We start from the raw sequence: 115,343 nt of genomic DNA, 5'->3' as shown, positions 1-115,343 counted from the left end.
GAATGCGCTCCATCGCCGCCTTCTCACCGATTTGGCATCCTAGGGCATAGGATGAATCCGTGGGGTAGAGAATGACGCCGCCCGCGAGCAGGATCTCCGCCGAGCGCCGGATCAGACGCGCTTGCGGATTGGCGGGGTGGATTTGAAAGAACTGCGCCATGGCGTTCGCTCAGGCCCGCGCCAGTCGACGGGTGCGCGCCCGATCCGCGTCCTCGGCGAGGGGGGGGTGCCAGTGCTCCCAGATGGGCACGCATCCAGCGGGCAACGCCGGCAACCGGCCGAGGTCGAACCAGGGATTGTCCGGGCCATGGAAGTCCGACCCCGCCGAGGCGTAGAGTCCAAGTTCCCGCGTGAGCGCGCCGAACGTTAAGACCTCGTCGCGCCCGTGACTCCCCGAGACGACCTCGAGCCCGACACCGCCGCACTCGCGAAACTCCCCGATCAGCGTCAGCAGCCGGCTGCGGGTGAGCTTGTAGCGTGCCGGATGAGCAATCACCGCCCGTCCACCCGCGCCCCGGATCCAGCGCGTCGCGGACTCGAGCGATGTCCATTCCCCACTGACATGACCGGGCTTACCACTGACCAAGAAGCGATTGAAGACATCCCGCAAATCCCGTGCATGGCCTTGCGCAACCAGGTAGCGCGCGAAGTGGGTGCGTCCGATGAGCCGCCCGTTCGAGAAGGTCTTAGCTCCCTCATAGGCCCCCGGGATTCCCTGTTTCGCCAGTCGCCGCCCGATCTCCTCCGCACGCCAGTCGCGGTAGTCCACCAGCTCGCTCAAGCCCGCGCAGAGTTGCGGTTCCCGTGGATCAAGATTGAGTCCGAGGATATGAAGGGTCCGTCCCCGCCAACTGACCGAAATCTCCACGCCAGCAATCAGACGAATTCCAAGCTCATGCGCGGCGGCCTCGGCCTCGGCCCACCCGGCCGTGGTGTCGTGATCGGTCAGGGCGATCACCTCGACTCCCGCCCGCGCGGCACGCCGGATCAGCGCGTCGGGCGTGAGGGTCCCGTCCGATGCGGTCGAATGCGTATGGAGATCAGGAGTCTGCGTCATGGTCCGAGTCTAGTGCATCCCGCGTCAGGACGTGAGTGTGATTGAAGACGCACATCAGGCGAGCTGATAGAGTAATGTCTTCGAATGCGGTCTTGAGAACGACCGGAGTCAACACCGCACGATCGGTTGCCCCACGCGGCCATCCGAAGCGGCACGATGCCGCTGAGTGACATCGATAGGGTGGATTGACACTGCGGCGGACAAACTCCGACGTGCCGGCATGCGCGGGGATCTTCAGATTGTCCATCGCAGAGTGTGACGGTCAACCTCTCAACTTACAACTACTCCAACTGACGACGGCACTCCAGGCCACCAAGGCGACAACCAGGTCAACGTTGGCCGTTTGCCTCACACCAGGAGGACTTCAGCCATGCTCCCGACAGTCGACCTCAGCGACATTGCCGATACACTCACCCACGCCGGTGAGGACATGGTCCGGGCCTGTGAGGAGTCAAGGGTCCTGATTGAGCCTGCGCCGCAAACACTGATCCAGGGATTCCTCGCACTGATCGATACCCTGCGGGCAAGCGACGCGGAGCTTCCACATCAGAGGGGAGAGGATCTGCGCCGAGTCACCGGCGCCGAACCCGATGCGCTCCTCGCGCATGGTCTCGAACTCCTCGGTATGTTGGTGCTGAGCGCCCAGCGCCTCGGACTCACCGAGCCCGCGAGATCGCTCGAGTTCCTCAGCATCCCTTTCAGTTGCTGGCTGCTGCGACGCGGCGCCGAATTGGCTGATCCCTCAATGGTCGTCAGCGCGTTGGTCACGCTCGCCGATCACGTCCAAGCACCGGAAGATCTCGCCGAACTCATCATGCTGATGACGGAGATCGCCGCGGGAATGAGCAACGATCACACGCAAGATCTGGACCCGACGAATCCAACCGAGCCTTGGGCCATGCTGCTGCTTCATCGCGGGATCGTGGCAACCCGCGCGCACCAGCCTGACCTGATGCGGGACGCCTTCGCGGCCATCGAGTCCGACATCCCAGAGCAGGCGCCAGCCTTCTTTCGCGAGGCGATGGGCGAGATGGAGGCCCGACCCTACCCGCCCAAGGTGAGCGCCTTGGTGCAGGAGTATTACGAACGCTGGTGCCATAACCAACGTCTGCACTGATGACAGGGGATCCCACCGCTCGCCCGCGGCATCCCGAGGGGGCTCCCACAGCAGATGCGACTAACCGACGATCAAGTGCTTTTGCAGTCGATACAAGAGCGTATCGCGTGTCAGCCCGAGCAACCGTGCCGCCCGGCTCTTGTTGCCCCCGGACAGTGAGAGTGCTTGACGAATGAGTTCCGCCTCCAAATCGTTGAGATCGATGCCGTGCGGTGGCAGTGCGATTCCCAGTGCTTGTTCGCTCGGTGGTGTCCCGCGCAAGATCTCACTCGGGAGATTCTCGGGGCCAATCTCGGTGCCCGGCAGCAGAATCACCAGCCGCTCGCACAGATTCGCCAGTTCGCGCAGATTGCCAGGCCAGAGATAGCGACGCAGTAAGCGTTCGGCACTTGGTTTCAAGCGCACCGGCTCGAGGCGATGACGCTGCGCGGCCTGCGCGATGAACTGCGCGGTCAAGGCCGGCAGATCGAGCAATCGTTCGCGCAAGGGTGGCACCTCGAGCGGCACGACGCAGAGCCGCAGATCGAGATCGCGTCGAAAGCGTCCCTGCCGCACCAATCCGTCGAGGTCTTGCGAGGTCGCGGCGATGATGCGCAGCGGTGCCGGTGCAACCGCGCCATCCTGGCCGGCAATCGCGAAGAGCAGGCGCGCCTGCTCTTCCGCGTTCAGTTCACCAACCTCATCGAGATAGAGCACGGCTGGCCCACTCGGGAGTTGCCCAAGCGTTCGCGCGAACGCCTCGGGCGGGGCGCCCGTGCAGGCAAAGGTCACGAAAGGTCCACTGCGCTGCGCGCTCGCGGCGTGGATGGCGCGTGCCAGCGACTCCTTCCCCGTACCAGGTTCACCCCGCAGCAGCACCCCGACCTGCGCCGCGGCGACCAGGGGCAGGGTATTGCGAAGCCGCCGCATGGCTGGCGAGTCGCCAATCAGATTCTTCATCAGCTTCAGATCTCAAACAACAAGGTCATGAGGGCGAGCAGGATCACACCGACACCCGCAACGGCCTGAAACCGTCGATCTTGCCCGACGCGATAGAGACGCCCCGCGAAGACGCCAGCGGCCGCGAGTGTCGGCAGCGTCCCCGCCCCAAAGCAACCCATGTAGAGTGCGCTGGCCAGAATCCCCGTATGGACCGGGGTACTGAGGAGCATGCTGTAAACCAAACCGCAGGGCAACCAACCCCAGATCATACCCAAGAGCATCGCGCGGGGTAACGTTCTGACCGGTAGCAGGCGCCGCCCGAGTGGTTCCAAGCGCGCCCACAAGGGGCCGCCAACGCGCTCGATCAGGGCGAAGCGCGGAAACCAGCCCGCAACGTGCAGGCCGATTCCCACCATGATCATCGCCGCCACCCAGCGCATGGTCCCGAAGAACCAGGGATGTGCCCCGGTGAGCAACAGGATGACCCCAAGGCTTCCCCACAGGGCTCCGGCGAGCGTATAGCTGCCGATCCGCCCAAGGTTGAAGGCCAACACCATCGTCACCAAACGCCGCGGTCGTTGGCGCATCGTTGCCGGCAATGAGTAGCTCAGCGCGCCAACGACTCCCGTGCACATGCCGAGACAATGCACGGCACTGAGCAGACCGACCAGGAAGGCCAAGGCATGCGCTGGACCCATCGAGATTGCCTGTGACTCACTCCACTCTGCGAACCGACATCCCAGCCCGGCCCTCAGGGGCCAGCAGGCGCGCGGGTGGCACTGGCCGCGGATTCTTTAGTACGGATCACCGCCCGGCAGGCGTCGCGGCGCGCCAGATCACGCTATCCTGGATCCGCGGCCATCACGATGACATTTGTCGGACGGCAGTCTCCCGGACACTGGAGATTTCGCGGTTCAACACCTTATATTCTCACTTCAGTATCCACTGAAAAACTGAAATCGCGAGGAGGCGACCCATGGCATCACTGAACCTGGACCACATTCGACCGCTGCAGGAACAGCTCAACGACCATCCGATCTACGGCGCCATTGAGCGCATCGAGGATCTTCGGATCTTCATGAGCCACCACGTGTTCTCGGTTTGGGATTTCATGTCGCTGATCAAGACGCTGCAAGCGCGGATTGCACCGGTGTGCGTCCCCTGGATGCCCGAGGGCGATGCCAGCGTTCGATACTTCATCAACCAATTGGTGTGCGAGGAAGAATCCGACACCGCACCCGGCGCTGATGGGACCATCGAGTACGGCAGTCATTTCGAACTCTACTGCCGTGCCATGAACGAGATCGGAGCCGACGGGGACATGCCCAAGCGGTTCTTAGCGTTGGTTGCCGAACAGGGGATCGATCAGGCCCTCTATTCGTCGATGGTTCCGCTCCCCGCGCGCTATTTCACCGAGACGACCTTCTGCTTCATCCGCGAGCAGAAGCCCCATCTGGTGGCGGCCGCGCTCGCGCTCGGACGCGAGAAATTGATTCCCATGATGTTCCGGCAGTTCCTCGAACAGAGCGGGGTCAGCCCCACTGAAGCACCGATCTTCCATTACTATCTCAATCGTCACATCCATCTCGACGAGGACTTTCATGGGCCCTTGTCCCTGCGACTACTCGACGAACTCTGCGGTGATGACCCGGTTCGGCTGGAAGAGGCCGAGACGGCCGCCGAAGAGGCGCTGTGCGCGCGCATCCGCTTTTGGGATGGTGTGCTTGAGGCCATCCAAGCCGCTCGCGCTCGCTAACCACCCGTGATCCAACTTGTTTCATGACGAGTTGTCGCCATCTAAAGGACAACTTGACACATCAGACCAGGAGCCTTGCCCCATGTCAGCCGTACTCGGACTCGAACTCGATAACGAAGGATTTCTGCTCAACCGGGACGATTGGAGCGAGGAAGTCGCGATCGAATTGGCGAAATCCGACGATTTCGAAATGACTGACCAGGTGATGGGGTTCTTGCGCGACGCTCGGGCCATGTATGACGAGGACGGGGTGGTGCCACCGATCCGGATTTTCGCCAAGAAGCAAAAGGTCTCGACCAAGGAGCTGTACGACATCTTCAAGAAAGGACCGATGAAACTGATCTGTAAGTGGGGCGGTCTGCCCAAGCCAACCGGCTGCGTTTAAGGGTCCGGGATTAGGCCACATGAGCGCGTGCCACGGCATCCCAACCGGACACGCGCCGCGCTCTTCAAATTGATCCGCTCCGGAAGTTGATCCATCCTAGGTCGTGCGGATGATTCAAGCGCCCAAGAGCCCGAGTCTCTAGAGTCTCGGCAACAGCGATGGCCGTAACTCTGAGGAGGGTTCCCGCGACGGCTCCGGTGGAATGGGAAGTCGCGTTAAGGTCGCGGCGACATCACGGCTGAAATCGGCCAACACCGCGCTCATGGCGGCGATCAACGCCCCTTCGTCCCGAGGCTCGGCCAACTGCCGCCGATATCCGGTGTCTTCAACGAGGAGAATCTCCTCCGTTTGGTGGGCCAGCACGATCCAGCGCACCCGCAACAACGCGTGATCATCGCCTGTGCCCTCGAACGCAAGGACATCGACGAGGACGCGAAAGTCCAGTGGATAACGAACGTCGTTCGGGAAGGCGAAGACACGCGTCGTCCCCAACAGCTCGCTCATGTTCTCGATCCAGACCCGCAGAAAATCATCTTGGATGGTCCCACCCCAACGGTGGAATTCATCGATCTCCAGACGATTTCCCGCATCCCGGCGGACAATCTGCGGCCGATCAAGAAACTGAGGAAAACTGACGGGTCCGAGTCCCACGCTGAACGATGGACTCGGAGGACCTCCCGTATCACCCATCGCGGACATCGCCGTGAGTGTGTAGAAACTCGAAGGCGGTGACGTTGCACACCCGATCAACAGAGTCAGCACGCCGACGGCCGCAATCGCGAACCGGGCACTACGAATACGAACAGCGGATTTCATCGACCTCCCCCCTTGCCCCGGAGCAGGGCCTCTGGATGGCGTTCCAAATAGTCACTCAGGACCCGCAGTGACCGCGCGGCACCGGTGACCTCACTCAGGGCACGGCGCAATTCGACCGAGATCGGCGAACCCTCCTCGATCATCCGCCGCAGTCCTTGCAGGGTTTCGGAAGTCTGCTGGAGCGACATGGCGAGTTCTGGGGCGATGTCGGTATTGAGCCGCGCGACCAGGGCATGGACCTCGACGAGGGTCCGATCCAGCTCCTCGACACTCTGGCGCAGTGACTGCGAGTTGACGATCTCACTCACCCCGGAGAGGGTCGTGGTCAGCTCCTTCCCGATCTGCTCGATCGGGAAGGCTTCAAGACGATCGAGCACGGTCGTCACCTTCCCGGTGATGGCCTCCAACGAGCCCGGCATGGTGGGCAGCACCAGATGACCGGCGACCTGCGTGAGTCGATCCGGCGGTTCGCTGTCATGAATATCAAGTTCGACATAGAGCTGCCCGGTCAGCAGGCTCCCGGTTTTCAACTGACCGCGTAACCCTTTCGCGACCAATTGCTCGACGATCCCACGTTCGTTGAGAAGTTCACGATCGCCTCTGAGATTGATCCGCTCCGGTTCGACCTCGATCAGGACCGGGATCTGGAATTTGAGCGCATCAAGATCGAGCTGGAGCTGAATGTCGAGCACCTGGCCGACGGTGATTCCACGCAGCATCACGGGTGCGCCGATCGTCAGTCCCCGCACCGACCCATCGAAGAACAGCAAATAATGTTCCTTGTTGAGATAGATCTTTTCATGGGCCTCCTCACGATTGCGATAGAGCGGAAACACATGCTCCGGCCCCGGTTTCTCATGGGTCGCTTCCAGGGTCTCGAGATTGTCGAAGGCAACGCCGCCGATCAGAACCGAGATCAGCGACTGGGTATCCATCTTGATCCCATCCGCGCTGAGCGAGACATCGAATCCACTGGCATTCCAGAACCGCGTGCTCGTCGAGACCAGGCGATCGTGCGGAGCAAAGACGAAGAGATCGACACTGACGCCCTGGCCATCCGGGTCCAAGGTGTATCCCGCCACTTGACCCACCTGGATTTGGCGATAATAGACGGGTGATCCCCGATTCAACGAACCTAAGGTGGGTGAGCGCAGGAGATATCGGGAACCCGGTTCAGAGGTGGTGAAGAGAGGAGGCTCATCGAGTGCGACGAATGACCGCTTCTCAGGCCCTTTGCGTATCGGGTCAATCGCGATGTAGGCTCCGGACAGCAGGGTCTCGAGCCCCGAGACGCCGCTTGCGGTCACCCGCGGCCGCTCGACCCAGAATTCGGTTCCTTCGGTCAGATATTCCTCGGAGCCGTGTTTTAACTCCGCGGTCACGATGACCGTCTGCAGATCCAGACTGACGTCGATGCTGGTCACCTGACCGATCTCCACGTCCTTGAATTTCACCTTCGTCTTGCCGGCCTGCAGACCAGAGGCGTTGCGCAGCTCGATCTTGACCACCGGCCCCCGCTCGGCGATCGTCTTTGCCGCTAACCAGACGCCGATCGCCAAGGCAATCAGCGGAATCAGCCAGACCAGCGAGAAGCCACTGCGACGGCCGACAACGGCCTGCGGCAGTTCCTCAGGGAGCGCCGCGGATGACGACTGAATCCGCTCGCCGTCGATTTCCGACATGGTTCTGCTCCATTGCGTCCCAGATCAATCTGGGATCAAACGACATGGCAGCAAGCATGGTGAGTACCACCACCGCACAAAAGAAGATCGCACCGGGTTCAGCCTGGACGCTCGCCAGATTTCCCAATCGCACCAGTGCCACCAGGATGGCAACGACATAGACATCGACCATCGACCAGCGTCCGATGGCCTCGACGATTCGGTACAACCGCGTCCGCTCGCGCGGCCGCCACGCCGAGCGCCGGTGCACCGATCCCAACAGGAACGCGAGAATACAGAGTTTCAGGATGGGAACAAAGATGCTGGCCGTGAAGATCACGAGCGCCAGTGGCCACATCCCCGCATTCACCATGTAGGTCACGCCACTGAAGATGGTATCCGATTGACTCTGCCCCAGCGACGTGACCGTCATGATCGGCAGGAGATTCGCCGGGACATAGCAAATCACGGCGGCGATCAAGAAGGCCCAGGTCCGCTGCAGGCTCTCTGGCTTACGTCGATGCAAGACATCGGCACAGCGCGGACAGCGCAGTCGCCGACCATCCGATACGGCATCGCTCGGGCGCACTACGAGGTCACAAACATCACAGGTCAGATGCGCCTCTCCCGGTTGCAGAGGGCGCACGCCGTGCATGCTCGGCGGCACCCGGGACCACACCTCCTCGGGATCCAGCGACGCCTGCGCGGCGGCCAACACGAAGATCAGGATCACCAAGGCGAACAGCGCCGTCCCCGGCACCACCGAGGCCATGCTCGCGAGCTTGACCGTGGCGACCAGGATGCCGACCATGAAGACGTCCATCATGCCCCAGGGGACCAGGGTCCGCATCCAGCGAAACAGGCGCGGCAACCATGTCGGCATCCGCTTCAGACTCAGCGGCACCAGCACCAAGGACAGGAGTGTCAACTGCAGCCCCGGAGCGAGGATACTGGTGAAGAACACCACCATCGCAATCGGCCAATCGCCGGCCTGATAGAGATCGAGCGCGCCACTGATCAGGTTGGTGTGTGTCGACTGGCCCTGCAACTCGAGCGCGAGGAATGGATAGGTGTTAGCAATGATGAAGAGCACGATCCCCGCGATCGTCAGGGCCAGGGTGCGATTGAGACTGTCCGGACGGTCCCGATGCAGGACCCCGTCACAGCGCACGCAGAGCGCCTTGCCGCCCGGTGGCAACGGGGGGATCCGCTGCAGGAGTCCGCATTCGAGACATTCGCTGGGGGTGGTGTGTGACATCATCCTCGCCGTGGCGGTCCGAACAAGGGCTCAGGCATCCCTCGGCGGCGGCGAGGGAGCGAGCGCCGTGGGCGTGACGCTGAAGACGCTTGGGCCTCATCAAACTCGCGTCTTGATGAAGGCGACAGGATGCGTCAGCGCTGGTCGAAACCATATCACAAAGCCTGGAACCCGATGACACGCATCGACTTCTACAGCCTCGAACCCCACGGCACCGGCGACCGCTTCGTGCTGACCTGCCGCCTCGTCGAACGCATCCGCGCGACGGGCTCGCGCATCCTTATCCATTGCCCGGACAGCACTCAAGCCGAGCACCTCGACCGCTTACTCTGGACCTTTCGCGAGGACAGCTTCATCCCGCACGGCCGGATAGGACAAACCGATCACGCCCTGACGCCCGTTCTGATCAGCGGCGATGGCACCCCCCTCGACGAGGACGAGGTGCTGATCAATCTCGCCCCCGAGGTGCCGACCTTCTTCAGCCGGTTTGCTCGTCTGTGCGAACCCATCGATCGAGACGCCACACAACAAGAAGCCGGGCGCGCGCGTTATCGCTACTACCGCGACCGCGGCTACCCACTGCACCACCATCGGCTGAGCCTATAAGGGCGTGATCGGCCGGCCGGCCCGCGCGAGGGCGTCGAGCCGGTAGACCACGAACGCAAACACCGCCATCCCCAGCGTGGTCAGGATCTGCTCGAGCCAATGCATCGATAGGGAATGAGCACCCGCCAAGGCAATCGGCGGAAGCGCGAACACCAGGAGCAGTTGCACGCCGAGCAGCGTGGTCAACCCCACGCGTCGCTGGCTCCAGGCCAAGCGCATCAGCAGCAGGCTCAGCACCAGGTTGGCGCCACTCGCGAGCACCAGCAGCGGGACGAACCAACCACGTTCCATCCCCAACCCGAAGGTTCTGATCAAGGCCATCGCGGCAACCGCCAGGAGCAACAGTGTCACCAGCGCGCGCCGCGTCGCCAGTCCTCGCCGCCGCGGTTGGTCAGCGCGCGGCCACAGCGCGGCGGCCAGCAAGGTGAAGCCAGGAGCGATTAGCGGAAAGAGCGCCTGCGACAGCCAGATCACATCCTGTCCGGTGAGGACCCACAGCAGCTTCCAGCTCGCCTTCGCGAGACCACCGCACAGGATCAGGATGGCCCCACTCCAGGCGAGATCGCGCTGACGAGGATCCAACGCGGCGACCAAACGAATCAGGAACCACAGGGCCACGGCCGTGAAGAACACCGGCAAGAGGTTGAACCAGGCGAGCCCCATCGTGAGTTCCGGCATGGCGACGACCTCCCACGTCAGACATTGACGAACGCTCAATCCCGACTATAGTTGTCAGGGATGATGCTCGATTTTATACCGATATCAGCAGAATTTAGAGACGAGCCGCACGACGAGACCACGCGCGCCGATGACGCACCCGCTCCACCCACGCCAGAGGAGAACCGCCATGCCCCAGATCCGAGCCGTCACCCGCCCACCAGGGTTTCACCGCCCACTGCCCGTCGATGATCAGGGTTTCCTGATCGACCCGTCACAATGGAATGCCGGCATGGCCCGGGTGATGGCGGAACGCGATGGCATGGGTCCCCTTGAGCCCCGTCATTGGTCGATCATCTACTATCTGCGCGAACATCACATGACCTATGGTGCGATTCCGCCGGTCTCCCAGATCTGCCGAACCCATGGCATGCAACGCGATGCCGTACAGCATCTGTTCGGCTCCTGCCGCCAAGCGTGGCGGATCGCCGGGTTGCCCCATCCAGGTGATGAGGCACTGAGCTACATGAGCTGAGGCTCTCCTCGAACACAAATCGGGCTTCGATCACCCGAGACGCACCCCATCGACGCGCTGAAACCCGCGCGGCAGGAGACGTCCACGGCGTCCACGCTCCCCCTGATAGCCGTCCAGATCAGACGCGCGCAACGTCAGGTGACGTTGACCTGCGTCGAGCACGAGCGGCACGCCCTCGGGAAGAATCGCCAGGGCGACCAACCATTCCTCGCGGGCGGCGGCGCGCGCCGTTGGGATCCCAATGATCCTGTTCCCCTTGCCACGCGGCATCTCGGGGAGTGCCGTGACCGGAAACAGGAGGAGGTGTCCGCTGGAAGTCACCGCGGCGAGTCGCGCACGCGCCAGGGTCTCCGCGTTTGGGAGCAGCACCGGCGCCATGACCTGCGCGCCAGGCGGCAGGGTGAGGACGGCCTTCCCGGCCTTGCCTTTGGCCTGCAAATCCGCCATGCGGGTGATGAAGCCATAGCCCGCATCCGAGGCCAGCAGGATGCGCCGTTCAGGATCCTCGCCGAGGACGGCAACGAAGCGCGTCCCGGCGGGAGGATCGACTCGCCCCGTGAGCGGTTCACCCTGACCGCGCGCGGAGGGAAGCGTGTGGGCGGGAAGTGAATAGCTCCGACCACTCGAATCGAGGAAGACGATCGTCTGATTGCTCCGCACCCGCGTTGCCATCAGAAAACGATCGCCCGAACGATAACTGAGGCCACTCGGATCGAGTTCGTGACCCTTGGCCGCGCGCACCCAGCCTTTCTCCGAGAGCACCACGGTCACCGGCTCCGTGGGTGTCAGATCGCTCTCGTCGATCGCCGCCGCGCCGGCGCGGCGGACCAGCGGAGAACGGCGCGGATCCCCGTAACGCTCGGCATCGACGGCCAGTTCGTCGCTGATTAAGCACCGCAGCGTTTGCGGATCACCGAGCGTGTGCTCGAGCTGATCGCGCTCGGCCGCGAGTTCGGCCTGCTCGGCGCGGATCTTGATCTCCTCGAGACGCGCCAGTTGGCGCAGCCGTGTATTGAGGACATAGTCGGCTTGGAGATCGGATAAGGCGAAGCGTGCCATCAACACCGACTTCGGCTCGTCCTCGGTGCGTACGATGCGGATCACCTCGTCGAGATTGAGGAACGCAATCAACAAGCCATCGAGTCGATGCAAGCGATCAAGCACCTGCGCGAGCCGATGCTGCAATCGTCGACGTACCGTGGCCGTGCGATAGTGCAACCACTCCGAGAGGATGTCACGCAGCCCCATCACCCGCGGCCGACCATCGAGCGCGATCACATTCATGTTCACGCGATAACTGCGCTCGAGGTCTGTCGTGGCAAACAGGTGCAACATGAGACGATCGATATCGACCCGATTGGAGCGGGGTACGATCACCAAACGGGTCGGGAACTCATGATCGGACTCATCGCGAAAGTCCTCGATCATCGGCAACTTCTTGGCGTTGAATTGTTGCGCGATCTGTTCCAGGACCCGGCTGCCCGAAACCTGATAGGGCAAGGCATGGATGACGATCTCGCCCTGCTCCAGGCGATAACACGCCCGTTGTTTCAGGCTCCCCCCGCCCGTGCGATAGATCTTCACGAGTTCATCCCGCGATGTGACGATCTCACCCGCGGTCGGAAAATCCGGCCCTGGGACGAACTGCATCAGGTCCTCCAAGGTGGCCTCCGGATGCTCCAAGAGATGCCGGCAGGCCCGCGCGACCTCGCCCAGATTGTGTGCCGGGATATCCGTTGCCATCCCGACCGCAATGCCGGTCGCCCCATTGAGTAATAGATTCGGCAACCGGGCCGGCAACATCTTCGGTTCGTCGAGCGTCCCGTCGAAATTCGGTTGCCAGTCCACCGTTCCTTCACCGACCTCGTCGAGCAGGATGCCCGCATAGGGAGTCAACCGCGACTCGGTGTAGCGCATCGCCGCGAATGATTTCGGATCATCCGGTGACCCCCAGTTGCCCTGGCCATCGACGAGGGGATAGCGATAGCTGAACGGCTGTGCCATCAACACCATCGCCTCGTAGCAAGCCGAGTCTCCATGCGGGTGGAATTTACCCAGCACGTCGCCAACCGTGCGGGCCGATTTCTTGAACTTGGCCGCCGCCGACAGCCCCAGCTCGGACATGGCATAGAGGATCCGTCGTTGAACCGGCTTGAGACCATCCCCGATGTAGGGCAGGGCCCGGTCGAGAATGACGTACATGGAATAATCCAGATACGCCTTTTCGGTGAAGTCCTTCAACGGAAGGCGCTCAAGCCCCTCCGGGGTATAGGCCGTCGTCTGTGTCATAACCGATCCTTAACCATCACTGCGTTCAGCGGTCGCGCATGATGCGATAAGTTGGGATTGGGAACAAATCCGCCAGCCACGCCCGGGCGGGCGCGCCGTTGCGATTGCACCCACACCCTTGCCGCAACCGGAGCTATACTCGGCGCCTGGCTCGGTGATCGAGCTGTGACGCGGGTGATGGCGGATGTCGTGGCGCGCCATGGATTCATAGGCTCCACCAGTTATCGGGCGAACAATCCTCGTCAGGGCATGAAACGATCTCGGGAGATCGGGTACTCCACCCGCACCTCAAAGACCTCGCTGTGCTCCGGGTCGATGCGAATCCACAGGCCGCCGACCAGCGGGGAGCCTGGAACTTCTGCGCGCACGAAACGGCGGAAGGGCTCACCGCTGGCGGGATCGCGCAGCGGATGATCGTGACGAAAGCGGTGGGTGTCGCCGTGCAACGCCAGCACCGGCCCCGGATAGGCGTTCATCAAATCGATGAACGCCTCATGCATCCTCACAAACCCGCGGCTCGGCGGTGTCCGCTCGAATTGTGGGTTGGCGTGAAAGATCAAGACCATGGCGCGGGCCGCGCGCGTGCGCGCGACCTCCCCCATCGCGGCCAGAAATCGAACGTTGGCGCGATCACGGGTCTCGAACTCGGCCACCGCGGCCGGATCCTCCGCGCGATAGCCGTTGTTGCTCCCGACAACATGGAGGGCAACGAACAGCACATCCTCGTGCATGAAGGCGAACTGTTCGGGAAACCCAGGTGCGTCGTGCGAAACCTCTTCAACCAGGTCGAGTTGTGCGCGTCGCAAGACACTCGGATCGGCGAAGAAGATCTCACGCACACGCTGCAGACGCGCCAGCGGATCATGCGCCCCGGCCGCCGCGCGATGGCAATCCGTCCATTCGTTATCCCCCGGCGTGTAGACCACCGGGACCGGTTGGCGGCGAAAGATCGCGGCAATCTCGTGTAAATTCTCGTCCGTGCACGGTGTGCTGCCGGCCTTGATGTCGCCAACATGGATGAGGAAGGGCGCACCCTCCGCGACCGCTTGATCGAGCAGGTCGATCATCTGCGGTGTCTCGGCCCGGAAGTAGGGCACATCGCCGAGGGCAAAGAAACGCACGGGCGTGGACGCGGCGGAGGCTGTGGCCAGCCACAGCGCTCCAATCCACAGCGACCATCCAGTCACGCGATGAAACATCAGCAGAATCCTTAAGATGAGATGAGTGATTTGAATCCAACCCCTTATGCCGATCTCACTCCAGACCGCGTCCTCAGCGCGGTCGAGCGACTGGGTCTGGTAACCGACGGCCGCCTGCTCGCGCTCAACAGCTACGAGAATCGCGTCTATCAAATCGGTCTCGAGGACGCCGCGCCCTTGATCGCTAAGTTCTACCGACCCGAGCGCTGGAGCGACGAGGCGATCCTTGAGGAACAGACGTTCACGGCGTTGCTGAGCGAACGGGACATACCCGCCGTCGCCCCTCTGCGCATCGCCGGCCGAACGCTGCATCACGTGGATGGATATCGCTTCTCGCTCAGTCCGCGGCGCGGTGGACGCACCCCGGAGCTGGAGGACTCGGAGGTGCTGCAATGGCTCGGACGCCTGCTCGGACGGATCCACGCCATCGGTGCCAGCGCGCCCTTCCACCACCGCCCAACCCTGGATCTCCAGTCCTTTGGCGTAGAACCGAGCGCCTATCTGCTGGATCAGGGCTGGATTCCTCACGATCTCCTGCCGGCCTATCGCAGTGTGCTCGCACAGGCCCTCGACGGCGTTCGGGCCTGTTTCGCCCGGGCGGGACACCCAACCCAAATCCGACTGCATGGCGACTGCCATCGAGGCAATCTGCTCTGGACCGACGCCGGACCACACTTCGTCGATTTCGACGATGCCCGGATGGGGCCGGCCATGCAAGACCTCTGGATGCTCTTATCCGGTGACCGCCATGAGATGAGTGCACAGTTGGCCGACATCCTCGCTGGTTATGAAGACTTTCGCGAGTTCGACTATCGCGAACTACACCTCCTCGAAGGTCTGCGCACACTGCGCATCATCCATTATGCAGGCTGGCTCGCCCGACGCTGGCAAGACCCAGCCTTCCCACTCGCCTTCCCCTGGTTCGGAACCCAAGGATTTTGGGAGAACCAGATCCTGCAATTGCGCGAGCAGATCGCCGCGATGGAAGAGGGGCCACTCTGGAGCGGGTGAGCCCTATCCCGGTCAGAAATCAGCCACCGCGATTCGATCAGATGCTGCGATTGCGCAGCAGATATTGCAGATGTCGAGTGATCATGCCCGTGTCGTAGTCACTGACCTGTGCAATGGCCTCTTCCCAGAAAAACACCATCGGGACCTGACAGGGATTACGGGTCAGCAACTCGCGCTTGAGAAAGGGGCAGCGATGTTTCACGGTCAAGGGCTCCCAGAAGAAGTGACTGGGGTTGAGCGGGCATCCGCTGGTGATGATGCCATAGAGCCATTTGAGATGGTCGGCATGACCGACATGCCTCCACCATTTGGGGTCGCGCTGTGTTCGCCGCCGCAGGTCATCGGCGATCTCGAAGGCCAGTTCACGATAGGGATGAATCGCCGCGAGGCGCAGGCGTGCCGCCAGCAGGTGCTTGGAGAAACCTATCTCATACTTGTGGATCACCACGGTTTTCGATTGAGTGTAGACGAGACGCTTCCAAAAGGCGCGAAAACCACTGGACGCCAGGGCGCGACGATGGACCAGCAGGAAATAGGTCTGCAAATGGTAATGATGCTCGTAGCTGTCGGTGATCCCCCACACATCCGCCTGCTCGGGATCGGCGCGCGCGATGATCTCCTCGAGCGGCTGCAAGGGTCCATAGACGCTGTCATTGGCGATGATCAGCATCTCCAGCGCATCGAGATCAGGCACCTCCAGCAGGGCATCCTTATAGGCGCCGAAATCATAGCCGCGATTCCGCCGCCAGAGGATGCGCCCGCACAGTGGGCGCAACAGATCGAGCGCCGCGGCCGTGGGCCGTGGACCATTGGTGACAAAGATCGGCGTGAAGCCCAGTGCGTTGAGCCGTTCGAGGTAGTAGAGAACGAATTCGTGCACGATGCCTTTCGGGTCATAGTGAACGAAGAGAGCCACGCGCGTCGCCGCGGCCAGATCGCGATCGCCCTCCCACCGCGACTTGACCCAGCTCGTTGGTCCGATCAAGCGTGACCGCACCCAACAGAACTTGAAATAGAGGAACAACGCCAGCCGATTGATGTTCCACCCAAACCAGCGGACCACTCTCAACATCATCCCAGACATGCCTAAGACTCCAAGCCACCCGCCCGAGGATTCGCTTCTGCCCCGGGGCCCTCTAACATCTCGCTTTCGAGACCCAGTTGGCTGTTAGCAACTCCGATATGGAAGACCGCGAGTTCCGCCGCGGGCGTCCGTGGCGCCGCCATGGCCGCGGCGCGCTCGAGGTCATGCAGCGCCCGTTGCGGATCAGCCTCATAGTTCAAGAGGAAGAGGCCGAGCGCCAGATGCAGATCGGGCGTACCGAGTTCCGGCTCATCGATCAAGGCCCGCTTGAGGGCGGGCTCGAGTCGCGCGGCGGCCTTATAGGAACCACCGTGCACGAGCCGTTGGAAGACCTCACGACACAGACCAAGGGCCGGCGCGGACGGCGACTGCGATGAGGCCAAACGCCCCTGACAGATCCGCACCGCCTCCAGGGGCTCCACGGTGGTGAGCGCGAGCACATAGCCCATCTCGATGGTTGGGGCGAGGTCCGCGTACGCAGCCGGGTCCGTCGCATCCTGTCCCATCGCGGCATCATGGGCGAGGCGGAACCACGGCAGGGCGGACGTGGCGTCGCCCGCATGATTGAGCGTGAGCAGGCCGCGGGCAAGCGCGGAACGGATGCGCTCTCGCTCGGTTCGTGCCTGCTCGAGCAAGTCCGCGTCCGGACACGGGCGCGCGGCCTCCAGCGCACTCGCGGCCGGGTAAGCGCCGCTGAGCACCAGATCGACGAAACACTGCTCAACCCGTTGCTCGAAACCGCGCTGCATCATTGCGGAGGTCTGTTCCGTGATCCCCTCGGCACGTCGCGCGGCATCGAGGTGGGCCGCCGCTTGCTCGGGCTCGAGCCGCAAGCTGATCTCGAGCACGCGTTGGCGACTCAGGTCGACCAGATGCTCGGTCTCCCCATCGTCGGATCCGATCGATTGCAAGGCCATGCGCAAGGCCTCGCCGGCTCGAATGGCCAACTCGAACGCGGCGCGCGCTGCGTGCAAATCCTGCCGTTGATGCAAGGCCAGGAAGCCGCTCCGATAGGCCAGTCCACAGAGATTCGTGGGATAGGCCGCAATAAACCGAGTGAAGGATCCAGCACTCGGCGGTTCGATCGCAATGCCGGCGGGATCATCGAGATCGATTCCGTAACAGCGACGATAGGTCTCGGTCAACGTCCGCAGGGTCTGCGCGGCTGCGTCAAGATCACCCGCATTGACATCCTCCTTGATCAAACGACTGGCATAGCCGTGCGCGAGGGATGAATCCGCTGGGAGTGAATGCAGGCGTCGTTCCAAGTAGGCGCGATAGAGCCGCCGGTCGAGCGTTCTCGCTGGATCACCCTGCCGTGCCTCGCGACAAGCAAGCACCGTCAGGGTGGTCTCCGAAACCCGCATCGTCAGATGTCGAAAGCCATGCGCCTCGAGTAACCCCCGCAGACCGGTCTCGGTGAAGAGAACCAAGTGATAGCCTGGACTCAGGGCCTGCAACAAGGCGGCGGTGGAACTGTCTGGATGCACGCCAGCCGCGTTCGGTGTACTCAGCACCAACCACCCATCTGGCGCCAGGGCCGGGATGATGTCCGCGAGGAAGCGGTGCGGATCGGCGACGTGCTCGATCACCTCGGATGCCAGCAACAGATCGAATGGCGCTTCCCCCGCCCAGGTCGCCGGACCGAGATAATCCGGGGTGATCGGAAGCGCGAGCAGCTGACTCCCGGCCGCGGCCAGTGGCGACGGATCGAAGCCACGGACCGTCCAGCCCAGAGCCTCGCGCGCGAAATCGATCCCAAAGCCAAAGCCGCATCCCACCTCAGCGTAGCGTTTGACCTCGCCGTGATCGAACCAGAATAAGGGCTCAACGATGGTATCGGGCGCGCCCCCCTGCTCGACGTAGAATTTGGTTGCGCTCTCGACCACGGCCGGATCTGAGTCCCCCATGCCGGCACCCTGTTCGTAGGACGCCGCGACCAAATCGGGAAAGCGCATGCATCCACACGACCCGCAGGCGTAGAGTCGCAGTAAGCCTTGTTCTTCGAAGGCGGAGGGGACCGCCGCGATGAATCCTTTCTCTCCCTCCGCACCACACACCGGACAGGTGAAGTGGACGGACGCGGCCGGGTTCCAGTCGATCTTCATGACAGAGGCCTCATCAAAAAACATGGAAATAAAATTGGCCGATGAGCCGATGGGACGTCCCACATCACAAACGGCAGGGCAACCGAAGCAGTTGCGCCTGAGTGTCAGATCACCGGTTTAGGGAGTGGTCACCGCCACGCTGGTCGCCCCAACCGTTGTCCCGCCGGAGGCAAACCGCAGGAACAGTCGATTGAGCGTCGGATCAAAGGGCACCAACCGCCCCGTGCCCGTCACCACCACCGTGAAGGTCAACCCCTGACCCGCCGCCACCGAACGCGTCAGGGCCGGCCCACACTCCACAAAGCCACCAGTGGCGTCGGTCTCGCACACCTGCAGTTCCAGCGGCAAACGACGACCACCGTCATCCACGGTCACGCGCACCGGACCCGTGCGACCAATGTTGACCGCCGCCACCGCAAAGGCACCCGTCCCAGTACGACCGGGCAACCGCACCACCCCATCGCCACTCGGCGTCACCCCAATCGCCAACATGTCCACCGGCGCCGACTCCGTCACCGTCAGCAAAAAGGTGTTCAACCCCGCCTGCGTCGGGGCCGGCGCGGTGTTGGCACAATCAAATACCAACTCCAGATCGCGTGCCGTAAAGGCCGCACGCGGCGTCACCGCAAAGAAAAAGCCCTGCGTCGCCCCCGCGGCAATGTCCACCGGCGTGTTCGCCGTACCCACCAATTCGTTCGATGCGTTCGTCGTCTGATACAAAAACTCCGCATCAACCCCCGCCGCCAAGGCGATCGAACACCCCCGCGCCGTCTCGGAACCACTGTTAATCAGGCTCGCAAACGCCGTCGCCGGCTGATTCACCGCCACCGCCCGCGCATAGGGCAACACCGCCGCATTCAACGTCTGCGAGGCCGGCGGTCCAAACTCCAGCACTGGCCCCGGCAGCGCGCGATCCGTCTGGGTGCCATCACCCAACTGACCCACCTCGTTGCCACCCCAAGACCACAGACTGCCATCCCGCTTGCGTGCCAGGGTGTGGGTCTCACCACCCGCCACCGCAACCACATCCGTCATCACCTGCACCGGCGTGGAACGGCTCCTCGTCGTGCCATCACCCAACTGACCATTGTCATTCAAACCCCACGCCCACAAGCTTCCATCCGTCTTGATCGCAAGGGTGTGGAACAATCCCGCTCTCACGGCAACGACCCCCTCCATGATACGGGTTGGGCTCAGACGACTCATCGTCGTGCCATCACCGAGTTGGCCGAAATCGTTGCGACCCCAGGCCCAAAGCGTGCCGTCTGTCTTGAGCGCGAAGGTGGTGCCACGACCCGCCGCAACGGCCCTGACATCGCGCATGATCAGGATCGGCGTCAGGCGCGTCGTCGTCGTGCCATCACCCAGCTGACCATATCCATTGAATCCCCAACCCAGCAGGGATCCATCCGCTTCGATGGCCAGCGAATGCATCCAACCCGAGGCCACCGCCTTGACGTTGGTCAGCATCTCGACCGGCACCAGTTGGTCGATCCTAGTGCCATCGCCAAGTTGGCCATATTGATTGTATCCCCAAGCCCAGAGGGTGCCATCACGGTCGAGCGCGAGCGAGTGATAGCGTCCCGCGGCCACATCCGCGATATCGTCCAACACCCGCACCGGGAACGAACGATCGGACCGGCTCCCGTCGCCGAGTTGTCCGTTTTGATTCCGCCCCCAAGCCCAGAGTTCACGATCACGAGTGATGGAGAAACTGTGCGTGGACCCCGCGGCGCAGGACGCCACCTGCCGCTGCACCGGAATCGGCGCATCTTGGCGAGTCCGAGTGCCATCGCCAAGTTGGCCATAAGCATTCCAACCCCAGGCGAAGAGCGTCCCATCCGGCTTGATTGCGAGGCTGTGGGTCTCGCCGGCCGCGATGTCCTGATCGATGGTTGCACTGAGCGGGATGACCGCGGCAACCGCCGAGGACATCAAGAGTCCATCCAATCCCGCGGGATCGACCTCGAGCAGCATCTCAACGTCACCCGCCGCCCGTCGCAGATGGCGATAGGAACCGCTGGGCAAGGCAAAGAGGACGTCCTCGACGAGATCATCAATCCGCTCAGCCTGCAGCACCCGGGCGCTTGGACCCGTCTCGTGCGCCGGCTCCGGCTGCGCCAGCACCACTTGGACCTCGCTCCAGTGGTCGGGCTGGACCACCCAAGCACTCTGCGAGGATCCGAGCTGATCGACTTGCGCGACGGCCGCGGCCGCACCCTGATTGAAGACCGCCCAACTCAACACGAGCCATGGCACCAAAATGAAGCCCGTGCGACACGGCCACCGCAACCCTGTTCCCCGAGAAGGCATCTTCCCACCTGATTAGATTACAAAAAAACGATGCACGGACAGGCTCATCCTCGCTCACCGATGTCCTGATCCGAACCCAACCTGGGATCCCATGGACAAGTCGGATCAGAACACAGCCCGCGGCATGGGTCACATCCCGCCGAGCCGACAGTGGCTAGCCCTCCAGAGCGGGGGCGGTTGCGGAACGTCCGATTGATCGTCTGAGACAGGAATTCGGCCTTCACGGGAGTGAAAGCCGAATCGAAACGATCGGAAAGGGGATCGGCTCAGTCCTGATGGTCCCAGCCACTCCGGCTCCGTTCAGAGCCGGAGGAGCTGGGTCTGAGCCTCGGTGCCGCCCGCTAGGGAGTGGTCACCGCCACGCTGGTCGCCCCAACCGTTGTCCCGCCGGAGGCAAACCGCAGGAACAGTCGATTGAGCGTCGGATCAAAGGGCACCAACCGCCCCGTGCCCGTCACCACCACCGTGAAGGTCAACCCCTGACCCGCCGCCACCGAACGCGTCAGGGCCGGCCCACACTCCACAAAGCCACCAGTGGCGTCGGTCTCGCACACCTGCAGTTCCAGCGGCAAACGACGACCACCGTCATCCACGGTCACGCGCACCGGACCCGTGCGACCAATGTTGACCGCCGCCACCGCAAAGGCACCCGTCCCAGTACGACCGGGCAACCGCACCACCCCATCGCCACTCGGCGTCACCCCAATCGCCAACATGTCCACCGGCGCCGACTCCGTCACCGTCAGCAAAAAGGTGTTCAACCCCGCCTGCGTCGGGGCCGGCGCGGTGTTGGCACAATCAAATACCAACTCCAGATCGCGTGCCGTAAAGGCCGCACGCGGCGTCACCGCAAAGAAAAAGCCCTGCGTCGCCCCCGCGGCAATGTCCACCGGCGTATTCGCCGTACCCACCAATTCGTTCGATGCGTTCGTCGTCTGATACAAAAACTCCGCATCAACCCCCGCCGCCAAGGCGATCGAACACCCCCGCGCCGTCTCGGAACCACTGTTAATCAGGCTCGCAAACGCCGTCGCCGGCTGATTCACCGCCACCGCCCGCGCATAGGGCAACACCGCCGCATTCAACGTCTGCGAGGCCGGCGGTCCAAACTCCAGCACTGGCCCCGGCAGCGCGCGATCCGTCTGGGTGCCATCACCCAACTGACCCACCTCGTTGCCACCCCAAGACCACAGACTGCCATCCCGCTTGCGTGCCAGGGTGTGGGACTCACCACCCGCCACCGCCACCACATCCGTCATCACTTGCACCGGCGTGGAACGGTTCGTCGTCGTGCCATCACCCAACTGGCCTCGGTCATTCAAACCCCACGCCCACAAACTTCCATCCGTCTTGATCGCAAGGGTGTGTTTGCTCCCGGTCGCGACGCTTGCCACATCCGTCATGATGACAATCGGTGTAAGCTGTTTGGCTTCAGCCCCTGCGCCCACCTGGCCGGATCCGTTTGAACCCCAGCCCCAGAGGGTGCCATCCGCCGTCACAGCCATGCTGTGGGCGTAGCCGGCATCCGTGCCAATCACATTGCTCATGATCGGGATCGGCAATTCGCTGAGCGTTTCCGTGCCGTTGCCCAGTTGGCCGTTGAGATTAAAGCCCCAGGACCAGAGGCTGCCATCGTTGCGGATCGCCAGCGAATGAAACCCGCCCGCCGCCGCGCCCGAGACGTCTGTCAGAACGGTTACCGGGCTGATTCGATCCAAACGCGAGCCATCACCAAGCTGGCCATAGGTGTTTTGACCCCATGCCAGCAGCGCCCCACCCGACTGCACCGCGAGCGCATGAGTCCGCCCCGCCGACAATCCCGTCGCACCACTGATCACAGGCCCTGGAGTCGCGCGGAGTTCGGTGGTGCCATCACCGAGCTGACCTCGATTATTGATACCCCAGGATGAGAGGTTGGCGTTGTTCGCGAGTGACAGGGAGAATTGCCATCCACCACTCACCCCGGCGATCGCGTTCTCGATCGCAATGGGCGTGGCGCTCGGACGGGTCGTGCCATCACCGAGCTGTCCAAAACCATTCCAACCCCAAGCATAGAGCGTGCCATCCGCTTTGGTCGCGAGGCTGTGAAAATACCCAGCGGCGACCTGTTGCACCGCGGGCGGGCCGGCTTGTGCGACGGCGACGACCATCGGCGCGACCAGGAGATACTCAAGCCCCGCGTCATTCACCTCGAGTGTGAGCGTCGTGCTTCCCGCCAGACGCTGCACGACACTGTAGGATCCCGCGGGCAACGAGAACAGCAGATTCGCGGCCTGTTGGTCGAGATCCTCGGCGTAGGCCGCAATGGCTGCCTCGTCACCGGCGAAGGCGCCGAGTCCGGAGGCCTGCAGTTCCACTTGCACGCGTACCCAGCCAGCGGCCCTCGCCTCGTCAAGGAGACTTGCGATCGCTGATTCGCTCGGCTCGGCGAACGCCGTCGCCATCCATCCTGGCACCATGGCCAAAACCAATCCTAGGAGTGCGACCGCTCCCATCCCGCTCTTGAGGCGTGGACGGACCGCGGCCGAATCGGCAGCTTTTTTCAGTAACATGAACAAATCCTCGAACTAGAAGCGAACAAACTATTGAGACGGATGGCAGCAGATCCGCCTAACGCACCCACCGTACTGTCCCGCGCTCGGGAGCAGACGACACCCTGGAAAACCGAAGAGAACCGCGAACACGCGCGCGCAGACGCCGAGACACGAATGCAGCCTGAGCGGACAAGTGGTACGGTCGTCGGCGGGACGAAGCCGCGGCAGACAGTCGGGCGTCGCCAAACGATCCGCACGCGGAATGGGACTTGAGTACGAACAGCATGAGGTGACTGGGCATCACAGTGAACAGCACATCGACCGCGAGATCCCTCTCCTCCTACTTCCACTTGGGTATTGTCGACCATTCACGACCGAACCTCAATCACGATCTTCAGTCTCGGGCTCGATCAGATAGATCTCGACACGCCGGTTGCGCTCACGCGCGGCAACGGTGCGATTGTCCGTGATGGGACGGGCATTGGCGAGTCCGACCGCAGTCATCCGTGAGGCCTCGACCCCCGACTCGATGAGGAGTTCACGCACCGCCTCGGCGCGGTCTTGAGACAGAGCCAGGTTGCGTGCCGTGCCACCCTTCGGATCGGTGTGGCCTTCGATGCGCACCCAGAGCTGATCGTAGCGCATCAGCAAATCCGCCAGCGCCGCAATGGTTGTCAAGGGTGGATCCGCGGGCTCACTCTCGCCCACGGCAAATCCGAGTTCGGCCTCTTCAAACAGCAGACGATAGCCATCGGGAGTCCAGTCCCCGCCCAATTCGTCGAGCGCCGCATCCAGTCCAGCGCGGTCGAACCGCACTGGCGCGACCGCCGGCGCGAGCGGCATCCCCTGATCGGACACGGCCGCATGGATGCGCTCGAGTTGCGCGCTGAGTTGCGCTTCGAGATCACTCTGGTGCGCATAGAGCGCGGCGAGCGCCATCTCGAGATGTTCGACCCGCTCGACCAATGCCATCCGCTGCGCCGCATCGACCTCGGGCTCAGGCTCGGAATCCGCCGGCGGCGCCGGCTCGACCGTAACCCTCCGGGAGGACGCGGCGGCATCCGTACCCGCCTCGGTGGGATCCATCTCCATGACCACCGCTGACGTTGACTGCTCGAGCGCCTCAGGGACTTGCTCGGTGGTCGCGGTCTGATCCCCAGCCGCCGAAGCCGGCGGCAGCGGACTCGCCAGCGAGCCGGTTGCGGGCCCGCCGCTGTCATCGTCTCGTCGGTCACGCGACTCCGGCCTGGAGAAGGCATCCATTGACGGCGCCACATCCGGTTCGCGTTCAGGCTCGCTCACTGGCGGCGATGCACTCGGGGCGAGGAGATCCTCACCGGAGGGCATCGCGGCACTGTCGCGCGGAGTCTCGAGCACCGCTGACGGCGCAGGATCCGGAGTCTCGTTCGCTGGGACTGCGGGATCCGGGACCGCGGCCCGAGGCATCATGGGTGATGGCGCCGAGGGTGCGAGGGGTTGTGCGGCCTCGCTCGCGATCGGCGCGATCAGGTCCCGAGCGGTGTCGGGGGCCTCCTCGACCAGGAGCGTTGGACCCATCGCGGGCCGAATGATGAAGAAGAATCCGGCGGCAACGGCAATCAGCCCCAGAATCAAAATGCCGATGGGGATCGATCGCGCCGACGGTTTGGATGTTGACATAAGCACTCCTCAAAGAATGAAGCGAGTCGGTCATGAGACAACGCAGACCCGCTAAGCGCGCCCGGGATGCGTGGTCAGGCCGCGGCCGCGGGGGACTCAAGCCCTCGCCCGCTCCCGCCTCTCCAATAGATCCTGATAGACGCGCAGCGTTGCATCATGGATGCGCACCGCATCGAACCGCTCGAGCGCAAGCAGGCGCGAACGCAATCCGAAGCGCCGCCGCAGATCGGCATCCGCGATCAGCTGCTCCAGCGCCGTCACCAGGGCCCTGGTGTCGCGGATGGGAACCAGGAAGCCGTTCCCACCCGGCTCGACCGCCTCACGACATCCCGTGGCATCGGTCGTGACCAGGGGCAAGCCAGCGGCGGCGGCCTCGAGCAGGAATTTTGGCAGCCCCTCACGATAGTATGAGGGCAAACAGGCGATATGGGCCTGTGCCAGGACCGCGGGCATATCGGACTGATAACCCCACCATTCGATGCATCCTTCTCGGTGCCAAGCCTCGAGTGTCGTCGCGGTCACCGATGCGGGGTTGCCCGGGTCGGGCCGCCCGACCAGGACGAAACGCGCGCTGCTGCCGCGTTCCTTCAGCACGCGTGCCGCCGCCACCAGTTCCCCCACGCCCTTGTCCCAGAGCATGCGCGAGGCCAACATCACGACCACTGGGCCGGGCGGCGCGTTCACTGGAGTGAACGCGGACACATCCACGCCCGAACCCGGGATCAACAGCGGTTGAATGCCGATCAGCCGTTCGAGTTGACGCTGATCGTCCGGATTCTGCACCAGCACGCGCACCCACGGCGCGGTCAACAAGGCTCGGTAGGCACCGCCGAGCAGGGCCCGCACCACGCGATCGCGCAGTTTGTCCGACCCAAACAGATAGCCCATCCCGGCGACGCCGTTGACGACCGCGCCGACGCCGTTGAGACGCGCGGCAAAGGTGCCGTACAGCACCGGTTTTTGCGCAATATTGTGCAGGAGGTCGGGCCGAACGCGGCGCAGGCTCTTCATGACCCGCACCAGACTCATGAGTTCACGAACGGGATTCATTCCCTGACGCGAGACCGCCAGGTCGATCAGATCGAGTCCGGCGGCGCGGATGGTATCCCCATGCGCCTCCACCGAGGTGATCACAGTGACCGCGAACCCCGCCGCCCGAGCCGCGCGCGCGAGGGGCAAGTAATGGGTACAAAAATACCAGTCCGCCAGGACGAAATACAGGATCCGCCGTTGCCGCATCGATCACCTCACCCGCCGGCGCCAACCGATGACCACCGGGGCGTGGCATCGAGCCAGGCTTGAAACATCAGCACATCCCAGAGGTAGTAGGACCAATTACGACGCCCGGCGAGATGCTCCTCCCACAGCAGCCGAATCGGCTCGGGATGCAAGATCCCGTCGGCCCGGAGTCGGGCCGGTGCCAACAGCGCCTCGGCCCAGTCTCGCAGGGGCCCTCGCAACCAATGTTCCAACGGGATGCCAAAGCCCATCTTGGGACGCTCGAAGAGTGCTGGCGGACAATAGCGTTCGCAGATCTGACGCAGCGGCAGCTTGCCGACCCGACCGCGGACCTTCCAGTGCAAGGGCAATGACCAAGCGAATTCGAAGACCCGATGGTCGAGCAAGGGGACGCGAGCCTCCAGACTCACCGCCATACTGGCACGATCGACCTTGACCAGGATGTCATCGGGCAGATAGAGCAGACTGTCCATGAACATCATGCTTTCGGTGATCGACCCGGTGTGGGCGCGCAACGCCGGATCGGTCAGGACGGTGACGGGTTCGCGCGCGCCGATGACGATCGCAGCCGGGTCCTTCCAATGCGAGAGCATGCGCAGATAGAGCGCCTCGGGCGACTCGCCGGTCAGCACATCGACGGCCTTATGCAGGCGATCCCCCGGATTGTTGATCGCCAGCGGCCCGGGGAGGAAGCGGCCGAGCGGTCTGAGCAACCGGTCCCAGGTCGGGGTGCCAACCCGCAAAACGGCCCGCGCCATGGCCCGGCGCACGGCCAATGGGACCTTGCCGAGACCGCGCCAGGTGTCGCGCGTCCAGAGATACCGTGAGTAGCCACCGAAGAGTTCATCGCCCCCATCGCCCGAGAGACAGACGGTCACGCCGCGCCGGGCCATCGCGCTGAGCAGGTAGGTGGGAATCTGCGACGGATCGGCAAAGGGCTCATCCCAGAGCCGCGGGAGCCGCGCGACCGTGTCGAGTCCGTCCTGGGCGGTGACATAGAGTTCGGTATGATCCGTGCCCAGGTGCGCGGCGAGACGCCGCGCGAAGGGGGCCTCGTCGAAACCCGCCTCATGGAAACCGATCGAGAAGGTCTGCACCGGCCGGGACGATTGCGACTGCATCAAGGCCACGATCGCGGTCGAATCGATACCTCCCGAGAGGAAGGCGCCGAGTGGGACGTCCGCCTGCATCCGCAGTCCAATGGCATCGCGCAACAGTGACTCGAGCGCATCGAGCGCCTGCGCCTCGGTCCCTGCGAAGGGATGCGCGCACCCCTGTTCGGCGGCCTCGCGCGCGCTCCAGTAAGCGGTGATCCGCGGCTCGGTTCGCCCCGACTCCAGGTGCGCGAAGGTTCCGGGTTGTAGCTTCCGGATGCCCTGATAAATGGAGTGCGGCGCCGGCACGAAACTCAACCTGAGATAAGCCGCGAGCGCGTCCCGGTCGAGTTCGCCATGCCACTCGGGATGGGCGGTGAGTGCCTTGAGTTCAGAGCCGAAGAGAAAGCGTCCCCGGTTCCAGCCGTAATAGAGTGGCTTCTCGCCCAGGCGATCGCGTGCCAGCGTCAAGGCGCGATGCTGCCGATCCCACAAGGCGAACGCGAACATACCATTCAGGCGCGGGAGGGTCCGCGCCACGCCATGCCGAGCGATCCAGGCCAGCAAGACCTCCGTATCCGAGTGACCTCGCCAAACCTGGTCCGCGCCCAAGTCGCGGCGCAGTGCCGCGTGGTTATAGATCTCGCCATTGAAGACCAGGACAAATCGACCGCATGCCGACACCATCGGCTGATGTCCCTGGGGCGAGAGATCCAGGATCGATAAACGGCGATGTCCCAGCGCCAAGCCCGCCTCGGCGTCGACCCAGGATCCTTGATCATCCGGGCCGCGATGCACCAGGGTGTCCGTCATGCGGGTGATGGCCTCCCGCAGCACCGCGGCCCGTTCCGCGCTGGTCTCGAGTACACCACAGAGTCCGCACATCAGACGCTTCCCGAAGTCAATGAGCCCGCGGTCGCGGCGGGCCCGACGTCAATGAGAGATAGAGATCCGCATAGCGCCGCGCGATCCCGTCCAGGTCATAGCAGGCGGCAATCCGAGCGCGCGCGGCCTGGCCCCGCCGGACCCGCTCGGCCCCTCCGGCATCCAGCAGCCGGATTTGCGCGGCGGCCAGGTCCTCGGGTTGACGAGGCGGCACCGTGATCCCCGTGTCGGCCACGATCCGGGCCGAGTCCCCCACATCCGTCACCACGCAAGGCACGGCGCAGGCCATTGCTTCGCCGATCACATTCGGAAAGCCCTCGCCGTAGGCGGACGACGAGACCAGGAGATCCAGCGCCGCGTAGATGCGCGGCGTATCCTGGCGCGCACCCAGCAGGATGAGCGCGTCACCGAGTCCATACTGGTCGATCCAACGGACCAAGGGCGCATTGTCGCTGTCCATGCCGGGACCACAGAGCAGAAAACGGCAATCCGGGCGCGCCGCGCGCACCCGGGCCGCGGCTTGCAGGAAGGTTCGCGGATCCTTCTGCGGATCGAAACGCGCCACCATTCCAATGAGCGCACGGTCCGGCGCCACCATCACGGAATCGCGCAGGGCAAGCCCCGCCGCCGGGTCCGGACGAAAGCGTTCCAGATCGAAGCCATTCGGGATCACGCTCGTCCGCCGCCGCCGATACCCCAGACGCTGATGCAGCCTCAAGGCCTGCTCGGAGCAACAGAGAATGTGATCCGGGCCAAGATGCGAGAGCAAGGCGTTCAATCGCGCCACCAAGCGGGTTGTCCGCTGGGTCGAGCGCGGATCCAGATTACTCTGGCGAATGTTCCAGACCAACCGGGGCAGCCGGCCCGCGCGCGGCCACATCAGGGGACGGGTCAGCACCGCGACCAGGTCGGCATGATACATCCACGACTGGATCAAGTCGGGACGAAAATCCCGCGCCACGGCCACCAACCGTCCCATCGCCCGGGGCGCGGGCAGACCCCGGCGCATCCCCAGTGTCACCACCGGCACGCCCAGCGCCTGAATCGGTTCGCGCATCGGACCTGGTTCGATCAAGGTGACGACCAGCGGGTCGAAGTCTGTTCGATCCAAGGTGGCGAGGAGCTTGTAGAGCATCATCTCGGCGCCGCCCAGTTCCAATCCGGTGATGAGATGCAGGATTCTCATCACCCGGGACTCACCGTGCACGGACACCTCAGACCCAAGACCTCCAGATACTGTCGCGTCACCGACTCCACCGCAAAATCGGCCGCGCGGCGCTGCAAGCGCGCCCCCTCACGCGGTTCTTCCAGTGTCCGCGCGATCGCCGCGCCCAGCGCCCCGACATCGCCAACCGGCACCAGTCGACCCAATCGGCCATCCGCCAGAATCTCACGCGGACCACTCGGGCAGTCGGTACTCACGACCGGCGTCCCACAGGCCATGGCTTGGATCAAGACGCCGGGCAACCCCTCCCAGGCCGAGGAGAGCACGAAGAGATCGCAATGGGCCATGAAGGCAAAGGGATTCGCGGTGAAACCCGGCAACGCGACACGCCCCACCAGTCCCAAGCGTGCGATCAGGCCCTCGAGCATTTGACGCTCAGGCCCTTCGCCCAGGATCAGCAGGCGCCGCTCCACGCCAGGGTCGAGCGTCGCGAAGGCCTCTAAGAGCGTCGGATAGTCCTTCTGCGGAACCAGCCGACCCGCGGCCAGGATGACCTGCGGCCCGCCCGGCCGGAACCATGGATGCGTCGGGCGTTCGCGTGCCAACCGCGTGAGTTCAGGGGTCACCACCGGGTTCGGGATCACCTGAATCCGTGCCCGCCGCACCCCCAGTAAGCTCTGGAGATCGTCCGCGACACCCTGGGAGACCGCGATCACGGCCGCGGCCCGAGGATAGCCATGACGAGCGAGCAGGGGCAGTGCGCGACCGCGCAGGAATGGCGAGTGCAGCGCCTCTTGAGTCAGATTGCTGCGAACGCTGACGTACACCCGGGTCGGGACTCGCGCCCAGGCACCCGCGGCCAAGGCCACCAGGTTCGCATGATCCATCGCGGCCAATAAGGCATGAGGCCGCCGGTTTCTGAGATACCGCACCAATCCCGGCAAGGCCGCGAGCACGCGCCGCGCCCGCAGATTCACCAGCCGGCACGGCGCGGGCACCAGCGCCCGGTAGGGTCCCTCCTCGCTCGCCACGACGAGATCGGGAACGACTCCGCGGTCGACCATCCCGCTGGCAAGATTGAGCATCATACGCTCGGCACCACCGCCGACCAGGGAGGGCAGGAAGATCGCAAGCTCGGGACGCTTCATCGATGGGTCTGTGAGGCCGGATCCGGACGTGACGGGGCAATGTGCCGGGCGGGTCGGACTCGGTTCGCTCACCCACCCGAGTCCGGCCCGCCCAACCGCGGAAGGCCGTGAGTGTATCACCGCCGAGGCCCCGCCGGACCTCGCGCGCAACCCGCCGGTCTGGCTCGCCCGGTTCAGCGCAAACGGATGTGTCCGCGCGGAGGTTCACCGGCCGGTGGATTCCTGTAGACTTTCGCGCAGCATTGGGGCTGATGGCCCCGTGCTCCGGGCCCGAGCCCCCGGCCACCGAACCGAACATCATAGCCCGGCGAGTGACCCTGCCCGTGCGGCACGGTGCGTCCAACACTGTATCGAGACCATGGAGCGATCAACGTCCCTGACACCAGCCAGCCTGAGCGTGCGCGGTCCCGCCCGCGCGCGGCGATGGTCCTTGGCCTTGCTCGCAACCGGGCTGCTGCTCGTCCTCCTCGCCCTCACCCTGCGCACACTCGAGCGCCCCGTCGAGCTCACACTCGCCCCCGATGCGATCGTCCCCGTCGCCGGCCACGCCTTTCAGATCGATCTCAAACGGACCTTGCCGTGGCCATGGCAACCCCTCAGTGATCATCTTGGCAACCCCTACCGCTCAGCCCTCCTGCTATTCGAGGATGGCGTTCAGCTCGGCCCCCCCCATGCCGAGTTCGATGCCGTGCAACAAATCGGCCACGGCTATCTCCATTGGGGACGGCTCTTGATCTTCGCCTCCAGCGATGGGAGTGACCCCCGCGCCAATGGGCGCAGCTACCACGCACGCTTGAGCGCGGGGGTCGCGCATGCGCTCTTGCTGCGTCTGGCCAATGGCGGCACGGTTCTGGCCGTCATCGGACTCGCCGGATGGCTCTGGAGCGCACGGGCCAAACTGGCACATGCCGGATGGAGCGGCGGACGTCGGCTCTGGCGGCGCCTACCCGACTATGGTGTCGCCGCCCTCATTCCCAGCCTGCTGTCCGGCCTAGCGCTGCTGCTGGCCCCACCGCTCTGGAACGGCTCGGACAGCACCATCTGGCTCCTCTGGCAGTTGGAGTGGATCCCCCATCATCCGCCCCTCTACCCGTTCTTCATGGCCCTGGTCCAATCGGTATTCGACCAGGCACCGCAGATCCTGCGAACCACTCAGTGGGTGCAGCATCTGCTCTCGATCCTGGCCATCACCTATCTGGCATCGGCCTACCGGGTCCGCTGGCAGATCCTGCTGGTGGCCGCACTCGCCGCTCTGGGGACCAGCTTCAATCTCTTCGCGCACGGCTTTTTCACCGAAGGATTGGCCAATCCACTCACCCTCTTCTTCCTGGGTGCACTGCTGCGACTGCGCCGCGATGGCCTGACCTTGGGGGTCGCCACCGCGCTTGGACTGACACTCCTGGCCGCGAGCCTCTCGCGCCATGCCCTACTCGTCCTCGGGGCCTTGCCAGTGGCCTATCTGATCCTGCTCGCCCTGTTCTCGAGCAACCAACGCCCCCGGCTCTTCACCATCCTCCAAGCGGGTGCCTTGGTGGTCTCGGTGGTGGCCGCAAACGGCCTCATCACACGCTATGTCGTCCTCCAACTCGATGCGCAACAGACCTCGATCCTGGGCCGCGCGGGTGTATATCGTCTCCAGGAGGCCTACCAGCAGCTCCCGCCGGGGGAGCGTGACGCTTGGCTCGCCACCATCGCCGCGCGGACCACGGACCCGGCGGTTCGCCACGCCTTGCCGGTGATGGCGATCACCGAGAATCCCTGGACCGGTCCGCATGAGGCCATTCGCGCGACCCCCGAGCTCTACGGTCATCATCCCGATGCCCTCATGAATGCGGCCTTTAAAACCTTCGCCTTCGCGCCCGACCCACAAACCGCCGCGCAATGGGGCCGAGAACTGCAGCGGGCGTTGCTCGGCGTAGGCTCCCCGACCTATTGTCCTGGCCAAATCAACTGTCTGCTCACCGCGACCGCCAACTCCATCGACCAGGTCTTTCCACTCGACCCGCGCAATCATAGCGTTCTGCTCGGCACTGGCGCGGAGTTCAGCCAAGCCGCCGAACTCTATCGCGCCTTGGCCGACACCCTCTGGGTACGGGTCCTGGATGACTTCCTCCCGCTCGCACCACCACAACGGTTGTTCCTGCTCGTGACCTCCTTGATCCTGGGCCTGCTGGCGATCGCCCTGTCTCGTGACGGGGCACTAGCTGCAATGATCCTGACCCTGTGGTTCGGCGCACTGCTCTACGCCTTGGCCCTGACCTTCATCACTGTCGTACTCCCACGCTATCTCTCACCGATCGACATCCTCTTGTGGCTCGGCAATGGGCTGTCACTCGTCGCCATCCTGGCGCGCGGTGATGCAACCGCTCGACCCTCGCTGATCGACGGCCCGCGCGCACCGTCTGTGCCCACGTGAAGCGACTGAGCACCATCCTTGCCACGCGGACGCCGAGCGCAGCAGGGCTTGCGCGCGGCGACTTGGATGCTGGCCGCGCGCCCGCCTGGCCCGCGGCGCCCTCAACTGGAGCAACCCCATGTGCGGATTAGCGGGGATATTGAGCTGGGAGCGGCCCATCGAACCGGACGCCGTGCACGCCATGACGGCACGCTTGACCCACCGCGGCCCCGACGCGGATGGGTTCATCCAGCGCGATGCGATCGCACTCGGCCATCGCCGGCTCTCGGTCATCGACGTCTCCGCGGCGAACAACCAACCGCTGCAGGATCATGCGGGCGTGCTCACGATCGCCTTCAACGGCGAGATCTACAACTATCGGGAGTTGCGTCGTGAGTTGATCGCCCGCGGCGGCCAATTTCGCACGCACGGCGATACCGAGGTCATTCTCGAGGCCTACAAGGCTTGGGGAACCGGCTGCCTCGATCGCTTCAACGGGATGTTCGCCTTTGCGCTGTGGGACGCACCACGCCGTCGACTGCTCCTCGCGCGCGACCGCCTGGGTGAGAAACCCCTGTTCTTTGTTCATCTCCCCGATGGTGGATTGCTGTTCGCCTCCGAACCGCACGCCCTGCGCGCGCATCCTGCTTGCCCGACCGCGGTCGACCCGATCGGACTCGCGCACTATTTGATGCTCAATTACAGCCTCGGCGCGCACAGTCTCCAACAGGGCATTGAACGCCTCCCTCCCGGACACTTCATGTGCTGTGAGCAGGGCCGCGTGCCGCGCCCCGAGGCCTATTGGGATCTCGCGTCGATCTATCGAGCGAAACGGTCTTTCGCCTCCGAGGCTGCCGCCGCGGACGAACTCCTCGCCTTGATCGATGACGCCGTCCGGCTGCGGCTGGTCAGTGACGTCCCTCTCGGGGCCTTCCTCAGCGGTGGAGTCGACTCCTCGGCCGTGGCCGCGTCCATGGCACGGGTGCTCCCGCACGAGCAGGTTCACACGTTCAGCATGGGGTTCGGGATCGCCAGCTTCGACGAGGTCGAGCAGGCCCGCGCGGTCGCCGGTGCCCTGGGCCTCGATCACCAGGATCAGGTCGCCACGGCCGAGACCGCGCAGACCATCGCGGCCATTCGCTGGGCCGCTCGCGAACCGCTTGCCGACAGCTCGACCATCCCGACCTATCTGCTCGCCGCCTTCGCCCGCCAATCTGTCACGGTCGCGCTCTCGGGCGATGGTGCCGACGAATGCTTCGCGGGCTACGAGACCTATGCGGCCGATCGCTTGCATCGGGCCCTATCCTGGATTCCCGCAGGCATGGCACGCGCCGGCTATCGGGTCGCGGACGCCCTGCTCCCGGTCAGCTTCTCGAAAGTCAGTTGGGATTATAAGCTCAGACACTTCCTCGCGGGTCTGCACCTCGATGGCGCGCGTGCCCATGCCTCCTGGCGTGACATCTTGTCGCGCGACGAACGGCGCGAGATGATGCAGCCGGCTTGGCGCGACCTGTTCGATGAGTCCACCGCCGATCCCTTCTCGGCCTTCGCCCCGCACGTCGCCGCGGTGAAGACCTGTCATCCGGTCGATCAAGCCGGCTATGTGGACATCAAAACCTGGTTGGCCGACGACATCCTGGTTAAGGTCGACCGCTCGACCATGGCTCACTCGCTCGAGGCACGTGCCCCGCTGCTCGATCATCGGTTGGTGGAGTTTGCAGCCGCCCTACCGGTGCACTGGAAGCTCAAGGGATGGCGCAAGAAATATCTGTTGCGCGAGAGCCTCCGCGGCCGACTGCCGGGCGGGGTCCTCGACGGCAGCAAACGCGGGTTCAACGCACCCATTTCGCAATGGCTCAATGGCGCACTGCGCGACTTCGCGCGCGACACGCTCGCCTCGCCCCGTTTGCATGAATGGGTGAGGCCGCAAGCCATCGACGCCCTCTATCGGGACCATGCCGCGCAACGCCGCGATCATGGTCTGAAACTCTACGGACTCCTGTGTCTCGCACTATGGCTGGATCATCCTTGAAGACTGGCGCTCAGACCTACTCCTCCGCGATCGAGGATGCCGAGAACTACACACGCTGGATCCTGTCTGGATTCACCCCGTTCATGGGCCACAGCCTGCTGGAGGTCGGCCTCGGCCACGGCGGATATCGCCGCTTCCTCCCCGCCGGGATCGACTATCTGGGCGTCGACATCGATCCCGAGTGTGTCGCGCAAGCCCGCGCGCGCCACGCGAGTGAGGACTATCTGGTGGCGGATGTCACGGACCCCGCATTGGCCGAACGCATTGCACCGCGACGGATCGATACCGTCCTCTGTATCAATGTGCTCGAGCACATCGAGCAGGACGAGGAGGCCGTCGCCGCGTTACTGGCGACCCTGGTGCCGGGCGGTCACTTACTGATCTTGGTACCGGCCTTTTCAGCGCTCTATTCCGATCTCGATCGCATGGCCGGCCATGTGCGCCGTTACCGCTTCGCCGATATCGCGCGGCTGACCGCGCGCGGCGGTGACCTGATCGAGCGGCGCTATTTCAATGCCCTTGGCGGCCTGGGGTGGTGGGTCAACAAAGCGATGCGTCATACCAGCCTGGATGCGGCTTCGGTAAATGGTCAGATCCGCTTCTTTGATCGTTTCGTCGTTCCCATTGCACGCGCGGTGGACGTCATCGCCCGGCCTGTCTTCGGTCAATCCATGATTTGCGTGATTCGAAAACCATGATCAGTCTCGTCATTCCTGCGTTCAACGAAGCCGATGGACTCCAGCGCACCATCGAATCGCTCCAGGCCGTGCTCGCGCGCTTGCCAGAACCTGAATCCGAGATCCTGGTTGTCGATGATGGCTCGCACGACGAGACCGGCCGGATCGCGGCCGCGGCGGGCGCGACGGTGATCCGCCATCCGCATAACGTGGGTTACGGACAAGCCTTGAAATCCGGGATCCTGGCGGCGCGCCACGACACCATCGTGATTATCGATGCCGATCTGACCTACCCGGCCGCGGCCATCCCGGATCTCCTCGCGGAATTTCGTCAGGGTTTTGATATGGTGGTCGGCGCGCGCACCGGTCATCATTACGAGGGCAGCATGTTCAAGGGACCCTTGCGCACGATCCTGAAGTTCCTCGTGGAATTCAGTGCCGGGCGGAGCATTCCAGATGCCAATTCGGGTCTGCGCGTGTTCAGTCGCCAGACCATTCGTGGCTACTTACCACACCTCTGCAATACCTTCAGCTTCACCACCTCGCTGACCTTGGCCTATATGCTGACGGGGCGTTTCGTCAGCTATCTTCCGATTCCCTATCATGAGCGGATCGGCAAGACCAAGGTGCGCCTCTTCGCCGACTCGCTGCGGACGCTGCAATACATCGTCCAGGCCATCATCTATTACAATCCCCTCAAACTCTTTCTCTTACTCACCATCATCACGGTCGCGCTGTCGATCGCCGGATTTGTGACGGCGGCACTCACCGGGCTGCACGCACCCTATTTCCTGGGCGTGGGGGGCTTGCTGATGGCGATCGTGGTCTTCGCCCTTGGCCTCATCGCGGATCTCCTGCGCCAGATCCTGGTGCGGACTGGCTCGGAATGAGGACCGGCGCGGGACCGATCCTCCCCGACGGGGCCGAGGACGCGAGTCTCCCGAGCCCGCGCCTGGTTCGCCAGATCCCGCGGTGGCTGATCGTCGTGAAGATGGGGCTGGTGCTCGGTGGACTGCTGGTGCTGATCCACTGGGCGTGGGGCAGGCTCGCGATCGAGACCACCGGGATCATCGCGAGCGGAGTCATCCTGGCGCTGGTGCTCAACCAGGCCGCACTCTACGCCGCCGCCCTGCGCCTGCGGGCGACCTTGGCCGCATTCGAGATCCGGATTACCGCGCGGCAGGCCATGGTGATCCATCTGCGTTCATTGTTCTATTTCTTCTTCGTGCCCATGTCGGTGGGCCTGGAAATCTCGCGCTTCATCATGATCCGACGCCTCGTCCCCGGCGCCTCGACGCGCGCGCTCCTCATCGCCCTCCTCCTCGACCGGATCCTGGGGCTCATCGCCGCCGTGGGAGTTGCGCTGGCGCTGGCCGGTTTCATCCTTCCCGCACGGATCGAATGGGCCATGGATCCGAGGTGGTTCCTGCTCGCCCTGGCGCTCGTGCTGATCGCGCTCCTGGTGGTGCTGGCGCAACCACGGCTGCGCACCCAACTGACCGAGGTCCTCCTGGCAACACGGTCACTCGGCGCTCGCCTGATGCGTCCACTTCTGCTCTCCTTCGTCGCGCTCGGCCTCGTCTGCGCTTCGGTGTTTTCGTTCGCCTGGGCCAGCGGTATTCTCATCGGCTGGTGGACCCTGACCTTCGCGATCGCGGCGTCGCTCCTGGGCATGGCCATCCCACTCTCCTTGCTGGGCGCCAGCCTTGGCGATGTCGCGGGCGCCGGCGCCCTGACGATGCTCGGACTCGCCCCCAGCGCGGCGATCCTCCTCGCCTCGGTGGTCTACAGTGGCCGCCTGATCGGCGCCATGCAGGGATCACTGCTGGAACTCTGGGGCGATGTCGATCAGGTCGGAAGATGGCGCACGACACCCCAAGGCACGACTCATGCGCCAACCCATGCCGACCAGCCCCCCAGGCGCGCGCGCCTTCGTTGCCGAGAGGACCTGCACGTGACTCAGCGCGAGACTGATCGAACCATCACCGACTTTGGCGACCAATGGGTTCGGTTCACCGACAATTCCGGCTACTACGGATCACCCGAACTCTTCACCGATCTGCTCTCCCCACTCCTCGAGCCAGACGAGATTCAGGGGCTCAAGGTCGCCGATATCGGCAGCGGCACCGGTCGCATCGTCGCCATGCTGCTTGCCGCCGGGGCCAGCCAGGTCACCGCCATCGAACCCTCACGAGCCTTCTCGGTGCTCGCCGAGCGCTTTGCCACGGAGACAGAGCGGGTGCACTGTCATCAGGGAAGCGGCGAGGCGATCGCGGTACTGGGCCCCTTCGATCTGGTTGTCTCCTTTGGCGTCCTGCATCACATCCCGGACCCCGCACCCGTGGTACGCGCGGCCTATCAGGCGCTACGACCTGGGGGGCGTCTGTTCGTCTGGCTCTATGGACGCGAGGGCAATGGTCTCTACCTGGCCTTCGCGCAACCGCTGCGCGCTATCACCAAGCGCCTGCCGGATCGGGTTCTCGAGGCCCTGGTGTGGACGCTCGATCTCCCCTTGTCCGCTTACATGTGGCTCTGTCGCTGGCTGCCGCTCCCGATGCGTGCGTACATGCGTGATCACCTCGGCCGACTCGCCCCCGACAAACGTCGTCTGACCATCTTCGATCAGCTCAACCCCAGTCATGCGAAATACTATCGGCGCGAGGAGGCCCAGGCGCTGCTGGCGACGGCTGGATTCCAGGAGATCAGGCTGCATCATCGGCACGGTTACAGTTGGAGCGTCATGGGCACCAAGCCACTGGTCGCGGACGGGACGACCGGCGCGCCGCCAACCTGATGTGTCACGGATCGGAGCGGCGTAACCAGAGTTCCAAGATCAACACGGGCCAGATCTGGTAGATGGAAAAACAGCCCGGCGAGGCCTGGTGCGCGATCAGGCGGCGCAGCGCGTCGGGATCGAGCAACCCAGCCACGCGACTCTCGGGCACCAGCAACAGATCATGGGCGAGGCGCAAGGTGCGCTCGCTCGACCAGGTGTTGGAGGGCAGGCCAAATCCCATTTTGCGCCGGTTCATCCAGGATTCAGGAAGATAGCGAGTCGCCAAACGCTTTAGGATCCGCTTGGTTTCGGCCGGGGGTTGCCAACAGGCCGACACCGGCAGCCCCTGGGCGAACTCGGCGAGGTCGCGGTCGAGCAACGGACAGCGCACCTCCAAGGACACCTGCATGCTCATCCGATCGACCTTGGGCAGCACCGCCCCGGGCAGATAGGTCTCGGCATCGAGGGCACGCATCCGGTGCATCAGGGGCTGGCTGGAATCCATCAAGGCCGCCCGCCAGGAACGCAAGGTCGCGGCCACCGCCGGCGGCCGCCCGCCGGTGAGCGCGTCGACCTGGTCGGGTGGGAGGGTAAACCAACGGGGCGAGAGATAGGCATCCGCGGGGTTATAGAGACGACGTTGGCGCACACTCTGGACGAAGCGCCGCGGCAGACTCTCCTGTTCCAGCAGCGTGTCGCGATAGCGTCCGTACCCGCCAAAGACCTCGTCCCCGCCGTCGCCCGACAGGGCCACGGTGACCTGCTCACGGGTGAAACGCGAGAGCAGATAGGTCGGCAGACAGGACGAGTCGCCATTAGGCTCGTCGAGTCGCGCGGCAATCTCGTGAACCAGCTCCAAGGCATCGGGACTCAGGATATCTTCATGATGATCCGTCCCGAGGTGCGCGGCGACCTCGCGCGCGTATTGGTGTTCCGTCTCGGTGGTGCCGCCGAATCCGATTGAGAAGGTCCGCAAGGGTCGACCCAACTCCTGGGTGACCATGGCCGCCACCAGCGCCGAGTCCACCCCACCCGAGAGAAAGGCACCCAGGGGCACGTCGCTCATGAGTCGCTTGCGCACCGCCTCGCGCACCCGCAGACGCAGTTCCTCCTGGCGTTCCTCAAGCGCGAGCCCGTCAGCGGCAGCGGGCTCACGTGGATCGAAGCGAAAAAAACGCTCCGCCTCACCCACCTCGAAATGGTCGCCTCGAGACTGCACCACCAGGGTCGAGCCCGGTAACAGCTTGCGCGCGCCGCGATAGATGCTGAACGGCGCCGGCACATATTGGAGCATCAGATAGTAGGCCAGCGCATCGGGGTCGATGGAGCGATCGAAGCCGGGTATCCGGGTCAGGGCTTGTAACTCCGAGGCGAAGGCGAACCAGCCAGGTCCCTGGGCGTAGTAAAGCGGTTTCTTGCCGAAGGGATCACGAGCGAGCAGCAGCCGCCGGCTCGGGCGATGCCACACCCCAAAGGCGAACATGCCGTCCAACCGCTCGACTTGGCGTCGATCGAACGACTCGAACAGATGCGGGATGACCTCGGTGTCGGTATGCGAATGGAAACGATGCCCACGGGCGATCAAATCGTCGCGCAAGGTCTCGAAGTTGTAGATTTCGCCATTGAAGGTGACCTGCGCGGAGCCGTCCGCGTTTCCCATCGGCTGACGTCCCTCGGCCGAGAGGTCGATGATGGCGAGGCGCCGATGCGCCAGGCCACAGCCACCATCCGGGTCGAGCCAAAGCCCAGCGTCGTCGGGGCCGCGATGCACCATGGTGTCGCGCACCTCGAGCAAGCACTGCGCGAGTCCCTCGGTTGAGAAGACCCCGGGGCTGTAAAGGATCCCTGCGATACCACACATACCGTCACCGCCTCAAACGCGTGTTGGGAGCCGCACGACCGGTGCCTGGGCGCGCGGCGTGGAAGCAAGAAAGTCCGTCCCGGCCAGGGTTCACACCACCTCGGCGGATGCGGGTCAGCGTGGTCGCGTTCATGCTCGGGGACCGGGGTCGGGGCGGAAGCCATAGAGCTCCAAAGTCTGCGAGAGCATGCGCTCGAGACCAAACCGCTCGGTAACGAACGCTGGGCCTGCCGCGGCGTACCTTGACCGACGTCCGGGATCGTCGAACAGCGAGCGCACGGCACTCGCGAGGGCCTCGGCGTGCGGCTGTTCGACGAAGAGACCGGTCTCTCCTGGAGCCAGCGATTCGCGCGCACCACCGCCGCCACAAACCACCACCGGCGTGGACAAGGCTTGTGACTCGATCACCACATTCGGCGTCCCCTCCCAACGCGAGGTCAGCAAGAGCACATCGATCGCGGACAGGGCCAGGGCGCTGTCTTTCGTGGGCTCGGCCAGATGAATCCGCCCGGCCAATCCGGACCGCGCGAGCTTCGCCTCGAGTTCGCCACGCAGCGGACCGGCACCGAACAGCAGACCATGGAGATGCGGGCGCTCGGCCGTGAGACGCATCAGGGTCTCGAGCCACAACCCTGGACGCTTTTCGCCGGAGAGACGGAACATGCCACCGACGAGTTGCGCATCAGCCGGAATCCCGTGCTGGGCCCGGAAGGCGGCGATCCGCGCGGGCGTCGCCCGGACCAAGCCAGCGGTCTGGAGGCCATTGTAGACGATCCGAAACTGTCCAACGTCCAGCCCCAACCAGGCGGCATAATCTGCCGCGCCACCATGGCTGTTGTTGACCAGACGAATCTCCGCGCGGGTGGCCATCGCCCGATAGGCCGGACGCATGATCGGCTTCAGGATGTAGAGAAAATGGATCGGGCTGACGTTCCGTCCCGACAGCACCACCCGCGGGACCCCCGCCATTAGGGCCGCCAAACCCGCGCAGACATTGCTGTGGTCGAGCCAGGCGTGAACCACGGCGGGCCGGAGGGCGCGACAAGCCACATAGAGATTCGCCACCTCATCGGCCGTCTCGGACGGCAGATTCTTCAACAACAGACGGATATCCCGCGGGACGCGGGTCTCGGGGTCGGACTGATAGCGTTGCCAGGACGCACCGGTGCTCAGGGGGCCCTCGACCTCCTGAACGTCGACCCCCTCGGCCGTCAGGATGTCGAGGAAGAAATCATTGCCGGGCGGGGCATGGAGATTCGACACCAGCACTCGGACGTCGAGACCGCCCTGCCGTTGCAATCCCAGCACCGTGTTGACGATCTGGCGCTCCGCGCCGCCGGCCACCAAGGTCGGACAGGCGATCAGCACACGATTGGGCGTGGGTGAGAGGAGCGACGACGGCCCACGACCATGCGGATCGAGCAAGCGCTCGATCCGCCGCTCGGTGAGACCGGCGAACCATGCCGCGGCGCCCGGAACTCGGGCGCGCAGCGTCGAGACCATGACCTCGGCCACGGATGCGATCTTCGCCTGCACTCGCGCGGCCGCGATCCCCGGCATTGATTGGGACATCCAACGGTCGAGGTCCCAAAACACCAGCTCCCGAACCCCCTGGAGCAGGAGGGCACGAATCATCCGTGCGGTGATGCGCTCACGCCCACCGAGATAGACGACCCAAGGTGCGATCTGGGTCGGGAGACGCCAGGAAAAAACCTCTGGCAGGAAGACACCGATCCGCTCGCTGGGGAGCGACGGATCATCGCTCGCCACCCCCACCACCAGACTCGTCACCAGCGGCCGCTCCAGCAAACACTGGACCGCGGTGGTGGGGAGTTCGAATGGAATGGCCAGGGTCAGCCTGTCACCACCCGCGTGCTCACACCAGTCCAAGGCCGCCGTGACACGCGGATCGATCGGGTCGTCCATCATATTTCATCACCGAACAGGGCTCGCAGCAGCCCGGGACCCTGGGCCTCTGGAACATCACGCGACCAGGCGGCGGCGGCCGCCGCCAGGGCCATCTCCTGGTAATGATCCAGTGCCGCGATCGCCCGCAGGAGCGTGTCGGACCAGTCCTGCGCTGGCGCGACGAACCCGGTCTCGCCATCACGGATCGCCGCCTGCAAGGTGAAGGTCGGTGACGCCACGCTGATGGTCCCGACCGCCGCGGCCTCGAACACCTTCAAGGCCGATTTACAGTGGGTGAAGGCATTCTCTTGCAGGGGCACCAGGTTGATCTCGACCTCCCCCATGAGCCGCTGCAGATTGAGCACATTCTGCAAGGGAAAACGTTCGATGCGATCGGCGAAGGGCGCCAGGACCGGACCGGGTTCGAGATGGCCCACGACGCGCAGGACGAGCCGTGAATCACTCATCAAGAGGTCGCGCAAGGCGTCCTCGACCACCGCGAAATCGCGCTGATGCGTCGGCGACCCGCTGAAATAGCCCAAGTGAACCCGTTGATCGCGCGCAAACCCCGATGATCGCTTGTCCGCCAGGATCCGCGCGGAGTGCTCGAGTTGTGCCTGGTTCATGAAATTGGGCACGACCGAGGTCGGCAAACCGCTGAATTCCGATGCGCGCTCGGCGAGATAGTCATTGGTCAGAATGACCCCATCACAGAGTCGCATGAGCGCACCATAGCGCGCGAAATCGGCAAACCAATAATCAAAATCGATCTCGCGGGTGGGATGGTCGAGATAATTCAAGACCAGATGCACGTAGCGACCATCGAAGACGAGATCGTCGATGTCGTAGAGGACACGCTTTCCCAGGCAGCGGGCCTTAGCCACCAGTTGCGCGGAGTCGACCGAGTATTTCGCGTGACAGATGACGAGCACGTCGGCGCGTTCGAGAATCGCGTCCACATGAGGCAGATCGGCGTTGCAGAACCAACTCGCGCCGATCCGATCATCGCTCTGCGCAAGTGCTTCGATCATGTTCTGCACGCGGTAACGAAAGGTTCCAGCGTTCGGTTGCGGATAGAAATAGGCGACATGCCGATCGCCCCGCGCCAGTCGCGTGAGCCGATCCCATATGGATCCGAACCAGGGGTCGGCCACCTCAATGAAGGGAACCTGGATACGAAACATGCGTCACGACCCATCCAGTGCGTCGAGCACCGGAGCAAAGGCCGTCTCCCATCCACTTTCGGAACGCATTGCCGTCTGGTGCGCGATCCGCTCGGGGGGCGTCTCAACCAACAGCCGGCCCTCGGCCAGTGCCGCGCTCAGGGCGGCAATCGTCGGCTCGACCACCTGGATCCGGGCACACTGCCGCGGCAACCCGCGGTTGGTCGCGGTGGCGTTGGTGACGACCACCGCTCCGGCCGCCGCCAAGGCCAGGGCAGCGTAAGCGGGCGCGTGGCGGGCGCTCAACACCAGCGCGAGATCGGCTTGGCGGATCGATTTCAGATGCTCGCGCCAACGCGCTGGGTCCAGCGTGCGTGGCTGCACGCCACGGGGCAAGCGCAAGTTGGGCAGATCCGCCCCGATGATCTCGATATCCCAGTCCGACGCCGTCAGGATCTCTTGTTCCAAGACCGCGGCGAGCACCTCGAGTCCGCGCGGGAAGAGCCCCAGGGGATCACCGGGCGCGGCATCAAGGATGAAGCGACGTCGCTGAAGCGGTCGGCGTGCCTGACGCGCATAGAGCGGCTCTGGAAAGGCCGGTTCGAACACCAGGCCCCGCTCCGCCACACCCTGCATTCCCGCCTGCTGCAACGTTGTGAAGAGGCCACGACTGTTGACGACGAAGCGCAGTTGGGGATGGCAAAGAATCTCGGTGCAACGCAGTCGCTCGTCATGCGTGCGACAACGCAAGCGTTCATCATCCTGGATCAAATAGAGGATGCGATCCGGCGCGCAGACCTTGAGCGCCGCCATGGTGGTGCGCCAGGAGGTCGTGAGCATCGTCTCACCCGGGACGATTGCCAGCCGGCGCGCCTCCTCTCGTGCGGGCGCATACTCGAAGGTCGTGTTAAGCGTGCCACGCCATCCTTGGAGCGACAGGATGGAGCCACAGGTCGGCGCATCGGGAGGCGCCTGCCGGGTCACCAGGCGCAAGGCGACCCCACGATGGCGTGCTAAAGCCACCGCGAACAGCAGTGCCGTCGCACCGGTTCCCAGCACGTCGAGCGAGTTCAGTGATTCGAGCAGCAGGGTCAAACGACCGGCCCTGAGTGGGGTTGGATCCACGTAGACCCCCAAGCCCGTGAGGTCGGGATAGGTACTCGCCATGAACTCGCGCACCGACCACTCAGCACACCGCTCCCCACTGCTGCCCGTGACCAGGGGCACGGCCGGGTCATCGCGGTCGCCGCCGGTCGAGGACGCCTCCGCACCGGCGTTCGGGCGCTTAGCCAACCCGAGTTGTGCGAGATACTCCGGATCTCGGCGCCAGAGACCAGCCGCGACCCGAAACGGCCGCATCAGCCACCAGGACAGCGAGCCCCTCATCAATGAATCCCTCCATGCGGGGTGAGTGAATCCGGCCTGGTGCCACCGCGCCGCCAGGGTGACCCCAGGGCCGCCCATTGAGATCACAGGGTGCACATTCGAGCCGGCATTCAAGATGGGATTGGTCCACCACGCGGTGTACGCCACAGCATGGCGAGCCCCGGGTGAGCGCGTTCGATCTCCGCGATCCAGTCTTCCCGACGCGCGTGCGCATCCCCTGCGAGCCGCTGAGTCCAGTCATGGAAGGCGAGCGGTTCCTCACCCACGCCCACGCCGCCCAAACCCGCCTCGGCGAAGCGTCGCAACAGGTCCAGGTCGCCGCCGCCTCCAAGCTCAGCATATCCACCCACGCACGTCCACGCCGCCTTTGAGAACAACAGGACCAGTTCCCGTGGCACGCCCTCATGCCGGGCGCGCTCCGCTCCCCCATCCGCCGCGACGATGAGCGGGCACGCGAAGGCCGCTTGGGCCGCGCGAATCGCCATCAGGGCTTGTTGCGCGGCATCGGGGCCCAGCCACTGATGCGGCCCGAGCGGCAGCACGTAGAAGGTCTCGGCCCGGGTGATCGCGAGATTGCGGAGTGGACCTAGTTCGCTCGGCGTGAGAGCTTCGAGCACGAGCAGGCGATGGAATCGCCTGCCCTCTTGCCCCGCCCAGAGCAACACCCGCTCAAGCGACACCTCGCCCCCGGCATCCGCGAGCAAGATGAGATCGAGATCCTGCGCGGGTTGCCTCAGCAACGCCGCAAGCCGCTGTTCAAGGACCCCGATGTCCTTCGGCAGGTGCAAGATCAAGGTCAGCGCTGCCGCATTGAGCTGATCACGAGCGAAACGGGTCGCCACGGACGGTCCTGCTGGGACCGAAACCGGCTCCCAACGTCGCCCACGCAGCTGCGCGAAACTGACGGTGCGCGGCGGGCTGGCGCGACGACCGCGCAGATGGCCAAGCAGGACATGCATCCGCTCGGTCCGTTGTTCAGGCCCGAATGGCCAGAGGATCGATTCCAGCGCGTCGCGCGCCAGGGTTTGGCGCAAGGAAGGATCATCCAACAGCCGCGTCAACCCCTCCCGCCATTGTTCGGGATCAGCCGCGAGCCAGCCGGTCTCACCATGACGGATGACGCGGCGGAACGGACCGGTCGGCGAGGCGAGGGTGCAAACACCCGCCAGCGCGGCTTCGAAATATTTCAACTCGCTCTTCCCCTCACAGAAGGGATTCCCGATTTCCAGTGGCGCCAGATTGAGATCAAAACGCGCCAGTTCCGCGGCCAAGCCCCGGAACGGCACCAGATCGCGCCATTCGATCCGATCCTGACAGTCTCGCAAGGGGGGAAATTCATTCAGCTCCACCAAGGGTAACCCGGATGAGGGATCGCGAAAGAGCACCAGTCGGACCTCGGGGCGATCCTGGAGGATCCGCGCGACCGCATCCGCACAGACCGCGAAGTCGCGCTGATGGGTGCGCGACCCCCCGGCGTAACCGATGCGCACGAGCCCGTCATCAAGGCTGGCGGCACGCTCACGCACCGCCAGACGGGAGGCGTTGAAGGTGGTTTCGTCATAACCGTTCGGCAGCACCACGACGGGAACCCCGGTCGTGCGAACCTGCTGCGCGAGTTCCTCGGTGGTCACGCGGCACAGATCGACTTGCAGCAAGGTCTGACGCATCCGTGCATACCGGGTCGCCACGGTGTCCAGGGCCAGGCCTTGGGTGCGATTCCCATCGATCAGCGCAGTGCTTGCGAGTGTGGGGTCGAACAATAGGTCATCGATATCGAAGTGAATCCAGGCCCCAGCCGCACGGGCGGTTTGGATCACGAGCGCGAGTTCTTCGGTCCAGGGGGTGCGCCATAAGACCACCAGATCCGCCGCGGCCACCTCCTCGAGGTGGCTCAGGATCGCCGCGACCTCGATCAGGGTGCCATGCGCCCCAACGGCACGAGCGGCCTGCGCGTCGCACTCGACACGATAATGATGTCCGGGCGTATGTGGCTCGCCACTGATATAGAGGACTCGCGGCCCCGGCACCCGATCGGACCGATGGCCCTGGACCTGCCGCCCCCCCACCGCGGCGTGCGTCCAGTCCTCGCCTGCCTCCAACATCCCGCGTGCGGACACATCCTCACCCTGCTCGCGCGGTTGTGGCGCGGCGGCGAGCGACGGCGGATCGCGACGCGTTAGGTTGACCAAGGCACGAATGGGGCGCGTGATCCGCCATGAGGTTGACGCCAACAGGGCATCGCGCTCCGCGGCCACCTGAACGGCCGCCGACAGAATGGACTCATGTCGCGCAAGCGTTTGACGTAACAGACGAGCCTCCTCGGCGCGCGCCATGAGCGCGTGCTGCAGCGCATCGATGCGCTGCTCCCCTTCACGCACTCGGTCCTGGATGGAACGTCCCATGCCCAACGCATCGCGCTCGGAGCGATAGACTGCAAGTTCATCACGCGCGGCGTCCAGTTGCTCGAGCTCGCCTCCGCGCGCGCCGAAATAGGCCAACAAGAGCGCGCGTTCCGCCGACTCGGGGCACAGCCAATCAAGCCGCGCATGCGCTTGCCCGGCATCCAGTTGCAACACGCCCAAGCCATGGGAATGCAAGAACTCCAGGTGCAGGGGATAGCGTGCGCGCAGTTCCTCCCACAGCCTCCACACACCAAAGCCGCGCTCGCGCACATTGGTGTCGTGAAAGAGCACAACGGCATGCGCCGACAACTTCGGCAACCAGTGCTCGAAGTCGTGTTTCACCGCCTCGTAGGTATGGAACCCATCGATGTGGAGCAGATCGATCGAGCCATTCGCAAAGGAGTCGACGGCCTCGTCGAAGCGCATTCGCAGCAGTCGCGATACATCGGCATAGCAGCGTCGGTTGTGCTCGTTCACCGTCGCGAACACGGCCTCGCCATAATGGCCCGCGTGGGCATCCCCCTCCCAGGTGTCCACCGCGTAGCATTTGGTCGGGAGTCCGCCCGCCTTCACCGACCGGCAGAAATTGAAATAGGAGCGCCCATAGTGCGTCCCGAGTTCAACCAGTATGCCGGGCTTGAGCACCTGCACCAGCCACATCGCAAAGGGGACATGTCCGCTCCAGGCACTCGGCGCGTTGAGTGCATCGGGCCGGATGGTCGCGGCGCGCGCGAGGGTCTCGTAGTCCATGGCTAACGGTCCACCTACGCGGGCATCCTCAGTTCTCGATCACGCCGATGAGCCATCCGAACCGGATGGCTGGGGTTCGGGATAGACGCTATCCGTCCCCACCACCTCAGGCAGTGTGGCATCCCATCGGAAACGTTCCGGATCATAATCCGCGACCTTCTTCGCGAGGATCGCGACCCCACCGAAGCCGGTGTTCGCGGGGAAGAGTTCCTGACTCGGCGCGGGCTCGTCGAGGTGCATCCGCAAGGGGGCATACAGCCCAGAGGCCAGAATCTCGAAGCCGAGCTGCGGGCCAAACAACACCTTCAGGCCCTGATCCGTGAACCGCCAGAAATCCCAAGGCTGTTCGTGGAGCGGCCAGGAGAAATGGGTCGCATGAAACGTCAAGCCGCCGATTTCCAGGCACTTGTTGATCTCCAGTGCCACCACCCAGGGCATCGCCAGATGCTCCATCACCGACACCGAGAAGATCGCCTCGAACCGGCGGTCGGGAAAGTAGCTCGCGAGGCGATGGGCATCACCCACCACATCGGTATTGCGATCGGGATAGTAGTCGAAGCCGGTATAACTGGCCGCCTTGGCAAACAAATCACGTTTACTGATGCTATCCGGGGACACCACCCGCGAACCAATTTCCATGACATGCAGTTCGCGGGCATTGACCAGATTCACGAAGCGCGAGTACAAGCCGCCACCATGCGCATAGGGAGATGGCGCCGGCGGCGGAAATCCCGCGCTGCTCAGCACCGCCGATGCGGTCCGCGCGCCTAGGGTCGCGGTGACACACAGTTCATGACGGGCGCGCCGTGGCAGCTCCACCACGAAGCCGCAGTGCTCACGCGGCGCATGCTGCGCATGAGCGGCGAGGAGATCCGGACGGGGTTGCCAACGATCCACGGCAACCCGCACGCCATCGACCTCGATGTGCAGGGCATCGACCGGTTCCGACTTTCCCACGACCCATCCACTCAACCCCAACGCATAGTCGTTCGACCAGGAGTAGTCCAAGGCCAAGATGAATTCATCGGTCTCGATCCGTCGCTCATCAGTACTCTGCATGGTTTCGTTCCCCTGTTGCGAGGCGCTCATCAGGAATCCACCCGGATCTCGATCGATTGCATTGGAATCCCGACGAGGCCGGTGGCGACGCTACTCGTGTGCGACTTAAACACGATCGCATCATGAATCCAATGGTGCTGAACATGCTCCTGCTGTGTCCCCTCGGCCAGGGCAACGGTCATGCTGTAATCGCCAACCCGCAGGATGGGCATGCGAAAGGCGAAGCGTGTGATCATCGTCTTGCCAGCCTCGACGAATTTCGGTGCGCGGCTGTAGGTGACATAGGTATTGTCACCGAAGAGGGGTTGGCCGAGATGATCCCGCACGAAAAATCCGATAATCGGGGAATACATCGCCGTGTGCGCCTGGCAACCGATTTCGAGAATCACATCCTCCCCGCCGACCACCCAGGAATAGGGCGCCCCGTTGGCATCGATCAAGGCCACGGAGGTGATGCGTCCATCCCCCTTGCCAAACGCCGGCGCACTGGGATCGAAGGCGAAGATCTCGATGTCATTGCGAAACTGAGTGCAATTGAGAAACCGCAGACGCATGTCCTGCGGCTCCGGCGCAATCTCAACCTCAACTTCGGGCGGTGATGCCTCCTCCTGCGCCAGGGTACTGGCACCCTGCTGCGATTCGTAGAGCGCCTCGAGATAGCGTTCGGCGGCCTCTTTCGCCGGCCCGATGAAGCGCACCGCCCCCCGCTCGATCCAAATCGCTCGCTGACAAAGATTTTGCACGGCCGAGGTGTCATGGCTGACGAAGATCACCGTGCCCTGCTCCATGAAGCCACGGAGGAACCGCATGCACTTCTGGGTGAAAAAGACATCCCCGACCGAGAGCGCCTCGTCGATCACCAGGATATCGGCCTCGACATGCGCGATGACGGCAAAGGCGAGACGCACATACATCCCGCTCGAATAGGTCTTCACCGGCTGCTCGATGAAGTCGCCGATATCCGCGAACGCCGCGATCGCATCGAAGCGCACATCGATCTGCTCCTCGGTCAGTCCCAACACGCTCGCATTCAGATAGACGTTCTCCCGGCCGGTGAACTCAGGATTGAAGCCTGCCCCGAGTTCTAGCAAGGCCGCGACCCGACCGGTGGTCTCGACCCGCCCCGTTGTCGGGGTCAAGGTGCCGCAGATGATTTGCAGCAGCGTCGACTTTCCCGAGCCATTGCGCCCGATGATGCCCACCGTTTCACCTTGATGAACGCTGAACGACAGATCGCGCAAGGCCCAGAATTCTTTGTAGTAATCCGGCGCACTCAAGCCCATCAGACGGCGTAGACGCGGGACAATGGACTGTTTCAAACGATCCTGCGGACGCTCATAGATCTGGTAACACTTACCAAGGTCCTGAACGCTGATCGCATGGGGAGTGGAAGACATGGCAAATCCTGTTGGAACGGCGAGGCGGGTCTGCGTGCTCAGCGATCAGGTGACGTTCGCACGACGTAACCAATCCCAATACCGCTGACACCCCTCGGGCAACCCAACCTGGGGGGTCCAGCCCAGTGTGGTGCGTGCCTTCGTGATGTCGAGCACCACCTTCCTGACATCGAAACCACGCGCGGGTTGGAATTCGACCTCGGGGGCGCTTCCCGTCACCCGCGCCACGATCGCGAGCAGCTCGATCAACGAGGTGCCCCGCCCGCTGCCGACATTGAAAACACCGGACACCTCGCGGTGAATGGCCGTGCAGATACAGTCGGTGAGGTCATCGATATAGAGATAGTCACGCACGCTCTGTCCGTCACCCCAAATCTTGATGGGATCACCCGCGCGGAGTCGCTGGAAGAAGGTTCCGATAACCCCCTGCACCCCGAGATGGCCCTGACGGGGTCCATAGGGATTGGACACCCGCAGGATGAGTGACCGCATGCCATGTTGGCGCGCATGCATCCCGATGTAGTGTTCGATGGCGACCTTGACGATGCCATAGGAGGAGAGCGGTTCGAGCGGATGCTGCTCGGGGATGGGAACGGCATCGGTATCCCCATAGACGGTCCCGCCCGAGGACAGGAACAAGAGTTGTCCGACGCCGACCTCCTTCATCTTCTGCAGCAGGCGCACCGTCCCGATCAGATTGCCCTCGATGTCGGCGACCGGATCGAGGTTGGCGGTGCCCGGGACCGTGGTGCTGATCAGATGGATCACCAGATCGATGTCGGCGAGCGCCTCGGCGAGTGTCGCGAGATCACCGAACTCGGCGACGCGGTAGTCCACGCCACGCACGGGTGCGGTGGGCACGCCACCCGCGCGGTCGAGCACCCGCACGCGCGCCCCGCCGGCGACGAGCGCGACGGTGAGATGCGAACCGATGAAGCCGTGACCGCCGAGGATCAGGATATGCTTGCCGCTCATCGTCGACCTATCGCGTGACGCCCGGGACATTGGTGAGCGCATAACGATAGCCCGCCCGCTGCACGATGGTAGGCAGCAGACGCTCCAGCGCATGCAGGAAGGTGCCATCATAGGGAAGCGGTTCGGGTGGATAATCCTCCCAATCATAGCCGCGCTCGAACAACGGTCGCAGCGCCTCGGTCCGCGCCCAGAACATGGTCCCGATGGGGAACCAGAAATGGCGCTCGGGCAACGCGCCCAGCCCGAGTTGCTGAGCGATGGCGGAGGCGATCGTGCGATTGTCCGACCAGCCGCAAGCATGCGGGTCATCGGGAAAGACCAGACCGAGATCCGCCTCGGCGACGAAGCGCGCGAGGATGCGAGACGCCATCGCGACACGGCCACCGAGGAGATTGTCCAACAAGAAATTGGACCAGATCCGTGCGCTCTCGGGGTCGCCCAGATCCAGGCTTTTCTTGGTGTGAACATGCCCCAGGATGTCATAGCGTTCGCGCATCACGGACCCGAAGGCCGTCAGGAAGGGACCGATATCCCGACCTCGATTCGGAACCTCCTCAAGCGCGACCGCCTGCAGATTCCGTGCGCGCAGGCTCTCTTCGACGCCACGCGCGAGCGCCGCGGAGGGCACGCTCACGAACAGATCGGGCATGATGCCAGCGCCGGCCAACCGGTTCAGGATGTCCGGTAACACGTCGGCATGGTAGACATGAAGATGCAGCGCCGTGCGCAGCGGCAGCTCCCCGGCAATGGGATCGCAACTCGGGGTGATGAGCGGTTGACACCAAGCGCCAGCAGGGCGACCGGCGCGCAGATAGTCAGCGCAAGGGTTGCGATCGGGCGCCGCGGGGTTTCCTACGTCCTGATACAGACCAGGGTGGAACCCCGGAAACGGCTTGCGCAGATCCACCCCGCTCGCCCAAGACCGCACATGATGCTGCGCGATCTCGATCAGGGGCCGCGGAGCCGCGCCCACGCGCGTCACGAAGTCCGTTCGCAGCACCCCGGAAGCGGCGATCAATTCCGCATCCTCGCGCTCGCGCGCGAGCGCCTCGCCGACCTCGGTGCCCACCTTGAGCAAGGTTCGAACATAGTGCTCCATGTCGAAGACACGGGTTGCCATCGCCTTGGTGGCCCGCGCGACCTCCTGGCGGTGCCGCGGATGCTCGATGAGGTCGAAGAGACGACGGGCGGCCGCGTCGAGATCGAGATAGGGCGCGACACAGGCTTCCGCTAAACCCGCATCCGTTAGGAGTTGCGCGAAACCGGTCGCCCGCTCGAAGCACACGACAGGTCGGTCATGATGCGCGGCATCGATCGCGACATTCGGCAGGGGATCGAGACGTGAACTCAGGAAGAGGATGTCAGCGACCTCGTAAGCCGGCTCGATATCCTCGAACTCGCCGGCAAAGGTCACGATGTCCTCGAGATCCGACCGCTGCAACTGATCACGCAGATAGACCGAGTAGGTCACGTCGCGCACCGGATCGAAACCATGTCCGACCCAAACGAAACGAAAGGGCGTCGTCGGGCGCAGTTGCAGCAGTTTAGCCGCGCACGCCAGGAACAGATCCACCCCTTTGCGCAGATGCACCGAACCGGCCCCGAGCACCACCACCGTGTCGGCGGGGGCCGACGCCGGCCGCAGCAGATGACGAATTCGGTCGAGTTCGCGGGCGCGCTCCTCGGGGGTGCGCGCGGGGTGCGGCGGCAGCGACCGTCCCTGTGGTAGGACTAACGCCGGGTGTGCTCGCAGTCCCTCACACACCTCCTCGGCGCTCTCACGAACGATCGCGGCGGAAAACACCACGGCTCCCGCCCACAAGACGGCATCCGCAATGGCACTGCTCGGCCGCGTATAGGAGGCGAATTCGTGGATCAGACAGACCGAGGGGATGGCACGACGCGTCAGCCAGGGGAGCGCCGCACGCGACTCGATGCTGTTCACGATCGCCACGTCCGGGCGCACCGCCCCCAACGCCTTGGTCATGATGTGCGCAATGATCACCGGATTATGGCCCTGCTCGACGGGGCCGATCACGACATCACACACCCGCTGGAATTCCGTCAACAAGCCACGGTCGTTCAGGACGAGGCCGATGACCTGGTGCGTCGAACGTAACCGCTGGGCAATGTTGAGGGTGAGAATCGGCGCACCCGTGCGCGAGGCCTCGTGACTGACCAGCAGAGCGATGGGCTTGGATGAATCCAGCGTGGCCGGATCACCATGGACCCGTGGTGCCGGTGCATTCCCCAACCGCCCGGACTTCGCGCCCCAGTTGAGATAATGCTCACGCGGATCGAGACCAGCGGCGACGACATCCGGATAGGCCTCGCGGTAGAAATCCGGGTCGAAATCGTCAAGCAAGGCATCCTGTGGCGGTGCCGGGCTATCCTGAGTGTTATCAAGCGTCACCTCCGGGTCGGCATGCCGCCGCATCATGGCCATGCGCACCATGCGGATCGGTGCCGTCACACGCCAGGAGGTCGAGGACAAGAGATCAGCGAGCCGCACCTCCGCGGCCTTCAGCGCGTCGCGCAAGGTTGCGGCCTCGGCCTTGGTGTTGTTGACCTCCTGGTCAAGCCTGGCGACCTGCCGGGCGCGCTCAGCGATCTCATGTTGCAATTCAGCGATCTGAACATCGCGATCATGCAGCGCCCGAGGAAACGCCGTATTCTGCAACGCGCGCTCGGCAAGCTCGCGCTGCAATAGGGTGAGCTGTGCATCGCCATCGTTGAGTTGCTGTTGCAGTGCCGCGATCCGCGCTCGGCGCTCGGCGACCCCGCGCTCCAGTGTCGCGAGTTCCTCGGGTGGCGTCTGGCGGTCCCGCATGGCCGCCTCGGTGCTCGGCGCGCGTGCCTGGGCCTCGTGCTGGAGGCGGGTCAGTTCGGCCTTCAATTGGATCGCTGCGAACTGTTGCCGAACCTGCTCTCCCCGCGCCGTGAAGAAGGCGCGGACGAGACCTTGAGCGGGCGAGTCGACCTCGAGCCAGTCCAGGGCGAGGCGCCCTTGCCCAGCGGCTAATTGCAGCACCCCCAGTCCGTGCGAGTGGACGAACTCCAGGTGCAGTGGATAACGGTCCGCGAGTTCCTGCCAGAGCCGCCAGACGCCGAAGCCCCGCTCACGCACATTGGTGTCATGGAAAAGGACCACGGCCGTCGCGGAGAGCTTCGGCAGCCAGGTCTCGAAATCGTGCTTGACGGCCTCGTAGGTATGCAAACCGTCGATGTGAAGAAGATCGATCGAGGCATCGGGGAAAGATGCGATGGCCTCATCGAAGGTCATGCGGAGCAGGCGCGAAAAGGTGGCGTAGTGCGCATCGTTGTATTGGTTGACGTCGGCGAAGACCTCGTGGCCATAGTAGCCAGCATGCTCATCGCCCTCCCAACTATCGACCGCGAAGCAGCGGGTCTCAAGCGCGGCTTCCTTCACCGCCTGGCAGAACGAGAAGTAGGAATTTCCCGAATGCGTGCCGAGTTCCACGAATTGGCGCGGCTGGAGCGTCTGCATCAGCCAGGCCGCGAAGGGGATGTGTCCGATCCAGGAGTCGGGGTCAACCAAGCGAGCGGGCTGGAAGGCCACGGAGCGAATCAGAAACGCGTCATCCATAGAGTACGGACTCGAACTTGGACTGCTCGCCGGCAAGCGCGGCCGAACAGAGGTTGGATGGTCGATCGCGGCCGCGGGACCTGGCATGACCGGCTTCGCGGCGGGGCACGGCGGCGCCCGGCGGCGTCCGCGATCCGAAGTCAGTGCCCCGCGGCACGGGATGTTCACACGACATCGGCAAACCCTTTGCGCGTCTTCTGGAACCACCAGAACCCGGCGAAGGCCACACTGAGGCTGATCGTGCTGTACAACAGCCAGCCCCACCAATTCGGCATCTGGCCGAACAGCAAGACCTTCCGACCCTCTTCAATAACGAAGGTGAGCGGGTTGAGATAGAAGAAGGCCTGGAGTCGCGGCGGCAGGATCGAGATCGGATAGAAGATCGGGGCGAGAAACAGCATGACGGTGGTGATGATCCCAATGGTTTGCCCGACATCCCGGACATAAACCCCGATTGAGGCAAGGAACCAGGCGATCCCCATCACGGCCATGACAAGTGGGGCTAGGATCAGCGGAAAGAGGATCAAGGTCCAGGTGATGTGGTGCGCCAGCATGAGCTGCGCGAGCAGCAGGACCAGCAAACTGATCGACGCATGGAAGATGGCCGATCCCATCACCACCCAAGGCAACACCTCGAGCGGAAACACGACGCGCTTGACGTAACTGACATTGTTGAGGATCAAACTCGGCGCGCGATTGGCCACCTCGGCGAACAATCCATGCACGATCAGGCCAACGAAGAGGATGACCGCAAAACTGGCGTGACTCTCACCGACACCGCCGCCCCAGCGATTCTGGAAGACGAACGAAAAGACGAACGTGTAGACCAGCAGCATGAGTATGGGGTTGAAAAACGACCAGGCGACGCCGAGGATCGAGCCACGATAGCGACCGATCACCTCGCGCCGAACCAGTTGATCGATCAAACCGCGGTGACTCCAGAGACTGGAGACGAGCGCGCGCGGGGTCGCCGGGTGTTCTTGATGGGGATTCATTGACTTCGATTGTTGGCGGCCGGACACTGCGGCGTGGCGTCAACCGCGGACATGAAAAGGACTATCTTAAGCGTGAATCCAACGAAGCGTCATCTGTTTTCGACCCACGCGGCATGGCGCCGCATCGGCGTGCCCGGTTTCCAGCCCCGTTGTCATTACAGTGTCGAACACGATCGCGGAGCCCATTCCGAACCCACGGCCGAGCCAACGCGCACCGCCGCGGCGTCCACCGCGCAGGGCTCGCCTCCCCCCAAGACCCGCGGCACACGCGCGGCCAGGTGGAATACGACGGCACCCGCCGCTGACTGGTGTCCGATGCGATGACGCAAGCCCGCCACCAACCCATCGCTCTGGTCACGGGTGCGTCGGGCTTCATCGGCCCGGCGTTATGCGAGCGCTTGCGCACCCGCGGCTGGCAGGTCCGCGCCCTAATGCGACGCCCTGTCCCCGGGCCCTGGGACACCGCCGTCTCCCTCGATCTGGGTCGTCAGGCTATCCCCGATGATCTCCTCGCCGGGGTCGAGGTCGTGTTTCATCTTGCCGGTAAGGCCCATGCGGTGGCCGAACGCGACGGAGCGGACGAGGAGTATCAGATCGCAAATGTCCTGAGCACGCGCGATCTCCTCGCCGCGGCGCGCCGGCACGCGGTTCGGGGATTCGTCTATTTCAGCAGTGTTAAGGCCGAAGCCAGCGCAAGCGAAGGGGAGTGCGCCCCATCAGCGGCACCGCTCACACCCTATGGACGCTCGAAACAGGACGCCGAGCGTCTCCTGCTCAGCGGCGATGGGGTCGAGCAGACCGTGGTGCTGCGGCCCGCGCTGGTCTACGGCCCTCATCCGAAGGGATACCTCGCACAACTGATTCGCGCGATGCGCTCAGGCTGGTTCCCGCCCCTGCCGGACACCGGCAACGGCCGCTCGATGATCCATCGCGACGATCTCGCCGACGCCGCGATCCAGTGTGCGAGTGATCCCCGCGCAGCGGGACGCATCTTCACCGTCACTGATGACATCCCCTACTCGACGCATCACATCCAGATGCTCATTCGCCAGGCGCTCGGCCGCCCCGAGCCAGGCTGGAGCCTACCGATCGGCCTGCTCACGCTCGCCGCGCGCGGCGGTGATCGAGGGACTCGTCTGCTCGGGCGACGTCTTCCCTTCGACAGCGAGATCCTCGAGAAACTGATCGGCTCCGCGCTCTATGACGGCACGCCACTGCGGCGGGAACTCGGCTTTCGCAGTCAGCGCACGCTTCAAGACAGCATCGCCGAGATGGTGGCGACGACGCCGTGACGCGGATCGCTCCCCGGGACTCGCGCGTGCGGCACCATGCCTGGCCCCGGCCTTGAGGAGTTGCAGCATGTTTGAAAAAGGTCTTGCTCTGTTGGGCGTCATCGGGCTCGGCCTCTTGACCTTGAATGGCCTGCTTTGGGTGCTGCAGCCCAGCATGGTGTTCTTCCCGACCCGCATCTTGCAAACGACGCCCCAGGACTGGGGGCTCGACTACGAGGACGTCACGCTGCGGACCGCCGATGGGGTTTCGCTCCACGGCTGGTTCATCCCGCATCCCCAGGCCTCCCACACCCTGCTCTTTTTCCATGGCAATGCCGGGAACATCAGCCATCGCCAGCAGTCGGTGGCCATTTTCAACCGGCTGGGCCTGAATGTCTTCATCATCGACTATCGTGGCTACGGACAGAGTTCGGGGGCGCCGAGCGAAGCGGGACTGGACCTGGACGCGGACGCGGCCTGGCGTCATCTCATCGAGGAACGCGGGCAGCCGCCCCACGAGATCATTCTCTTCGGGCGTTCCCTCGGCGCCACGGTGGCCACGAATCTCGCCGAGCAGGTCACGCCCGCTGCACTCGTCCTGGAATCTGGCTTCACCTCGGCTCGGGATATGGCACGTCATCTCTACCCAGGCCTGCATCATGTCCTCTACCGGCGGTTCGCCTTGGATGTGACCGAACGCCTGCCACGGGTCAGCGCCCCAGTCCTGATCCTGCACAGCCCGGATGACGAGATCGTGCCCTATGCGCTCGGTCGACGACTCTACGAGCTCGCCCCCGAACCAAAGCGCTTCGTCGAACTTGTTGGCAGTCACAACGGCGGCTTCCTGGCCAGCCAACCCGACTACGAACGCCAACTGGCCGATTTCATTGCCACGCTCCAGGGTCCATTCGGCGCACGCCAGCCGCCCGCCCTCGGGCCCGAGGGGTGAAGCGGATGTCGTTTTCCGGATGACGCCTGATCCCGAACCCGTTAGGATGCGCCTTCGCTCGAACGCCGAGATGAAGATCATGCCGAAACGTCCTGGGAGTGACGCGGAGACGCCCACTCAGCACGAACAGATCGAGGTGCCCGGAAACGCCTTGGTCGATCAGATCAAAGAGCTGATTCGCCAGGGCAATATCCGCCGCCTCATCGTGCGGCGCCCGAGTGGCGAGGCCTTGGTGGAGATTCCCTTAACGGCGGGCTTGGGCGTGGCCACGCTCCTCACGCTGTTCGCACCGGTGCTGGCCGCACTCGCGGCCATGGGTGCCCTGATCGCACAGTTCCGTGTCGAGATTCAGCGCGCGCCTCCAGCGAGCGAGGATCCGCCGAGATCGGGCCCGGCGGATCCTCAGCACGATCGCGACGATTGGCTGCGCTGACGTCCGGACACCGAGACACCGAAACGGCGCCCCTGATGGGGTTGCGATCGCTCGACTGGGCGCCCCGGCGGCACAGATCGGGCTTGCGATCGACTTTCTGTTTGACAAACTCTCCTAATAACCGAGATCGACACACGATGGAACAAATCAAGAAAACCGCTGAATACCGAATCTTCCAGAAAAAATCCGGGCGTTATGCCGTCCGCACCAAAAAGAAAGCGTGGCTGCATGGCGAGGAAAAGGAACAGGTCTTGCTGAATGAGCAATTGATCACGCGTCCTCGGCCTAAGGCATCCGAGCCCACCCCCGCCACGGAGACGGAGGAAGTCGCCGCGGGCTAGCCCCCGTCGCCTCCGAAGGCAGCCACGGGCCATGTGCGGTCACCTGGCTGCCAGCTCGCCCAACCTGGCGCGGGGAACCGTCACGGGATGTCTCCCGCACGCGGTTCGTGTCGACAGGGGCGGACGTGACCTCACCGAGCGGCTGTTCAGGCGCGTTTTCGCGGTCTGTAGGGTGCAATCGGCAGCATGATCAGGAATCCGAGGCCGCCAAGCGCCGCGCCCCACACCGCGACGTCAAAGAGTCGACGTTCGCGCACGTTGGCCACGCGCACGATCTCGAAGGCATCCAGATAGATGGTCTCGCAAGCCCCGTCACCGGTGTCATCGCGCGTCAAACTGGTTCCCCGAAAAGATCCATTGCCGAGATTGGTGTACTCCGCCAGGACCCCGCTCAGACGAATCTGATCCCCTCGACGAGCCGCCATGAGCGCGGATTTCAGGGTTGGATCGTCGGTCAAGAGATGATTATTGGACAAGGCATCCATCTGAAATCGTGAGCGCACCTCCGCGCTTGGCCAGTAAGCCCAACAGGTCCAACTGTCATTGCGAAAGCGCATCTCGCGGTAAACGCCCGAGGTGACGTTCTCGCCCCAGATCACGCACAGATCACGCAGGTTCAAGAAATCCTTCCAGCTCTTGTGGTGCCAGATGTTTTGCAGTGCGTCGGCATTACTCGAGCTCACCACCACCCCAGTCAGGACATAGTCCTTGCGCGGCGTAATGAGATAAGCTTGATCACGGACGGCAACCGTGAAAGGTCGCCGGTCGGTCGCGGTCTGCAGTGGAGGCTCCAACAGGAGACGATCGAAGGCCTCCGGGTCAGGCAACCGCTCCCGCGGCCAATAGGTCAGCGCCATGAGCGCCAGACTCCCGAGGAAGATCCACTTGAAGAGTGCTTCGAGAAACAGGGTGATCGGCACGCCGGCAAGCTCCGCTGGGTTGACCGTAGCCAGATTATCCTCATCCCGGCGCGAACGGCATCCCCAATCCGGTGCCCAGGCTGTTTTCTCGCGTGACCGCCGCCAGAGGCCTAATCCGAGCGACCCTCCGCCGATCCAGCATCCTGCTTTCGCCTGCATCGCGCGGCCCGGATGAACGACGCCCCAGCGACCCTCCCCATCGAGACCCTCATCGCGGACCTGCGCGCCGCGCTGCGCCAGGGACATGTGGTCCTCGCCGCGCCGACCGGGTCCGGTAAATCGACGCGTATTCCCCTTGCCCTCCTGGACGAGCCCTGGCTCGCCCAGGCGCGGATGCTGATGCTCCAACCACGCCGGCCCGCGGCGCGGATGATCGCGGCCCGGATGGCCTCGCTCCTGGGTGAGCCTGTTGGACAACGCGTCGGCTACCAGATTCGGTTCGAACGGCGGATCGGTCCGGATACGCGGATCGAGGTGCTCACCGAGGGAATCCTGACGCGACGCCTGCAAACGGATCCGACGCTCGCGGGCGTCGGACTCCTGGTGTTCGATGAGTTCCACGAACGCAGTCTTCAGGTCGACTTGGGTCTCGCCCTGGCGCTGGACGTTATCGCCGGGTTGCGTCCCGACCTGCGACTCCTGCTGATGTCCGCGACGCTCGATGCTGACCTGCTGATCGCACGACTCCCCTCAGCGCGCCTGATCCGCGCCACGGGACGCCCATTCCCCGTGGCGATCCACCATGCCGAACGGAGTCTCGGCGGCGATCTGGTGCGCCCGATGGTCACGGCGATCCAGACCGCGCTCGCCCGCCATCCAGGCGATCTGCTGGCCTTTTTGCCCGGCACTGGCGAGATCGAACGCTGTCGCGAGGCGCTTCTGGGGCAGGTGGCATCACAGATCCAGATCCTGCCCCTTCATGGTCGCCTATCGAGCGAACAACAGCAGCGGGTGCTCGCCCCGAACGATCAGGGTGGACGACGGGTGCTGTTGGCGACTGATCTGGCCGAAACCAGTCTGACGATCCCCGGCATCCAGGTGGTCATCGACAGTGGTCTCGCACGGAAACCACGCTTTGATCCAGCCGCGGGCCTGACACGCCTGGTGACGCAACCCATCGCACGGAGTTCCGCCGAGCAGCGCGCGGGTCGTGCTGGACGCCTGGGGCCGGGGGTCTGTTACCGGCTGTGGACGGCGATCGAGGACCAAGGTCGGCCGCAACGCCACACCCCGGAGATCCTGATCGCCGATCTGGCCGCACTCGCCCTCGAACTTCATCTCTGGGGTGTCACCACCCCGGATGCGTTGCAATGGATCGATCCTCCACCACCAGCGGCCTGGCAACAGGCCGTCGATCTGCTGCGCCGCCTCGGGGCGCTCGACTCCCGTGGCGCCATCACCCCACTGGGTCGGCAGATGGCGCGATTGCCGCTGCATCCGCGCCTCGCCGTCCTGCTGCTCAGCGCCCAACCCGCGGCCCGCGGGCTGGCAGCGGATCTCGCCGCCCTGCTCAGCGAGCGCGACCCCCTGCTCGATCGTCCGGGCGTGCCTCGCTCGGCCGATCTCGGTCTCCGCTTGGATGCGCTGCAGACCTGGCGGGCCCGAGAGGGTGCCCGCGATGCCGGCGATCGCTCCGCCTCCGCGCGGGCACACGACGGCTGGGGTCTGGACCCGCGCCGCCTCGCAACGGTCGATCGCAGTGCCCGGCAACTGCACCGCCTGACGGTATCCGCCCCCGCGGGGCCAGCGAGCACCGCGGGTGAGCTGATCGCCCTCACCTATCCCGAACGCATCGCGCAGCGGCGTGACCAGGCCGATGGTCGCTATCGCCTTGCCAATGGCTCCGGGGCACGCCTGTATCGGGACGATCCACTCGGCGTCGCCCCCTATCTGGCGATCGCGAACCTCGAGGCCGCGGGAGCCGATCATCAGATCCGCCTGGCCTTGCCTATGTCCGAGTCTGACATCCATACGGTCATGGACGCGCGCATCCGGGTGCGCCGGGTGCTGGCCTGGGACCCGCGGCGCGAGGCGGTCGCGGCACGACTCGTCAGGGAGCTCGACGCCATTGAGCTGAGCGCGCAACCAGTTCCACTGGAGGACACCGACGCCGTCACGGACGTGCTCTTGAATGCCATCCGCATGCGGCTCGAGCAGGTCCTCCCCTGGACCCAGGCCGCACGACAATTGCGTGCGCGCATCGCCTTGCTGCGTCGCGTGGAACCGCAAGCCGGGTGGCCGGATCTCTCACCCGCGGCCTTGCAGGCTCAGGCCACCGAGTGGCTAGCGGCTGATCTGACCGGCTGTGCCAGCGTCGCAGCGCTCCAGCGACTCGATCTGACCCGCATCCTCGCTGCACGACTCGACTGGCGCGCACGCGAACGACTGGAGCAAGAGGCGCCGACCCAGATCAAGACTCCGGCCGGGACCTGGCGTCGCATCGACTACCAGACGAACGATGATCCGATCCTCGCGGTCCCCCTCCAGGAACTGTTCGGGCTCGTGACAACGCCGCGGGTCTGTCGCGGCCGCGTCCCACTCGTCCTGCATCTGCTCTCACCCGCGCGCCGACCGATCCAGGTGACCCGAGACCTCGCGGGATTCTGGGAACGCCATTACGCCGAGGTTCGCAAGGAACTGCGCGGGCGCTATCCCAAACATGCCTGGCCGGAGGACCCCAGCGGGGCACAACCGGTGGCGGGCGTCCAGCGCAAACCTCCCACTGGCGCCACCCGATGAGTCGTAATGCCGGGCAGGCATGACGAGGCGGAACTTGAGGCTGCTCCGTCCTGCGCGGGACCAACCCGTTACACTGGCCCATGACACTAGCCCGTGACACTGGCCCGTGACACTGGGCCAGCACCCTTGGACCGCGCGCATGGCCGGCCCGCACATCGATTGGAGTTCGCATGTCTCGATACCGTTTCTTCGCTTCCGCACCGCGCCATCTCGGCAGCCTGCTGGCCGATGAATTGAGCCGACTCGGTCTCGCGGACAGCGCCGAGACCCGCGGCGGCGCCCGCTTCGTGGGGGACATCGAGGACGCCTATCGCGCCTGTCTCTGGTCGCGGGTCGCCAACCGTGTCCTCTTGCCGATTGCCGAATTTCCGGTGACGGGACCCGATGAACTCTACAGTGGTGCGCGCGAGATCCCATGGGAGGACCACCTCGCCCCGGACCGGACGTTCGCCGTCCAACTCGATGGCCAGCTCGAGGGGGTCTCACACAACCCCTTCGGAGCCTTGCGGGTCAAGGATGCGATCGCCGATCGCTTCAGCGCGCGGCATGGACAGCGCCCGAGCGTCGATCCGCATGACCCGGATCTGCAGATTCATGTCTACGCCCATCAAGGACTGGCCACGGTTAGCATTGATTTATCGGGAACCTCACTGCACCGGCGCGGTTATCGTGGCGAGGGCACCGCCGCACCGCTGAAGGAAAACCTCGCGGCCGCGATTCTGCTCCGGGCCGACTGGCCCCGTCTGGCCGCCGCGGGTGCCGCCCTGCTCGATCCCATGTGCGGCTCTGGGACCCTCGTCATTGAGGGCGCCTTGATCGCTGCTGACATCGCCCCGGGGCTCCAGCGGGACCGCTTTGGATTCCTCGGCTGGGCACAACATGACGCGCGGGCCTGGACCCGGCTGCGTGAGGAGGCACAGATTCGCCGGACGGCTGGCTTGGCTCGGCTCGGTTCACTCCGTGGGTACGATCAAGATCCCCGGGCGATTCGCATCGCATTGGACGACCTCGCGCGCGCGGGGCTCGCGGGCCGTGCCCACTTCGAACGCCGTGAACTGACGGATTGTGATCCAGGACGCGCGGAGGATCGCGGCCTGGTGGTCACCAATCCGCCCTATGGGGAACGACTTGGTCGTGACAGCGATCTGCCGAGGCTCTACGCCCGCTTAGGTTCCGTCCTGCAAGAACGTTTCACGGGTTGGCAGGCTGCCCTCTTCACGGCCAGCCCCGAACTCGCACGACACACGCACCTGCGCGCCCACCGCATACACCAGCTCTACAATGGGCCGATCGAATGCCGTCTGCTGCATTTTCGCATCGAGCCCGAGCGCATCGACTCCGACAAACCGCGACCGCTCGCCCCCGCCCAGCGTGGCGAGGGCGCCATCATGCTCGCCAATCGCCTCAAGAAGAATCTCAAAGCACTCAAGCGATGGTGCCGTGATGAAGGCATCGACTGTTTCCGCGTCTACGACTCGGATCTCCCCGAATACGCCTTCGCACTCGATCTGTACAGCGGCGAGGATGGTCAACGTTGGGGCCACGTGCAGGAGTACGCGGCCCCGACCAGCATCGATCCCGCCCGCGCCCACTTCCGCCGTCGCGAGGCCTTGAGCGTGATTCCCGACGTCTGCGACCTGCCTGAGCCTCATCTCTTCTTCAAGATTCGGCGTCAACAGAAGGGGCTGTCACAATATGAGCGACTCGCCGAAACACGTCGATTCCATGCGGTCAAGGAAGGCGGACTGCGCTTTCTCGTCAATTTCGAGGACTATCTCGACACCGGTCTGTTCCTCGATCACCGCAACATCCGCCACCGCATCGGCGCCGCCGCGCCAGGAAAACACGTCCTGAATCTATTCGCCTACACCGGATCGGCGACCGTCTACGCCGCGCGTGGCGGAGCGGTCACAACGACGAGCGTGGACCTCTCGCGAACCTATCTGGAGTGGGCACGTCGGAACCTCGCGCTCAACGACATCCCCACAGCGGGACACCGATTGATTCAAGCCGACTGTCTTAAGTGGTTACAGACCACCACCGACGCTCACCGATACGATCTCATCCTGCTCGATCCGCCGAGTTTCTCGGCCTCCAAGCGCATGCGGGAGACGCTCGACATCCAGCGCGACCATGTCGCGCTGATCCGGGCCACCATGCGACTCTTGGCACCCGATGGACTGCTGATCTTCTCGAACAACCTCCGCCGCTTTCGCCTCAACGTCGATGCCCTTGCGGATCTTGAGATCGAGGACATCAGCCACGCGACCCGGCCACGCGACTTCGCCCGCAATCCGCGGATTCATCAATGCTGGTTGATTCGCCATGGCTGAGTGGCCATGTCGCATCATAAGGTGAAGCGACGACCGAACATCCAAGCAGGTGCTGAAGACCAGATGAGCGACACCCCCCCTTTCATCCTGTTCGGCCTCGCCCACCTGAGCGCACTGTTCGTGATTGGCACGCTCAGCATTCTGATCGCTCGCTTCAGTCGCGATGGGCTGAGCGCGGCATCCCAGTATCGGTTTGGGGTGGCGCTCGCGGTACTCCTGATCGCCCAGGAGATCCTTCACCTTTGGTATCAAACCAACTATCAGGACCGTCTCCTCACCAGCGTCCTCCCGCTGCATTTATGCGGCTTGTCGGTCCTGCTGACGGTCTGGACCCTGATCGCACGCACCTATCTCACCTATGAAATCCTGTATTTCTGGGCTTGGGGGGGAACCCTACAAGCCTTGCTCACGCCGGATCTGGAGCAGGGGTTTCCCGACCCGGCGTTTCTCACATTCTTCCTCGGTCATGGGCTGGTGATCGTCGGGGTTCTCTACGCCACGCTCGTGTATCGCTTTCGTCCCCATGTGATCTCGATCTTCAAATCACTGGGGGCGCTGGCGATCACTGCCGCCCTGATCGCACCGATCAATCTGTGGTTGGGGAGCAACTATCTCTTTCTCTCCCAGAAACCCGAGCAGACCTCACTGATGGATGTGCTCGGTCCCTGGCCCTGGTATCTCGTCAGTCTCACTGCACTGGCTTTCGTCTCCAGTGTCCTCTGGTATCTCCCCTTCTACATCAAGGACCGACGTGCCATGGCGCACGCGGCAGAGTCCGCGATGGCACGGCCACGGCGCCGGGCCTGAGCCAATCCGCGACGCCCGGGTTCAGGTCGGTTGCAATCCCCATCGAGCGCAGACCAAGACCGCCTGGCAGCCAAACCCACAAGCCCATCTGTGCGGCGGCGATGGCAACACCAACCAAGATGAGCAGCGCGATGCCTTCGGCATCGGCCTCGGATGTGGCCAACTGATGGCTGTTCACCCAATCGTGACAGGAGGGCAGGCCTCCCACGGGCGAACGCCATCCGGACCATACCCGATCGACCCAAGGGGCCACCGCGATCAGAGACTCGACCCCGAGCAGTTTGGCCCGCTCAGCGGCATGCCGGCCCCGGCTCAGTGCGACATCGAGCCGATGTTGATCCAGGTTGTGGCACGCCAGGCAGAACGGATGGCCCAACAGCGCATCGCCTGACGGTTGCGGAGGGCCGGCGCTCACCGGTCGCACTGAACCCTGGCGTGGCTTGCGCTGGACCTGTCCGTGGTGTTCTGTCTCCGTCGCCCAGCGTGGCAGCGCATGCGAGTCCCTGCCCCATCTCGGCCATTGGTTCCGGGCGGATGTGGGACGCGCGATCAGAATCACTCGGCTCCGCCCGCGGTCTGGATCACACGCAAGCGCCGCCTCCAGGTCAAGCGCCGCGGATCTCGTCGGCGCTCCCGACCCGGTTGGCGGACCCGAGGTCTGAGCGCGACGCGGCGCGCCAGCTTCAACACACAGGTTCGGTGCCACGGGAACATTGAGCCAATCGGGTCTCATCGATGGGGACCCGGCCCGCCACGCTGGAGGTGCAACGAGTCGGTCGCGCTGCGTCCTTCGGATCCATGCCCCGTGAGTCGCTCGAGGGCAGCGGCGAGTCGGTCCCAATCCGCCTGCGCGCCGGGTAAACCGAAACGCAGGCTGACAGGATGCGTGAAGCGACGAACCCAGATCCCTTGTTCAGCCAACCCCATTTGCAGTCTGACCGCCTCATCCGTGCACACCCATTGGAAGAGTTCGGTCCCCCCTTGCGGGTCGAGACCGCGGCGCCGCAGCAGCGCGGCAAGACGCACGCTCTGGGAGACAAGACGACCGCGCGCCGCCTCCTGCCAGTCTCGATCCCGCAGGGCACCTTGCGCAATCTGCCGCGATGGTCCGGCGAGCGCCCAGGGACCGAGGCTGCCCCGCAGCGCTCGGCGCACGTCGCCCGTCGCCAGCACGAAACCGACGCGGGCCCCGGCGAGACCAAAAAATTTTCCTAGGGAACGCAACAGGATCAGCCCAGGACGACCCGTATAAGGCGCCAGGCTGTCGCCCGGGCGCGGATCGATAAAGGCCTCGTCGACCAGCAGCCAACCACCCCGTGCGGCAAGTTGCGCGTGCCATTCCAGCAACTGCGTCACAGGCCAGCGGCGACCGGTTGGATTGGTTGGATTGATCACGACCAGCACATCCAGCCCCGCCACGCCAAGGTGCTCGCATGAACCGTCGAGGGGCTGGTGCGGATCGCCATCGCGCAAACGAACGAGTTCATGCCCGGCCGCTTGCCATGCCTGGGCATGCTCCTGATAACCCACCTCGGGAACTCCGACACGCGCGCGCTGCCGCAACCTCGGCAACATCTGGATGGCCGCCTGAGAACCGGCCACCGGCAACAGCTCATCGGTTCCATAGTAGGATGCGGCCGCCTCGTTCAAGCCGTCATCCTCCTGCGGTAACCGATTCCAGACCGCCGCGGGCAGTGCCGGCACTGGCCAGCCGTCTGGGTTGATTCCGGTGGAGAGATCCAACCAGTCCGCGAGCGGAATCGCAACGATCTCCGCCGCCTCGCGGAGGTTGCCGCCATGCACCAGAGCACTCATAGCCGTGTCAACCCCTGGTTCAGAAAGTCTTCCATCGTCCGGAAAGATTGCGCCGTCCAACTCGTCACGGCGTCGATCGCCGTCTGCATCATCTCGAGCAGGGTGGCGAGGGATTGAACCGGCAGCAGACTTGGCAGTCGTCCACTATCCAGGTTCGGCGCGAACCAGATCAAGACCAGCACCAGCACCCCCATCCCAACGCTGCTGCGTGGATCAGACCAACTAAAGGGTTTCAGAGCGGTACCGAAGGATCGTTTCACGCGACTATTGAGTAGATCGACACTGAACAACTCGTCCAGACAAAGATGTGTCAGATAACCGATCGCCACCATGAGTCCCGACAACCAGGCTGAGGTCGCGTCCTGCCCCAAACCCCAATGGGCCAGGTTGACCGCCATGAGTGCGGTGGCCGCCAGACCCAGCCATGAATGCCAGATGCCGCGATGGGTGGTCAACCGCGTAAAGACCTCGAAGACGAGATAGCGGACCAAGAGGTAGACCCCACCCCATAGCAAGGCCAACTCAAGCGCTAGGAGCCGTCCGACCAACGGGAGGGTTATGATAAAGGCCGTCGTGACACCGAGCACGTTGAAAAAGGCTCGGACCGGCTTCGAGGCATCCGCGTCGAGATCGGGCAGAAGACTCCCGGCAACCCCAAACACGAAATAGCCCAGGGTCGCGCCAGGTTCGACCAAGCCCGCGCCATGCAATGCCAACACCGCGGCACCACTGACAAAGATGCCCCCATTGAGGTGGGTCTGGAAATTGGCCATGCCGGTTCCTTGAGATGCGCACACCCGCTACTGAACAGATCCGCCGAGCCACAACATTGAATCGACGGGGACCGACTCCTGGCTCGACCAGAAGAGGAGCCTAACAGAGGGGAGGCTCAAAAGCTGAGCCCGCGGGCTTCAAGTGACTGATATGGCCGAACGACAGGATGTCCAAGCGGATGTGGTCCACGCCGAATAAGCCAACGGGCACCATCTGATCGGACGCGAGCAACCCCCAGCTCGTTCGAGATCTACAACAGGACCACGGCGCTCAAGCGCGCAACGAGAGTTTTGACACGATGAAGATCGCACTGATTCAGGAAACCGACCATGGTGGCCGCAACGAGAATCTCCAGGCATGCGAGGAGGCCATTCGCACCGCCTCGGCGCAGGATGCACAACTCGTCCTCCTGCAGGAACTCCACAACAGCGCCTACTTCTGCCAAGTCGAGGATCCCAAGCATTTCGAGCTCGCCGAATCCATCCCTGGGCCGACCACGGCACGCCTCGGCGCTCTGGCCCGCGAACTCGGCGTGGTGATCGTCGGCTCGCTCTTCGAGCGTCGTGCCCCCGGCCTCTATCACAACACCGCCGTGGTGCTCGATCACGACGGACGGCTCGCCGGCCTCTATCGCAAGATGCACATCCCCGAAGATCCCGGTTACCACGAGAAATTCTATTTCACGCCGGGCGATCTCGGGTTCACGCCCATCGATACCGCGGTCGGGCGGCTCGGTGTCTTGGTCTGCTGGGATCAGTGGTACCCGGAGGCCGCTCGCTTGATGGCCCTCGCCGGCGCCGAGATTCTCCTCTATCCCACGGCCATCGGCTGGGATCCAAATGATGCACCGGACGAGCAACAGCGACAGCGCGAGGCCTGGGTCGGGATCCAGCGTGGCCATGCGATCGCAAACGCCATTCCGGTCGCGGCCTGCAATCGGGTCGGCTTCGAGCCCGATCCAAGTGGTGCAACGGCGGGGGCGCGGTTTTGGGGGCATTCCTTCGTCGTCGGCCCTCAGGGTGAGACCCTTGCGCAGGCCGGAGACCAGGAACCACACATTCTCTATGCGCGGATCGAACCACGACGCACCGAACAGGTGCGACGACTCTGGCCCTTTCTGCGTGACCGGCGCATTGATGCCTACAGTGAGCTGACCTGCCGTTATCGCTCCTGAGGCTGACCCGTTCGACCCGCCATGGCATCAAGGCAGCACAGATTCGGCGAACGCCGAGACTGATCCGCGCGCCCGTTGCGCCGGGTTGCGCAGGCGCGGTGCCGACGCATCGGTGCCCTCGGCGCGATCACCCGGACGAGAGCCAGAGCGACGCCCGATCTCATCGGTCGGTCTCATCGGTCGGTCGTGAACCGAAAAGGCGCCGCAAGGATCCCGTCCGGGGTCGCAATCAGCACCTTCGCCTCCCATTCCATGCGATCGCGCACACAGACGGGCAAGGTGCCCTGTCCGGCGAACCGGCTCCCTCCTTGGGCTTCGAGGCGCACCCGATTGAACCCCATATTCATGTCCACCCCGGCAAAATCCACCTCGACCGACTCGGCATCGAGACCTGTCAGCTCGACCCTTAGCGCAAGCGGTGTCACCAGCGGAATGCTGCGCGGCTCGATGGCAAAGCGCACGCGCCCACCCGCCTGAAAGCGGACCTCACAGTCCGACTGGCGCAGGTCGCAGGGCCGCTCCAGCGCGCCCACCTCCAGCAACTCGGGATAGAGCAAGGGGAGACCCTTCTGGAGCGCCGTCGCCACCACCGCGGCGGCGAGGATCCCCACCAGAATCCACAGCGTGATGTTGACTCTGCTCGACGAGGGTGTTCTGTCAGCCTGCGGCATCATGATGGAATCTCGGTGTCTGCGCTCTGGTGTCCAACGTTTCGGGTCGCCCACTGATCATGCTTTGCCCTGTCTAGCGGCCTACAGGCGCACACAGACGCCTGAAATCCGGTACGCCTTGGGCTCGCCCGCCAAGCCGGTTGGTCTCACTCGATGAAGACCGTCACCCGATCGGCTTGACCCCGCGCATCGACAACCGCGAGGCGGACATAGCCTGGCCCGGCTGGAGTCCATTCGGCGGTGCGCGCAAAGGGTTCGCGCACCACCGGCGCCCCATCAGCGTACCAAACGAAGGGCGGAACGCCTTGACGAACCCGCAGCAACAGGCTGAGGCGTGCCTCGCCGGTGGTCAAACCGAGATCGATCCGCGCACCCGCCGGGGGGTAGGCGATCTCGGGTCGATCGACGGGGCTGGATCGAGACTGACGCCCGTCCTGAACACGTCGCAGCGGTGGTGGCAGATCCGCGGAGGACGCGTGCAAGAGGCCGGGTGGCGCGGGCGATAACGGCGTCGACGGACCCAGTCGGGCGAACACCTCGAAGAGGATGGGCGCCGCCGCATCGAGCCCAATGAGCCCGGGGACCGGCGCGCCATCGGGGCGCCCGACCCAGACCCCGACGACATGGCGGCCGTCGTAACCCAGCGCCCAGGCATCCCGATACCCGTAGGAGGTCCCGGTCTTGAAGGCCAACGTTCCGGTGGCGGAATGTCTGGGAGCCGGCGCACCGGCGAGGATCGATCCCACGAACCACGCCGCCCGTTCATCCAGCACCGGGGCCCCGCGCAGAGCCTCGGGCGCGCGGCGTGGCGCGACCGCCGCCGCCCGCTCGCGCAGCGGCATGGGCCGCCCGCCTTGTGCCAAGGCGCCATAGACGAGGACCAGATCCCGCAGCGACATCCCCACGCCACCGAGCCCCACCGCCAAACCTGGCGTCGCGAGCTCCGGTAACACCGGGTTCGCTCCCGCACGGCGCAGACGCGCCACCAATCGTGCGGATCCTACGGTCTCGAGCAACTTCACCGCGGGGATGTTCAGTGACCATTGCAGTGCCTGTCGCACGGTCACGGTACCTTGGAAATCGAGATCGAAATTCGCCGGCACATAACCGCTGAAGGCGCTCGGTCGATCCTCGATCAGACTCTCCGGATGCGCCCGCCCATCCTCGAACGCCAAACCATAGATGACGGGCTTCAGGGTCGAACCCGGCGAGCGCAGTGCTCGCGTCATCTCCACGTGACCCTGACGCGATGCATCGAACAGATCGGATGACCCGACACTCGCCAAGACCTCGCCACGGCCATGATCGGCCACCAAGATCGCCATGGAGACGCGCGGGCCGATCCGCGCCGACCGCTCCCGCGCGAGCGCCTCCAAGCGCGCCTGCAAGGCAGCGTCCAGGGTGAGGCGTTGCACGGCACGGCGGGGCGCTTCACGGCGCAGTCGATCGGTGACATGCGCCGCCAACAAGGGCGCCGGTCGACGGGTGCTCGGCACGGGTTCTGCCCGTGCCGCCGCGGCCTCGACGGCATCGATGACCCCATCGAGACGCGCACGCTCCAGCACCCGGTCGCGAGCCCGCCGGGCAGCCTGTGGATGACGATCGGGACGGCGCGCCTCGGGGGCTTGCGGCAAGGCCACCAAAAGTGCCGCCTCGGCGTGTGTCAAACGTCGCGGCTCTTTACCGAACCAGGCCAGCGATGCCGCCCGCACCCCTTCGAGGTTGCCACCATAGGGTGCGAGGGTTAGGTACGCCTGCAGCATCGCGGGCTTCTCCAAGCGGCGCTCCAGCCACAGCGCAGCGCGCATCTGCGCGATCTTTCCACGCGGATCGCGGGTCGAGGCACCGGTCAGCAAGCGCGCCACCTGCATGCTCAGGGTCGAACCACCCGAGCGAATCCGTCCGCTGGTGATGCGCTGCAGACCGGCCCGCCCGAGGGCCCAGACATCCACGCCCGCATGCGTGTGAAAACGACGATCCTCATAGCTCAGCAACATGCGTAAATAGGTGGGATCGACCTCATCGAGACGGACGGGCAGCCGCCAGCGCCCATCCTCGACCGTGAAGGCGCGCAATAACCGCCCCTCGCGGTCCAGCATCAGCATCGACGTCGGCACGCTCGTGTCGATCGGCTCGGAGGTCTCGATGAGATGATCGAATCCGACGCGCAGGATCAGGATGCACAGCAGGCCGCACCCGAGCGCCACCATGATCCAGACCCAAGCATTGCCGCGCCCACGCCTGGGCGCCAGCGTCTGGCCGACTCGCTCACAGCCCGCTGGCACGCCCACGCAACGGCCACCGAGCCGCATCGCGGGCCGATTACCCGGGCACTCGATTCGCTGGTGCGGTATCCGCGCCCAGCCCGCCGTCACCCTCCTCGGGCACCAGCAAGCCGGCACGGGCAAAGACTTCGAGCAACCGCGTTAAACTGGTTCGGACGCGCTGCCGCAGGTCCTCGTCCTGCAACCGGGACGCGCCACCCAATGCCGCGCTCAAGGCGTCATCCTGATGCGCCTGTGCGATCAGATCCGCGCACAAGGCCGCTTGATCACGGCGTCCATCGAGCTCTCGCAGCACCCACGCCGAGAGCGCATCGAGCCCGAGACTGCGATGACGCACCGTCGCGACATGCCCTTCGCCCGAGGCCGCCTGCGCCCGTGCCACGGCGATGGCCTGGGGACGCACACCCACGCGATTCGACCACCAGGTTCTCCGCTGTGTCAGCCCAATGCCTTGTGACACATAGAGGTTGAAGAGTTCGCCGAGACAGGCATCGCGATCCGGTGTCACCCGCCGCCCAGCACCAGCGCGGACCCTCTGCTCGGCGGCCTCGAGCAAGCGGCGCACAGGGATCGCATTGGGATAGACCTCGGCCAACTCGGCGAGGATTGCCTTGGTCAAGGGCTGCTCGACCTGCAGCATGGCCCCATCCTGGGCGCGATAGTCTTGGGGTTTGACTCGTTTCCATTGTGGTGCCTGCAGGGGCTGTAGATCCCCGTGGAGCGAACAGCCGCCGAGACGCTCCAGATCGATCTCCCAGCAAGGCCGTGCCTCCGCGCGCACCAACAGGGTTTGCCGAAAGGCACGCAAGCGCAGAAAATCCATGTACTGTTCCTGCGCCATCTGATCCCCAAGCCCATCGAGCACCTGCCGCGCGGCCCCCCCGAGGGTGGACGAAAACATGGTATGTAGCTTCGACTCAGCGAGGAATGCGAGGCCCTGTTGTTGCGCACGCGCGATGACATCGCTGAAGAGCTCCGGATGGTTGGTCTCCTCCAGATACTCGTGGTAGAGATAGCTCGGGCGGGCGCTGAGCAGATAGGTCACTTCCTTGCGCAGCGGTTGCGCCTCGGGTCGTCGATCCTCTCGCAGACCCAGCGCAAGCCGATCGAGCAGATCACGCGCGCGCCGCAGCCGTGCGCCCGGTGCGGTGATGCCGCGACAATGGAATAAGAGCATGTCGCGCAACATCCCGCGCTGACGCCAGCCCGGTAAGACGTTGTAGCTGATATAGGCGATGCCGCGCGCGCTCAGTAAACGTCCACACAGTTCCAGAATACGTTCCTTGACCGCGTCTGGAACCCACGAATACACACCATGGACCAGGATGAAGTCGAAGGGCTCTTGATGCGCATCGACGGCCATGATGTCCTGATGCAGAAGGCGGAGATTCCCAAGCCCGAGCTCGGCGATCATCGCCTGCCCAGCGCGCGCCTGCGCGCCCGACAACTCGACGCCGACGAATTGACTCCAGGGCAGATGAAAGGCCATCGGAATCAGATTTCCGCCGCTGGCCGCACCCAACTCCAGGACCCGGCAATGCTCCGGATCGGCGGTCTCGAGACCAAACAGCCAACCGATCGACGCGAGCACATCCGGATGCGTCTCGGTGATCGCGAAGCTCTCATAGGGAATCTGATCGTAGCTCTCGAGCGTCTTCAAGCGGCCTCCCATCAGGGCTGAGTGCGACCGCCTCGAGCCGGCACGGAATCGGTCAGGGTCACCCCCTGTGGTGGATCAGGCACACGCAGCGGCGAGTCGCTCGACCCGCCGGGCGCGTCTGGAGCGGGGATCGGCGTTGCGACCAGCAGATCATGCGTGAGCAAGGCACCAATCGCGTCTTCATGGAAGAAGACCCGCGCTTGGAGTTGGCGCAGGGTCTGTTCGCGTGCGCTGAGCTCGTCCTCTCTCAGCGAGCGGCGGGCCTCGAGGGTCCGCAATTCTTCCCGCCACGCGGCTAAGCGCTCACCCCGTGAGCGCAATTGTTTCTCGAGCGTCTTCAGCTCACGGCGTGCCTCGCGCGCACTCGGAGCAACGCTTGCTGGCTCCGAGCGTGACCAGAAGCCCCGCGACACCGGCCGTGATCCGGCGGCAGGTGAGAGGCTCTCGCCGGGGCCAAGTGCCGCCGCGACCAGATCGCGCCGCCGCGCCCGCTGCTCCGCGAGTTCCACTTCCAACGGGGCAATCCGCTCTTGCAGCACACTGATTGCTTCCGCCAATTGGGTCAGTGTGTCGCGCGCCACCCGGACGGCGTTGGCCTGCTCGGACTCCAGTGCACGCACCCGTGTCAGCTCCTCACGCAGCGAGCGCAACCGGTCCTGGTATGCCTCGCGGTGGCGTCGCTGCGCCTGTTCGGCCAGTTCCAATTGATGACGACGCTGACGTTCGAGTTCCGTTTGCCGCAGTTCCTCCCAGCGCTGCTCGCGCTGCTGATCGAGTTCCTTCTCGTGCAAGCGTCGCTCCTGCCGCGCCTGTTCGATGGACTGCTCGGCGTTTTCGGTGCGCTCGCGTAACGCGGCCTCTTCACGCGCCTTCAGCAGGTTCCAGGCATCGCGCGCGCGCTGGAGTTCCAACTCGAGTTCGACCACCCGATGGTCCTTCTTCGCCCTCACCTCGTCGGCCAATTGCACCGTCATGGCCTCGGCCCGCAATCGCTGCTCGCGCTCGTAGGCATCCAGCTCGATCTCATGACGACGCTCGGTGGTCTCGCGCTCCAGTGCGAGGTTCTCATGTCGGTGACGCAACAAGCCGCGTTGAAAGGATTGATCGGCCTGTTGGGTCACCACGGGTTCAGCCAGGTCCATGCGGACCTGTTGTTCGGCAAAGAATCCCTCTGGATCCGTCTCATAGTGACGCCATTGACGCGCGAACTCGACTGGATTCAGGCATCGCCGCGGATCATTCGGATGCTCAAAACCCGGAATCTCGGTCAGGCCACCCGCACGATATTGTCGATATCGCAACTGCAAGGATTCGGTGAAGTAGGCACGCACCGCGGCAGGCTCGAACAACTTCAACGCAATGAGTGAAAAGAACAGGATCGCCAAGGCGGCCTGAGCAAAGCCATCGACCGTCTCGAAATGGGGTACGCCTGCCTCGGCGGGACTGTCGCGGAGATCCTGCAGCGCTTTCGAGCGCGCCGCGAAGGTCAGTCGTGGCGGGTTCTCCTCGAGTTGCTGAGCGGCAACCTCCGCCCGCACGCGCTCGATCGCCTGCCGTTGCTCACGACGGAGTTGCTGGAGTGCATCGGTCCGTGACGCGAGGCGCGTCTCCAGCTCGACAATGGCGCGCGCGACCGTCTCAACGCGCTGATCGATCTCCTCCTGTTGCTCACGCAAGGCCGCCGTCAGCTCGGTGACTCGGGTCTCCCAGCGGCGGGCTTCGGGCCCATACCCGGCGGGGCGTTCCTCGCGCCCGTGGATTTCATCCCCGAAACGCGCCTGCGCGGCCGCGAGTTCGGCGCGCAGAACATTGATCTCTGGGGCATATGTCGTCTCGATCTGGGTGCGACGCTGACGCTCGCTGGCAAGCGACTCTCGCAGGCGTTCGATCTCCTCCTCAAGCGGTTGGAGCAACCCCGCGTAGTGCGCCTCGATGCCCCTGGCCTGCGCCGCCACTTGAGTCTCGAACGCGGCGTCGCGCTCGGCGTAATACTCCTCGATAAGCCGCTGATGATGGCTCTCGATGTCATCGGCACGGATCAACTTCGCCAGAAATGGCGCCGTCACATAGAGCGAAACCGCCACGATCAGGATGCGCAAGAGCAATCCCACGAACCAGCGCGCCCCGGATCCTGGCTGATCGGTGCTGCCGAGCGCCTTCTGACCACGCGGCGGGCGGATCGGACGCTCGGACATCACGAGTGACGCATCGACGATCCAGATGACCGCGAACATCAGTACGAACATGAACAGCCCGACGATCGGGCGCAACCAAGCCGTTGCCTGCGGCACGATCGAGGCGCCGACTAGCCCCCAAACAACCCCCTCGATACTGGCCATCAAAAAGATGATGATCCAGACAAAGGCGATCCAGACCCGCACCGCGGGCGTCGCGAGGCTGTCGCCGTAAGGGCGCAGAAGCAGGAAGTCGAGCGACGGCACCCTCCAAAATGGCCGGAGACGCCGAGTGAGTTCCATTGAACGACCCTCCATCTCATCAAGACCGCACAGCGCGTGCGAGGAAGGATAAACCATTGCCTCCCCCTCGAGGTTCGTTCTTTTCACGGCGGCCCACCGCGCAGGCTCTGATTGCGGTGTCACCTAGCGCCGCGGCTCGGGGGATCAGGAATCGGCTCATCCAGCAGCGCGGTAGCGGCATCCTCGGCACGACGATGGAGGAGGAAGGCCATCCGGAACTCCCGCGAGAGCCATCCGAAGAGCCAGCGTCCGGGAAGCCGTCGTGCGAGTCGCGCAAAGCCGCCGTCCGCGTGTGTGATGTACCAGTCCATGGGCCACTCGCAGTGACCGAACACCCGCTGGGACAAGGCGCGGTAGTCGCCCGTGCTCCAGTAGGCAAGGCCCTCTCGCTCGTAACGTGCGTTCTCGTCGACCACCGCCCGCCAAGACCAAGCCCGTTGATGCGCCAGGCGCAGACCTAGCCGCGCCCATATCGCCAGCCACCAGCGTGGACTCCGGGGGCTGAAGTAGTTCGCGAGTGGGACCTTGAGATGCGGCTCCCAAGGCAGATACCACTTGGCCGGGAAAAGGTGGAGGGCGCAGCCGCCCGGACGCAGGATCCGTTTGATCTCGACCAAGCAGGCGGACTTGTCCTGGACATGTTCGAGCACACTAAGACTCAAGACCACGTCGAAGGCACGATCCTCAAACGGCAGCCGATAAGGATTAAGCGCGATCGGGCGTAGCCATGGCGATTGCGGCAGCGGTGAACCAGAGCCGGCAAACTCGGCATCGCAGCCCCAGGCGTCGAACCCGCGTTCTCGCAGCGCCGCGACGAGTTGCCCTTGACCGCAGCCGAGATCCAGGACCCGTGGGCCATCGCGAGTGGCCGTCCCGCCCCAGAAATGCCCGATCGCCTGCTGCATGAAGAGCGCGTCGCGACGCGCCTCGTGGTCGCTCATGGATGCGCTCCGCCGCTGGACACCACATCGCCCACGCAGCACTCGGCGCGCAGGGGGCATCAGATCAGATGAGTTGAGCAGTCAGGGTAGCGAGGGATCGAGCAACGTTCAAGGTACACAGCACTGGGACCGGTTCCCTTGACTAAGTCATGAGCATCCGCCGCGGCTCACTGAGGCACCATTGCACCTCCGCGGGCGATACAGAGCGTGCGGCTTCAGCCGCGGCAGCCATGGGATCAGGCACAACGGCCGCACGCTCAGGTGCACTCACTCAGGCACAGAGCGCGAGTTGCAAATCATGGGCGGCATCATCACCCGCTAGACGCACAGCGAAGCGCTCTTGCAGGATCTTGAAGACGTTGGGAGAGATGAATGCCGGTGCACTGGGGCCGAGCGTGATGCCCTGCACGCCGAGGCTGAGCAAGGTCAAGAGCACCGCAACCGCCTTTTGCTCGAACCAGCTAATCACCAGTGTCAAAGGGAGATCATTCACACCACACTCGAACGCCTCGGCGAGTGCGAGCGCGACCGCGATGGCTCCATAGGCGTCATTGCACTGGCCCATATCCATCAAACGCGGAAATCCGAGATGCTCACCATAGGCATGATCGCGAATGCGGAACTTCCCACATCCAAGCGTGAGGATGAAGGAATCCTCCGGAGTCGCTTGCGCGTAGTCACTGAAATAATTCCGTCCCGGGTCCGCACCATCACAACCACCGATCACGAAGAAGCGACTGATCTGCCCCGCTTTCACCGCCTCGACGATCGTTTGCGCATGGTCGAGTAACACCGTGCGATGGAAGCCAACGGTCGACTCACCCGTGGTCACCGCGATGCACGGTTGGCAACGCCGCGCTTCGGCAATGACGCTCGAAAAATCTCCGTCGAGAATGCGCTGACCATTGGGCACAGCGGTGGCGCGGGTCGTAAAGAGTCGGCCCCGATAACTCTCCGTGGGGATCAAGACGCAATTGGTCGTGCCCAGAACCGGTCCTGGGAAGGCCGCGAACTCGCGCTTCTGGTTCTGCCACGCGCCCCCGTAGTGACCCGCCAAGTTGGGATGGCGTTGGAAGAACGGATACATGTGCGCCGGCAACATCTCACCGTGCGTGTAGACCTGGACATCCGTGCCCTCAACCTGACGCAGGAGGTCACGCAGATCAACCAGATCATGGCCGGTGACCAAAATCCCAGGCCCGGCTTGCGTTCCCTCCCGCACGCGTGTCGGGGTTGGCTGACCAAAGGTCTCGACATGGCCCTCATCGAGCATCTGCATGACCCGCAGATTCATCCGACCGCATTCGAGGCAAAACTCCAGCAGACTCTCGAGATCGAAGTTCACATTGGTCATGGTCGCAAACAGGGCCTCTTCCATGAAGGCCGAGACCGTCTCGTCGGATTTCCCCAAACGTCGCGCGTGATGCGCATAAGCGGCCATACCCTTGAGTCCATACAAGAGGGTTTCCTGTAGGGACTGCATGTCTTCATTTTTCCCGCACATCCCGGGGGATGTCGCACAGGCGGTTTTTTTGTAGGTCTGTTCGCATTGATTGCAGTGCATCGCGCGTTCTCTCAACTCGGTCGGTGGATGGATTGGTCCAAGCCATCACGAGGGTTGCCATGGCGAACTGGCATTCCAGATTCGCACCGACACCAACGCGAACGACGTGCGATCCGCCCCTGTGCGCTCATCATGATCTCAGCGCCATGGCCACGGCTGCCCGCCTGAACCCCCACGGGAATCATCGCTCGGACGCTCAGCACAGCAGGCTTTGATCCGTTCTGGGATCACGACGCAACCGCGACTCATGAGGATTGATTCGCCAACACTGAGCTCCACCTGTAGTGTGACCTGCCGCTGGAACCGTCCCTTGACTCAAGTCAAAATGGGACCATCGACATGCTGCCGACGAGCGGCGGCGAGCACGGGCGGTTGACCGCGAAATGTGATGCGTGCTCAGATCCGCAATCGCCATCCCACCGATGCGCGAGCCAACAAGGTGCCGACATTGAGGTCGCGGTCCGGACCTCTCGGCCATGACCAGCGTCACGCCGATTGGAGAGTGCTCATGCAAGACGACGTCGCGCCTGAAGACCTCAAGGTCCTCAGCACACCGCACTCCAACCTGCACTACTATGAGTGCAAGATCATCTTGCAGCCACAGCACTTTACGACCGCCCGAGCATTCAAGGAATTTTGGTCAATCGTCCGTCATGCCGCCAAGAAGTGTGGCGTCAAGGTCAAGGAAGCGGATGACGCCTTCAAGAACCGCGTGCGCGAAGTGCTCTTCTTTGATACCCCGGGCTACGACCTCTACAACAACCACTTCATCGTGCGCCTGCGCACCTTCTACAAAAATGGTTGGCCCGAGGGCCTGCCGGAGTTCACGGTCAAGTTCCGGCACCCGGACTTTGCAACGGCGGCAGCCATTGACGTGAGCCCGGCGACCCCAGGCGGTCGGGCGCGCATCAAATTCAAACAGGAGTTACTGCCCTTGCGTGAAGGACTCGGCGGGCTGCGCTCGATCTACTCGCATAATTGTGTCCTCGCCATGCCACGTGAGCAGATCGATATGGCGGTCACTGATCTCACCCGCGCCTTCCCCGCGCTGTTGCGCGCGCAGGCCAAACCCGACGATCGCATCACCCTCGTGAAGGACCTCGCGGTCGAAGAGGTTCAGGTCAATGTCGGCGAGCTGCGTTTCGGCCATGGGGTCAACGCCAAGACCACGATCGCGGTCTGGCGGAATCGTCAGCATGAGCGCCCGATCTGCGGTGAGTTCGCGTTCCAATACAAGTTCGACCAGACGGATGACATCGCGAAGGAGAGCATCGCGCGCGCTGTTGACTTCTATAAAACACTGCAACTCGATGCCTATGAGTGGATCACGCTCGGCACGACCAAAACAGGCATCGTCTACGGACTCGGCAACACGAATACGACGAATCGTGAATAATCCACCCAACCCCGCTCAGCCACCCTCAGTCGCTCGTCTCTTCATCGCGTTCGCGCTGATTGGCGTCTCAAGCTTCGGCGGCGGCCTCATTGCCTACCTACGTGATGTTGTCGTCGATCGCGAGCACTGGCTCGATGAAGATGAGTTTCTCGGCGCGTTGGAAATCGGCCAGACCCTCCCCGGCCTGAACTCGACCAATGTCGCCGTGATCGTGGGACGCAAATTAAAGGGCGCTCCCGGAGCGGCCGCCGCGTCACTCGGCCTCATCCTGCCGGGGGCCTTGATCCTGATCGTGCTCGGGCTCCTCTATGCGCGTTTCCACGGCAACCCGGACGTGACGGCGGCACTCGCGGGCGTCGCGGCCGCGGCAGTCGGTCTCCTGCTTCAGGTGACGCTTAAGATCGGCGGCCGCCAGTTTCTCCGCCCCAAGGACCTGTTATTCATCATTCCGACTTTTCTGATGGTCGGCGTCTTCCATGTCTCACTCGTTGCCACGCTCTTCTTGCTCGCGCCCATCGCGATCTGGATGAATCGCCCTCGGCCATCGAAGGATGGTGACACCTCCCAAACCGCACCGAAATCCGCGCCATGAAGGATCTGATCGAACTCTTGAATGTCTTCGCTGGACTGTCCCTGATGGCCATCGGGGGCGGAACCGCTGTGATCCCGGAGATGGAGCATCAGACCGTCACCGTGCATCAATGGGTCAGCTCGACCCAATTCGCTGCCATCTACAGTCTGGGTCAACTCGCACCAGGCCCGAACATGACCATGGTTGGGATCCTCGGCTATCACGCCGCGGGGGTGCCGGGCTACTTTCTCGTGCTGTTCGCTTTCTATTTTCCCGCACTCATGTTGACCTATATTGTCAGCCACATCTGGGACAATTTTCGCGACAACCCTTGGCGTGACGCGTTGCAGCGCGGGCTCGCCCCCATCACCATTGGATTGATGCTCTCGGGCGTCTACGCCGTGGGCAAGACGGCCAGTTTCAATCTAGAACGCCCGCTTTGGTTCAACGCGGTCACCATGGGTTTCGGCCTGGCCATCGTACTCTTGCTCTTCTGGAAACGAATCAACCCCGCGCTCTTGATCTTGGCTTGTGGTGTGATCGGCTGGTTCGTCCTGCGTTGAGGGGCCGATGGCACGGCGTCTGGCCCAGTCGCGGCTGAATCGAGGGTTCAGAGCAGGACGCGCTCGATGCCACCGTCGCGCGCTTGCTCCAGGAATCTTTGCTGCCAGCCCTGACCGAGTTGCCGCTGCGCCAATTCGACCACGATATAGTCCGTCTTCAGACCGGTCTCATCGCGATATTTCGCGAGCCCTTGCTGGCAGGCCGGACAGGCGGTGAGGAGCTTGACCTCCCCGTCCACCACCCGCTCACGCCCCGTCAAGGCGCGGATGCCCGCGCTCAACTCCTCCTGTTTGCGGAAGCGCACTTGATTGGCGATATCCGGACGCGCGGTGCCAAGCGTTCCGGCCTCCCCGCAACACCGATCCGAAAGCATCACGGGCTGGCCGATCAGGCTGGCCGCGACCTTCAATGGCGCATGCGTCTTCATCGGCGAGTGGCAGGGGTCGTGATAGAGGTACTGGACCCCCTCCACACCAGCGAGGCTCACCCCTTTTTCCATCAGCCACTCATGGATGTCGAGTAAGCGCGAGCCGGGGAAGATCCGTTCGAACTCATATTGGAGCAACTGATCCATACAGGTCCCACAGGACACCACCACCGTACGGATATCGAGATAGTTCAAGGTGTTGGCGACGCGATGGAAGAGCACCCGATTGTCCATGGTGATCTGACGGCCACGTTCTTCGAGACCGGCGGCGCGTTGCGGATAGCCGCAACACAGATAGCCGGGTGGCAGCACCGTTTGGGCACCCTGCGCATAGAGCATCGCCAGGGTTGCGAGACCCACGTCGGAAAAGAGCCGCTCCGAACCACAGCCTGGGAAATAAAAGACCGCTTCCGTCTCCTCGGATGACAGGGTTGGATCACGCAGGATAGGAACCTGCGTCTTATCCTCCAGCGCCAGGATCTGTCTGAAGGTCCGCTGTGGCAAATCGACCCGAATCGGTCGGCTGACCAAGTCGACCGCTTGACTGACAAGCCCTGGTCGATGACTGGTCGTGCCCGGCTGGGCCGTGCGCGGACCGGTCAGGCCCAGTCCAGCCGCGATCCGATGGCCGAGATTGATGCCAGCAAACCCCCACTCGGCCAACCCTTTGCGCAACCAGCGCACGGCACGCGGGTCCGTCACATTGAGAAACTGCATTGCCGCCCAGGCGCCTGGATTGAAGCGCTTTTGACCGCGCGCGACCAGGATGCGCCGCATGCGCATGGTGACGTCACCGAAATCGATCTTGACCGGGCAAGGATTCAGGCATTTGTGACAGACCGTGCAATGATCCGCGATGTCGTTCATCGCCTCGAAATGATGCAGTGAGAGTCCACGGCGGGTCTGTTCCTCGTAGAGAAAGGCCTCGATGATGAGACCCGTGCCTAGGATCTTGTTGCGAGGTGAATAATTGAGGTTGGCACGCGGAACGTGCGTCATGCACTTGGGCTTGCACTTGCCACAACGCAGACAGTGTTTGACATCATCGTTGAGTGCGCCGAGCTCGGTCTCCTCAAGCAGGATGGCTTCTTGCTGCACCAAACGCAGCGAGGGGGTGTAGGCACCCTCGAGGCCGGATCCTGGCATCAACTTCCCTGGATTGAAGCGCTGATGGGGATCGACGCGGCGTTTGTAGGCGACGAAGGCATCGAGCTTCTCGCGTTCGAGGAATTGGAGCTTGGTGATCCCAATGCCATGTTCACCGGAGATCACGCCATCGAGCGCGGTGGCCAGCGCCATGATCCGCGCCACCAAGCGATCAGCCTCCCGCAGCATCTCATAATCGGAAGAGTGAACCGGAATGTTGGTGTGCACGTTGCCATCGCCGGCATGCATGTGTAGCGCAATGAACAGACGTCCGTCGCGAACCTGTTGGTGAATCCGAGCCAGGCGTTCGCGCACGCGTGCCAGATCCTGACCGCCAAAAATCTCTTCGAGACGTGCCGCGACCTCACGACGATAGGACTGCACCAGATCCCGACGCAGCATCATGCTTGCGAAGGTGTCCCCCTCCCGCGCCAGAGACCGTTCAACTTCCCGCAGGAGGTCGAGGTGCGCCGCAACCGGATCATCGAGGTGGGACAGAATCCGCTGCCAGCGAGCACGGGCACGAGTGACGGCCTCGCGCGCGGCATCCCGTTTAGCGATCAGGATGGCCGCGGCCTCGGCCGAATCGTCATACTCATCCGGAGCCCGTGCCTCGACGAGATCCCCGTCGAGATAGACGAGCACGGCATCCATGATGGCGTCTTTATTGCGAATGGATTGCTCGATATTGAGCCGCTCGATCCCGCGACTGTAGTCGGCGAGGCGCTCGAGCGGGATCACAACGTCTTCATTGATCTTGAAGGCGTTGGTATGACGCGAGATCGCCGCGGTGCGGGCACGATCGAGCCAGAAACGCTTGCGCGCTTCAGGGCTGATCGCGATGAAGCCCTCGCCGTCCCGCGCCCGTGCCAGGGCCACGACCCGCGCCGCGGCGGCATCGACCGCGGCCTCGTCGTCGCTCACCAGATCCGCGATCAACACCATCTTCGGCAGCTCGCGGCGTGCGGCCTTCGTCGAATAATCCACCGCGCGGACGTAGCGTTCGTCAAGATGCTCGAGACCCGCCATCTGAACATCGGTGCAGGCCGCGAGATCGTTCTTGATCTCGACGATCGCCGGTACGGCAAGATCGAGATCCGTCCCGAAGAACTCCAGACAGAGGGTGCGCACATGCTTGGGCATGCGGTGCAGGATGAAGCGGGCTGAGGTGATGATGCCGTCGCAGCCCTCTTTCTGAACGCCCGGCAATCCCGATAGGAATTTATCGGTGACATCCTTGCCCAATCCGGCCCGACGTAACGCCGCACCGGGCATCTCCAGGATTTCAGGGTCGCCGTTGGGAGTGACCCCATCAGGGCGGAAACGACGGATGCGAAAACGCACGCGGTCCTGTTCGTGGATCTTGCCGAGATTGTGCTCGAGTCGCTCGACCTCGAGCCAATCCGCATCCGGGGTGACCATGCGCCAAGAGACCAGGTTATCGAGCGTGGTTCCCCACAACACCGCCTTCTTCCCGCCTGCGTTCATCGCCACATTCCCACCGATGCAGGAGGCATCCTGTGAGGTGGGGTCGACGGCGAAGGCGAGCCCGGAGCGATCCGCGAGATCCGAGACACGCCGTGTCACCACACCCGCGCCACACCGCACGGTCGGCACCAAGCCCGCGACCCCTGGCAAGGAAAGGGGCTCGACTCCCGACAGCGTCTCGAGTTTTTCGGTATTGACGATGGCCGTCATGGCCTTGAGCGGAACGGCCGATCCGGTGTATCCCGTGCCACCGCCACGCGGGATCAGCGTCAGACCACAATCGATGCAAGCCTGGACGATCGGTGCCACCTCATCCTCGCGGTCGGGGGAGATCACCACGAAGGGCAATTCAACACGCCAGTCGGTGGCATCGGTCGCGTGCGAAACCCGTGCGAGCCCGCCGAAGTCGAGGTTATCCGGGTGCGTGAGTCCGATCAGCGCCTTGCGCAGTCGGGTCCGCTGGAGCTGTTCTTGTTCGAACCCATCGGCAAACCGCTGGACCGCCGCGCGCGCCACCTGCAAGAGGTCTGCCGCGCGACGGTTCTCATTCAGCCGCAGTTCGAATTGATCGAGCCGATGCTTGAGTGCCTGCAGGAGCAGTCGCCGCCGCTCAAGATTCTCGAGCAGATCGTCCTGGAGGTAGGGGTTGCGGGTGACCACCCACATGTCGCCAAGCACCTCAAAGAGCATGCGTGCCGAGCGACCGGTGCGCCGACTCGCGCGCAGTTCCTCGATGGTTCGCCAGGCGGATTCACCGAGAAATCGGATCACGATCTCGCGATCGGAAAACGAGGTGTAGTTATAGGGGATCTCGCGAATCCGTGGTTGCGGCTCGGCACTCATTGAAGGCCTTCAGTCACTGTTTTCTGCACTGCACAAAATGGTACCGCAAAGGGATCGTCGGTTGACCTTATCATTTGCGGGGCTGATGCCTGCCGCCGCACCGTGACAGGGGCGCCGGCGCGCCACCGCTGACACCCGGCAGACCACTGACCTTCAGTCTGCGATTCGGCGCTTGCGTCTCGGCGATCCGGCAGGGAACAGACGCCGCCGCAACGCCGTTCGATTGCGCTTCCTTTGATTTGGGTCAAACGGCTCAGCGGCGATCCCAGGTAGGTTTGCTCGAATGTCCGCCCCGCCCCAGCAACGCATCCTCAGTGATCGCGTCAACACCTTCGGCCAGTACCTGCTGAACCGCTACGGTCAGCGGGTGCATAAGCTCGCGCTGCATGCGGGGTTCACCTGCCCCAATCGCGATGGCCGCAAGGGCGTTGGCGGTTGCTCCTTTTGCAACAATGTCTCCTTCAGTCCGAATGCCAAGACCCCGATCCCAATCGCCGAGCAGCTCGATGCGGGTCGCGCCGTGCTCGCCAAGCGCACTGGGGCACGCCGCTTCATGGCCTATTTCCAGGCCTATACCAACACATACGATCCGATCGAGGCACTGCGCGAGCGCTATGACGCGGCCCTGATCCACCCGGACGTGATCGGTCTGTCCGTCGGGACCCGACCGGATTGTGTTCCTGACCCCGTGTTGGACCTACTCGCCCGCTATCGCTCTCGCGGCAAGGAGATCTGGCTCGAGTTGGGCCTGCAGTCCGCTGACGATCGCACGCTCGAACGCGTCAATCGCGGACATACCTTCGCCGAGTTTCGAACCGCGGTAGCCGCCGCGCGCCATCGTGGGATCCCGGTCTGTGCGCATCTGATCGTGGGCCTGCCTGGCGAGGATCGCGCGGCCGCGTTGTGGAGTCTCGAGCGCGTACTGGAACTCGGCGTCGCCGGCATCAAGCTGCATCCGCTGCATGTGGTGCGCCACACGCGTCTTGCCATCGAATGGCGCCGCGGGGAGTACCAACCGCTAGACTTAGAGGACTACGTCTCGATCTGTGCCGACCTGGTTGAGCACACGCCACCCGAGGTCACCTTTCATCGCCTCACCGGGACCGCCCCTCGTGAACTGCTGCTTGCGCCAGACTGGTGTAGCCGCAAATGGGCCGTGCTCAACGCCATCGAGGCCGAGCTCTACCGCCGCGACACCCGCCAGGGTGCCCGTGCCCGGACCTCACACCATCGCCATCTTGCAAGCTCCGCTTGACCCTCGAGGAGAACAAGCTGTATGGAACTCGTCTGTCCCGCAGGCAACCTGCCGTCACTCAAGGCGGCCGTCGACAACGGTGCCGATGCCGTCTATCTCGGGTTTCGGGACGATACCAATGCCCGTCATTTCGCTGGTCTGAACTTTGGTGACAAACAGATTCGCGACGGTCTCAAGTATGCCCGCGATCGCAAGGTCAAGGTCTTCGTCGCGATCAACACCTATGCGCAGCCGAGCGGCTGGACGCGCTGGACCGGCGCGGTCGACCGCGCCGCCGATCTCGGCGTCGATGCCTTAATCCTCGCCGATATGGGTGTCTTGGACTATGCCGCCGAACGCCATCCGCACCTCAATCTCCATCTGTCGGTCCAGGGCTCGGCGACGAATCCAGCGGCGATCGGCTTCATGCATCGACACTTTGGAATCCGCCGGGTCGTGGTTCCGCGGGTTCTCTCCATCACGCAAGTCGCCAACCTGATCGAACAGGTCGACGTGCCTGTCGAGATTTTTGGCTTCGGCAGTCTCTGCGTCATGGTCGAGGGGCGCTGCCTGCTCTCATCCTATGCCAGTGGGCAATCACCCAATACCTTTGGTGCCTGCTCGCCGGCCGCGCACGTCGAATGGCGCGAGACACCGCAAGGCCAGGAAACACGTCTCGGCGGCGTGCTGATCGAACGGCGCGGACATGGCGAGCCGGCCGGCTATCCCACCCTCTGCAAGGGCCGCTATCTGGTCAATGGCACCATTCGTCATGCCATCGAGGAGCCGACCAGCCTCAACACGCTCGATATCCTCCCGGATATCCTCGCGGCCGGGGTGGCGGCCATCAAGCTCGAAGGGCGGCAACGCAGTACGCGCTATGTGTCCCAGGTGACCCGGGTGTGGCGGGACGCCATCGACGCTTGCCAACGCAATCCCCAGGCGTTTCGCGCGAAAGAGAGTTGGCACCAGACCCTGGCGCAGGTCTCCGAAGGCGCGCAGACGACGCTTGGCCCATACCATCGGCCGTGGCATTAATCCAGGCCCCATCCCACCGACTCGACGCCAAGAATGACCACTGACCCCATGCATCGCGAATCACCACGCCCTCGCCTTTCGCTCGGCCCCATCCTCTACCATTGGCCGCGCGAACAGGTGCTCGAGTTCTATGCCGAGATGCTCGAGGCCCCGCTCGATGTCATCTATCTTGGCGAAACCGTCTGCTCGAAGCGCCGCCTATTGCGTCCGGAAGACTATTGGGAACTGGCTGAGCGCGTCGTTGCCGCGGGCAAGGAAGCCGTCATCTCGACCCTCGCGCTCATCGAATCCGATGGCGAACTCAAGACCTTGCGCCGCATCTGCGCCGATGAACGGTTTCTCGTCGAAGCCAATGACCTGGCCGCGCTTGATTTCCTCGAGGGGCGCCCCTTCGTTGCCGGGCATGCGATCAATCTCTACAACCAACGGACTCTTGCCTTCCTGGCCGCGCGAGGTCTGAGACGCTGGGTCATGCCGGTCGAACTCGGCCGCGACACCGCCGCCGATCTGTTGCGCTCCCGCCCGCACGGTGTGGAGTGCGAACTCTTTGCCTTCGGTCGGCTGCCGCTTGCCTACTCGGCACGTTGCTTCACCGCCTATAATCGCGACCGGCAGAAGGATGACTGCCAATTCTGCTGCGGAGATGATCCAGACGGATTGCTGGTCGCAACGCAAGACGGCGATCCGTTCCTCGCGCTCAACGGCATCCAGACCCAATCGGCTGGCACGCACAACCTGCTTCCGGCACTCGATGAGGTCGCACGCCTCGGGGTGGATCTGCTCAGGATCAGCCCACAATCGCATCACACCCGCGAGATCGTCGAGACCTTCTCGCACTGTCTGCAGGGCGAACTTGATGTCGAAACTGGGCTTGCCAGACTGAAAGAATGGGCGCCCGACGGCCTATGCGATGGCTATTGGAGCGGTCAGGCGGGGATTGCCGTGGCAGGGGCGGACGCGTCACGTCCATCCGGGTTCGCGGCGGCCTCCGTGCGGACGAACTGAACTCCATTGATGCGCTCGATCGCCCACTGACTAACGATCAGCGCGCCGTGTCAAGACGGCGCGCTGGTTGACCTCCACTCACACGCATGACCCGCGGCAATCTCGTGCTGGTCCGTGGCCAGGTTCAGCCCTCGAGCAGCGTTCCGAACCCACCTCGGATGGGCCTCCGTTCGACCTCCTCGGGCCGACATTGGATCATTGACGCGGCGCACTCAGGTCGGCTAGCCGGTCCAGGGCACGTGTCAGCGGCTTCCATCGCTCCGGAGGCTCGAAGGCATCAAGAAAATTCTTCAGATAGAGTCCGAGTTCGGTATCGCCTGACATCCGCAGGCGCCGCTGAAAAAAGAGCGTATCCGCATCCTCGCGCCGGGCGGCCAACTGCAAGAAATCGATGAGTTGGCCGGAAATACTGGCATCAGGTGACGAATCCGATCCATATCCGCGAATATGACCACCAGTCATGCCGAGACAGTAACGGACACCGAGATCCGCGATCTCGATCCCAACCCGCCGGCCGAGCAAAAAATCCAGTTCACCCTCGGCAATCGAATCCTTCATGACCCGATTCAACATGGTTGCCAAGGCTTGACTATGGAGGCGTCCCGGCAACAATCTGAGCGGCAGGGACAGCGGACGAATGAGGCCCTCGGGAAATCGCATCGCGTGCTCTCATGATGACGACCGATGACCGGTCAAACGCGGCATTATCGACGCATCGGGAGCCAAGATCGAATGACTTCGGTCAAGATCCGAGTAAGCGGCCTAGGGCAGATTGGTCGCAACACGGGGGCGGCTGGTCTCGATACCCGAGGTCGTCTGTCCCGCGCGGGACAGCCCCAACCCGCGACCGCTGTCGGGAGACTTCGACAATTCAGGTGATAACCGCGACGACAATCGTGTCAACTGACGGCGCTCGGGTGCCTCTGGTGCGACCTGAGCCAACTCGGCACCTGTGCGCTGCTCGGCGGCATGCGCCATCGCCGGCGTCACCTCGAGCCCGATCACCCGTCGTGCCTGCGGTGTATAGGGCCTCACGCCTTTCTTGTTCAAATAGCTGACCACTACGCCATGCGTATAGCGCTGAGTTTCAGCATAGGTGACAAATCCGCCACTGCGCTCAAGGGCGCCCTCCCCCGCGTTGTACGCCATCACCGCATGGCCGATGCTGCCATATTTGTCGAGGAGGCGTTTAAAATGACGCATGCCGGTCTCGAGATTGATTTTCGGATCGAAAAGTGCGTCGACCGAATGGACGCCATAATCCGCTGCTGTCGCGGGCATGACCTGCATGAGACCGACAGCTCCGGCATGTGACACCGCATTTGGGTTATAGGCGGACTCCGCACGGATCACGGCATGCACCAGGTCGAGGTCCAAGCCATGCCGCGCGGCCAAACGCTCGACCAGGGACACGAGTTCTTGGCGCGACGGGACAGGGCGATCCGGTGCGATTGGAAGACGCGAGTCGCGCGCCCCAACCGTGGTGGTGGCGACAGTTCCCGACTCTGTTGTCTGACGGTCCTTGAGCCCTCCCCCATTCGCCAGGGAGACGAAGGCAGTGGTGAAGATCAAGGTTGACGTGAGGAGTTGCCATGGACGTCGCATCATCTGCTCCATTGGTACAACTTGGTAAATTCGACTGACAAGATTGCTCGACCGATCGCCACATGGCGCACCGCCGATCATTTGGATTCCTTGAAGTCTGACAGTTATGAAGCGGCAAGACAACCAACGGGCAGTGTCGGGCTGAAGACTCCTCATGGTTGGATCATTTGCCCGGCTGAGTCCTCTCCTGGTCACTTTTCCGAACGATTGAGAAGGCAACCAAAAGCGTGTAGAGATGCCGCAAGGCCATGACGATGACTAAGGCCCGCAGGGCGGCCTCAGGTGTCCCCCAATACCAAAAGGCAAGCGTAAAACCAGCAACGAGTGATAAGGTCGTCACGACTTGCAAACCCAATAAACGACGCTGTTTTCGAAACACCACCATTGCTGCATTCGCAGGAATGACGATCGATGCGAAAAACATCAGTGGCGCGGTAATTTCAATGTAGGTGCCCGCGACGCGCCACCGGTCGCCTAGGAACAATGCCACGGCGGATTCGCCGAACAGGGCAAGCGACACGGATGGAACAAGCATAAAAGCACCAGTGAACACGCATGCCTTCAGGAAAGTCCTCATCCCCGGCCGACCGCCTTTGACTGCCGAAATGAGATGCTGAGTATAGACTGTTCGAAATGAAGTTTGAATGAGATTCAATGGCCGCAGAAACAAACGGTCTGCCATGGCATAGAAACCCGCGATCGCTGGAGAGAACAGCGTTCCAAACATGAGCAGAGGGAGCTGTCGGTTAAAGGAGTGCAACAGGGCCGTTGGGGTCGCGAACAGCGGAAAGTCACGATAGTGACTGATCAACGCCCGATAGGATCTTGGTTGATCATTAGATGGCTGCTGAGGGCGAATGAGATCGCTTTTTCCGGCCAAAACAAGGACCCGAGTCACGAGTCCTAAAATATATCCCACCACCAAAGAGCCAATCGAACTGCCATAAGTCGCTCCCAGGTAGATCCGACTGCCAACGGAAACCGTCGTGCTGGAGATATAGGTTGTAGCCTGAATCTTGAACTGTTTCCGGCGTGTATTCCAGGATTCAAGTGCCGACTCGACCCCATAAAGGAGAAAAACGATCGGTATCGCCCAAGCCCAACCATTGAACTGACTTAAATATCCCTCTGGATCAAATAGCTGAAAACCGAGTATGAGGAGCGTCAGGAACAACACGCCCACTGAGGTCGTGAACAGTGCAATTCGCAAAAGTCGCCGTGCCTCGCAGTCACGTTCTGCTAGCTGTGCGGCCGTACCAAAACTAAATGTAGAGAGAGGTGTAATCAATCCCGCTATCGCTAGAATCAATGCGGCCGCACCAAAATCAGCTGGTGTGAAAAGGCGCGCAATGATGGGAGCTGAGCCGATAATAATGAGCTGAGCAACAACTTTTCCAGAAAACAGTGTCAAGACATTCTTCAATAGAGAAGAACGCGAAACCTGCTTGATAACATCTCGAAATCTCATAGAATGTAGAACGGCAACTCTGGGGATCCTACTATTCCCATGCGTGAAGGAATCCAAAACATACTACGAGTCAAATCTGTGTTGTTCAGATCGCAAAACGCACGGAATCTCAGGGCTCTGAACTGATTCAACTCCAAGCAGAACACATTAACATTTGAATTCGGATCAAGAAGGGAAGATCGAATCACAGAGACTCTCCATCATCCATTGCGTACGATGAACATTTATTCGGCTCGGACTTCGATCTCGATTCTCCGATTCACCCAAGGGCCTAATCGTCGCTCCTCCTCTCGGTCCGCACGCAGTTCAAGCTGCCCACGGCCCTCTGAAGACAGCTGCTCCCAATCGATGTCCAAACCACGTAGAAAGTCTTCAACCGCTTGAGCCCGCTGACGCGATAGGGTCAAATTAACCGTTTCAGGGCCAGAGCTATCGGTATGCGCCAGAATTCGAATCCTCAGGTCGGGATACTCTCTCAAAATCTCGGCAATTTGTTCAAGTAAGTCTTGCGCAGCGGGTTGAAGATCAACACTCCCGTCATCGAACTGGACCAACGGACCGAGATCAGCGACAAGGCGATTCATTCCGTCGAGTTCAAGTCGATGCGCTAGTGGCTCCAATTGCCGACTCAGATCAGGAATCACACTGACCGGCGGATCCATCTCGACTAAGTTCTCGTTCGTTTCGATAGGACGCGTGGTGTCTTCAATGGTGTTGCGGCCTTGCCCCAAAAGCCCCAAACCTCGTGTCACGCGCGGTGCCTCCCCTTGAGTCAAGCCGTCAACTTGACGTTCAGCGTGTTGGTTCACCCTGTCAAGGAACAAACCATCATCCTGGTGAGGGAGCACATCCCGTTCGGTAGCCATCCTGCTCGGCTCAGCGGCCGCGATTGGATCACCCTCAAGTTCGGATACACTAGGAGTGTCGCGAGACAGTTCCAAATCAGACAGAATCTGGGGAGTGGTCTGAGCACCCATCCCAATCCATCCGAGAATGATGCTCAGCAAGGGGGTCTCAGCGAGGCTGGATGAGGCATCCTCATTCTGGTGGTGTACAACCCATAGCATCCCAACAACCAAACCTAAAAATATCAATGCCACCCCACTGATCGACTTCCATGGCAATGGGGTTCCGTTCTTTTGAGGTGGTGAAATGATCGGCTGAGCGGGATCATCGAGCAGTCGAAGCTCATTGGGTATGGCGACGCTGGACGCTCGATCGAGATCACGGGGTGAACGCCCATCACGAGCGGACTTCTGTCGACTTGGGGGCGCCTTAGTAACGGGCTTAGGGACGATTGGCAAATCCGTAACCAAGCGCTCGCCAAACAGCTGTTCAGACTGTGGACTCCCAGTTGCCCCCCAAAGCTCGTTCAAAGTGCGTTGACGAGCAACGCCGTCATCAATGCGACGCGACCAGCGTGACCACTCGGCAGAGGGTTGCGCCTCCCGATTCAGGTCCACGGACTGATCATCGAACCGAGTTTCCCCGGAAGCAGGCGAGAAAGGTATGATAGATTCATCATGTCGCTCAGTTTCACTGACCGCCTGATCAGGATCCCCAGATGTCTGCGGGGTCAGATGGATATCTGCTGGATTCCTCTCGCTCAACTCAGCATCATGACGTTGATCGACCTCTTCAGGGTTCGCTGTAGCCACTGTGAGCACAGCCGAAGACAGCGCTTTCTCGTCATCAAGATCCCGAAGAGGGTTCGGAGGGATGACGGTATTCTGATCTATCTCGAGCGAACCAGTCTCCTGACCAACCGGTCTCGGCGCTGGCGGTCGGCTTTCATGGTCCAGGTCAACTGAAATCATCAAATTCGGAGTATGAGACGCTACAAATTCATCAATGGCTGAGCCATTGAGAACACGCATTTCCGCACCATACGCATACACAAGCGCTGTATCACAAATGAGATTAATAAGCCTGGGAACGCCCTGACTATAATGATAAATTGCCCAACAGGCATCATGTGTGAATATCTCACTTTGCCCTCCAGCCACGGCGATGCGATGACGGATGTAGCGCTCAGTTTCATCACTATCGAGAGGTCCCAGATGATAAGATGCCGTGACCCGTTGAGCGAACTGTTCGAGCGTCGGGTCTCGTAATAGATCGCGAAGTTGAGGCTGTCCGAGGAGCATCAACTGCAAGAGCAGATCTTTGCCAGCATTGATATTGGATAAAAGACGCAGTTCCTCGAGTTTCTCAACACCTAAGTTCTGAGCTTCGTCAACAATCAGTAGAACACGGCGCCCGCGCCCGTAGATTTTGATCAAAAAGTCAATGAAATACTGATATTTTTCGAGCTTTGAAACCTTTTCGGCCGGCAAATCAAATGCCATGCAGACCCAATCCATGAGTTCACCAAGGGTTTGATGTGTGTTCGAAATCAATCCTACCGAGAAACTCGAATCAAGACGGCTCAGTAGGTGCCGCATCAGTGTTGTTTTACCAGAGCCGATCTCGCCGGTAAGAATGATGAAACCGGCTTGGTTCATGAGACCATATTCTAGTAATGTTAGAGCCTTCTGATGCTGACGACTCATGAATAAGAATTCAGGATCGGGCAACAACGAGAAGGGCTTTTCATTCAGTTCAAAATATGATTCGTACATGTCAGTGCCCTATCCATTTCCGTGAAATCGGCTAGCTTATATAGAAATAATCGACATCGACCAATCATGACATAAAATGTGTTGGAAGTCTGTTCCTGAACTTTGATATTAACCCGTCAGTGGCCATTGAACCTGTCAAGTCAGGACGATATCTAATGAATAGAAAATGACATAAGCATGCAAATGAATCGATCATTAAATATAATTAAGAACCATTGAATCTCTCAGCTTTGAGAACACCATTTTAACCGTTCAAAAACCACTACACCTGATGTGAATACTATGACAGATAGCACAACCATGAGCATATAAATTCGTTACTTCTTTCGACAAGCTACTCTGATTCAACACTTTTAAGTTTACTCATCTGCTCACATAAAAATGTCATTGGCTTTGGTGATACGTACAATTACCAATACATCAATCTCGATGAATCAAGATGCACTTGCGGTGCACAACCATCATTATCCTGCCCGGTTCGGCAACAAATCGAATCCGATATGATCGCCATGAAAGATCCATTCAGGTGGTTAACAGCTAACCCGACTCCGATACCACATTTCTTGAGAGATCAGCGCATCGCGACAACACTTATTCGAAGCCGTCGCCTTGCTATCCTATATCAATTAATACCAAAAGAGATCAAATTCGAAATCTTTTCAAGTTATTACCGACAAACCGATCGGTTCTTTAAAGCCTTGTCAAGAATCGAACACAAATCAAACTACTTTGAAGGGTGTAAAAGTGTATTACGTGCACAACTGATTGTTGAGTTATACCCAGAGACCAAAATCGTTCACCTGATCAAAAACCCCTATGCCTATCTTGATTCCTGTATACGTCGGGTTAAGAAACCATATCGTTCGATTGTTAATGGATGGGTCAATTATCACAACAACGCAAAAGACATTGGTGATCATATCGAGTCTAAAAGTTATCTCCAAATAACCTTTGAAGAGTTAACCAAAACTCCACAAGAAACAGTTGAAAAGGTTTATGATTTTATCGGTGTACCGCAGCGATCCCAGAATATTGATCAATGGGTGGATCCGCGATTCATCCACGTCGTCGGGAGTCGTTCCAAGAATGTCTTCAAGACTGTCGAGGAAAAAGAACCTAGATGGAAAAAATCACTAACCGCCGATCAGATGAAGTATATTCATCATCGCATCGAACGAATGCACTGGATCAAACCACTACTACCGAAACTTGATTGGCACGAAGCGTATTATTCCTAAATACATCGACACATGAGGAGTTAAAAAAATGATCTTAAACAGTTTTGATATGTGACAAATGAGCAAGAATAGCAGCAGTGTGTTCAATCATACGTGACTCCGTAAACTGATCCATCACCAATGCACGTCCTCTCACACCCATTTCATGAAGGTGAGTTCGATCTGCGATCAGTCTCGAAAGTTGATGTGTCAAGGCATCCACATCACCAATCGGGATCAAAGAACCAGTTTCATTCTCGATGACCGCTTCACGCATTCCCCCAATATCCGATGCCAATACTGGTGTTTCCATCGCTAATGATTCAAGCATTGCCATTGAAAACGTTTCGACCGCAATTGAAGGCAGCACCAGCAAATTAGCTGTGGCCAGTAATGGCCGTACATCTGGGATTGCACCGAGGAATCGTACTTGTGAACTCAGAAAAGATAAATCGCATCGTTCTTCAATCTCACGACGAAGGGGTCCGTCACCAGCAAACACAACATAAATTGATTGATCGGTTAGACGATCTAACGATTCGATCAAAAGGTGCTGTCCTTTTTCTCTTTGGAAACGACCAATCGAGGCAATTAAAATAGCATCCGATGGAATACTCAGGAATCGTCTCAACTCAATTCCAGAATCACGGACTGATTCTGGGGAGAACCAGTCCGTATTGATGCCGTTGTAAATCACTGTAGAACGATGTTTCAAAAATGAATACTTTGCCTTCCAATGCAACTGTTGTTGCCGACAAACAAAGATGATCTCGTGACATGAACGAAGAATCCATTGATAAATCAGGCGATCCTGAAGTTCATTCTTGAGATTTCGATTGATGGTTGTATGGATCGCAGCAATAACTTTCGGATGCTGTTGCGACAGTCGACTAGCTAACCACCCCCAGAAAATAGAAAACTGTAAACTACAATGGACAATATCGATCTTGTGATTGTCAACAATGTTTATAATTTGCCCTAAAAGATGAACATCGAACCAACGCCGTGTTCTCCGGGGATGATGAAATGTAACAGTTTTACGATCAACTCTAGATAATTGATCGATATTTTCTTCAAAAACCAAAAGGTGTTTATTAAAGTATTTTGAATCTAACCCATTTACAAGATTGACGACTTGCGTTTCAGCACCGGCCCGACATAAAGATGGGACGATAAATAAGACATTGACCCGATCAAGAGATCTGCCCTGCATCCATCCGTTCCTCAGTTTTCATTGATGAACGGTGTTCGTTCAATAATCCCCCTCGTCGCTGAGGTATCAAACGAGAATCCAAAATATTCGATATCACTTTTAAATAGTTCGCCTATAATATCAACAAGTTCAGGGGTATAAAGCGTAACGAGTCTTTGTTTCATTTTCACGAAGCAAGGTAACAGGTTCACCGAAATATGTTTCAAGATCCTCAGATAGATGCTCTAATCTTAAGCAAGAACATTGAACAACACCATCGGCATCAGTAACCCAGTCTAATTGATTAAACCATGAGTTCATCGGACCCATCCAGGGTCGATCCGGATGCTCAGGGATCTGGAAAATCTTTTGATCATGGATATAATCAGAGAAGGTTGCACGATCAATATAGAGTTTTCGGGGATCATGACGATTCCAACTCTTAGCAGTTTGACGAGCAAAATAATATCGAGATGCTGTTCGACTCCAGGGGTTGCGAACAACACTGAAGTACGATAATCCCTGACCGATGTCTTCAACGACATCAATATATCGCGAGTGATAAGGATCACCAAGAGAGACATCACCTCGCCCGCTCAAAGCTCGACGAACAGATGTTCCTCCATTCTTGGGAATGTGGATAAAATGATGGCGAAAGCTTCCAGGATGTCGGACACTAGAAGTCGCCTGCCGTTTAAAGAGCTTGGAAAGCCTATCCATTGTTTACTAGACCTGACTCAAGTCGATCGCAATGCATTGTTGCGCTGTTCAGTGGTTCTAAATCTTCAATCATGACCAATGTCATAATACATACTTCACTTAGAAATAATCTAGGCGCCAAAACATGACATGAACGATAGGTCTCATTACACTATCCGTACAATCTAAAAACTGAAACCATGTCGATTCGACACTTCTAATCAGAAAAATATGAAAAATAACCTCACGAAATTTAAGCAGACCTACTACCGCGTCGTGCGCCCTACAAAGCGACTCATCTCGAGAACACTGTTCAGTTCCATGTTCAGAAGTCTTGTGACGGAAAAGAAATTTTGGGTTGTCGCTTTTCACCGAGTCGATGACCTTGAATCTCCTGACCCATTGACTTGCGGAATCACAGAATTCGAAAAGTATTGCGAATTTTTATCACGTCACTTTCAAATCGTACCCTTAGCGGAACAACTCACATCCATCGATAACCCAAAAGTAGGAGGGACGCTATCCATCACATTCGATGACGGATACCGTGACAATCATGACCAGGCCGCACCAATTCTTGATCGTCTCGGTCTACCTGCAACATTTTTTGTCACAACCGGATTTATCGGAACAGACCAACTCACCTGGTGGGATCGGCCACTTCCCAAAAAACCTGAGTGGATGACCTGGGATCACGTGCGTTCGCTGCATTCACGAGGTTATGATATCGGCTGTCATACCGTAACACACGCTGATTTTGGCACGATTTCTGTCGAACAAGCGAAAAGAGAAATAATCGAATCATTGAATCATCTTGAGTCTGAACTTAAGAGTCAAGTTAATCTCTTTGCCTATCCTTACGGCGGTGTTCAAAATATGACTGCAGAGAATCTTAAGTTCATTCGAAGTTCGGCTTTATGCTGCAGTTTATCCTGTTACGGGGGAGTGAACCAGATCGGTGCCGATCCATTTAAATTGAATCGCATCCCAATCAACTCGGCAAGGGGGGAGTCTGTGACAGACCTCGGGTATCATTTAATCCGTAATTTACGATCAGGCAATCGCTCAGTTACTCACTGAGACGAGCAATCCGGATGTTATTAAGCTAACGGAATGAATCGACTCGTCTCAGGTCGATCTCAGTTACCAGCAAATCCCTTCGTAATGTCCCGATGAAACAAGGCTTTCGTCGATCCTCACCAAATCGATGACTGCCTTATCGGCACTGACCCGTTTTGCCACATCTCTGAATTCCTCACAGGCGTTACCAATAACAACAGTCTCAGCATGCTCTAAAGCAGTTTCTATACTATCAACCATCAAAGCCGCGATGTGTGGAACATGAGTGAGTATGTAGTCACGGTTTGATCCGATTAAGCTTGCTATTTTCACATTACGATCATAAACACGTATGTCATATCCCTTTCCGAGTAGGCGTTCGATCAACTCGACGATCGGGCTCTCCCTTAGATCGTCCGTCCCAGCTTTAAACGAATAACCCAGTACACTGACCTTTTTATTTCCAGCAGCTAAGACAAGATCTAACCCACGTTTTAGATGGCGATCGTTACTAGGAATGACTGAATCCAGAATAGGAATCAGAACATCTCGTTGCCGAGCCATGTAAGTCAAAGCACGGAGATCCTTAGGAAGGCACGAACCACCGAAGGCAAAACCGGGCTTCAAATAATAAGGAGATAAATTCAGCTTGGTATCCTGGCAAAAAATTTCCATGACACGATGACCATCAACGTTGCAACTTTTACAGATAGCACCAATCTCATTAGCAAAACCGACTTTTAAGGCATGCCAAACATTATCCGTATACTTCACCATCTCTGCGGTCTCGACATCAGTACGGATCATCGGGGCATCAAGCCCTTTATAGAGATCGGCAAGCATATCCCCGCTACGGTCATCGGTTTCACCAATGACGGTCTTCGGAGGATTATAGAAATCATAAACCGCTGATCCTTCACGTAAAAATTCTGGGTTATTACAAACACCAAAATCGATTCCAGCTCGTTTTCCAGATGCCTCCTGCAATGTCGGAATCACCAAGCCTCTCATTGATCCAGGCAACATCGTACTACGAGCAACCACGACGTGAAATTTGGATACGCCCTGCAAGGCAATACCGATTTTTTCACACACATCATGTACGTGAGACAGGTCAAGGCTGCCATTACCGTAGCTTGGAGTCCCAACACAGATTAAAGAGATGTCGCTATTTAAAATTGCTTCAGTAGTATCTGTTGTTGCAGTTAAGGTTCCTGAAGCAACAGACTTAGAGATCATATCTCCAACGGACGCCTCCACAATGGGAGAAACACCGTCTTGAATCAGTTTGACTTTTTTCGGATTGAGATCCACACCGATGACCTGATGACCATCCTGCGCGAGACACGCAGCAGACACTGCACCGACATAACCGAGTCCAAAAATACTGACCCTCATAAAATGAGACTCCACGTGAATAGCAAGCACCCAATGATTGGCATTAGTTCAGTTGATGCGTGCGAAAACTGAAAGCGCCGACTTATATCAGAAAAAGTCAGCAATGAAATACAAAAGATTTAATCACAGCGAATGTAAGCCGTGATTTGTGTCGAACCGTGAATATTAATGTGCTCACAGATTGATGATGACACAACCTTAACATCAAAATGACGTGAAACCCAACCAGCAGGCTCATGGGAAGAGCCTCGATGATGAACGATATTGGCATGCAGATCTTTATCAAACATTAACTGAATCCTGTTTCTACCATTGACGGCCTCAACACTATTTGTGCTAATCTTAATTTCACAGTTTTCAGAAAAGTGCCACCATCGATCAATTCGATGTGTACCGTGACAATCAAAAGTATCTATGATTTGAAAAACTCGCTCTGTCTTATCAAAAGACCATCTACGACGATGTACAAGTGGATCATTCAATCTTTGATAACCATCGTGTTCAGCTTCTAAGATGAAGGTGTTTGATGTTTTTGATCGTTCAATGACCCGAGCGTTAGCGTGGTGCAACCACATGAAGTTGCCACCTGAAACTGATTGATCAATACCATCAACACAGACAGTATTATGAGCAGATGTTCCTCTAAAATAGTCACGCCAAACGCGTTCAGTGTGATATGCGAAAGTCCCTGGATCGATTAAAAACTCATTACCTCCAACAGATAGAGTAAACGAAAGCGCATCAGCGTGACCGTGAGCAGCAATTGACAAATACCCAAGTGAACCTGCATCTGCTATCAAACGGATTTCGGATTCTGTTCCCCAATCAGAACCTAATATATAATAACCTCCTGACGCAAAATCCGAATAGATAGGGTAATGCGACTGTAATTCAACAGATCTTGAGCCCAGTGTAAAATCAGCAATTTTAGCACCCATCAACCATTTTGTTTTATCATCAACATAGCCAGCTTTTTGTAATAATTCGTCACGGTTGAGCAATATTGACCCTGTAGCAAGAAGTGATTGATAGTTACAAAAAGATGGTTCTGTTGAAAGACGCACAACAAATCCGTCGTCTGCATCTCCAATCATTGGTACATTTCCAGAGCAGTCCATAATCGATGCAAGAAAATCGATCATTCCTTCGAATACTTTCCAGTATTGATCCCCGAACTCCAGACCACTCTGTTTCCCTACAAGACCAGAAATCAGCATAAAATCTGCGACAAACTGAATATAAGAAACAGCTTGCTCTTTGAGCACTCCATCATCAAAAACTTGTAATGCTGCTTCCCGTTGCAGAATATGAATTGAATCTTTTGACCACCGTGGAGATTGTTGCCACAACGGCCAAGTTACCGACGCAACAAATAGTCCAGAAGCCTCTCCAATGAGGTGATTGTTTGCAGATGAAAATCGAGACCAATTCTTAGTGATAAAATGACAATGAATCCATATTGACTGCAACCACCGTGTGCGGAATTTATCGCCTGTAGCAGTCTCGAAAAGTGAACTGTTTGCTCCCCCGATCAAGCACCAACAGATTGACCAGTTGATAAGACGTATCCCTGCCTCTAGAGAGCTTGACCAGTTAGGACCTAATGGATAAGGACACTGCACGAGCCAAGATGAACAAAGAATCTCGAACCCATTGAGATAGCGCGAATCCCGAGTTAAATAATAGGCTTGGCAAAGTGTCACTAACTCAAGATGCCGATTTGGTTCCCAAAGGTATTTAATATCGCCAACAAGCGTTTCGCTGCGATAGTCGAGGGTCATTCCAAACTCTAGTGGTGCATGTATCCCAGTCTTAGGATCGCAATTCCACTGAGGTGGCATTCCAAGCTGAAAGCCATGAAGTGCGAAAATATCATACTGTCCCGATAGTATTTTATCAGCAGACTGAATGTACCCTGTTGACTCTATATTTTCAGAAGGTTTGAGCCATAATTTGCAAACTTTTAATGGATGAATGACATCAGGTACATCTGGTATTGAACCTGATGTTGATCGATAACGCGATAGGTGTAATGATAGAAACCTATAACTTCGGAATATAACCTCTCTGATCGACATTAACTGCAATCGATTTAAATACCATTGAAATTTACTTAACATGTTAGTAAGGTGAAAACAATTTAGCTAATGAAGTGATCATCATGAGGATTATAATATTTAAAAAACTTAATCTATTAATGGATTAGCCGATTAAGTCATTTATCCCACTTGAGAAAGATTCGAACCTAGATCAGAGTAAAGTTGTCGCAATGATAACTCGACAGATTCCATACTAAATTGACTCTCAGCCCGTTCAAGCGAAGCTTGACTTGCTGAATGCCAAAGTTTTATGTCTGAATAATAGCGCTGAATGGATAAAGCAAGGCTCTTCACGTCACCGGGTTCGATCAGAAGCCCGTTAACTCCGCTCTCAACAGCTTCGGGTATTCCACCTACATTTGTAGAAACAATAGGCAGTCCTGAAGCCATTGCTTCCAAAATGCCCATTGGAAGACCTTCATCGTATGATGGTAAAACGTAGAGGTCTGATGATTTGAGAACCGAGACGACTGAATCTGGATCAAGCCATGTTCTGATCTCAACTTTATCATTCAGTCCTCGGCTGAGGATCTCGCGACTACACTTTTGTATATCACCATCACCAGCCAGTTTAAAATTGATGTTAAGGTCTTTTAACAGTTCAATTGCATGAATAAGATCATAAGTACCTTTACGAACACCAAGGCGACCTAGAAATGTAACCACAAATGGCCGATGAGTCTCTTTACGCACACTACGGTATTTATCTAGGATGATACCATTTCTAATCACACGAATATCTGATTTTGGTGCAATCACCTGTAATCTTTCTTTCCAACTGTTCGAGAGTGCGATAACAGAAGAGCGATTAGTTAAGGCATAACGAATCAACTTCTTTTCAATTCCGCTTGACTTAATATAATAGTTATCAAAAGTACTTCCGTGCACATGCCAAATGACCTTCTTTCTAATAGCCGAGCTGATAAGATAAAAAAATACAAGACGACGGAAGCTCCACCCTTGTGATGTTTGCAGATGAACAAGATCAACTTTAAAAATCGCAAAACAGATAATCGGTATTTGACGAATAAAAAACAAAAATTTATCGAACTTTAGACCGTCTCGATGTGTTGAGAGATACCGAATATTAAGTCGATTAAACAAGCCACTATCACGATAGCTTCTAACTACAGATCCAATACCACCTTGCGTCGTGATATCCGTCCCGAGCATTAAAATTTTTTGATTCACACCAACAATCCATTCAATACTATAGTTTTAGTTATGAGTTGATTTCTAAAGATACTTGCGAATATGCTTTCAATAATTTTGGCTCTTCGAACTTCCACTCTAATTCGTTAATAACACGCTCATAACCATATTGACCCATCTTAAGTCTTTTTTCCGGATCATCAATTAATGAGACGACTTTGACTGCAAAATCAATAGGATCATTTTCAAGAGCATATAATGATGCATTTTGCGCAGAAAAACGACCCTCAGTTAAATTGTATTGAACAATTGGCTTAGCTAACGCCATGTACTCCATAATTTTATTCATTGTCGATATATCGTTCATTCGATTCACAATATCTGGATTCACGCAGACATCAGATGTGTTCAGAACATCTAGTAGAGTCGAATCAGACACACGGCCAGTGAAAGTCACAAAATTAGTTAGTTCTAGTTGCTTGGAAAGATCCATCATTTCATTCAGTGAAGTTCCCCCGCCAACCAAACAAAACTGAATATCTTTACGTCCCATAACTTTAACGATGTGAGCGACTGAACTAAGTAAAAGATCAATTCCCTCTTGTCGCCCCATTACCCCAACGTAGCCAACTAGATGTTGGCGCCCATTTTTGTATGATTCTACCGGAGGCTTAATTGTTAATCGCTTAGTTTGTGGTCCGCTTCTCACGATGTGGACCCGGTCGGGATCAACGCCTCCTCTTTCGATCGCTATACGTCGATAAGATTCATTCGTCGAGATCACAATCTTTGCTAATCGAAACGTTAAGCGTTCTAAAAGAACAAGAATATGCCAAAAAAATCCTTTTTTTCCAAATTTTGCTTCATAAAGTTCAGGGTTAACGTCATGATGATCGAAAACAAACTTGGTCCCGTAAAACAAACAATAGGGAAGCGCTACCAGAAAAAGCAAATCTGGTGGATTACAGGCGTGAATAATTTGGAAACGATGACGACGATGTACTTTTGTCGAAATAATCAGCATATTCCATAATGCAAATGTATATTCTAAAAAATAGCCAAAAATTCCGTGAGCTTCTATCGGCAATCGATATCGATAAATGTCGATTTTATCAATACACTCGAAGAGCTTGTTATAACCTTTTCCTGTGGGACAGATAATTGAGACAAGATATCCGTTCTGTCTTAAAGTTGTCGCCTCTTGCCAAACTCGCCGATCAAAAGGAGAGGGTAAGTTTTCTACTAAAATCAGAATATGCAGCTTTTGATCAATCATGAGAATTGAATAACAAAAAAAGGTACCATCCCACGGCAAACCCGGGGCTTTGAAATCGTGACCCACTCAAAACGGCAAGGGGGCGCTCACGTGACCCCACTGTTTGGTCCGTCTAAAGGCCGCAAATGAGTTCCACAGTTTGAGCTGTTCCTGACACAAGTCTTCCCTCTCTTGGTGCTGGATGGACTCCCGGATCGTCGCTTCCACTCGAACAACGATCGAATCAATGTATCCTTGAGGCCAGACATGGTGCCCCAAAAAGTTGAGCTAGAGGTCGCCGTAGAACGGCGCTTAATGGATCACGCTGTTGCCTTTGATGAATTCGATCAACTGGCACACAGTATACATCGCATGAATCGACATGAGCATGTGAACATGATCCAACATCTGGTGGACTCTTGGATCCGTCTCTCTTTTTACTGTGCCAATCGGTGAAAGACTTCCCCGAGTTTCGAGCCGTGTTCTGAGCGCACTTACACCTAAAGCACGCGGTGAAGATCTTTCGGGATGAAAACTATATGATTATTGCACTCCCATTTGGAGTGACTTAGGCTTTCAAAATCGTCAATCAATACTGTCCACAATCGTGTGACTAGCGTCTCATGCTGCGGGAGTGTCCCTACTGAACTCACTTAATGTAAAACTGGTTCTGTCGCCGGCAAGGCCAGGGGATTACCCGCTGTATTAATAGATAAAATTTCAAGTAAATCCGTATGATAAAATATCTTTTAAATTAATTTATTTTTGATTCAATTATGATTCAATTATGATCTGCAGTTGATAATGATCGAAGCGTGGATTTGCTCGAGAGAGCCAACAATGCGCCCCAGAGCATAAACATAACATGCTGAAACTCTGTTGTTTCCGACCTAAGAAACTCTACTTTCATTTGATCGATAAAAAAAACCGCCATCAGGATAAGTGCAAGTTTGGGTATTGAGCCATTATTGTTTTCGCTAAATTGAGAAAAAGCACCCTGGTAAAAAAAATACATCATACGCATCCAAAAAAATAAATAGGCGATCAAACCTATAACGCCAATGGTTCCTACTATATAGAGGTAAAGATTATGAGGCATTGGAATCTGTTTTAGGACTCCTCTTTTTTGATAGGTTTCTTCGGAGAGTTTCCATTGTGGTCCATTCCCAACTATTGGACTTAATTGAATACGTTCCCATGTCAGTGGCCAAACAACAGATCTAGTATCTGGGATACCTTCTTCTACTTCAGTTTCGCTTAATCGATCAAATAACCGATTGAAATCAGTAAAGTTGATGACAATCGCAGATGCCAGTGCAAATGCGAATGGTATTCCGACCACTGCTTGTAAAATGCCACGGGTTCCCAGTTCTTTGCGGAAAATAAGTAGATAAAATATACCACAAATGACGAGAGTAATGATTGCACCACGATTAGCAGTTGCTATCATTGCTGCAAATGAAGCCATTATCATAGACCATATTAGGAAACGTAACCTCAGATTTGGTTTAGTTGTAACTAAAATATAACTCAAAGTAAAAATTGCTATGACCATATACTCAGCTGTTAAACCAACAGCGCTGAATGGACCCGTTAGACGTCCGTCTTCACGTGGAGGTCTTAGCCCAAATTTTTCGCCGAATAATGGTGAGTTTGGATCCATACCTACAATCAATTGCGCTAGACTGTAAAGTAGTATAAGCCCGGTTAATACCATAAATATGAGAAAGAAATCTTTTTCATTGCTTTTATATTTAAAATAGTTATAAGATATGTAAAAAATAAGAAAGTTAGAGCCAATGAAGAAGAGGTACAATAAATGATCACCACGAGTAACAGGCAATACAAAACTGAAGGAAATAAAATAAGCTAGTGCAATAAAAAATACATAATAAATTAGTGGGAACTCTCGAAGTTGCCCACGAATTATGAATACAAAGGAGACGAGATAAATTAAATAGATATTAAACGATCCATAGCGAGAAGAGATAATCTGAAATGGCAATATTATAATAAGCGCGAGGACAACCCATTTGATTGGAGCAGTATAGACCGCAATAAAAGCAAGAACAGCTAAAGCAGCCGCTAGGTTTAACTGAAACCAATGCTCACTAGTCAATTCCATCAAATTGAAGCCTCAAGCTTAAAGAACTCTTGATCAGTACAATTAGTCCCAGTGTATAGGGAAGATAATGACTTCAGATGCTTTATTCAAATATCTTTGCATTAGAGTTATACCTTGTGCTTAAAGCCATATCGCATATATCATAGAGTTTAGTGAGATCTGCTATTAAAAGCCTTAAACGATGACAGTCTTAGATCAATTTACCGAACTCAAACGCGATCGAACCATCAAAGCAAGGATCGGCATGAGTCGAGAGAAATTTGACGCCCTCGTTCCAGCCTTCGCTGATACTTATGATCTAATGTTGCAGGAAAAAAACCGTAACAAGAAAATCAAATACCTACCGAAAGGGAGGTCCCTCGGGTGTTCTCGATACCCACGAAAATCGCCTCTTTTTCGTCCTTGACTACCTTAAAAGCTATCCCACATTCGATGTTCTTGGATTTCATTTTAAACTCAGCGCAGGCTATGCACACGATTTCGTTGTGTTGTACTCCGAAGTGCTCAACTGCGCTCTTGAGTCCTTGAATGTCTCACCGATGCGAACAGTTCAGTTACGCGCCGAATTCAAGAATATTGTTAAAAAATATAGCAATATTATCGCTGATGGAACCGAAGTCGCCTGCGTCCGACCGTCAGATGATGACCATCAAATGAAACGATACAGCGGTAAAAAAAGACATACCGTCAAAGTTCTAACGCTCACCAATCATGACCTGAAATTACTTTATATGAGTCCAGTTTTTGGTGGCTCTGTACATGACGATAAGATCATGAAAAAATGCTTTCCTCCAAACATTTCTTGGTTTGAAGGTATGACCCTAAGGGACGACCTTGGCTTTTTAGGCGCAGTAACTGATTATTGACGTGGAGCCGATATTCGATGACCTCATAAAAGGCCAAAGCGATCAAAAGTGAATCCACATCCAAGTTTAACCAAAATTCAACATAGAGCGAATCGTCATCACTTCAGTATCCGTGTCCTTGTCGAGCATGCGATCGCTGGAATCAAAACGTTTCATTGCCTCACGCACCGGATTCGAAACCAGTCATCCGCACTCATAGATTAATTTTTCGGCCTTGCCGGTGGTCTTTGGAACTACAAAATATCATGAATTTCAACATCTACACGTTCGTAACAACTCTATTTAGTAATAATTTTCAGGAACAGTTTCATAAGATTTATTCATCACTGTTCCAAGTAATGGCTTTGATTTTAATAGGTCAAGGCATTTTCTAACTTCGGTCTCTGTTGTAATCCCCTCTTCGACAACTAGGAGAACTGCATCCCAATGGGATGAAAATGCTACAACGTCGTCTACAGAAAGCACGGGGGGCATATCTAATATAATCAGACCCGCAGAAAACGCCTGTTGAAGATCATCTATTAATGTTATAGTTTTATTTAAAAGTAGTGTTTCGGATGAATGTGGGAAAGCCTCTCGACCAGGGAGGACAGTCAGTCCTTCGATTCCGGGTGTGAACAGTATTTCGGAAAGATCTGTACTATGTGCGATATAATCACTCAGACCTGGGCTTTCCTGTTCGCAAAGATAGCGATGTATAGAAGGGTGCCTAAGATCAAGATCGATCAAAAGAACGTCTTGATGAGCCTGCCTAGCGATATTAATGGCCAAGTTAATTGCAGTAACAGTTTTGCCATTTCCTTGATTTGGGCTTGTAACAACTAGAGTTTTCCAGCCCTTTGCCTTCATCTGCTGCACAACTTGCGTTCTCAGCAATTTATACGCAGTTGTTGCTTGATGATTCGATCGATCAGTTAACACGCGATGAGCTTCAAGAAACTCTAAAGTCGTTTCTCGTATCTGAATCTTTGGTATTTCTATGTGGCCCGACTGTACATGTGGTCCTTGACGACCTAGTGCTTGTCGTTGCGTCGGTTGCTGAACAACTAAGGCGCGATCTGCTCGCGCTTTTTCCAGCGCCTTGCTTAAGCGGTCCATGATTTAAATCGTTCTCTCCGTTTTATATTAACCGATGAGGTGGATACAGAACAATATATTAAAAAATGTCAAGCTTAAGTGAAGTTATAATGATGAGGGAAGCCATTAATATTATGCTGATCAATAATAGAATCATTCGAATCAATGAACGTTGCCACTCTAGGTCATCGTCTTTCGTTCTTATCATTGGTATCAGCGCTAATGGTGCATGCCCTGTAAGCCCAATGAGAACTCGAGCACTATAGATACCGCGGTCGACTGATTGACGAAGTACAACACTCCCGAGACCACTTCCGATTCCAAGTACTGTGCCAAGAAACATCAATGCCGGGCGATTCGGCTTTACCGGAACATCCGGTAATCGAGGGGGTTCGATCAGTGTGAAACGTTCACCTTTACTTTCTGTTTCCAACGACTCTGCCATCCGAGCTTCCATCAACTTCCCTCTCACATCCCGGTAACGATCTAAAGCCGATTGATAATCGCGAGTCAGCACTCGGTACCGTTGCTCGACTTCTGGCGTCATTGCCACTCTCTGTTCGAGAACTTTTAGCTGATTTTCCATATCATCTCGGGATCGCTTTAATGCAGTCAGCTCTGTACTATTTGCGATTAACCGCGACCGTATTTGAATATAAGCAGGATTGTCCGGATCACGAGCCTGTGATTGTAGACTCCCACTATTGATTGCAGATCGTAGCGCGCTTAGCTCCTGCTCGACTTTCCGCCGATCGGGATGCTCGGGCGAGTAACGCGATGATAATGCGATGGATTGAGACTCAAGAAGCCTTAATTGGTCGGCAGGAGCCAGAATTCTCTCCCCTCCTAGGCCAATTGTACCTGTTACGACAAAGGGGTCTGTGCGAGCAAGCTCACCTTCTAATAAGATGCTGCTTTCGGTCAATGAATTGATTGATTTATCGATGTCTCGAAGCCGCTCGTTTAAACGCTGAATAGCGTCTAAGTTAGGCTGGAGCATCTCTGGTAGACTCGACCCCGACTCCGTTTTAAAGGCAGCTAATCTCTCTTCAAGCTCTGAGATTTCTTCAGCAAGTCTCATCGACTCATCATTAAGAAATTGCGAAGCTTCACGAGTCACTTCTTGCCGTTCTCGTTGATTTTCCGCGAGGAAAAGTTCTACGAGTTCCGTTGCGACAGCCTGTGCTACATCCGGGCTGCTTGAATCAAATGAAATTGTAAAGGATATGGTTGCAGAGGTCGGTCGGCCAGAACGTGGGTCGATCACGTCCGCAGTCTCTGTCTCTAAGCGAATGGCATTCCGAAAACGTGCTACCGCTGCAGTTGTATCGCCGCCTTGACGTAATTCGGGGTAAAGATTATGCCGCTCCATAATCTCCAGTTGATTTGTCGCTGTCATTGCACGTTGCCGGATCAGTGCAATTCGCTCCTCAGCGAAGCTCGATACAGTTGTGCGCACCAAGTCAGTGGGCAAACCTTGCTGTTCGATGAGAATCGTACCCGTAGAACGGTAGACTGCGGGAAGACTGTAGGCCAATGTGACCATTGCAAATAAAACGACTGCAAGTGGAATAACAAAAAACCACAAACGTCGTTTCAGCATCAGCCAGAAGCGACTCAACGAGATTGACTGGTCTTCCATCCTACACACCCATTAAAGCAGATTACTACCGTGAAGAGTCGAGTCACGCTCATCGTGATCATATTGCGTGCGAATTCTAGCAGCCCAAATTGATCTAAATTTCAGGCTATCATATTGTATGACAGACAGACACAGACAGAATGAGACAATTGCTAGGTTGTGCTGTCCTAACTCACGAAATAACTGTATATCTTATGAATCATGAGTCATAGCTCACTCATCTAACGAGAGAGCCAATCATGCCCAAACCCGATGAAAAAGGCATTTGAATCGGCGCTGCCCTCAACCACCTCACGGTCCTGATAGCGATAGCGATAACTAAGATCTAACCATGTATTTTCAGCAACACGCCATCTTAGACCCGGGTTCAACATCAAAAAATCCCGGTCATTGAAGTTGACAAAACCGTCGTCAGGATTCCGATTACGAACTCCCATCGCACGTATTCGTGCTGTCGCACGCTCACTGACTGGATAAGAGAGTGCAACAATCGCCTGAGTGGTATCGAGCAATGTGCCTCGTCCACTCGGAAGCAGTGATCTCTCGAGTGAGACCGATGCTAAGCCCGGGCCGAGTTCACGATCGAACGCGACTTGAAAAATCGGACCTGTGCTGTTGTTATTGATCCCAATACCATCAATCACAGTCCGCGAATCTACTTTTCGCGCACCCACCAAGGCCCTAAATGTTGTTCGCTCCGACCATTGGTAGCGGACGCCGAAATCACCACCATATCCATCGGACTGATCAGGATCTTGTTGAGAATCAAAGTTTGTGTAGAGTAGACCGAGAAGGAGAGTCAGGCGCTCGGTAAGATCATACTCAGCATTCAAATTTCCCTGCATATACTGATAATTTGACAGGAAAATATCGGACGCATCATCGTACGATACATCTTGAAATGTATAGGACGCACTGATTCGCGATCGTTCTGATATGGCGTACCCAATCGACGGCGTCACGTCAAAGAATGAGCGGCGCTTACTGACCTGGACGATACCCGAAGTCACTTCTTCACTGGTGAGGGTAGAGTCATAGACAAAACTTGAAGCAAGCCCTAATGTCGTGCGATCAAGATTCAGTGAGTAAGCTGCTTCGATTGCTCCATCAGTCGTATTCAGTTCGCTGACATCACTAAACCATAGGTTCTCAGCTGCGGCACGTAAGGTAAACTCTGACACTTCTGTTCGTCGAGCAAATACGGAGTAAACTTCAGCTACTGTACCAAATGTATTTTGCTGATCTATTTCTGAGAGCCTAACGTTATCATCGTAGAATAGATTTAAACGTACACCAGGCTCAAATTGCCAATACGAAAACCCATCCCTTGCTGTTGCTTGAGTTGAGGTTTGTATAAGCACCGAGAGCATCAAAGCTCCATAGCAGAGCCGTGCAGGCGTGCAGCTGGCGTTAGATGTCTTGATCATGAACGACACCACTCAGGGAACGACCACGACATCACCGGGTTGCAGCAGGAGCGATTGCTCGGGTCCTCGTCCGCTGATCGCACGTCGGTAGTCGAAAGGAATGGACTGCTCGGCACCGTCGACCTGACGCAAAACACGAATGTCACGATCTTTCGCGAACGGGGTGAGTCCGCCGGCCATAGATAACGCCTGCATCACTGTGACATCCCGTGACATAATCGGAAAATCACCAGGACTATTGACACGACCAATCACAAAGATACGATTTCCAGGAATTTCTTGCAGTGTAACAGTCACAACGGGATTGGGGATGTAGCGGGTGAGCCTGCTTTTTAAACTTTCTGCAAGTTCATCTACCGTCAACCCCTCAGCGCGCAAATCTCCAGCTAACGGGAATGAGATCCCACCATCTGGACGAACCAGTACAAGCTGCTCCAGGTCGGGTTCCTGCCACACCGAGACGGCGACGACATCACCAGGGCGTAACTGATAGCCCATCCCACCCGACACTTCCTGAGCGAGCGCGGCTCCCGCGTTCGCCGAGAGTAAGACTCCCGTAAGAAACCACCCTGAGACGACTGAAATTAAACGTGACACGCGCACCTCCAAGTAAATTCAAAACCCTATCCAGGCAGTGGTGTGGCGTTTCGTGCCACATCGAAAGCGACTGCTGCGGGACAGGCTATGATGCAGTGTTTCGCGCAACGCAGGGACCGGACCGAATGTCTCGCTCGACCTCACAAAACGGCCTGATTATAAAATGAACCACAGATTTCACAACGCCCGGACCATTTTTTGCAACCAGGGCTTCCACGGACTGCGCTGGGCAGAATTCTCACTGACGATGACTTGACACTGCTGATATAATCAGTAGAGCAATTCAGATCTAGGCAACAGAATAACACATGAGTTGTCCCCTTGTCCGACAAAACTTTAGTTTGCGTTGCGTTAATGAGACAATGTCTCATTTTGTTGACCAATGGCGGGCTTTAGATTAGGATTTAATTCGTTGCAGCGCCGGTATCATTTGGGTTGATAGCCGGCATCGGTCCGCATTAAACGTGCAACGTCGCATGACGATCTAACTTTGCCCCATCGCTACATAGGAACTGACACATCAATGAATGCGCCCGATCGCCCCAGGATGATCGCAGGCTCAGGACGCAGCGGAACGACTTGGGTCTTGGATGTCATCGCGACAACCTTTCAACTTCGCCCCATTTTTGAACCACTCCATCCAACTGCTATTGAAGAGACGAAGCCATTTGCTTGGAGATTCTTACCGCCTGGGATAACAGTTCCCGGCATTGAAGACTACTTCAGGCGTGTATTCGCAGGACAAGTTTCAACGATCTGGACGGACTATCGGGTACACCCTCGCTCAATTTTTCCGCACCCAAGTGACCTGAATAATCTGCAGGCACTCAATCGACTGGGGCATGACTGGCTCTTCGCACTACGCCAATATCGAAGCTACCGCACCTGGCGCAAGCGTGACGAAACCATCGTCAAATGTATTCGGTCGAACCTTCTACTGTCCTGGCTCGTGAAAACATTCGATGCCAAAATTGTCTTGCTGGTTCGTCATCCTGGAGCCGTTGTGGAGTCTAAGCTGCGGCTTGCTGGCATATCCTGGGATCCACAGGTCATGCTCGAAACCTATCGGAAAGACCCTTATCTTTATCTGTTGCGAGGCGGCCTGTACCACAAATTACTCTCCGAGGATCTAAGCGCAGCACAGACCCTGACATTACTCTGGTGCATCGAGAATCAGACACCGATGTCAGAGGCACTTGAATTTGGATACCACACCGTCCACTATGAGAATCTCGTTGACGATGGTGCTGTTTGCTGGAATCAGCTTGCTGAATTTTTTGAACTATCAGATCCAATGTGGAACAACGAATTACTTACGCGGCCATCACAACAGGCATCATCTCTTTGGCGACATTCACGTGAGGGAATACGTTCTCATGACACCTGGATGGATCGTCTCTCCCAAGACGCTTTAAACGACATCGACTCAATCCTTAATGAAACTAATGAACAAGCATACGTTATCGAACAGGCGAAACCGAAAGCAGTGATATTGCCTTTACACGATCCTGAATCATTGAGCGATTCTCAGAGTTATCACCACATAACTCAGTTTAATTCGGACTATTGAAGATAGGCTGTCAAAAAAACTTAATCAAATAGAGCATATTTAACCATCAGCAATTACAATTTTTTGATGCCCATTGCTTCAATGTACTGCTCTGCAATGGCATTCGGCGCATGCCGACGCAGAACATGTGCTCGAGCGCGCTCGCCAGTTTCTGCAAGGAGCTCTGCATGCTCTAAATAGAGTTGTATTTTATACTCCATCTCTTTGATATCATTAGGACAATCACCTAGCCTACATCTCACATTTACTCCATCTGGATCCAGGTATGAGAGTACCGGAACGGCTGCAGCCCAAGCTTGAAGCATTGAATTTGGGAAACCCTCGATCTCTGATGTATTGATAAATAAACGTGACTTTAGAAAATAATCACCAACCCTGCTATAGGGAACCGGACCAATCACATTAAGATTTTTGATCGAACCTGCCTCCTGCACGATCTTCTCATACAATCCTTCAGATCCAGGCACAGGCCCACCAATCATTAGGAAGCGATATTGTGGTAATGCTTTAGCCAAAGTCAAAACATGATTTGGGCGCTTCAAACTACGAAAATTATTTACCCAAATGACGTCAAAGTCATATTTTCGATCCATCGGGATTGATGGGATGTCCACAGCCATGTCGATGAGTGTACTATCTTGATTAAACGACTCTGAAAGAAGATATCTTTGATGTTCACTTTGTGCTGCGATAATACGAGCCTGCTTAAGTCCATATTTATAAAGCCAACGATCCCGTCCATATCGAATCAGTGGTAGCGAGTTAACGCAATCCGCATCACTTGCGACACGATAAATAAACGAGCGCCGGTGACTTGAACAATACCACCCGACTAAACCTGTTACAGCACCAGAGCAAGACTGAAAATAAATATCGCAGTTTGCCCGATTAAGAGCAGACAACATTTTAGTAGTCTTCGGGTGTACAAAACGTATGACAGGGAAACCAGCCCCTTCGCGATAGGTGCGCCAGACATGAATCCCGTCAATTAACTCACCATCAGGCTGCCCATAATCAAGTACAACCATGTGTACAGGATAACCAAGTTTCTGAAATGCCTTGGCAATCAATGTCTGCTGTACTGATTCACCGCCAAAATAACGATCTCCGTATTCTGGATTTATGATCGGATAATTGTCTCCGCCAACAAAGCAAATTGAAGGTAGCATATATTCATCATCCTTAAAGAGTGTAAAGTATAGGTAATCAAGTGGATTAAGGCTTAACCTCCGCAATACATACGATTAATTTATTATAAAGATATTTGATCGCGACGGTTTTTTGAAAAGATAATTGCAATATTTCTAGTTTATATTTTGACTGAAAAGAGGCTCTCCCGGATTTCAGGGGAATGTGAAACCAATTTAAAAACAATTATTTAACGCTATATTTTGCGTACACATCAACTACGAAAAGTCGCTGAACACGAAAACTCTAACTCATTGATTCATATTGACTCCACGCCGAAGCGAGCGTATCCGTTGAGATCCAAGCACACTCTTTGATACAGATGGGCGAGGTTGGTGAT

83 protein-coding genes and 2 pseudogenes (1 of these 85 running past the window's edge) are annotated in these 115,343 nt (G+C 59.6%); 29 read left to right on the top strand and 56 right to left on the bottom strand.

What is annotated here, in order from left to right; genetic code table 11:
- Together CKO25_RS09735 and CKO25_RS09730 are read right to left on the bottom strand one after the other, a co-directional pair.
- On the bottom strand, nt 1-160 hold the 5' portion of the coding sequence (locus CKO25_RS09735; RefSeq protein ID WP_200387738.1) for an L-threonylcarbamoyladenylate synthase. 464 nt of this gene lie to the left of the window's left edge; 160 of the gene's 624 nt are visible here — the first part of the coding sequence; it begins with the start codon at nt 158-160; its stop codon lies beyond the left edge, outside the window.
- A 9-nt stretch (nt 161-169) separates the two neighbouring features.
- Nucleotides 170-1,057, bottom strand: coding sequence for a PHP domain-containing protein (locus CKO25_RS09730; protein WP_200387737.1), 888 nt, complete (start codon nt 1,055-1,057; stop codon nt 170-172).
- A 370-nt stretch (nt 1,058-1,427) separates the two neighbouring features.
- Here CKO25_RS09730 and CKO25_RS09725 point away from each other — a divergent pair, with 370 nt between their 5' ends.
- Complete coding sequence (locus tag CKO25_RS09725; RefSeq protein WP_200387736.1) at nt 1,428-2,174, top strand: hypothetical protein; 747 nt, start codon at nt 1,428-1,430, stop codon at nt 2,172-2,174.
- 60 nt (nt 2,175-2,234) lie between these two features.
- On the opposite strand, the gene CKO25_RS09720 is transcribed toward CKO25_RS09725, so the two are convergent.
- Nucleotides 2,235-3,113 (bottom strand): sigma 54-interacting transcriptional regulator, encoded by an 879-nt coding sequence (locus tag CKO25_RS09720; RefSeq protein WP_200387735.1) that lies wholly within the window; start codon nt 3,111-3,113, stop codon nt 2,235-2,237.
- A gap of 5 nt (nt 3,114-3,118) precedes the next feature.
- Nucleotides 3,119-3,793, bottom strand: coding sequence for a sulfite exporter TauE/SafE family protein (locus CKO25_RS09715; RefSeq protein ID WP_200387734.1), 675 nt, complete (start codon nt 3,791-3,793; stop codon nt 3,119-3,121).
- Nucleotides 3,794-4,071: 278 nt separating this feature from the next.
- On the opposite strand from CKO25_RS09715, the gene CKO25_RS09710 reads away from it, so the two are divergent.
- Together CKO25_RS09710 and CKO25_RS09705 are read left to right on the top strand one after the other, a co-directional pair.
- A complete protein-coding gene (locus CKO25_RS09710; RefSeq protein ID WP_200387733.1) occupies nt 4,072-4,851 on the top strand; it encodes a DUF3050 domain-containing protein in 780 nt (259 codons plus the stop codon).
- 82 nt (nt 4,852-4,933) lie between these two features.
- Nucleotides 4,934-5,236, top strand: coding sequence for a TusE/DsrC/DsvC family sulfur relay protein (locus tag CKO25_RS09705; RefSeq protein WP_200387732.1), 303 nt, complete (start codon nt 4,934-4,936; stop codon nt 5,234-5,236).
- A gap of 138 nt (nt 5,237-5,374) precedes the next feature.
- Here the strand turns inward: CKO25_RS09705 and CKO25_RS09700 are convergent, their stop codons facing one another.
- Genes CKO25_RS09700 through CKO25_RS09690 form a run of 3 tightly spaced genes read right to left on the bottom strand, consistent with a single transcriptional unit; the run spans nt 5,375 to nt 8,971 of the window.
- Nucleotides 5,375-6,052, bottom strand: coding sequence for a PqiC family protein (locus tag CKO25_RS09700; protein WP_200387731.1), 678 nt, complete (start codon nt 6,050-6,052; stop codon nt 5,375-5,377).
- Nucleotides 6,049-7,734, bottom strand: coding sequence for a PqiB family protein (locus CKO25_RS09695; protein ID WP_200387730.1), 1,686 nt, complete (start codon nt 7,732-7,734; stop codon nt 6,049-6,051). Before CKO25_RS09695 ends, CKO25_RS09700 begins: the two co-directional genes overlap by 4 nt.
- The gene (locus CKO25_RS09690; protein WP_200387778.1) at nt 7,682-8,971 is read right to left on the bottom strand and encodes a paraquat-inducible protein A; all 1,290 of its coding nucleotides are present in this window, start codon (nt 8,969-8,971) and stop codon (nt 7,682-7,684) included. Before CKO25_RS09690 ends, CKO25_RS09695 begins: the two co-directional genes overlap by 53 nt.
- 174 nt (nt 8,972-9,145) lie before the next feature.
- On the opposite strand from CKO25_RS09690, the gene CKO25_RS09685 reads away from it, so the two are divergent.
- Nucleotides 9,146-9,577, top strand: a complete 432-nt coding sequence (locus tag CKO25_RS09685; RefSeq protein ID WP_200387729.1) for a DNA polymerase III subunit chi — start codon at nt 9,146-9,148, stop codon at nt 9,575-9,577.
- Here the strand turns inward: CKO25_RS09685 and CKO25_RS09680 are convergent.
- The gene (locus CKO25_RS09680; protein WP_200387728.1) at nt 9,572-10,255 is read right to left on the bottom strand and encodes a hypothetical protein; all 684 of its coding nucleotides are present in this window, start codon (nt 10,253-10,255) and stop codon (nt 9,572-9,574) included. The two genes, CKO25_RS09685 and CKO25_RS09680, sit on opposite strands and share 6 nt — an antisense overlap.
- 169 nt (nt 10,256-10,424) lie before the next feature.
- Between CKO25_RS09680 and CKO25_RS09675 the strand changes: the two genes are divergently transcribed.
- Nucleotides 10,425-10,769: a TusE/DsrC/DsvC family sulfur relay protein gene (locus CKO25_RS09675; RefSeq protein WP_200387727.1), complete on the top strand. Its 345-nt coding sequence runs from the start codon at nt 10,425-10,427 to the stop codon at nt 10,767-10,769.
- 30 nt (nt 10,770-10,799) lie between these two features.
- Here CKO25_RS09675 and parC read toward each other — a convergent pair whose 3' ends face one another.
- Together parC and CKO25_RS09665 are read right to left on the bottom strand one after the other, a co-directional pair.
- A complete protein-coding gene (parC, locus tag CKO25_RS09670; RefSeq protein ID WP_200387726.1) occupies nt 10,800-13,058 on the bottom strand; it encodes a DNA topoisomerase IV subunit A in 2,259 nt (752 codons plus the stop codon).
- A gap of 242 nt (nt 13,059-13,300) precedes the next feature.
- Nucleotides 13,301-14,257 (bottom strand): P-loop NTPase family protein, encoded by a 957-nt coding sequence (locus tag CKO25_RS09665; protein WP_200387725.1) that lies wholly within the window; start codon nt 14,255-14,257, stop codon nt 13,301-13,303.
- Nucleotides 14,258-14,278: 21 nt separating this feature from the next.
- Here CKO25_RS09665 and CKO25_RS09660 point away from each other — a divergent pair, with 21 nt between their 5' ends.
- Complete coding sequence (locus CKO25_RS09660) at nt 14,279-15,268, top strand: serine/threonine protein kinase (protein ID WP_200387724.1); 990 nt, start codon at nt 14,279-14,281, stop codon at nt 15,266-15,268.
- A 37-nt stretch (nt 15,269-15,305) separates the two neighbouring features.
- Here CKO25_RS09660 and CKO25_RS09655 read toward each other — a convergent pair whose 3' ends face one another.
- From CKO25_RS09655 to CKO25_RS09615, 9 genes are all read right to left on the bottom strand, one after another.
- The gene (locus CKO25_RS09655) at nt 15,306-16,352 is read right to left on the bottom strand and encodes a rhamnan synthesis F family protein (protein ID WP_200387723.1); all 1,047 of its coding nucleotides are present in this window, start codon (nt 16,350-16,352) and stop codon (nt 15,306-15,308) included.
- Between the two features lie 2 nt (nt 16,353-16,354).
- Complete coding sequence (locus CKO25_RS09650; RefSeq protein WP_200387722.1) at nt 16,355-18,460, bottom strand: class I SAM-dependent methyltransferase; 2,106 nt, start codon at nt 18,458-18,460, stop codon at nt 16,355-16,357.
- Between the two features lie 117 nt (nt 18,461-18,577).
- Nucleotides 18,578-20,707: an RCC1 domain-containing protein gene (locus CKO25_RS09645; RefSeq protein WP_200387721.1), complete on the bottom strand. Its 2,130-nt coding sequence runs from the start codon at nt 20,705-20,707 to the stop codon at nt 18,578-18,580.
- Between the two features lie 407 nt (nt 20,708-21,114).
- Nucleotides 21,115-23,325: an RCC1 domain-containing protein gene (locus CKO25_RS09640; protein WP_200387720.1), complete on the bottom strand. Its 2,211-nt coding sequence runs from the start codon at nt 23,323-23,325 to the stop codon at nt 21,115-21,117.
- Between the two features lie 363 nt (nt 23,326-23,688).
- On the bottom strand, nt 23,689-24,966 hold the full coding sequence (locus CKO25_RS09635) for an OmpA family protein (RefSeq protein WP_200387719.1): 1,278 nt from the start codon (nt 24,964-24,966) through the stop codon (nt 23,689-23,691).
- 96 nt (nt 24,967-25,062) lie between these two features.
- A complete protein-coding gene (locus CKO25_RS09630) occupies nt 25,063-26,205 on the bottom strand; it encodes a glycosyltransferase family 4 protein (RefSeq protein WP_200387718.1) in 1,143 nt (380 codons plus the stop codon).
- A gap of 8 nt (nt 26,206-26,213) precedes the next feature.
- A complete protein-coding gene (gene asnB / locus CKO25_RS09625) occupies nt 26,214-28,184 on the bottom strand; it encodes an asparagine synthase (glutamine-hydrolyzing) (protein ID WP_200387717.1) in 1,971 nt (656 codons plus the stop codon).
- A 16-nt stretch (nt 28,185-28,200) separates the two neighbouring features.
- Nucleotides 28,201-29,370 carry a glycosyltransferase gene (locus CKO25_RS09620; RefSeq protein ID WP_200387716.1) on the bottom strand — a complete coding sequence of 390 codons (1,170 nt, stop codon included), beginning with the start codon at nt 29,368-29,370 and terminating at the stop codon, nt 28,201-28,203.
- Nucleotides 29,370-30,497, bottom strand: coding sequence for a glycosyltransferase (locus CKO25_RS09615; RefSeq protein ID WP_200387715.1), 1,128 nt, complete (start codon nt 30,495-30,497; stop codon nt 29,370-29,372). The genes CKO25_RS09620 and CKO25_RS09615 overlap by 1 nt, the downstream gene beginning before the upstream one ends.
- 358 nt (nt 30,498-30,855) lie before the next feature.
- On the opposite strand from CKO25_RS09615, the gene CKO25_RS09610 reads away from it, so the two are divergent.
- The 5 genes from CKO25_RS09610 to CKO25_RS09590 all read left to right on the top strand — a co-directional run bounded on the left by CKO25_RS09610 (nt 30,856) and on the right by CKO25_RS09590 (nt 38,395).
- Nucleotides 30,856-32,913, top strand: a complete 2,058-nt coding sequence (locus CKO25_RS09610; protein WP_200387714.1) for a hypothetical protein — start codon at nt 30,856-30,858, stop codon at nt 32,911-32,913.
- A gap of 118 nt (nt 32,914-33,031) precedes the next feature.
- Entirely contained in the window at nt 33,032-34,924 is a 1,893-nt protein-coding gene (gene asnB, locus CKO25_RS09605; protein ID WP_200387713.1) for an asparagine synthase (glutamine-hydrolyzing), read from the top strand.
- Nucleotides 34,921-35,622, top strand: a complete 702-nt coding sequence (locus tag CKO25_RS09600) for a class I SAM-dependent methyltransferase (protein WP_200387712.1) — start codon at nt 34,921-34,923, stop codon at nt 35,620-35,622. Before asnB (CKO25_RS09605) ends, CKO25_RS09600 begins: the two co-directional genes overlap by 4 nt.
- The gene (locus CKO25_RS09595; RefSeq protein WP_200387711.1) at nt 35,619-36,491 is read left to right on the top strand and encodes a glycosyltransferase family 2 protein; all 873 of its coding nucleotides are present in this window, start codon (nt 35,619-35,621) and stop codon (nt 36,489-36,491) included. The genes CKO25_RS09600 and CKO25_RS09595 overlap by 4 nt, the downstream gene beginning before the upstream one ends.
- The gene (locus CKO25_RS09590) at nt 36,488-38,395 is read left to right on the top strand and encodes a methyltransferase (RefSeq protein WP_200387710.1); all 1,908 of its coding nucleotides are present in this window, start codon (nt 36,488-36,490) and stop codon (nt 38,393-38,395) included. The genes CKO25_RS09595 and CKO25_RS09590 overlap by 4 nt, the downstream gene beginning before the upstream one ends.
- Nucleotides 38,396-38,399: 4 nt before the next feature.
- Here CKO25_RS09590 and asnB (CKO25_RS09585) read toward each other — a convergent pair whose 3' ends face one another.
- The 10 genes from asnB (CKO25_RS09585) to CKO25_RS09540 all read right to left on the bottom strand — a co-directional run bounded on the left by asnB (CKO25_RS09585) (nt 38,400) and on the right by CKO25_RS09540 (nt 55,880).
- Entirely contained in the window at nt 38,400-40,238 is a 1,839-nt protein-coding gene (asnB, locus tag CKO25_RS09585) for an asparagine synthase (glutamine-hydrolyzing) (protein WP_200387709.1), read from the bottom strand.
- A gap of 129 nt (nt 40,239-40,367) precedes the next feature.
- Nucleotides 40,368-42,167, bottom strand: a complete 1,800-nt coding sequence (locus tag CKO25_RS09580) for a glycosyltransferase (RefSeq protein WP_200387708.1) — start codon at nt 42,165-42,167, stop codon at nt 40,368-40,370.
- Nucleotides 42,164-43,330, bottom strand: coding sequence for a glycosyltransferase (locus CKO25_RS09575; protein WP_242467536.1), 1,167 nt, complete (start codon nt 43,328-43,330; stop codon nt 42,164-42,166). The genes CKO25_RS09580 and CKO25_RS09575 overlap by 4 nt, the downstream gene beginning before the upstream one ends.
- A gap of 3 nt (nt 43,331-43,333) precedes the next feature.
- Nucleotides 43,334-44,695 carry a rhamnosyltransferase WsaF family glycosyltransferase gene (locus CKO25_RS09570; protein ID WP_200387707.1) on the bottom strand — a complete coding sequence of 454 codons (1,362 nt, stop codon included), beginning with the start codon at nt 44,693-44,695 and terminating at the stop codon, nt 43,334-43,336.
- 110 nt (nt 44,696-44,805) lie between these two features.
- Nucleotides 44,806-47,847, bottom strand: coding sequence for a class I SAM-dependent methyltransferase (locus tag CKO25_RS09565; protein ID WP_200387706.1), 3,042 nt, complete (start codon nt 47,845-47,847; stop codon nt 44,806-44,808).
- 39 nt (nt 47,848-47,886) lie between these two features.
- A complete protein-coding gene (locus tag CKO25_RS09560) occupies nt 47,887-48,936 on the bottom strand; it encodes a methyltransferase domain-containing protein (protein WP_200387705.1) in 1,050 nt (349 codons plus the stop codon).
- The gene (locus CKO25_RS09555) at nt 48,936-50,303 is read right to left on the bottom strand and encodes an ABC transporter ATP-binding protein (protein ID WP_200387704.1); all 1,368 of its coding nucleotides are present in this window, start codon (nt 50,301-50,303) and stop codon (nt 48,936-48,938) included. The genes CKO25_RS09560 and CKO25_RS09555 overlap by 1 nt, the downstream gene beginning before the upstream one ends.
- Before the next feature lie 45 nt (nt 50,304-50,348).
- Nucleotides 50,349-51,278, bottom strand: a complete 930-nt coding sequence (locus CKO25_RS09550; protein ID WP_200387703.1) for an NAD-dependent epimerase/dehydratase family protein — start codon at nt 51,276-51,278, stop codon at nt 50,349-50,351.
- A gap of 7 nt (nt 51,279-51,285) precedes the next feature.
- Nucleotides 51,286-54,885, bottom strand: a complete 3,600-nt coding sequence (locus tag CKO25_RS09545) for a rhamnan synthesis F family protein (RefSeq protein WP_200387702.1) — start codon at nt 54,883-54,885, stop codon at nt 51,286-51,288.
- 164 nt (nt 54,886-55,049) lie between these two features.
- Nucleotides 55,050-55,880 (bottom strand): ABC transporter permease, encoded by an 831-nt coding sequence (locus tag CKO25_RS09540; protein WP_200387701.1) that lies wholly within the window; start codon nt 55,878-55,880, stop codon nt 55,050-55,052.
- Nucleotides 55,881-56,200: 320 nt separating this feature from the next.
- Between CKO25_RS09540 and CKO25_RS09535 the strand changes: the two genes are divergently transcribed.
- From CKO25_RS09535 to CKO25_RS09520, 4 genes are all read left to right on the top strand, one after another.
- Entirely contained in the window at nt 56,201-57,172 is a 972-nt protein-coding gene (locus CKO25_RS09535; protein WP_200387700.1) for an NAD-dependent epimerase/dehydratase family protein, read from the top strand.
- A gap of 67 nt (nt 57,173-57,239) precedes the next feature.
- Complete coding sequence (locus CKO25_RS09530) at nt 57,240-58,100, top strand: alpha/beta hydrolase (RefSeq protein WP_200387699.1); 861 nt, start codon at nt 57,240-57,242, stop codon at nt 58,098-58,100.
- A gap of 79 nt (nt 58,101-58,179) precedes the next feature.
- Nucleotides 58,180-58,533 carry a DUF4342 domain-containing protein gene (locus tag CKO25_RS09525; RefSeq protein ID WP_200387698.1) on the top strand — a complete coding sequence of 118 codons (354 nt, stop codon included), beginning with the start codon at nt 58,180-58,182 and terminating at the stop codon, nt 58,531-58,533.
- A 137-nt stretch (nt 58,534-58,670) separates the two neighbouring features.
- Nucleotides 58,671-58,874 (top strand): hypothetical protein, encoded by a 204-nt coding sequence (locus CKO25_RS09520; protein ID WP_200387697.1) that lies wholly within the window; start codon nt 58,671-58,673, stop codon nt 58,872-58,874.
- 146 nt (nt 58,875-59,020) lie between these two features.
- Here CKO25_RS09520 and CKO25_RS09515 read toward each other — a convergent pair whose 3' ends face one another.
- The gene (locus CKO25_RS09515; protein WP_200387696.1) at nt 59,021-59,794 is read right to left on the bottom strand and encodes a hypothetical protein; all 774 of its coding nucleotides are present in this window, start codon (nt 59,792-59,794) and stop codon (nt 59,021-59,023) included.
- Between the two features lie 171 nt (nt 59,795-59,965).
- On the opposite strand from CKO25_RS09515, the gene hrpB reads away from it, so the two are divergent.
- The 3 genes from hrpB to CKO25_RS09500 all read left to right on the top strand — a co-directional run bounded on the left by hrpB (nt 59,966) and on the right by CKO25_RS09500 (nt 65,673).
- Nucleotides 59,966-62,533, top strand: coding sequence for an ATP-dependent helicase HrpB (gene hrpB, locus CKO25_RS09510; RefSeq protein ID WP_200387695.1), 2,568 nt, complete (start codon nt 59,966-59,968; stop codon nt 62,531-62,533).
- A 170-nt stretch (nt 62,534-62,703) separates the two neighbouring features.
- Entirely contained in the window at nt 62,704-64,866 is a 2,163-nt protein-coding gene (gene rlmKL / locus CKO25_RS09505; RefSeq protein WP_200387694.1) for a bifunctional 23S rRNA (guanine(2069)-N(7))-methyltransferase RlmK/23S rRNA (guanine(2445)-N(2))-methyltransferase RlmL, read from the top strand.
- Between the two features lie 63 nt (nt 64,867-64,929).
- Nucleotides 64,930-65,673 (top strand): YwaF family protein, encoded by a 744-nt coding sequence (locus tag CKO25_RS09500; RefSeq protein ID WP_200387693.1) that lies wholly within the window; start codon nt 64,930-64,932, stop codon nt 65,671-65,673.
- 729 nt (nt 65,674-66,402) lie between these two features.
- Here CKO25_RS09500 and cobD read toward each other — a convergent pair.
- Together cobD and CKO25_RS09490 are read right to left on the bottom strand one after the other, a co-directional pair.
- The gene (gene cobD, locus CKO25_RS09495) at nt 66,403-67,488 is read right to left on the bottom strand and encodes a threonine-phosphate decarboxylase CobD (RefSeq protein ID WP_200387692.1); all 1,086 of its coding nucleotides are present in this window, start codon (nt 67,486-67,488) and stop codon (nt 66,403-66,405) included.
- Complete coding sequence (locus CKO25_RS09490; RefSeq protein WP_200387691.1) at nt 67,485-68,261, bottom strand: metal-dependent hydrolase; 777 nt, start codon at nt 68,259-68,261, stop codon at nt 67,485-67,487. Before CKO25_RS09490 ends, cobD begins: the two co-directional genes overlap by 4 nt.
- Before the next feature lie 299 nt (nt 68,262-68,560).
- Here CKO25_RS09490 and CKO25_RS09485 point away from each other — a divergent pair, with 299 nt between their 5' ends.
- Entirely contained in the window at nt 68,561-69,436 is an 876-nt protein-coding gene (locus CKO25_RS09485) for a carbon-nitrogen hydrolase (protein ID WP_200387690.1), read from the top strand.
- Nucleotides 69,437-69,609: 173 nt separating this feature from the next.
- Here CKO25_RS09485 and CKO25_RS09480 read toward each other — a convergent pair whose 3' ends face one another.
- From CKO25_RS09480 to hcp, 6 genes are all read right to left on the bottom strand, one after another.
- Nucleotides 69,610-70,110, bottom strand: coding sequence for a hypothetical protein (locus tag CKO25_RS09480; protein ID WP_242467535.1), 501 nt, complete (start codon nt 70,108-70,110; stop codon nt 69,610-69,612).
- Nucleotides 70,111-70,253: 143 nt separating this feature from the next.
- A complete protein-coding gene (gene pbpC, locus CKO25_RS09475) occupies nt 70,254-72,317 on the bottom strand; it encodes a penicillin-binding protein 1C (RefSeq protein WP_200387775.1) in 2,064 nt (687 codons plus the stop codon).
- A 112-nt stretch (nt 72,318-72,429) separates the two neighbouring features.
- On the bottom strand, nt 72,430-74,052 hold the full coding sequence (locus CKO25_RS09470; protein WP_242467534.1) for a methyltransferase regulatory domain-containing protein: 1,623 nt from the start codon (nt 74,050-74,052) through the stop codon (nt 72,430-72,432).
- A gap of 11 nt (nt 74,053-74,063) precedes the next feature.
- Nucleotides 74,064-76,529, bottom strand: a complete 2,466-nt coding sequence (locus CKO25_RS09465; protein WP_200387688.1) for a DUF4407 domain-containing protein — start codon at nt 76,527-76,529, stop codon at nt 74,064-74,066.
- A 119-nt stretch (nt 76,530-76,648) separates the two neighbouring features.
- Nucleotides 76,649-77,470, bottom strand: a complete 822-nt coding sequence (locus CKO25_RS09460; RefSeq protein WP_200387687.1) for a class I SAM-dependent methyltransferase — start codon at nt 77,468-77,470, stop codon at nt 76,649-76,651.
- A 271-nt stretch (nt 77,471-77,741) separates the two neighbouring features.
- Nucleotides 77,742-79,034, bottom strand: a complete 1,293-nt coding sequence (gene hcp, locus CKO25_RS09455) for a hydroxylamine reductase (protein ID WP_200387686.1) — start codon at nt 79,032-79,034, stop codon at nt 77,742-77,744.
- Nucleotides 79,035-79,542: 508 nt separating this feature from the next.
- Here hcp and CKO25_RS09450 point away from each other — a divergent pair.
- From CKO25_RS09450 to CKO25_RS09440, 3 genes are read left to right on the top strand one after another with little or no spacing between them, the layout of a single operon-like run.
- A complete protein-coding gene (locus CKO25_RS09450; RefSeq protein WP_200387685.1) occupies nt 79,543-80,430 on the top strand; it encodes a hypothetical protein in 888 nt (295 codons plus the stop codon).
- Complete coding sequence (locus CKO25_RS09445; protein ID WP_200387684.1) at nt 80,423-81,022, top strand: chromate transporter; 600 nt, start codon at nt 80,423-80,425, stop codon at nt 81,020-81,022. The genes CKO25_RS09450 and CKO25_RS09445 overlap by 8 nt, the downstream gene beginning before the upstream one ends.
- On the top strand, nt 81,019-81,564 hold the full coding sequence (locus tag CKO25_RS09440) for a chromate transporter (protein WP_200387683.1): 546 nt from the start codon (nt 81,019-81,021) through the stop codon (nt 81,562-81,564). Before CKO25_RS09445 ends, CKO25_RS09440 begins: the two co-directional genes overlap by 4 nt.
- A 47-nt stretch (nt 81,565-81,611) precedes the next feature.
- On the opposite strand, the gene CKO25_RS09435 is transcribed toward CKO25_RS09440, so the two are convergent.
- Nucleotides 81,612-85,469: a DUF3683 domain-containing protein gene (locus tag CKO25_RS09435; protein ID WP_200387682.1), complete on the bottom strand. Its 3,858-nt coding sequence runs from the start codon at nt 85,467-85,469 to the stop codon at nt 81,612-81,614.
- A gap of 283 nt (nt 85,470-85,752) precedes the next feature.
- Here CKO25_RS09435 and mnmL point away from each other — a divergent pair, with 283 nt between their 5' ends.
- The 3 genes from mnmL to ubiV are packed head-to-tail and all read left to right on the top strand — an operon-like array spanning nt 85,753 to nt 88,746.
- Nucleotides 85,753-86,724: a tRNA modification radical SAM protein MnmL/YtqA gene (gene mnmL, locus CKO25_RS09430; RefSeq protein ID WP_200387681.1), complete on the top strand. Its 972-nt coding sequence runs from the start codon at nt 85,753-85,755 to the stop codon at nt 86,722-86,724.
- A gap of 21 nt (nt 86,725-86,745) precedes the next feature.
- A complete protein-coding gene (gene ubiU / locus CKO25_RS09425) occupies nt 86,746-87,741 on the top strand; it encodes a ubiquinone anaerobic biosynthesis protein UbiU (RefSeq protein WP_200387680.1) in 996 nt (331 codons plus the stop codon).
- 33 nt (nt 87,742-87,774) lie between these two features.
- Nucleotides 87,775-88,746, top strand: coding sequence for a ubiquinone anaerobic biosynthesis protein UbiV (gene ubiV, locus CKO25_RS09420; protein ID WP_242467532.1), 972 nt, complete (start codon nt 87,775-87,777; stop codon nt 88,744-88,746).
- 195 nt (nt 88,747-88,941) lie between these two features.
- On the opposite strand, the gene ubiT is transcribed toward ubiV, so the two are convergent.
- The 4 genes from ubiT to CKO25_RS09400 all read right to left on the bottom strand — a co-directional run bounded on the left by ubiT (nt 88,942) and on the right by CKO25_RS09400 (nt 94,440).
- Nucleotides 88,942-89,406 (bottom strand): ubiquinone anaerobic biosynthesis accessory factor UbiT, encoded by a 465-nt coding sequence (gene ubiT, locus CKO25_RS09415; RefSeq protein WP_200387679.1) that lies wholly within the window; start codon nt 89,404-89,406, stop codon nt 88,942-88,944.
- 102 nt (nt 89,407-89,508) lie between these two features.
- Entirely contained in the window at nt 89,509-90,354 is an 846-nt protein-coding gene (locus CKO25_RS09410; protein ID WP_242467531.1) for a lytic transglycosylase domain-containing protein, read from the bottom strand.
- A 160-nt stretch (nt 90,355-90,514) separates the two neighbouring features.
- Nucleotides 90,515-91,819 (bottom strand): oligosaccharide flippase family protein, encoded by a 1,305-nt coding sequence (locus tag CKO25_RS09405; protein ID WP_276569022.1) that lies wholly within the window; start codon nt 91,817-91,819, stop codon nt 90,515-90,517.
- 224 nt (nt 91,820-92,043) lie between these two features.
- Complete coding sequence (locus tag CKO25_RS09400; protein WP_200387677.1) at nt 92,044-94,440, bottom strand: AAA family ATPase; 2,397 nt, start codon at nt 94,438-94,440, stop codon at nt 92,044-92,046.
- Between the two features lie 500 nt (nt 94,441-94,940).
- On the opposite strand from CKO25_RS09400, the gene CKO25_RS09395 reads away from it, so the two are divergent.
- A complete protein-coding gene (locus CKO25_RS09395; RefSeq protein ID WP_200387676.1) occupies nt 94,941-95,678 on the top strand; it encodes a sulfotransferase in 738 nt (245 codons plus the stop codon).
- Between the two features lie 34 nt (nt 95,679-95,712).
- Here the strand turns inward: CKO25_RS09395 and CKO25_RS09390 are convergent, their stop codons facing one another.
- Both CKO25_RS09390 and CKO25_RS09385 read right to left on the bottom strand, forming a co-directional pair.
- Nucleotides 95,713-96,870, bottom strand: a complete 1,158-nt coding sequence (locus CKO25_RS09390) for a glycosyltransferase family 4 protein (protein WP_200387675.1) — start codon at nt 96,868-96,870, stop codon at nt 95,713-95,715.
- A gap of 129 nt (nt 96,871-96,999) precedes the next feature.
- Nucleotides 97,000-97,569 carry a hypothetical protein gene (locus tag CKO25_RS09385; protein ID WP_200387674.1) on the bottom strand — a complete coding sequence of 190 codons (570 nt, stop codon included), beginning with the start codon at nt 97,567-97,569 and terminating at the stop codon, nt 97,000-97,002.
- Between the two features lie 210 nt (nt 97,570-97,779).
- Between CKO25_RS09385 and CKO25_RS09380 the strand changes: the two genes are divergently transcribed.
- Nucleotides 97,780-98,628: a polysaccharide deacetylase family protein gene (locus tag CKO25_RS09380; protein ID WP_200387673.1), complete on the top strand. Its 849-nt coding sequence runs from the start codon at nt 97,780-97,782 to the stop codon at nt 98,626-98,628.
- 63 nt (nt 98,629-98,691) lie between these two features.
- Here the strand turns inward: CKO25_RS09380 and CKO25_RS09375 are convergent, their stop codons facing one another.
- The 6 genes and pseudogenes from CKO25_RS09375 to CKO25_RS09350 form a co-directional block, all read right to left on the bottom strand.
- Entirely contained in the window at nt 98,692-100,005 is a 1,314-nt protein-coding gene (locus tag CKO25_RS09375; RefSeq protein WP_200387672.1) for a nucleotide sugar dehydrogenase, read from the bottom strand.
- Nucleotides 100,006-100,124: 119 nt separating this feature from the next.
- Complete coding sequence (locus tag CKO25_RS09370) at nt 100,125-102,083, bottom strand: heparinase II/III family protein (RefSeq protein ID WP_200387671.1); 1,959 nt, start codon at nt 102,081-102,083, stop codon at nt 100,125-100,127.
- Between the two features lie 141 nt (nt 102,084-102,224).
- Nucleotides 102,225-103,295: a glycosyltransferase gene (locus tag CKO25_RS09365; protein WP_200387670.1), complete on the bottom strand. Its 1,071-nt coding sequence runs from the start codon at nt 103,293-103,295 to the stop codon at nt 102,225-102,227.
- Between the two features lie 31 nt (nt 103,296-103,326).
- On the bottom strand, nt 103,327-104,532 hold the full coding sequence (locus CKO25_RS09360) for a glycosyltransferase family 4 protein (RefSeq protein ID WP_200387669.1): 1,206 nt from the start codon (nt 104,530-104,532) through the stop codon (nt 103,327-103,329).
- 132 nt (nt 104,533-104,664) lie between these two features.
- A pseudogene (gene tnpA / locus CKO25_RS09355) lies at nt 104,665-105,101 on the bottom strand (IS200/IS605 family transposase); the annotation flags it as partial.
- Nucleotides 105,102-105,292: 191 nt separating this feature from the next.
- The gene (locus tag CKO25_RS09350; RefSeq protein WP_200387668.1) at nt 105,293-106,636 is read right to left on the bottom strand and encodes an O-antigen ligase family protein; all 1,344 of its coding nucleotides are present in this window, start codon (nt 106,634-106,636) and stop codon (nt 105,293-105,295) included.
- 539 nt (nt 106,637-107,175) lie between these two features.
- Between CKO25_RS09350 and CKO25_RS21145 the strand changes: the two are divergent.
- Nucleotides 107,176-107,706: pseudogene (locus CKO25_RS21145) on the top strand (transposase family protein).
- A gap of 78 nt (nt 107,707-107,784) precedes the next feature.
- Here CKO25_RS21145 and CKO25_RS09330 read toward each other — a convergent pair.
- From CKO25_RS09330 to CKO25_RS09315, 4 genes are all read right to left on the bottom strand, one after another.
- Entirely contained in the window at nt 107,785-108,600 is an 816-nt protein-coding gene (locus CKO25_RS09330; RefSeq protein ID WP_200387665.1) for a CpsD/CapB family tyrosine-protein kinase, read from the bottom strand.
- 58 nt (nt 108,601-108,658) lie between these two features.
- Nucleotides 108,659-110,221: a GumC family protein gene (locus tag CKO25_RS09325; RefSeq protein WP_200387664.1), complete on the bottom strand. Its 1,563-nt coding sequence runs from the start codon at nt 110,219-110,221 to the stop codon at nt 108,659-108,661.
- 221 nt (nt 110,222-110,442) lie between these two features.
- On the bottom strand, nt 110,443-111,648 hold the full coding sequence (locus tag CKO25_RS09320; protein WP_200387663.1) for a porin family protein: 1,206 nt from the start codon (nt 111,646-111,648) through the stop codon (nt 110,443-110,445).
- Between the two features lie 12 nt (nt 111,649-111,660).
- Complete coding sequence (locus tag CKO25_RS09315; RefSeq protein WP_338115099.1) at nt 111,661-112,245, bottom strand: polysaccharide biosynthesis/export family protein; 585 nt, start codon at nt 112,243-112,245, stop codon at nt 111,661-111,663.
- A 523-nt stretch (nt 112,246-112,768) separates the two neighbouring features.
- Between CKO25_RS09315 and CKO25_RS09310 the strand changes: the two genes are divergently transcribed.
- The gene (locus CKO25_RS09310) at nt 112,769-113,815 is read left to right on the top strand and encodes a sulfotransferase family protein (RefSeq protein ID WP_200387662.1); all 1,047 of its coding nucleotides are present in this window, start codon (nt 112,769-112,771) and stop codon (nt 113,813-113,815) included.
- Nucleotides 113,816-113,868: 53 nt separating this feature from the next.
- Here CKO25_RS09310 and CKO25_RS09305 read toward each other — a convergent pair whose 3' ends face one another.
- The gene (locus CKO25_RS09305; protein WP_200387661.1) at nt 113,869-114,984 is read right to left on the bottom strand and encodes a glycosyltransferase family 4 protein; all 1,116 of its coding nucleotides are present in this window, start codon (nt 114,982-114,984) and stop codon (nt 113,869-113,871) included.
- Nucleotides 114,985-115,343 lie beyond the last annotated feature (359 nt).

Origin of the sequence: Thiocapsa imhoffii (assembly GCF_016583985.1) — a bacterium.
Lineage (GTDB): Bacteria > Pseudomonadota > Gammaproteobacteria > Chromatiales > Chromatiaceae > Thiocapsa > Thiocapsa imhoffii.
Note: the sequence above shows the minus strand (reverse complement) of the source record. Positions and strands in the feature narration are given on the sequence as shown.

Excerpts from the sequence above, each read along its gene's own strand:
- CKO25_RS09730 (WP_200387737.1), bottom strand. The coding sequence starts at position 1,057 with ATGACGCAGACTCCTGATCTCCATACGCATTCGACCGCATCGGACGGG.
- CKO25_RS09725 (WP_200387736.1), top strand. The coding sequence starts at position 1,428 with ATGCTCCCGACAGTCGACCTCAGCGACATTGCCGATACACTCACCCAC.
- CKO25_RS09720 (WP_200387735.1), bottom strand. The coding sequence starts at position 3,113 with ATGAAGAATCTGATTGGCGACTCGCCAGCCATGCGGCGGCTTCGCAAT.
- CKO25_RS09715 (WP_200387734.1), bottom strand. The coding sequence starts at position 3,793 with ATGGGTCCAGCGCATGCCTTGGCCTTCCTGGTCGGTCTGCTCAGTGCC.
- CKO25_RS09710 (WP_200387733.1), top strand. The coding sequence starts at position 4,072 with ATGGCATCACTGAACCTGGACCACATTCGACCGCTGCAGGAACAGCTC.
- CKO25_RS09705 (WP_200387732.1), top strand. The coding sequence starts at position 4,934 with ATGTCAGCCGTACTCGGACTCGAACTCGATAACGAAGGATTTCTGCTC.
- CKO25_RS09700 (WP_200387731.1), bottom strand. The coding sequence starts at position 6,052 with ATGAAATCCGCTGTTCGTATTCGTAGTGCCCGGTTCGCGATTGCGGCC.
- CKO25_RS09695 (WP_200387730.1), bottom strand. The coding sequence starts at position 7,734 with ATGTCGGAAATCGACGGCGAGCGGATTCAGTCGTCATCCGCGGCGCTC.
- CKO25_RS09690 (WP_200387778.1), bottom strand. The coding sequence starts at position 8,971 with ATGTCACACACCACCCCCAGCGAATGTCTCGAATGCGGACTCCTGCAG.
- CKO25_RS09685 (WP_200387729.1), top strand. The coding sequence starts at position 9,146 with ATGACACGCATCGACTTCTACAGCCTCGAACCCCACGGCACCGGCGAC.
- CKO25_RS09680 (WP_200387728.1), bottom strand. The coding sequence starts at position 10,255 with ATGCCGGAACTCACGATGGGGCTCGCCTGGTTCAACCTCTTGCCGGTG.
- CKO25_RS09675 (WP_200387727.1), top strand. The coding sequence starts at position 10,425 with ATGCCCCAGATCCGAGCCGTCACCCGCCCACCAGGGTTTCACCGCCCA.
- parC (WP_200387726.1), bottom strand. The coding sequence starts at position 13,058 with ATGACACAGACGACGGCCTATACCCCGGAGGGGCTTGAGCGCCTTCCG.
- CKO25_RS09665 (WP_200387725.1), bottom strand. The coding sequence starts at position 14,257 with ATGTTTCATCGCGTGACTGGATGGTCGCTGTGGATTGGAGCGCTGTGG.
- CKO25_RS09660 (WP_200387724.1), top strand. The coding sequence starts at position 14,279 with ATGAGTGATTTGAATCCAACCCCTTATGCCGATCTCACTCCAGACCGC.
- CKO25_RS09655 (WP_200387723.1), bottom strand. The coding sequence starts at position 16,352 with ATGTCTGGGATGATGTTGAGAGTGGTCCGCTGGTTTGGGTGGAACATC.
- CKO25_RS09650 (WP_200387722.1), bottom strand. The coding sequence starts at position 18,460 with ATGAAGATCGACTGGAACCCGGCCGCGTCCGTCCACTTCACCTGTCCG.
- CKO25_RS09640 (WP_200387720.1), bottom strand. The coding sequence starts at position 23,325 with ATGTTACTGAAAAAAGCTGCCGATTCGGCCGCGGTCCGTCCACGCCTC.
- CKO25_RS09635 (WP_200387719.1), bottom strand. The coding sequence starts at position 24,966 with ATGTCAACATCCAAACCGTCGGCGCGATCGATCCCCATCGGCATTTTG.
- CKO25_RS09630 (WP_200387718.1), bottom strand. The coding sequence starts at position 26,205 with ATGCGGCAACGGCGGATCCTGTATTTCGTCCTGGCGGACTGGTATTTT.
- asnB (WP_200387717.1), bottom strand. The coding sequence starts at position 28,184 with ATGTGCGGACTCTGTGGTGTACTCGAGACCAGCGCGGAACGGGCCGCG.
- CKO25_RS09620 (WP_200387716.1), bottom strand. The coding sequence starts at position 29,370 with ATGAGAATCCTGCATCTCATCACCGGATTGGAACTGGGCGGCGCCGAG.
- CKO25_RS09615 (WP_200387715.1), bottom strand. The coding sequence starts at position 30,497 with ATGAAGCGTCCCGAGCTTGCGATCTTCCTGCCCTCCCTGGTCGGCGGT.
- CKO25_RS09610 (WP_200387714.1), top strand. The coding sequence starts at position 30,856 with ATGGAGCGATCAACGTCCCTGACACCAGCCAGCCTGAGCGTGCGCGGT.
- asnB (WP_200387713.1), top strand. The coding sequence starts at position 33,032 with ATGTGCGGATTAGCGGGGATATTGAGCTGGGAGCGGCCCATCGAACCG.
- CKO25_RS09595 (WP_200387711.1), top strand. The coding sequence starts at position 35,619 with ATGATCAGTCTCGTCATTCCTGCGTTCAACGAAGCCGATGGACTCCAG.
- CKO25_RS09590 (WP_200387710.1), top strand. The coding sequence starts at position 36,488 with ATGAGGACCGGCGCGGGACCGATCCTCCCCGACGGGGCCGAGGACGCG.
- asnB (WP_200387709.1), bottom strand. The coding sequence starts at position 40,238 with ATGTGTGGTATCGCAGGGATCCTTTACAGCCCCGGGGTCTTCTCAACC.
- CKO25_RS09580 (WP_200387708.1), bottom strand. The coding sequence starts at position 42,167 with ATGATGGACGACCCGATCGATCCGCGTGTCACGGCGGCCTTGGACTGG.
- CKO25_RS09575 (WP_242467536.1), bottom strand. The coding sequence starts at position 43,330 with ATGTTTCGTATCCAGGTTCCCTTCATTGAGGTGGCCGACCCCTGGTTC.
- CKO25_RS09570 (WP_200387707.1), bottom strand. The coding sequence starts at position 44,695 with ATGAGGGGCTCGCTGTCCTGGTGGCTGATGCGGCCGTTTCGGGTCGCG.
- CKO25_RS09565 (WP_200387706.1), bottom strand. The coding sequence starts at position 47,847 with ATGGACTACGAGACCCTCGCGCGCGCCGCGACCATCCGGCCCGATGCA.
- CKO25_RS09560 (WP_200387705.1), bottom strand. The coding sequence starts at position 48,936 with ATGAGCGCCTCGCAACAGGGGAACGAAACCATGCAGAGTACTGATGAG.
- CKO25_RS09555 (WP_200387704.1), bottom strand. The coding sequence starts at position 50,303 with ATGTCTTCCACTCCCCATGCGATCAGCGTTCAGGACCTTGGTAAGTGT.
- CKO25_RS09550 (WP_200387703.1), bottom strand. The coding sequence starts at position 51,278 with ATGAGCGGCAAGCATATCCTGATCCTCGGCGGTCACGGCTTCATCGGT.
- CKO25_RS09545 (WP_200387702.1), bottom strand. The coding sequence starts at position 54,885 with ATGGATGACGCGTTTCTGATTCGCTCCGTGGCCTTCCAGCCCGCTCGC.
- CKO25_RS09540 (WP_200387701.1), bottom strand. The coding sequence starts at position 55,880 with ATGAATCCCCATCAAGAACACCCGGCGACCCCGCGCGCGCTCGTCTCC.
- CKO25_RS09535 (WP_200387700.1), top strand. The coding sequence starts at position 56,201 with ATGACGCAAGCCCGCCACCAACCCATCGCTCTGGTCACGGGTGCGTCG.
- CKO25_RS09530 (WP_200387699.1), top strand. The coding sequence starts at position 57,240 with ATGTTTGAAAAAGGTCTTGCTCTGTTGGGCGTCATCGGGCTCGGCCTC.
- CKO25_RS09525 (WP_200387698.1), top strand. The coding sequence starts at position 58,180 with ATGCCGAAACGTCCTGGGAGTGACGCGGAGACGCCCACTCAGCACGAA.
- CKO25_RS09520 (WP_200387697.1), top strand. The coding sequence starts at position 58,671 with ATGGAACAAATCAAGAAAACCGCTGAATACCGAATCTTCCAGAAAAAA.
- hrpB (WP_200387695.1), top strand. The coding sequence starts at position 59,966 with ATGAACGACGCCCCAGCGACCCTCCCCATCGAGACCCTCATCGCGGAC.
- rlmKL (WP_200387694.1), top strand. The coding sequence starts at position 62,704 with ATGTCTCGATACCGTTTCTTCGCTTCCGCACCGCGCCATCTCGGCAGC.
- CKO25_RS09500 (WP_200387693.1), top strand. The coding sequence starts at position 64,930 with ATGAGCGACACCCCCCCTTTCATCCTGTTCGGCCTCGCCCACCTGAGC.
- cobD (WP_200387692.1), bottom strand. The coding sequence starts at position 67,488 with ATGAGTGCTCTGGTGCATGGCGGCAACCTCCGCGAGGCGGCGGAGATC.
- CKO25_RS09490 (WP_200387691.1), bottom strand. The coding sequence starts at position 68,261 with ATGGCCAATTTCCAGACCCACCTCAATGGGGGCATCTTTGTCAGTGGT.
- CKO25_RS09485 (WP_200387690.1), top strand. The coding sequence starts at position 68,561 with ATGAAGATCGCACTGATTCAGGAAACCGACCATGGTGGCCGCAACGAG.
- CKO25_RS09480 (WP_242467535.1), bottom strand. The coding sequence starts at position 70,110 with ATGATGCCGCAGGCTGACAGAACACCCTCGTCGAGCAGAGTCAACATC.
- pbpC (WP_200387775.1), bottom strand. The coding sequence starts at position 72,317 with ATGGTGGCGCTCGGGTGCGGCCTGCTGTGCATCCTGATCCTGCGCGTC.
- CKO25_RS09465 (WP_200387688.1), bottom strand. The coding sequence starts at position 76,529 with ATGGAACTCACTCGGCGTCTCCGGCCATTTTGGAGGGTGCCGTCGCTC.
- CKO25_RS09460 (WP_200387687.1), bottom strand. The coding sequence starts at position 77,470 with ATGAGCGACCACGAGGCGCGTCGCGACGCGCTCTTCATGCAGCAGGCG.
- hcp (WP_200387686.1), bottom strand. The coding sequence starts at position 79,034 with ATGCACTGCAATCAATGCGAACAGACCTACAAAAAAACCGCCTGTGCG.
- CKO25_RS09450 (WP_200387685.1), top strand. The coding sequence starts at position 79,543 with ATGCAAGACGACGTCGCGCCTGAAGACCTCAAGGTCCTCAGCACACCG.
- CKO25_RS09440 (WP_200387683.1), top strand. The coding sequence starts at position 81,019 with ATGAAGGATCTGATCGAACTCTTGAATGTCTTCGCTGGACTGTCCCTG.
- CKO25_RS09435 (WP_200387682.1), bottom strand. The coding sequence starts at position 85,469 with ATGAGTGCCGAGCCGCAACCACGGATTCGCGAGATCCCCTATAACTAC.
- mnmL (WP_200387681.1), top strand. The coding sequence starts at position 85,753 with ATGTCCGCCCCGCCCCAGCAACGCATCCTCAGTGATCGCGTCAACACC.
- ubiU (WP_200387680.1), top strand. The coding sequence starts at position 86,746 with ATGGAACTCGTCTGTCCCGCAGGCAACCTGCCGTCACTCAAGGCGGCC.
- ubiV (WP_242467532.1), top strand. The coding sequence starts at position 87,775 with ATGACCACTGACCCCATGCATCGCGAATCACCACGCCCTCGCCTTTCG.
- ubiT (WP_200387679.1), bottom strand. The coding sequence starts at position 89,406 with ATGCGATTTCCCGAGGGCCTCATTCGTCCGCTGTCCCTGCCGCTCAGA.
- CKO25_RS09410 (WP_242467531.1), bottom strand. The coding sequence starts at position 90,354 with ATGATGCGACGTCCATGGCAACTCCTCACGTCAACCTTGATCTTCACC.
- CKO25_RS09405 (WP_276569022.1), bottom strand. The coding sequence starts at position 91,819 with ATGAGATTTCGAGATGTTATCAAGCAGGTTTCGCGTTCTTCTCTATTG.
- CKO25_RS09400 (WP_200387677.1), bottom strand. The coding sequence starts at position 94,440 with ATGTACGAATCATATTTTGAACTGAATGAAAAGCCCTTCTCGTTGTTG.
- CKO25_RS09395 (WP_200387676.1), top strand. The coding sequence starts at position 94,941 with ATGATCGCCATGAAAGATCCATTCAGGTGGTTAACAGCTAACCCGACT.
- CKO25_RS09390 (WP_200387675.1), bottom strand. The coding sequence starts at position 96,870 with ATGCAGGGCAGATCTCTTGATCGGGTCAATGTCTTATTTATCGTCCCA.
- CKO25_RS09385 (WP_200387674.1), bottom strand. The coding sequence starts at position 97,569 with ATGGATAGGCTTTCCAAGCTCTTTAAACGGCAGGCGACTTCTAGTGTC.
- CKO25_RS09380 (WP_200387673.1), top strand. The coding sequence starts at position 97,780 with ATGAAAAATAACCTCACGAAATTTAAGCAGACCTACTACCGCGTCGTG.
- CKO25_RS09375 (WP_200387672.1), bottom strand. The coding sequence starts at position 100,005 with ATGAGGGTCAGTATTTTTGGACTCGGTTATGTCGGTGCAGTGTCTGCT.
- CKO25_RS09370 (WP_200387671.1), bottom strand. The coding sequence starts at position 102,083 with ATGTCGATCAGAGAGGTTATATTCCGAAGTTATAGGTTTCTATCATTA.
- CKO25_RS09360 (WP_200387669.1), bottom strand. The coding sequence starts at position 104,532 with ATGATTGATCAAAAGCTGCATATTCTGATTTTAGTAGAAAACTTACCC.
- CKO25_RS09350 (WP_200387668.1), bottom strand. The coding sequence starts at position 106,636 with ATGGAATTGACTAGTGAGCATTGGTTTCAGTTAAACCTAGCGGCTGCT.
- CKO25_RS09330 (WP_200387665.1), bottom strand. The coding sequence starts at position 108,600 with ATGGACCGCTTAAGCAAGGCGCTGGAAAAAGCGCGAGCAGATCGCGCC.
- CKO25_RS09325 (WP_200387664.1), bottom strand. The coding sequence starts at position 110,221 with ATGGAAGACCAGTCAATCTCGTTGAGTCGCTTCTGGCTGATGCTGAAA.
- CKO25_RS09320 (WP_200387663.1), bottom strand. The coding sequence starts at position 111,648 with ATGATCAAGACATCTAACGCCAGCTGCACGCCTGCACGGCTCTGCTAT.
- CKO25_RS09310 (WP_200387662.1), top strand. The coding sequence starts at position 112,769 with ATGAATGCGCCCGATCGCCCCAGGATGATCGCAGGCTCAGGACGCAGC.
- CKO25_RS09305 (WP_200387661.1), bottom strand. The coding sequence starts at position 114,984 with ATGCTACCTTCAATTTGCTTTGTTGGCGGAGACAATTATCCGATCATA.